Source organism: Actinomyces glycerinitolerans (genome assembly GCF_900098745.1).
Lineage (GTDB): Bacteria > Actinomycetota > Actinomycetes > Actinomycetales > Actinomycetaceae > Actinomyces > Actinomyces glycerinitolerans.
Window position 1 is genome coordinate 635,422 of the sequence record NZ_FQTT01000001.1, and the last position, 115,343, is coordinate 750,764.

Consider the following 115,343-nt stretch of genomic DNA (forward strand, 5'->3'; position numbering starts at 1 on the left):
GACGGGGTCTTATTACTGCAGGCCGACTCTCGTCTCCGCCTGGTCCGCCGCCGCATCGAGCTTCACCTCGCCGCTGCGGTCGGCGGCAGTGACCCGATAGGTGCCGCGGAAGCCGGACAGGCGCAGTTTCCCGTCGGCGTCGGTGCGCACCGTCGTAGGCGGCGTCCACCACTGGCCCTTGACCAGGTCGTGCAGGGCCGCGTAACTGGGCTTCAAGGTGCCGTCGGCGCGGGCGAAGCCGACCGGCGCACCCAGCCAGGCCCCATCGTCGGTGAAGCCCCAGTAGGTGATCGCCGCGACCGCGGGGTGGGAGGCGAGCGTGGTGTAGTGGCGACGGATCTCGTCGGCCTGACGTTCCTCCCCCTCCGGTGTGCTGGGCCAGTGCGGAATCTGGTAGTCGTTCAGGTCCACGATCTCGGGCGGCATGAGGTGGCCGGAGACCAGCGTGGTCTCGGTGAAGTGCAGCGGCAGGCCGAAGCGGCTGAAACACTCGAGCACCTCCTGGGTGCGCTCCTCGCCCCAGTACCCCTGGTGCATGTGTGACTGCAAGCCGATCGCGTCGATCCTCACCCCCGCCTCCAGGCAGTCCTCGATCAGCTGGACGTACTTCTCGCTCATATTGAAGTCGTTGAGCAGCAGGAAGGCGTCGGGGTTGGCGGCGCGGGCGGTCTCGAAGGCGAGCCGCACGATGCCCACCCGGCCGAGGCGCTGGGCGAGCGGGGTGATGGCGTTGTCCTCGGCGGTGAACTCCGGCATGATCACCACCTCGTTGATGGCGTCCCAGGTGTCCACCAGGCCGCGGAAGCCACTCGCCTCGCGGGTGATGCGAGCACGCAGGATGCGCTCGACCTCTTCCGGGTCGCGTCCCAGCAGCCACTGCGGGGCGAGCGTGTGCCAGGCCAGCGGGTGTCCCTTGACATCGGCACCGTGGGCGCGGATCCAGCGGGCCGCATTCGCCAGCCGCTCGGTGTGCGGATGCCCCTCCTCCGGCTCGAATGAGCGCCAGTAGAAGGGCAGCGTGGCGACGTTGAACAGGTCGAAGAAGCGCTCCGTCAGCGCCTGCGCCAGTTCCGGTCGGGCCCCGCCGAACAGGCTGTCCGCATTGGACTTCTCCCCGTTGGCGACGGCCACGAAGTCGAAGCCGATATTGCCGATTCCCAGTTCGTGCCGGGTCTGCTCGACGACGACGTCCGTGTCCGCCAGCGGCGCCCCGTCAGGGCCGGTGATGGTGAGGACCGTTTCAGCCAGGCGGTGGCGCAGGCCCTGTGGAACGGTAACGGTGTTGACGCATTGCATGTGGCTGGCTTCCCTCCGGAGGGCGGGTTCAGGCGGACGTCACGACTACGGGTGTGGTGAGCACGCGGCCCTCATCGACCACGCGGCGCTGCCCGGTGATTTCGACGGCGAGCGGCGCCAGCCGGTCCTCGCTGCTGGTGCCGGCGGCGAGCAGGATCTGACCGGGCTCGACAATGCGCCGGTAGTCGACGCCGGTGAAGGAGGTGCGGTCGGCGTGCACGGTGAAGGTGACCCGCTTGGACTCCCCCGCCTCCAGGTCGACCTTGGCGAAGCCGATGAGGGCCTTCAGCGGGCGCACCACCTCGGCCACCGGGTCGGACAGGTACAACTGGACGACCTCGGCGCCGGCGCGGTCGGAGGTGTTGGTGACCGTGACCGTGTAGTCGACCCGTCCATCCGCGTCCATCCGGGTGGCGGAGACGGCCGGGTCGGTGAGGGTGAAGCTCGAGTAGCTGAGCCCGTAGCCGAATGGATACAGCGGGGTGGGGTCCAGGTTGGAGATGCCGTCGGCGTGCCAGGCGAGCGGCGCCGCCAGGTAGGTGCTCGGCTGGCCGCCGCGACCATTGGGAATGGCGACGGGCAGCCGCCCGGAGGGGTTGACCGCCCCGGTGAGCACACCGGCGATGGCATCGGCGCCCTCCACGCCCGGCATGAAGGCCTGCACGATGGCGGCGCAGCGGTCGGCATACTCCCCCAGCGCGTAGGGGCGCCCGGTGACCAGCACCAGCACGGTGGGGGTGCCGGTTGCCAGCACCGCCTCCAGCAGCTCCCCCTGGCGTCCGGGCAGGCCCAGGTCGACGACGTCGCAGCCCTCCCCGGAGGTGCCCCCGCCGAAGAGCCCGGCGATGTCCCCGAGGGTCACTACGGCCACGTCGGCGGCCGCGGCGGCATCGACGGCGGTATCGAAGTCATCGGCGCGCCCGTCGATGAAGCCAACACCCCGGTGGAAGGTGGCCCCACCGGGGCGGGCGGCGCGCAGCGCCTCGGGCAGGTCGCGGATCTCCAGCCCGGTGGTGCGGCCGCCGTCGCGGCTGAGCACGTGGTTGGGGAAGGAGTAGCAGCCCAGGAAGGAGCGCACGTCCTCCCATACCGGGCCGGACACGGCCAGGCTCGCGTCGGGGGCGAGCGGCAGCACGCCGTCGTTCTTCAGCAGGATCACCGACTCCTCCGCCAGGGCGCGGGCCACCGCCCGGTTGCCGGGAGAATCGAGGTCGCGGCCCGCATCGACGCCGGCGGTCGGCTCCCAGTCGGCGTTGAGCAGGCCCAGCCGGGCCTTCTGGGTCAGGACCCGGACGACGGCGGTGTCGAGTTCGGCCTCGGTGAGCAGGCCGGCGTCCAGCGCCGCCTCGAGGTGGGAGTAGCAGGTGGTCTCCGGCAGCTCCACGTCCAGCCCGGCGCGTACCGCCAGCGCGGCGGCGTGTGCGTAGTCCCCGGCCACGTGGTGCATGGCCTGAAGAAAGCGCACCGACCAGTAGTCGGAGACCACGGTGCCGGAAAAGCCCCAGCGCTCACGCAGCACCTGCGTGAGCAGGTGGCGGGAGGCGGCCACCGGTTCGCCGTCGATGTCGGAGTAGGAGTTCATGACGGAGGCGACGTCGCCCTCACGCACCGCCATCTCGAAGGGCGGCAGCATGACGTCCTCCAGTTCGCGCTGGCCCATGGACACCGGAGCGTGATTGCGGCCGGCCTTTGATGCCGGGTATGCGACGAAGTGCTTGAGTGTGGCGTGCACTCCCTGGGCCTGCAGGCCGCGCACGTAGGCGGTGCCGAGCGTGCCCACCAGGTACGGGTCCTCCCCGCAGGTCTCCTCCACGCGCCCCCACCGGTAGTCGCGCACGACGTCGAGCAGCGGGGCCAGGCCCTGGTGCACGCCGACGGCGCGCAGGTCGGCACCGATGCGGCCGGCCATCTGTTCCACGAGTGCGGGCCGCCAGGTGGCGCCCCAGGCGATGGCGGCCGGGTATACGGTCGCCCCCAGCGCCGTGAAACCGGTCAGGCACTCCTCGTGAGCGATGGCCGGGATGCCGAAGGCGTTGCGGGAGACGATGTCGCGCTGCAGACGCGCCAGCTTGGCCGCTCCGTCGGCGACGCTGACGGGGTCCGTGCCGTAGATGCGGGTCAGGTGGCCCAATCCGCCGTCGACGCTCTCCTCCCAGCCCTGGCGTCCGACCTTGAACGCGTCCTCCATGGGGGCGACTTGGTGAGCGGCCTCGGATGCGACCACCTCGTCGTCGTGGTCACCGACGTCGACCGGCTCCGGTGCGGGCACGGCCTCTTCCTCGTCGCGCTCCCAGAAGGAGGCGAGCTGGTGGATTTTCTCCTGTCGGCTCATGACCGAAAGCAGGGCTGCGGCCCGCTGGTCGGCAGGCAGGGAGGTGTCGTTCCAGGTGTTCACGGTTGGCTCCAGGTTGCGGTGGTTGGCGGTCGGCCTTGGGTCAGCCCTTGACGGCGCCGGTCAGGCCGCCGACGATGCGCCGCTCGAACAGGCTGAAGACCACGAGGGCGGGGATCATGGACAGGGAGGTGAATGCCAGGACCTGCGCGGTGTTGACCGAGTGCTCGGAGGCGAAGGCCTGGACCCCCAGCGGGAGGGTGTACTTCGCGTGGTCGGTCAGGATGAACAGCGGCAGCATGTAGGAGTTCCAGGAGCCGACGAAGGTGAGGATGCCGGTGGTGACCACGCCGGGCGCGGACAGGGGTACGACCACCCGCCAGAAGAAGCCCATGCGCCCGCAGCCGTCCAGGGAGGCGGCCTCCTCCAGCTCCTTCGGGATGGCCCGCAGGAAGGGCACCAGAATGATGACGGTCTGCGGCAGCGCGAAGGCGATGCCGGGGATGATGATGCCGGCCAGGGAGTTCATCATGCCCAGGTTCTTGATCAGGATGTACAGGGGCGTGATGGCCACGGTCATGGGGAACATGAGCCCGGCCGCGAACAGCATGTACAGGGCGTTGCCGCCCTTGAAGGGGTAGCGCGCGATCACGAAGCTGACCATGAGCCCGAGCGTCACGGTGCCGATGGTGGCGCAGGCGGCGGTGATGGTGGAGTTGCCGACCTGCTGCCAGAATCCGGAGGAGGTCAGCACCACGCGGTAGTTGTCGACCACCCAGGGATCGGGCAGGCCGGCGGGATCGGAGGTGATCTGCGAGTTGTTGCGGAAGCCGCCGAGGATCACGTAGGCGACCGGGGCGAGCAGGGCCGCAATCACCAGCGCGGCCACCAGGTAGACCACGGGGCTGGCCCAGGCGGGCTTGGCCTTGGCGGAGCGGACGCGGCGGCGCGCACTGGCCGGCGCGGGCGCGGCGGGGTCGAGAGGCTTGATGGAGGATGCTGCGGCGGTCATCGGCTGCTCCCGGTCAGTGCGCCCTCGGTGTCACGGCGCAGGACGAATCGTTGATAGGTCAGGGCGATCACCAGGGAGATCAAGAACAGCACGACGGCGACGGCGTTCCCGTAGCCGTAGTTGCCGCTCATACGCCCGTTGACCACCATGTAGGTCGCCATCGTGGAAGTACCCGCGGTGGAGGAGATGTACTGGCCCCAGATGATGTAGACCAGGTCGAACAGCTGTAGGGAACCGATGATCGACAGGAAGCCCCACATGCGCATGGTCGGGCCCAGCAGCGGAATGGTGATCTTGCGCTGGATCTGCCAGTAGGAGGCGCCGTCGACCTTGGCGGCCTCGGTCAGTTCCTCGGGAATGCCCTGCATACCGGCCAGGAAGATGATGACGGCGAAGCCGGCGTACTTCCAGGTCAGGATGAACAGCAGGACGGTCAGGGCGGTCTTGGGGTCGGAGATCCAGTCATTGACGAGGGCGCTGAGCCCGAGCTTGCGCAGCAGTCCGTTCATGGCGCCGTCGGTCTGCAGGATCAGGCCCCAGGCGGTGCCGGCGATAACCTCGGAAATGACGTAGGGGATGAAGATCAGCACGCGGATCAGCGACTGCCCACGCATCTTCTTGTTCAGCAGCAGCGCCAGCAGCAGGGCGAAGGGCCCCTGCAGGGCGAGTGAGCCGACCACAACGATGGCGTTGTGGCGCAGCACGTTGTGGAACTCGGGGTCGGTGAGGATGGTGCGATAGTTGTCAAAGCCGACGAAGTTGGTGGGGACGCCGAAGCCCTTCCATTTGAAGAAGCCGTAGTAGGCGGCCATGATCACCGGCAGGATGACGAAGGTGATGAACAGGATGACGGCGGGGGCGGACAGGGCCGTGATCTCCATACGGTCCCGCCAGGACAGGGCGTTGGGGCTCCGCCGTTTCCGGCCCCGCTGCTTGCCCTGTTCCGCCGTACCGGCGGGCAGCGTAGCGGTTGCAGCTGTCATGTGAGGGTCTCGTTTCATGCGTTGGCCGCGGCGCACCCAGAGCACGCTTCTGGGCGCGCCGCGGCCTGGTGGTTGGAGCGGAGGGAAGAGGCTTTACTCCTTGGCGGCGGCCGCGGTCATGGCGTCGACGATGCCCTGGGGGTCGCCCTTGCCGGCGAGCATGTCGACCACGGCGACGTTGAGCGCGTTGCCGATGTTCTGTCCCAGGGAGGTGTCCAGCCACACCTGGGAGTAGGCGGCGTCGTTGTTGGCCTCCACCTGCGGCAGCAGTGCCTCGGAGGTGACGACGTCCTGCGCCTTCTCGTTGACGGGGATGGTCTCGAAGGCGTCGGCGTAGGCCTCCTGCTTCTCCTCGCTCATGAAGAAGTTGAGGAACTCGGCGCACAGCTCCGCCGGGGCGGTGGAGGAACAGGCGTAGCCGTCGACGCCGCCCATGATGGCGGTGGGGTCGCCCTCGCCACCATCAACGGCCGGGAAGGGGAACCAGCGCAGGTCGGGCAGCGGCTCCTCGTCGGGGGTCAGCGAGGCGATGACGCCGACGTTCCAGGTCCCCATGAGTTCCATGGCGGCCTGGTGGTTGGCCACCATGCCCGCGGACGAGCCGGCGCCCTGCTGGGCGGAGGTGGTCAGGAAGCCGCTGTTGAAGGGCTCGGTGCCGGCGAAGTCGGCCAGGTCCTGCCCGGCGTCGACCCAGCACTGGTCGGAGAAGTCCAGCTCGGACAGCGAGGACTCGAGTACGTCCTGGCTGCACTCGCGCAGGGCGAAGAAGTAGTACCAGTGGGCGGCCGGCCAGGCGTCCTTGGCCCCCAGGGCGATCGGGGAGGTGCCGGAGTCCTTGAGCTTGGCGACGGCGTCGGACAACTCCTCCATGGTGGTGGGCGTCTCGGTGATGCCGGCGGCGTCGAACAGGTCCTGGGAGTAGTAGATGCCGCCGGGCTGCAGCGAGGTGGGCATGGCGTAGATGCCGTCGTCCACCATGTATGCGGAGAAGGTGCCTTCGGGGACGTCCGCCGCCACGGAGTCGTCGATCTTGTCCGAAATGTCCAGCACGAGGCCGGCGTCGACCATGTCGCGCAGCTTGCCGCCACCGCGGGCGAGGAAGACATCCGGTCCCTCGCCGGCGTTCTGCGCGGTCTGGAGCTTGCCGTCCAGGTCCTCATTCTGGATGGCCTGCACCTCGACGGTTACACCCTCGTGGGAGGCCTCGAAGTCGGCTGCGACCGTCTCCCAGTACTCCGAGCCGGGGCCGGTAGTGGCGTTGTGCCACAGCGTGAGGGTGTTGTCGTCACCGCCCGCGCCGGATCCCCCGCCGCATGCGGCCAGCGCCAGCGAGGCGGTCAGCACGCCGGCCATCACTCCGGCGACGCGACGGCGGGAACGTGTGGGGTGGGGGTGGTGAGCACTGAGCTTCATCATTGAAACCTCCGGGTACGGACGCGTCCGATCAGGCTGATCGAAATATTTCGCGAATCCGTCTGACATATTTAGTATAGCTGCGCACATTATCCTGTCAACTGCGGTCGCCGCCGGCCTCCGACCGACGCGCCACCGCCAACCACACAGTCACCGCAAGGAGCCGCCATGGCCTACTTCGACCTGCCGCCGTCGGAGCTGGAGGACTACTCCCCCGAACTGCCCGAGCCGAACGACTTCGACGCCTTCTGGGCGCACACGCTCGCACAAAACCCCTTCGATCCGGCCAGCGTCAGCACCGTCCCCGTGACGACACCGCTGCGCACCCACCGGGTACAGGACGTCACCTTCGGCGGTTACGCCGGAGACCCCATCCGCGCCTGGCTGATCGCCCCGGCCGACCAGTCCGGACCGCTGCCCGCCGTCGTCGAGTTCCTCGGCATGGGCGGGGGCCGCGGCCTGCCGCAGGACAACCTGGCGTGGGCGGCCGCCGGCTACGCCCACCTGGTGATGGACACCCGCGGCCAGGGCTCGCACTGGGGCTCCGGAGGTGATACGCCGGATCCGCACGGCACGGGCCCGGCCGCGGCCGGCTTCGCCACGCACGGATTGCAGTCCCCCGAGGAGTACCTGTATCGGCGGCTGTTCGTGGACGCCCACCACGCCGTCGAAGCCGCCGCGGTCCTGCCGGAAGTGGATGCCTCCCGCATTGCCGTCACCGGCGTCTCGCAGGGCGGCGGACTCACGCTGGCCGCGGCGGGCCTGAACCACCGCGTCATTGCCGCCATGCCGGACGTGCCATTCATGTGCGCGCTCACCCGCGCGGTCGGGCTGACGGACGACCCGCCCTATGCTGATATCGCCGGCTACCTGGCCGTGCACCGCGACGAGGTGGAACAGGTGCGCCGCACACTCGCCTACTTCGACGGTGCACTGCTGGGCGCGCGGGCGACCTGCCCGGCCTTGTTCTCCACCGGGCTGATGGACACCACCTGCCCGCCGTCGACCGTCTTCGCCGCCCGCAACCGATGGGGGCAGGCGGCCGGCCCGGCACCGGCGCGCCCGGAGATCCGCGTCTACCCCTTCAACGGGCACGAGGGCGGCGAGTCGTACCAGTGGCGCGAGCAGGTGGCCTGGCTCGCCGCACTGCATCAGAACCTCGAATAGTCCTGTTAACCTCCTGGAAGCACACGGGCCCGGCGGGTCCTGAGGGGAGAAGACGTGGAATCTCGGCAGCGAGTGACCCTGGACGACGTCGCTGCGGCGGCCGGCGTTTCCAAGTCGGCCGCCTCCAAGGCGCTGAACAACCGCGCTGATGTGTCTGCGGCAACACGGGAGCGCGTCCTGGCCGCCAGCGAGGATCTGGGCTACGTGCGCCCGGAGACGACGCCGGCCCGCGCCTACCCGCCGATCGCGATCGTCTCCGACGACCTCGCCACCGCCTACACCATTGAAGTGCTCAAGGGGGCCGCGACCGCCGCACTCGACGCCGGGGTCGCCCTGCACACCACCTACACGCCCACCCCGGCCGAGCGCGCGCACCCGGTGCCCTTCGAACCGGAGTGGTTCACACTGCTGAAGGCCACCGACTACCTCGGCCTGATCGTGCTGACCTCGCCGCTCACCCGCGAGCAGCACACCAGTGCCAGGCGCATCGGCCTGCCCGTGGTGATGATCGACCCCTCCGGCGAGCAGGAGCGCGGCATAGCCTCTATCGGCGCGACCAACTGGAACGGGGGCGTGGACGCCACCGAGTACTTGATCGGGCTCGGCCACGAGCGCATTGCCCTGGTCGGCGGCCCGGACGACTCGGTGCCCGCCCGCGAACGCCACCAGGGGTACCTGTCCGCGCTGCAGATGCACTCGCTGCCCGTACACGCAAACCTGATCTCCTCCGGCCCCTTCACCTATGAGACCGGCCTGCAGCAGGGACGTCGGCTGCTGCGGCTGCCGGAGGGCGAGCGCCCGACCGCGGTCTTCGCCGCCTCGGACACCACCGCCCTGGGCATCTACGAGGCGGCCAGGGAGGCCGGGCTGCGTATCCCGGAGGACTTCAGCGTGGTCGGTTTCGACGACACGGAAATGGCCGGCTGGGCGGCGCCGCGGCTGACGACGGTGCGTCAGCCGCTGTTCCGCATGGGGCAGGAGGCGGTCCGCATGATCGTTGACAATCACCACGGCCGCCCCATGCTGACCACCACGCCCGTGCGGCTGAGCACCCGCCTGGTCATCCGCGACTCCGCGGCGCCGCCCCGGTAGCGCGGCCTGCTTACCACCGCGGGCGGTGGTGGGCCGGTGTCGCCCCACCACCGCCCGCGGTTCGAACGGATTGCTGCGCCCCTCCGCCTAGGCGGTCACGGGACGACGCTTGTTGAGCAGGTCGAAGGCGACGGCGCCGAGTACGACCAGGCCCTTGATGGCCTGCTGGTAGTCGATGCCGACCCCCAGCAGGGACATGCCGTTGTTCATCACGGCCATGACCAGGCCGCCGACGATGGCGCCGACGACGGTGCCCACACCGCCGGTGACGGCCGCACCGCCGATGAAACAGGCGGCGATGGCGTCGAGCTCGAAGCCCTGGCCGGCCTTGGGTCCGGCCATGTTGAGCCGGGAGGTGAAGATGATGCCGGCGAGGGCGCACAGCACCCCGTTGTTGACGAACACCCAGAAGCGGACCCACTGCACCTTGACGCCGGACAGGGCCGCCGCCTCCTTGTTCCCGCCGATCGCGTAGATCTGGCGACCGATGACGGTGCGCCCGGCGACGAAGGAGTAGAGCAGAATCAGTGCCGCCAGGATGATCAGCACGTATGGGGTGCCCTTGTAGGTGCCGATCTTCCAGGCGAAGGCCATGGCGATCAGGCAAACGAGCACAATGCGCGCGATCCAGGTCCCGGAGGCGGAGACGGGAACCTCATTGGCGATGGAACGTCGCCGGTTGCGCACCTCGGAGAACACATATGCGGCGAGTGCGATGGCGACAAGCAGCAGCGTGAATACGTCGTACCCGTACCCGCCGAGCAATCCATTGAGGTAGCCCGACGAGATCTCCCGGAATCCGCTCGGGAACGGGGAGATGGACAGGTTGTGCAGCACGATCATGGTCAGCCCGCGGAAGATCAGCATGCCGGCGAGGGTGACGATGAAGGCGGGGATGCCGACGAAGGCGATCCAGAACCCCTGCCACACGCCGACGAGCAGACCGGTGATCAGGGCGGCGATGACTCCGGCCCACCAGGGCATGCCATGGTTGACGGTCACCACGCCCGCGACGGCCCCGGTCAGAGCCACGACCGAGCCGACCGACAGGTCGATGTCGGCCATCAGGATGGCGAAGAGCATGCCGATCGCCAGCACCAACACATAGGCGTTCTGCACGATGATGTTGGAAACGTTCTGGGAGGAGAGGATCTGGCCATTGGTGACGATCGCGAAGAAGATCACGATGACGACGAGTGCAATCGCCAGACCCCCTTGCCGCAGGTTTGTACGCAAGGCTCCCTTGAGCGTTGAGAATGTATTGGACATTGGTCAGTCTTCCTTGATCTGAGTCATATAGCGCATGAGCGTCTCCTGGTCGGCATCGCCGCGATCCAGGTCGGCGGTGACGCGCCCAGCCGAAAGGGTGTAGATGCGATCGCAGATGCCCAGAAGTTCGGGCAGCTCCGAGGAGATGACGAGGACGGCCTTGCCCGCGTCCGCGAGCTGGTTGATGATCTGGTAGATCTCGTATTTGGCGCCGACGTCGATCCCGCGGGTGGGCTCATCGAGGATCAGCACGTCCGGCTCGGCGGCCACCCACTTGGCGAGCACGACCTTCTGCTGATTGCCTCCCGACAGTCCGCCGACGACGGATTCAATGGTGGGCGCCTTTACAGCCATCTGACCGCACAGCTCGGTGACCACGGCGCGTTCCTCATGAAGATCGAGCACGCCGCGGTGGGAGAATCTGCGCGGGGATGCCGATGAGACGTTGCGCCTGATGGACTCGATGAGGTTGAGCCCGTAGCGCTTGCGGTCCTCCGAAACGTAGGCGATGCCGTTGGCGATGGCCGAGGCCACGTCCTTGATTTGGATCTCGCGGCCGTCTTTGAAGACTCTGCCGGAAATGTCGCTACCCCAGGAGCGGCCGAACAGGCTCATGGCCAGCTCGGTGCGTCCGGCCCCCATCAGGCCGGCGAGGCCGACGATCTCACCGTGCCTGAGCACCAGGTCGGCGGCGTCGACGACGGTGCGCGACGGGTCGGCGGGATGGTGCACGGTCCAGCCCTCGAGTCGCAGCGCCTCTCCATCGACTTGGGAGACGTGATCGGGGAAGCGCTGGTCCAGCGTGCGGCCGACCATGAGGCGGATGATCTCGTCCTCCTCGACACCGCCCTTGCGATGCATGTCGAGCGTGGCGATGGTGTGCCCATCACGAATGATCGTCGTGGAATCGGCGATCTGCCTGATCTCTCCGAGTTTGTGGGAGATCATGATGCAGGTGATGCCCCGCTCCTGGAGTTGACGTATTAGGTCGAGCAGGTGGGCGGAGTCGTCGTCGTTGAGGGCGGCGGTGGGCTCGTCCAGGATGAGCAGGCGCACGTCCTTGGACAGGGCCTTGGCGATCTCCACCAGCTGCTGCTTGCCCACACCTATGTCCTGAACCCGGGTTGCCGGATTCTCCGCCAGCCCCACACGGGCCATGATCTTCTGGGCCTCGGTGTTCGTGCGGTGCCAGTCGATGACGCCGCGGGATGAGCGTTCATTCCCCAGGAAGATGTTCTCCGCGATGGACAGGAACGGACTGAGCGTGAGTTCCTGGTGGATGATGGCGATGCCCGCGCTCTCCGACGCCTTGATGTCGGAGAAACTCACCTCCTTGCCGTCGAGCAGGATCTGCCCCTCGTAGGTGCCGTGCGGGTGCACACCCGACAGCACCTTCATCAGGGTCGACTTACCGGCCCCGTTCTCGCCGCAGATGGCATGGATCTCGCCGCGCCTCACCGCGAAGTTGACGTCGTCCAACGCCACCACCCCGGGAAACCGCTTGGTGATGCCACGCATCTCAAGAATGTTGTCAGTTGCCATGTTCAGCCCCGACTCCTGTCACGGATGGGCACCGATGCACCCGGTACCACGAAGCAATTCCGGTCACTTGAGTTCGTCCTCGGTGATGTAGCCCGTGTCCACGAGGGAACTCTGTACGTTGTCCTTGGTGATGATCTCGGACTTCAGCAGGTAGGAGGGGACGACCTTCACCCCGTTGTCGTAGGTCTCGGTGTCGTTGACCTCGGGCTCCTCGCCGCTGAGCACCGCCACGGCCATCTGCACCGCGGCGTCGGCGAGCTCGCGAGTGTCCTTGAAGATGGTGGAGTACTGCTCTCCGGCCATGATCGACTTGATGCCCGCGATTTCCGCGTCCTGCCCGGTCACCGTCGGGTAGGGCTGCGCATCGGTGCCGTACCCGGCGCCCTTGAGGGCGCCGAGGATGCCGATGGACATGGAGTCGAGCGGCGATAGGACGCCGTCCACCCGGCTGCCGTCGGAGTAGGTGGAGGTGATCAGGTTGTCCATGCGGGACTGGGCGGTGGCGGCATCCCACCGCATGGTGGCCACGGTGTCGAAGTCGGTCTGACCTGATTTGACGGTGATGACGCCGCTGCCGAGGTACGGCTGGATGACGTCCATGGCGCCGTTGAAGAAGAAGGGGGCGTTGTTGTCGTCCGGAGAACCACCGAACAGCTCGATGTTGTAGGTCTCGTCCGGTGAAACACCTGCGTCCTCGCCATCGGCGTTAAGAATGCCCATGCCGATGAGCAGTGAGGTGCCCATCTGGGTGCCGACGTCGTAGTTGTCGAAGCTGGTGTAGTAGCTGACGTTCTCGTTGTCCCGGATGAGGCGGTCGTAGGAGATGACCGGAATACCGGCCTCGCCGGCGGAGTCCAGTTGACCGGACAGCGCGGTGCCGTCGATGGGCGCAATGATGAGCAGATTGACGCCCTGCGTGATCATGTTGTCGATCTGGTTGGCCTGCGTGGGGATGTCATCCTCGGCGAACTGCAGATCGACGTTGTAGCCGAGTTCTTCGAGCTGCTGCTTGATGTTGTTACCGTCTTTGATCCAGCGTTCAGATGACTTGGTCGGCATGGCCACGCCGATCTTGAGTTCCGCGGGCTCCTTGCCGGCGGTGTCGTTTCCGGCTCCGCCTGTCGCGCCGGGCCCACCGCAGGCGGCCAGCGCCGTCGCCACCGCGGCGGTGACACCACCGGCGAGAGCTAAGCGACGCGAAAGAGTCGGGACTTGGGGTCGAGACATGTTGAGCCTCCTCTTCGAGATCTTCAGGAAGCCCCGCGGACACAACGCCTCGGCACGCCGTCCGCGGGATCCAACACTAGTGTGAACGTTCACTTTCGGCGTGTCAACAATCTCCCGTAACCACCGACACACACGGACCAAGCGGCTAAATATCCGCCTTTTAGATCGGTTAACAACCCACTCATGTAGAGTGAACCTTAACATCCATGTTTTGACGAGTCTCCCTCGAGCCGGTGCAGGACCGGCCGCCAACGAGTGGCCGTCGGCCGCTCAGGCGTCAGCAGCTGGAGCGGCGCACGCGCAGGGTTGGGGAGATCGAGTGGGTGGTGCCGGCCTCGCCGTCGATCGCGCGCAGGAGCACCTCCATGCACAGCACGCCGAGCTCGTCGAAGGGCTGGCGCACCGTGGTCAGCGGCGGGGAGAAGAAGGCCGTGCCGGGAGTGTCGTCGAAGCCGACCACGGCCACCTCCTCGGGCACGCGCACCCCCTGGTCGCGCAATGCGGCCAGCACGCCGAGGGCCATCAGGTCGTTGGCGCAGAAGACGGCGTCGGGCAGGCCGCGCGCCACCATTTCGGCGCCGACCTCATAGCCGCGCTCGGCGCTCCAGTCCCCCGTCAGCATCGGCGGGATCTCGCAGCCGGCGTCCTCCAGGGCAGCGCGCCAGCCGCGAGCGCGGGCGAGGGCGTCGTACCAGTCCGCCGGTCCCGCGAGATGCGCGATGCGCTTTCGGCCTAGGCCCAGCAAGTGTCCCACCGCCATGCGTGCGCCCAGTTCCTGGTCCACCGAGACCACATGGATGCGCTCGCTCGGCGTCAGGCCGTCGGCGACGACGACGAGCGGCACCGCCCGGGCGACCCGTTCGGCAGAGGTGGCGATCCAGGTCTGTGGGGCGACCGCGATGATTCCGTCCACGCCGCGTTCGATCAGGAAGTCGAAGACGTCGCGGATCTCCTTCTCCGCGTCGTCGGCCTCGCGCTTGAGGGCGGTGACGAGGGTGGCGTAGCCGGCCTGCCGGGCGGCGACCTCGATGGCGGCGGTGGTGGATGCGGGCCCCTGGAAGTGGGATCCGGTGGTGACCACGCCGATCATGCGGGTTGAGGCGGTGACCAGGGCGCGCGCGGCCAGATTGGGCCGGTAACCGAGCTGATCGATGGCGGCCCGGACCTTCGCCAAAGTGGCGGGGCGGACGGATTCGGGGCGGTTGATGACGCGCGAGACGGTCTGGTGGGAGACGCCGGCCAGGCGGGCGACGTCCATCATTCCCGGACGGCGCCCCACGGTTCCGGGCACTGCCTGCGCAGACATGGGCGGCGTACCCGCGGCCCGGCTCAGTCCTCCTCCCAGAGCCGCCAGGTGAAGGTGTGGGACTCGCCCGCAGCCAGAGTGACCAGGTCTTGTCCGGTATTGAAGGCGTTGGGCGGGCAGGTCATGGGCTCGACGGCGACGCCCCGCCGTCCCAGGTGCTCACCGCTGTAGACCTGCACCCAGGGGGCCGCGGCGCTAATGACCACGCTGTGCTCGCCCTCGCCGCCGGTCAGCCGCACCTGCCACGCACCTGCGGGCAGCCCGGTGTAGGCGTTGTCGGTGGCGGTGCTCCCCACCAGGCGCCCGGCGCGCCAGTCCCAGTCGCTGCCGGTCACGTCCCGCTCCCCCGCCGGCGCCATGTGGGCGTCGACGTCGAGCACGCGGTCGGCGGGCACCTGCAGCACGCATTCGTCCAGCGGGACCGAGCGGGTCAGGTAGGGGTGGCAGGAGACGCCGTAAGGAGCGGGCGCGGGAATCCCGTCCTCGAGCGGGGCGCCAACGATGCCGGCGGCCGGGGAGACGGCGGCGCCGGCGTTGGTGGTTGTGGTGGTGACGGTAAGGCCCGTGCCCGCGTCCAACGCGTAGCGGACGGCGACCTCCAGCGCCCAGGGGTAGGCGTAGGAGGCGGGCAGACTGAGTACCAGGGTGACCGCCTCGGCCGCCTCCGGCGTGGCAGCGCCGGAGGCTTCGGGCCCGGCGACGGCGAAGCTCGTCCAGCCGACCAGCCCGTGCAGGGCGGCCCCGGTCTCGGGCTCATTGCAGGGCACCGGGTAATCCACGCCGCGGTAGGTGTAGTGGGAGTCGGCGATGCGGTTGGGCCAGGGGACCAGCGTCTTGCCCTGCCAGGCGCCGGGCAGGGCGGTTTCGGCATCAAAGGGGATGACCAGGTCGCGCCCCTGCCGGCGCAGGTGGACCAGAGTGGCACCTGCGGTGGCGATCCGGGCTTCGTAGTCGCCCGCGCGCAGGTCGATGAGCTCTCCATTGAGCGAAGGGTGTTGCATGGTTGCTTCCAGACTCTCGTGGGGCCGCCGCCCCGGATTGTTTTCCGGTTGAGTGCAATGCTAGTCGACGGTTCCCGTTGGGATGTAACGCGACCGCCCGCCCAGACATATACCAGTCGCCAACCCATCTCGTTCCGAATCGGAACGCCGGCGTCTGAAACATCCACCGACCCGAGGAGGCACAAATGCGCACAGCCCGCAGCGACGTCGACCCGAGGCCGGTATTCCGCGAAACTCCGCCAGAAGAGTTCACCGCACTCCCGCGGAACGTGTTTGCTGAGGCCCAGCAGGGGCCGCTGTCAAGGAGGCGACCGACATTGAGCCGGTTGAAGAAGAGCCAGATGACCAGCACCAGCCGCACTGTCGCGCGCCGCACCGCCGCCATAGGTGTCGCCCTGGCGGTGATGGCCCAGGGAGGATGCGCGGGGAACCAGGCTGACGACGTACACACCGGCCCGACGGAGCAGCCATACGTGCTCACCTATGAGGTCGCCCAAGATGAGGAGCGAATCTATCTGGATGCGCGCTGGCAAGGGCAGTTGGAAGTCGACGAGCACAGCGGTTGCATACAGGAAGTCGGCAGCGGCGCGGACCATGCCACGGAGACCGGCCCGAAGCCTGTGGGTATGGTCTTCCCCGAGGGAACCGAGGTCACGTCTGACGGGACCGAGATACGCCTGCCGAGCGGAGGCACCATCCCCATCGGCCCGGAGGTCTCGCTGAGTGGAGGCTACTTCCCGTCCGCGCCCGTGACGCCCTCCCCGAGCCCCGGATACGACGAGTACTTCATGGTCAACGATGCCCCCGAATGAGACTCATTCATCGCTGCAGGGGAGGTCCGACTCACCGACAAGTCAGGCCTCCTCCGCAGCCGCTCATTCTGATATTACCTTGACGCGGTCCGATGCCGTCGAGACATTCCAGCAGATCTACACCGATCACCAGCCCCACATGCTAGCAATCGCCAGACAGCGCCTCGGACAGCAGGCGGTGGCGGAGGACATTACCGCCGAGACCTTCCGAATAGCCTGGCAGCACCATATTTCGGGCGGAGAGGTCAGCGTTCCATGGCTTTACAAGACACTCCGCAACTTGATCGCCAACCAGTACCGCAGACACGAGCGTGACACGAAGTACTTCGACTCGATGAGCGGCACCCAAGACGCACACGAGTCGATCGAGACCGCGATTGATGACTCCATCCTGGTTCGCCAGGCCATGAGGTCACTCAGCGCCGACGACCGCGAAATACTACGAATGGCGTACTGGGAGGAGCTGACGCGATCCGAGATGGCATCCGTACTCGATATCACGACAGTCGCTGTCCGAGTGCGCCTACTACGAGCCAAGAAGCGGTTGCGCGCCGCTCTCGAGGAGCCGGAGTGACAAGTGCATACAAGAGGAGAACACCAGTCAATGAACGATCTTGAGCGCAGGATTAGGAACTCCCGCCCCCGGGGCCCCGGACGGAACTCCTCGCTCTCGCGGCGCGCACAAGCGGACTTCACCGACATAACCGGCCACGTCTACGATCCCCAGCACGGCCGTCCCGCGCAGCAATCCTCACCGCTTGAACGGGCCACCCGCTCGCCCCGGTTCTTGATCCCCGTCGCGGCTGCGGCCGCCGTGGTGCTAGCCGTAGGATCGTTTGCGGTCACTCGGCTCGACCGTCCAAGTAACCCCGACGCCGAAGCCGAGTCCATCACAGACGGCTCCTACCAACCGACCCTGCCGCAGTCCTATGAAGACGTCCAGGCACTCGCCGAGGCCTCGGACCTCGTCATCATCGGCAGCGTCGATGGCGTACCGATCGATCCGGACGGTACCGCAGTCGTTGATGCCAGCGAGGTCCTGGCGCCGACGGGCCTGGACGTGGCATCGGTGCGCATCCGGCAAGAGCCGGTGGACTCCGATGGGCAGGCGCCTCTGGCCGGAATTGGCGGCGATAAGGCGGTTCTGTTCTTGACGGCCTCCGATGAACCGGGACTGTATACGCTCACCCACCCGACCCAGGGCATTCTTGAAGTGGATGAGGACGCCGTCTATCCGCTCCTCGCCGACATCGATATGAAAGGAGCGGAGACGGTCAGTCAACTCAGGAACCTGCTTCAAGGTCAGTAAGGCCGCCACCGGCTGCGACATCGCTGCACGGTCAGACAGATCCCGTGCGCCCTCACTGGCCGCCCAGGCCGGTGGTGGCCACGGCCTTGATGATCTGGCGCTGGAAGAGCATGAACAGGATCGTGAGCGGCAGCGCGGCGATCATGGCGGAGGCCATGGTCTGGGCGTAGATGGTGCCGTAGGCGTTCTTCACCGTGGACAGACCCACCGGCAACGTCATCAGGTCGGGGTTGTTGGTGACGATGAACGGCCACATGAAGTTGTTCCAGGCACCGATGAACACGAAGATAGCCACGGCGGTGACAATCGGCCGGGACACCGGCAGGATGATGTTCCAGAACAGGCGCCAGTTCCCGGCGCCGTCCACGCGGGCGGCATCCTCCAGTTCCTGGGGAACCTGGTCGAAGTACTGCTTGAAGATGTACACCATCATCGGCGCGATGGTCTGTGGCAGGATCACACCGGCGAAGGTGTCCACCGCGTTCAGCAGCACCATCTCCTTGAACAGCGGCACGATCAGGATCTGCCCGGGAACCATGATCAGGGCGATCGTCAGCGCGAGCAGCGCCTTGCGCCCACGGAAGATGGTGCGGGAGAAGGCGTAGCCGGCCAGCGCACAGATGATGACCGTGAGGATGGTGACCGCGGTGGCGATCAGGAAGGTGTTGCCCATCCAGGTGAACACCTCGCCGCGCGCGAATACGGTGCGGTAGTTCTCCAGGGTGAAGCCGCCGTCGGGAACCCACTGCAGCGGCAGTGACTGTGCCTGTACCTCGGTCTTGAAGGAGGTGTCGATCGCCCAGGCGAGCGGCAACAGCCAGGTGAGGGCGAACAGGGCCAGGATCAGGAAGGCGACGACGCGGGCCACCTTGCTGTCTCCCAACAGCAGACCGCGGGTGCGGCGGATCTCCGCATTGCGCTCGGCCCGCTCGCGGCGGTGCCGGTCGCGCAAGGAAATCGGCGAGGCGATGGACTCAGCGCTCATTGTTGGCGTCCTTCCGAGAGCGGGTCAGGAACCGGAAGGCCACGGTGATGACAATGATGACGATGAAGAAGATGTATGACATCGCCGAGGCATAACCCATGCGGTAGTTCGTGAAACCCGTGTCGTAGATGTATTGGAGGATGGGGCGGGTGGAGCCCTCGGGGCCCGATCCGCCGGCGAAGGCGATGAACATCTGGTCGAAGATCTTCAGTGAGGCGATCACCTGCAAGGTGGCCACCAGCACGGTGGTGCCACGCAGCTGCGGCAGCGTGATGGAGAAGAGCTTGCGCCAGAAGCCGGCACCGTCGACCTCGGCGGCCTCGTACAGCAGGTCCGGGATCGCCTGGAGGCTGGACAGGTACAGCAGGAAGTTGAAGCCCACGGTCCACCAGACGGTCAGGATGACCATGGACCACATGGCCACGTTCACGTCGGTGAGCCAGCCGACCTTGTCCAGCCCGAACCTGACCAGCCAGTAGTTGATGAAGCCGACATCGGAGTTGAACAGCCAGGTCCAGATCTGCACGACGACGGCGACCGGCAGGAGATAGGGGGCGAAGAAGGACAGCCGCCAGAACCACTGGCCGGGGATGCCGATGTACACCAGTAGCGCCATGATCAGGGCGACGAGTACCAGCGGGATGGTACTCATGAGCGTGAAGGCGAGCGTGTGGCCCAGAGTGGACCACATGGTCGCGTCACCGAAGGCCTCAACATAGTTGGCCAGTCCCACCCAGCCGCCGTTGCCCATCAGGGACTGCTCCGTGAAAGACAGCCACAGCCCGTAGACGATGGGGGCGATCAGAAACAGGAAGGCGACGATGAGGAAGGGAATGACGAAGGGCATGCCGGAGCCGAGTCGCCTAACCGCGCGGGAGGAGTCCCGTGCGCTCCGGCTCGCGCCGGCCCGGCGACCGGTCCTCGTGGTGGAGGCCGCAGCCGGATCCGTACCGGCTGCCGTATTCGCTGCGGTTCTAACAGTCATAGCGGGTCTCCTTTCACTCAGGCCGGCGGGTTCTGGGCGAGCATGCGGTTAAGGCGGTCGATGAGTCCGTCCACGGCCTGCTCCGGCGTGAGGGAGCCGGACAGCCAGCAGGACTGCATGACCTCCGCCACGCGCGCCTGGAAATCGGAGCCGGATCCCGTGAACCAGGCGGCTGGTTCGAAGACGGCCTGGTCGATGGCGTCGGCATAGTGGGACTGGGGCACGAGCTCGGCGTAGGCGGAGGATGAGGTGACCTCCACGTTCGCGGGGGTGTGCCCGCCGGCCGCCCAGTCGAGGGAGTTCTTGAGCATGCCGGCCACGACCTCGTAGGCCGCATCGCGCTTGGCCTCATCCACACTCGTCTGGTGCGGGAGCACGAATACGTGGGAGTCACCGAAGGTGGCCGGGGTGCCGAAGATGTTCGGCATCGGCATGGCGTCCAGGGGCACGCCGGCGTTCAGGAAGGTCTGGTACTCCCAGTTGCCCATGAAGGTGATGCCGGTGCGGCCGGTGGAGAAGGAGGCGATGGCGCCGCCGTAGTCCATATCCGGCTCGGCGACGGTGCCGTCGAGCATGTCCTTGATCAGGGAGGTGACCTTGATGGCGGCGTCTCGGTCGATCTGCGCCTCCTGCCCCGGAGTGAGGGTGCATTCCGCACCGGTCTGGGCGTACAGGCCCCAGAACATGCGGGAGACCTGGGCGCCGTCGCCGGTGTAGCCGAAGGACATGCCCTGCCCGCCGGTTACCTCCGCCAGGCGGCGGCCGGCGTCGAGGAAGCCCTCGGGGGAGTCCAGTCCGGTCAGGGTGCCGTCCGCGGCGAGCAACCCGGCCTGGTCGCACAGCTCGGTGTTGAAGAAGAGGATGAAGGCGTGGAAGTCCAGCGGGACGGCGTACAGCCGGCCGTCCACGAAGCACTTGTCCCACAGCAGATCGGGGAACATCTCGGGGGTGATGCCGTGGTCCGCGAGCCGGTCCAGATCCCAGGTGTCGAGCAGCCCGCCGGGGGCGTAGCCGATCACTCGAGTGGCGTGCATGACGGCCAGGTCCGGGGAGCGCCCGCCGACCGAGGACATCGCTAGCTTCGTGTAGTAGGGGCCGCCCCAGGTGAGCACCACGGGGTCGATCTCAAGCTGCGGATTCTGCTGGCCGACGGTGTCCATCATGGCCTGGAAGACGCCGCCGTCACCGCCGGTGAACAGGTGCCAGAGCTGGATCTTGGTGCGGTCGGAGGCGGATGCCGAGGACGAGCAGCCGCCCAGCAGGCCGGTTCCGGCCAGTGCGGCGCCCGAAAGCATGGCCGCGGTCAGAAAGCGACGTCTGCTCGGGAGCGCGTACGGAATCGATGGTTGACTCAACGTGACCTCCTTGTCAGTCGTGAGTGAGTGGCGCCCGTGGGGGCGGCGCGTACGGGCTGTCGAGTCGTACGCGCCGCCCGGGTGGGGCGTCGACGGAGGGGCGGGCCGGCCCGCCGCCGACGCTACGGGCTCCTTTCTTTCAGGCGAGCTCGACCGCCAGCCAGGAGGCGGGCGGCAGCGTGGTGGCGAGCACGCCGTCGGCCAGCGTCACCTCGTGGGGGACGGGGTGGACGCGGTCGGGGTCGTCGGCGGTGTTGACGGCGTCGAGGTCGTCGGGCGCGATGATCTGGGCCGCCTTGACGCGGCTCACGCCCAGGGCCCCCAGCGCGGCGGTGACGTCGACCGCATCGGTCAGTGAGCGGTTCAGGGCGAGCAGCGAGCCGGTTCCCGTCTCCTCGTCCCAGGTGACCACGGCGTCGACGGCGTCAATCTCGCCGTAGCGCTCGGTGCCGGCGACCGGGCTGGCGACGACGGCGTCGTAGGCCTGGCCGCGGGCGATCCGGGAGGCGATGGCGAAGGGGTGGAAGGTGGTCTGCCGCCAGGCGCGTCCGCCCTTCTCGGTCATAATCGGGGCGATCACGTTGACCAGCTGCGCCATGGAGGCGGCCTTGACGCGGTCGGCGTGGCGCAGCAGGGAGATCAGCAGGCCGCCGACCACCAGGGCGTCGGCACCCGTGTAGACGTCCTCGATGCGGGGTGCGGCCTCCGGCCAGTCGTCGGGGGCGAAACCGTGCTCGATGGAGTTCCAGGCGCCCAGGCGCCACACGTTCCACTCGTCGACGCTGACCATGATCTTCTTGTTCGAGCGGTGCTTGGCGCCGACGGCGTCGGCGGTGGCGATCACCCCGTCGATGAAGCGGTCCAGGTCCACGCCGGCGGCGAGGAAGCTGGCCCGGTCCTGAGCGTCGGGGTCGACGTAGCGGTGAAGGCTGATGTAGTCGACCTCGTCGTAGGCCAGGTCGAGGATGGTCCGCTCCCAGTCGCCGAAGGTGGGCATCTCCCAGGCGGCCGAACCGCAGGCCACCAGTTCGAGGTCCTGGTCGACCATGTGCATGGCGCGGGCGGTCGACAGGGCCAGGTAGGCATAGTCCTCGGCGTTCTTGTGGCCGACCTGCCAGGGACCGTCCATCTCGTTGCCCAGGCACCACATGCGCACGTTGTAGGGGTCCTCGTGCCCGTTGGTGCGGCGCAGGTTGGCGTACTGCGTGTCCGCCTGGCCGTTGACGTAGTCGAGGAGGTTGACGGCGTCGGTCTCGCCGCGAGTGCCGAGGTTGATGGCCAGCATCGGCTCGATACCGGCCTGGTCGCACCAGGTCATGAACTGGTCGGTGCCGAAGGTGTTGGGCTCGGTGGTGTGCCAGGCGAGCTCGAGCCGCCGGGGCCGGTCCTGAATGGGGCCGACGCCGTCCTCCCAACGGTAGTTGGACACGAAGTTGCCGCCGGGGTAGCGCACGGTGGTGACACCGAGCTCGCGCACCAGTTCCATGACGTCCTGGCGTAGGCCGTTGGCGTCGGCGGTGGGGTGGTCGGGCTCGAAGATGCCGGTGTAGACGCAGCGCCCCATGTGCTCCACGAAGGAGCCGTACATGCGGGGCGAGATACGGCCGATGGGGCGGTCGGCGTCGACCGATATGCGTGCTGTCAAGGGATCCTCTCCTTTGAGTCGGTTGTGGGCCGTGCCTCCGGCGGGCGGTGCCGGCGCGCTGCCGTTGTCACCATGGTGACCCTCTACTTCAACGTTGTCAATCCCCACGGCGCCGTCCACGAACGAACATCAACACGACTTCTTCTGCCGTACCAGCGCACAGCTGGAGCGAACGGGGAAACAAAGGCGAATTGACAACGTTTGACATCGTTGAACGTGCGTCGCGGCACAGTCGGCGTGCGTTTCTGTATGCTGCCGCGCATGGCCGCCACGCTCCTCGACGTCGCCGCCCTCGCGGGCGTCTCGCCGAAGACCGTCTCGCGGGTGGTCAACGGCGAGCCGGGGGTCTCCCCCACTACCCGCGAGCGAGTGCTGGACGCCGTGGCGCGCGCAGGCTATGCCCCCAACACCTCCGCACGCTCGCTGCGCACCGGTCGCTCCGGAGCCATCGGGCTGGCGGTGCCGGAGTTGAATCAGCCGTTCTTCGCCGAGATCGCCGACCGCATTGCCGCCGAGGCGCACCGTCACGACCTGGCGGTGGTGCTCGGGGTGACCGGCGAGCGGGGGCAGGGCGAGGCGGAGTTCCTGGCGGAGCATCCCGACCTGGACGGCACCGTCATGTACTGGCAGGGCATGGAACCCGAGCAGATCGCCGCCGCGGCCGCACAGCGCCCGCTGGTGCTTCTCGGGGAGCGGAGACACGACGCCGTCGACCGCGTCGCCATGGACAACGAGCGCGGCATTGATCTGGTCGTTTCTCACCTGCAGGCCCTCGGACGCGGCCGCGTCGCCGCGCTGGGCGTGGCCGCACCGGGCCAGTGGACGCATGCGGCGGGCCTGACCCGCACCGAGGCGTTGCGCACAGCCATGGAGGAGCACGGACTCGACCTCGACGAGCATCGCCTGGTCGCCTCCACCGAGTGGCGTCCCGTCGACGGCGCCGCCGCCGTGCGAAAGCTGCTGGAGCGCGGCGTCGACTTCGACGCCGTGATCGGCTTCAACGATGGGCTCGCGCTCGGCGCGCTCCATGAACTGGCGGCGGCGGGGCTGCGAGTGCCGCAGGACGTGGCCGTCACCGGCATCGACAACCTTGAACTGGCGCGCTACTCCTCCCCGTCGCTGACCACCGTCTCGCCGAACCTGAGCACATATGCGGCGGACGCCGTTTCACTGCTGCGACGGCGCATAGCCGTCCCGGACACTCCCGCCCGCACCGTCATCGAGGATGTGACACTGCTGGCCCGGGACTCCACCGTCGGGGGTGAGACGCCGTGGCCGCGCGTGTGACCATGAGCGATGTCGCCCGCCGGGCGGGCGTGTCCACCAAGACCGTCTCGAACGTGCTGCGCGGCGCGCCCGGCGCCTCTACCGCTACGCGCCGGCGCGTGCTGGAAGCGGTCACGGCGCTGGACTATCGGCTCAATCCGAGCGCTTCGGCACTGCGCTCAGGCCGGCGGGGAAGCATCACCTTGGCGATCCCCACCCTGCAGCAGCCGCTGTACGCCGCACTGGCCCAGGAATTGATGCGTGCCGCCGACGACACGACCGTGATTCTGGAACTGACGAGCGGTGAGGCGGAGCACGAGCAGGAGATCCTGGCCGGCTCATGGGCGAGGCGCTCCGATGCCGCGGTGTTGGTGCCCCGGGCGCTGGATCCGGCGTCATTGCCGGCCGGTGAGGCGTCCGCATCCCCCGCACCCCTGGCGCTCATCGCCGATTCCGGCCCCGTGGGCGTGCCGCGAGTGAGCTGCCCGCTCGATGCCCAGGCGGCGCTGGTCGCCGCCCATCTGCGGTCGCTGGGACGAATCCGTCCCGCCGTCGTCGGCGTCGCCAGTGCCGCCGACCGCTGGACGCGCGCCTGCGTGCGAGGCCTACGGGAGTCGGGATTGCGCGTCGACGACGATGCCGTCCTGCGTGTCGGTTCTCCTGACGGGATGCTCGGCGGAGTCGAGGCGGTGGCACGGTTGGCATACACAGGGCTCCCCGTGGACGCGGTGGTGTGCCACAACGATGCGCTGGCCGCGGGCGCCGTAAGCGCGCTACGACGACGCGGCGTACGGGTACCTCTGGAGGTGGCCGTGATCGGCCGCGGGAACACCGACGCCGCCGCCTTCGCCACCCCAACGCTCACCAGCGTGGACCTGGATCTGCCGGCCATCGCCAGGGGGGCGTTGTCGCTGCTCAGTATCGGAGCGGACGCGACTGGCAGCGAGGGCTCACCCGCACCGGGGCCGCTGGAGCCGCGGCCAGTGGAGACCACCCCGGCGTTGTCGGTGCGTGGGTCCACGGTCGACGACGCCGGGGCGGCCCCGGGGCGGCGGGGCGAGCCCCACCGCGGACAGGTCTGATCTCAGCCCTGGGTGAGGCGGTAGTAGACCTGGTTATTCCGCAGCTCCTGCACGAAGCCGCGGGTGGTGGTGGAGGAGTCGATGACGGCCAGTTCCATCCGGGCGATCTCGGCCAGGTCCTGCCACATCTCCAGGGTGGTGGCCGTGGTCATGACCGTGTGGTGGGCGGCGCCGGCCTGCATCCAGCACTCGGTGGAGGTGTAGAAGTCGGGAGCCGGTTCCCATACGGCGCGGGCGACGGGCAGCTTGGGCAGCGGCTCGTCGGGACCGACGACCTCAACGAGGTTGGCGGTCAGGCGGAACCGCTCACGCATGTCGGACATGGCGACTACGAGTCCGGCGCCGGAGTCGGCGTCGAAGACCAGGCGCACGGGGTCCTCGCGGTTCCCGATGCCCAGCGGGTGGATCTCCAGGCGGGGCTTGGACTCGGTGAGCGAGGGGCAGACCTCCAGCATGTGGGCGCCGAGGATCTTCTCCTTGCCGGGCGTCATCTCGTAGCAGTAGTCCTCCATGAGGGAGGCGCCGCCGGGCAGGCCGTAGCCCATGACCTTGGCAGCGCGCACGAGCAGGGCGGTCTTCCAGTCGCCCTCCGCGCCGAAGCCGTAGCCGTCGGCCATGAGCCTCTGGACGGCCAGGCCCGGCAGCTGGCGCAGCCCGCCGAGGTCCTCGAAGTTGGTGGTGAAGGCGGTGGCACCGCGCTCCTGGAGGAAGCGGCGCATGCCGGCCTCGATGCGAGCACCGTAGCGCAGGGACTCGTGACGCTCGCCGCCGGGACGCAGTTCCTCGACGACGTCGTAGGCGTCCAGGTACTCCTCGATGAGGGCATCGATCTCGGCCTCGGTGACGGCGTCGACGACCTCGACCAGGTCGTTTACGCCCCAGGTGTTCACGCTGGCGCCCAGGCGCAGCTCGGCCTCGGTCTTGTCGCCCTCGGTGACGGCGACGTTGCGCATGTTGTCGCCGAAGCGGACCAGGCGCGTGGCATGCAGGGCGTCCCAGCCGGCGGCGGCGCGGGCCCAGGTGCCGATCTTGGCCTGCGTGGCCGCCTGGGTGGCGTGCCCGACGACGACCTTGCGGGGCTGGCTCAGGCGGGTCAGGATGTAGCCGAACTCGCGGTCGCCGTGGGCGGCCTGGTTGAGGTTCATGTAGTCCATGTCGATGGTGGACCACGGCAGGGACTGCGAGTACTGGGTGTGCAACTGAACCAGGGGCTTGGACAGCGCGTCGATGCCACCGATCCACATCTTGGCCGGGGAGAAGGTGTGCATCCAGGCAATCACACCGATGCAGGCGTCGTCGGCGTTGGCGGCGAGCATGGCGGTGCGGATGGCGTCGCGGTCCTTCAGGACCGGCTTCCAGACGATGCGCACCGGAATGGCATCGGCGGCGTCGAGCCAGGCGGCTACCTGTTGGGACTGGTCGGCGACCTGAGCCAGGGTCTCCTCGCCGTACAGGTCCTGGCTTCCGGTGAGGAACCAGATCTCCTTGCCGTCGAAGGGGTTGGGTAGAGCAGTCATGAGTCTTCTCCTTTGAATTGCGTTGATAGACAGTAGGTTGAAAAAGGTTCAGGGGCGGCCCGCACCGTGCCGGGCGGCGACTCCGGGCGGGGCACCGGCTCGGGGCGGACGGGTTGGTCAGTGTTGGCCGTAGACGTTCTGGTAGCGGTCGTTGAGGCGGTCGATCAGGTCCTGCTCGATCGGCACAGGGTCACCTCCCTGACGCGCGATATGCACGGTACGCGCCACCTCCTCACACATTGCCGCAGCCTTCACCGCCGCCCGCGCATCGACCCCGATCGTGAACGGGCCGTGATTCGCCATCAACACCGCCGGCGACCGCGACCCCGACAAGGTCTCCACAATCCCCCGCCCAATCGAATCATCCCCAATCAAAGCAAACGGACCCACCGGAATCTCACCCCCAAACTCATCCGCCATCATCGTCAACACACACGGCACCGGCTCCCGCCGCGCCGCCCACGCCGTCGCATACGTCGAATGCGTATGCACCACCCCACCCACCCGGTCCATATGCCGATACACATACGCATGCGCCGCCGTATCCGACGACGGCGTCAGATTCTCCGGCGTCCCATCCTCGATCTTGTCCCCGTTCAGCGTGCACACCACCATGTTGTCCGCCGTCAGCTCCTCATACGCCACCCCCGACGGCTTAATCACGAACAAGTCCGTCCGCTCCACACTCCCATCCGGACGAGACACGCTCACCCGCTCAGACACATTCCCAGCCGTCCACACCACCAAACCCCACCGAATCAACTCCCCATGCAAACGCGCCACCCGCTCACGCGCATCAGCCACCGCCCCACGCACACCATCATCCAAATCAGCCAACACAATCCGCTCGGTCATGTTCTTCTCCTAGTTATTCGTCTGGTCGGTCATGGTCTGCGGCGGCGCCGTTCGGCACCGTTGCCGCACTGGTGAGGGCTTGCTGGACATCCAACCGTCTGGGTGCCACACAGACCCGGCCGCGGCGGTCACCGCAGCTCAACACCCCAATAGTGAACGTTCACATCGGTCGTGTCAAGGCGCTTCATGTCCGCGACACACTGACTCAGACGCTCAGATGGTCGAAGTCCACATGCGCATGACGCTGGGACCGCAGTTACCGCAGGTTGAGAAGGACGCCAGGTTCACCTCAAGGCTTCGAGTGGGTGCATCCCGTTCGTCCCGGGCGGGATGGACACAGCAAGCGCTCCGCCTCCCGCACACACTTACCGACTCACACTGCCTCCGCACACAGCGTGGGGCCGGCGCGCCCCCGAGACGCGCCGGCCCCACCACACTCCGGCAGAGATCAGAAGTCATACTGTCCGATGTTATCCGCCGTGAAGATGATCGGCATATCCACATCGAGCTCACCGTCTGCGAGAATCTCGAACTCGCCCACACCTTCAACCGTGGCCTTCTCTCCCTCAGCACCTGTGATCGTGCCAGCCACGAGTTGGTGCGCCACCTCGACGGCGACTTGCCCCAACTGCGCCGGGTCCCACAGCGCGAAGGCCTTGGCCGTTCCGTCTTCGATGAACTGCGTCATCGAAGACGGCATCGAAAAGCCTGGAGCGAACACCTCACCCTGGCGGCCCGCGTTCTCGATAGCCTTCGCAGCGGCCGGCGTCGTCACAACCGAAGACGAGATGATGAACTTCAAATCCGGGTTGGCCTGCATCAAGTTACGGGCAATCTCCTCGGATTTAGTGGCGTCGTCCTCTGCATACTGAACAGTGTCAATGTAACTCAGCGAGGAATACTTCTCGTCTGAATCAATGAGTTGCTTCATCAGCTCAACATGCTTTTTATGATTTGTCGCCGTCGGAGACGCAGAAACGAATGCACACAGACCACCCTCAGGGTCATTCTGAAGGGCCGAGTCAAGCATGGAAGAAGCGGCCAACTCGTAGGAAAGCTGGTTGACGAATACGCTACGAGAGTCCACCGCAGAGTCGGCGTCATAAGTCACAACCTTGATGCCAGCTTCCATCGCACTCTTCAACGCAGGAGCCACAGCATCCTCGTCGATGGCCGAAACAACCATGGCAGACGGCTTCTGAGCGATCGCGTTCGTAATCGTCGTACTCTGGGCGGTCGCGGTAGCCTCCTGCGAGCCGATGTAGTCATACTGGACGCCAAGAGCCTCAGCCGCGGCCCTGCCGCCATCGCCAGAGACATCGAAGTACTTCAACCCGGTGTACTTCGGAATCATCAGGATCTTCTCATCACCTGACGCGCCACTAGCCGGACCGGAACCCGAATTGGGTGCCTCGGAAGAGCAAGCAGCGAGTGCTGCGGCAGTTACAACACCCACGCCTGCCAGCACAGAACGACGGGTCATCATGTTGAGATTGTTGGAACGCATGACGTCATTGTCCTTTCAAAACTTGCGTCGCGGATAAGTGAATCACGATCAATGGAAGCCTTTACAGTTTCACTGGGCGTGTTCCACACTCCTCCCTGGTGAGCGCCGATGGAGGTGATCAATCAGCTGTCCGGCGTTGGGCACAATAACCGCTATAAGCAACACCGCGCCCGAGATCAAGGTCTGGGTCGTGCCCGGAACGTTGGCCAAACTCATGGCTGTCTGGAGCACGAGTAGCAAGCAACAGGACAGCACAACACCACTCGTCTTGCCTGAACCGCCAAAGATTGACACGCCGCCGAGCACCACGCCCGTGAGCACAAGCATGATCGTGCCATCCCCGTTGTCGCCGCGGGCCGACATGTACTCTCCAACCCAGACCAACCCGGCAAGCCATGCCATGAGTGAAGCGAACACGTACGCACCAATCTTCGTCCGCGCAACCGAGATGCCGGCTGAACGAACCGCGGGCGCGCCACTGCCGATCGCATAGGCGTAGCTGCCGAAGTTCGATCGGGACATAAGAAGCCAAACCAGCACCGCCATGACGATGAAGACGACAACTGGGACCGGGAACCACCATACCCAGCCCCTGCCGAAGGCCAGGTATGACTCAGAAATCCCTGTAACACCGGCGTCACCGCCAATGAGATAGGCAATACCGCGATACACGCCCATTGCCCCCAATGTCACGGCCATCGAGGGAAGGCCAGCAACCGCGACCAGGACACCGTTAACCGCGCCAAGGAAGGTGCACAGCAGGGCAGAGGCTACGAGAGCTGCCGGCATCTCTACGCCGCCCTCGGACAACTTCGCAAATAACACCGCAGAAACGGCGAGAGTCGAAGGCAACGAGATATCGATTTCGCCCGTGACGACGACGGGGAAAAGACCGAGTGTCATCAGGGCCACCGGCACGAAGGTCATCGCAGACCGGGAAAAGTTTCCAAAGTCAAGGAAGTAGGGAGACAGCATCGACCCGATGACGACACCGAGCAGGATGAGTATCACAAGCACTGTTTCCCAACGGTAGCGGATCAAGATGGCCTTCATGCCGTAGCCTCCAGAATTGCGCGACGCTGACCAACGCGGAGAACCTTTCGCCTAACAACAGCGTCAATACCGATAGCGCCAACGATCGCGACGCCCTGAAATATGAGCCTGACGTATTCCTCAACCCCAAGAAGTACGAGGCCGTTGTCAAGACAGGCGTAGACGAGGGCACCTAGCATCGCACCGACCGCCGAGCCCGTACCACCCCACAGACTGACTCCACCGATGACTGCCGCAGCGATCACGGTCATCTCATAACCATTGCCTAGTAGGGAATTGATCGTACCGACCCTCGCCCCCATGAGCATGCCCACAAGGCCGCATATAGCACCGGACGCGACATAGGCCCCCAAGAGGATATGTCTGGAATTGAGACCGAAAGACACTGCTGCATTCTGGTTGGCGCCAAACGCATAAAGTTTGCGCCCCCAAGGCCTAGAGGACAATAGGAACGTCATTATAAGCACCATCAACAGCGTTAACCACACGTAGAACGGCACGCCAAGAAAAGACCGCGGCGCCAGCGCGTTAAGCCAGGCGGGAATTTGGTCGTTGGTTACCTCACGTGATCCGGAGTAGAGCGAGCACAGTCCCCTGTATACCGACAAGGTGCCGAGCGTAGCCACCATGGACGGAACCTTTAGATACCCCACAAGGAGCCCGTTAAGTGCGCCAAGTATCGCTCCGAAGCAGATTCCGACAAGAATAACGAGTGGTTGCGACCAGGCAGCGTGCGAGGTAACGTCGTAGCAGACGTAGGCCGTCAGGCCTATGATCGATCCGACCGACAAGTCGTAGTTCCCGGTGAAGAGCACGACCGCTTCTGCCACGGCAGCGATCGCCAGTAGCGATGCGGAGTACAGGATACTCGTCAAGTTACTCGCCGAGAGAAACCGAGGTGCCGCGAGGGAGAAGACGACGATCACGGCCAACAAGGACACAGCCGTCCCAAGGGCCTGGGGACGCACGTTGATACGTCGGGCTACTTTCATAAATGCGTTCATCGCCTTATTCCTCCTGGCCTGAAGCACTGTCGGTAGATTGGGAATGCGCGGAACGCACGGCAGCTGCCATGATCTGCTCCTGGGTGGCCGTGGAGGCATCGAGCTCAGCGGTGACGTGACCACGGCACATGACGACGATCCGGTCGCTGAGCGCAAGTAGTTCCGGCATGTCTGAGGAAATCACAATGACAGCACGCCGTTCTTTACGGGCCAGACGACGGATCATTGCGTGGACCTCGGCCTTGGTCCCGACGTCTATGCCGTGGGTGGGCTCGTCGAGAATCAACAGTCCGGGCTCGATAGAAAGCCAGCGGCCAAGTGCAACCTTCTGCTTGTTCCCGCCCGACAGAGAAGCGACGATGTCGTCTGGGCGAGCCTTGATCTCCAGTTCCTTGATCTGCTTCGCGACGAAGGACCGCTCTGCCCGCTTGTTGCGCAGACCATGAGTAGAGATCGTGCGAAGACTGGGCAGGACAAGGTTGTCGGATACCGACATGTCGGTCACGACACCCTCGTAGTCCCGGTCTTCCGGAAGATAAACCACGCCCGACCGCACCATACGTCTCGTCGAGATACGGGGCACTCTTACGCCATTTAGGAGCACTTCGCCGCGAAACCCCGGCACCAAGCCGAAAACTGCCTGCCCTACCTCGGACCGTCCAGCTCCGACTAGCCCGGCTACGCCAAGAATCTCTCCGGAATGCACCGTGAAGCCCACATCCTCGAATAGGTTCGTGGCAGATAGATTCCTTACTTCGAGCACCGGGGCGCCGAGCGTTGTCTCTTCATGGTGTGGCTCTAGGTCCAGTTCGCGGCCGACCATGAGTGCGATGATCTCGTCGGTTGTGATGTCATCAACATAGCAAGTGCGCACGTGAGATCCGTCCCTCATGATGGTGACGCGGTCAGCAAGCGTATGCACCTCCTCCAGACGGTGAGAGATCCAGACGATGGTAGTTCCCCGCGTCTCCCGAAGACGACGAACGACGCCATACAGGTCACTCGCCTCCTTCGGCGTAAGCGAGGAGGTCGGTTCATCCAGGATGAGTAATCGCAAATCTGAAGACAGTGCCCGCGCGATTTCGACGTACTCGCACTGCGCAACGGACAGATCGGAGACGACGGCGTCCGCACGTATATCAAAGCCGAGGTCATCAAGCAGTTCCTGCGCCGCTTTCTTCATCGCAGCCTTATCGACCCTGCCTGCGCGCATCGGATAGCGAGGAGCAAAGATGTTTTCGGCAACAGTCAGCGAAGGGAACAGCGCCGGATCTTGATAGACAGCAGCCACACCCGCTGCGCGTGCGTCAAGAGTCGAGGCGAAAGAGACCGGCTCACCGTCCAGGACGATCTCGCCCCTATCCTGCTTCTGGAATCCGGTGAGGATCTTGATAAGTGTGGACTTTCCAGCACCGTTCTCACCAACTAGTGCGTGGATCTCCCCCGGCAGGAGTTCGAACGAGATATCACGGAGAGCACGAGTATCTCCAAATGACTTGCGAATACCGCGTATCTTGAGCCGGGGCTCCACATCGGGCCTTTTCCCGCCTGCGCGCCTCACTGCGTCAGCCATCAGCTTCCCCCTTGGAGCCGGATCTGATGATGTCTTGAGACTACCGTTCGAGTGGAACGATGTGTCACAAATGCCCACTACCTGAGCAATTGCTCACACGCAGATTCCCGAAGATACAGGCATCGACCCAGGATTTGAGCAAATGCTCATGACGTGCGCGAATGTTTGCCGACAATGACGATCCGTCGTATGGTTCATGACGACAGGACGACGCCCTCGTTCTGGCACGTACGCAGGCGTACGGGCAGGCCACGCAACCACGTGGTCCTCGCATCGCCGTGACCACACGGACTAAGGCAGTGGCACGTTGATTACGCAAACCACGACCGCATCTCACGACACCGACGGCAACGACGAGCGTCTTGTACAGGCCGCCTGGCTCTATTACGTCGATGGGTTGACACAGGAGGAGATCGCGCACCGGCTGTTCGTTTCTCGTCCGACCGTGGGCCGCATGCTGCAACGTGCACGCTCTAACGGAATCGTGCGCATAGAAGTAGACACTACGAAGCTCGGCGACCTGCAACTGGCAAACGACCTGAAACAAGAGTATGAGCTCGACGACGTTGTAGTCATCCCGGCGGGTGCGGAGAGCCTGAGTCAGGAGGCACAGAACGATCGCGTAGCCGCAGCAGCCTCGATCTACGTCTCCCGCCACCTTCACCCCGGCAGTGTGATCGGGCTCGCATGGGGGGAGACGGTACAACAGACTCTCGCCCACCTTCCATCTCGTAGCCTCGAAGGAGTTACCTTCGCCGCGCTTGGTGGCGGTATGGACTACATCAACGCCCGTCTGTCCACATATCCCTCGGTCGCGGAGCGCCTAAGACCTATCCCCGCTCCGCTCGTCGTCTCCTCTACCCGCATTGCCCAAGCTCTGAACAGGGAGGAGTCCGTGAAAGCAACTTTGGACTTGGCGCGGACAGCAGAGATGACACTAACCAGTGTCGGCCCAGCCTCGCTCAGCTCGAACATCGCCAGAGCAGGCGTCTTCACCCCCGAGGAGATCACGCAGGTCATCTCCTCGGGCGCCGTCGGCGACATGCTCGGCCAATGGTTCAACGGCAGCGGCACCCCGATCACCTCGCAGAGAGGCCCCTGTCACGTCGGTATGTCACTTGAGGAGCTGCGCAAGCAACAGAACGTCGTCGGCCTCGTGGCCGGACGCAACAAGGCGGAGGCTGCACGGGTCGCGCTTCTTGCAGGATATTGGAATTCTCTCGTCACCGACGAGAGAGTCGCCCGCGCTCTCCTTTCCCCAGCCCTTGCTCGCACCTGAACCAGCCATTTGGCCTGTCCATGTCCCTGATCATCATCTCGAAGGAGAACACCATCATGACAACGAATTGTCTCAGAACCCGTCGCCTTTTCGACCAGAGCTCCGGCAGATCCTTTATGGTTGCGCTGGACCGAACGCTCGGCGTCGGCGTAGAGCCATTCACTGAGTCCCCTGGCACTCTCATACAATCGGTCATCGAGGGCGGAGCAGACGCAATGCTGCTGAGCCCCGGCCTCATAAAACAGTTTGGCATGCTTGCCGCCTTCCACGGAGGCCCCGTCCTAGTAGCGAGAATCGACTATCCCTTCATGTATGAGTCCACGCAAGGCAAGGGCGAGGAATTCAGACTCATTGCTTCAGTAGAAGAAGTTGTTGCACTCGGGGCTGACGCCGTTGTCATGTTCCTGACCACCCTGGTCGAGGAACGCCGCGTCTTCGCAGACAACGCAGCCGCCGTGGGACGCGTCGCGCGGGAATGTCGTCGGCTCGGTATCCCGCTGATCGTGGAGGCTGTGCCGTGGGGAAAGGCCTCCACCGACCATCACGACCCTGCCACGGTAATCCAAAGCGCTCGCATTGCCGCTGAACTCGGCGCAGACATCGTCAAAACAGAGAACCTCGACGACGCGGAGCAAATGCACAGGCTAGTCACTTCATGTCCGGTACCCGTACTCATGCTAGGAGGCCCCAGCCTCCCACTCGACCAACTATTGGAGCGCACGAGTCGCGGCCTCGCAAGCGGCGCGAAGGGCGTTGTCTTCGGGCGCAATGCCTGGCAGCGAACCGACGCAGCCGAAGCCATGAGTGCGCTCCGCGCGCTGGTCCACGAGGGGTAACCCTGATGGCGCGTTCCTCTCGCAACGTACTAATTGGCCTCGACGCAGGCGGAAGCTATGTAAAGGCGACCGCATTCGACCTGGCCAACGGCCACTCGGCGACCTTCAAGCGCTCCGTCGGCACGAGCCACCCACGACCGGGCCACAACGAGCGCGACGCTGAACTCCTGTGGATGCGAGCTGCTGAGGTGATCCGCTCCGCAGTTGAGGCTGTTCCGCATGGCCGTGACCGGGTTGCCGCGGTAGGCGTCACCGCTCACGGCAACGGCCTATACCTGGTGGATGAATACGGCGTACCTACACGGGCCTCGATCCAGGCCTCCGACACGCGTGCTGCCGACCTCGTACACCGATGGGCAGTCAACGGGGTACCTGAGCAATTGCGGGAACAGGTATGGAACGACCTGTGGCCGGGTCAGCCGGGCCCTCTGCTCGCATGGTTGGCTCGTCACGAGCCCGATACCTTACGGCGGTCAAGTGCCGCGCTCATGTGCGGCGATTACCTGCGCGCAAGGCTGACGGGCACGCTCCAAGGAGAGCTGACCACATGGAGTTGTAATGGTCTTCTGGACTCAAGCAACCTCAGTATCTCCGATGCCGCACTCTGCTCCTATGAAATCGAGGACCTTAAGCGACTGCTGCCGCCCCTTGTAACCCACGACATGCTGGTCGGGCCGATTACGTGTGAGGCCGCCAAGCTCACGGGGCTGCCTGAAGGCACCCCGGTCTCCGCGGGCGTAGTCGACAACGTAGCGCTCCAACTCGGCGCCGGCGTCACGGACGGGACTCACATCCTAGTGGGTGCAGGAACCTGGTCGATCAACCAACTTCTCGTCCCCCAGGACCAAATGACGATATCCGGGGCGCTGGGAGCAGTCTCGCCGTATGCGGCCTGCCTGGCGGTCCCGACCGGCATGGCACTGCTCATAGAAGCGTCAGCGACGTCGGCCTCAACGCTTACCTGGGCACTGGATCATGTCCAGCGCGGGCCCTCAATTGAGGCTGATCGCCTGGGGATCAATGTCTACGACCACGTCCTCGAAGCCGTGCGCGACCTGACCCCAGATCCAAACGGCCCTATGTTCATCCCATACCTGGACGGATCCAGGCAGTCCGCCGGTGCCCGAGGCGCCTGGCTCGGCTTATCGTCAAGCGATACCGACTACACCATGCTCAAGGCGGTTGTTGAGGGGATCTGCTTGGAGCACCGGCGTCACGTCGGAGCCCTTGCCGCCGCCAGTAGCCCGACAACTCCGCTGCGGCTGGCGGGCGGAGCCGCCCGGTCCCGCATCTGGTCCCAGTTATTCGCGGATGTCTCCGGACGAGTCGTCGAGGTCTCGCCCGTCGAAGAGATCGGCGCGGTGGGGGCAGCCATCATCGCCGGCGTAGCGACTGACGAGTTCGCATCACTTGACGCCGGCATTGAGCATCTCAACCCCCATCACGAGACCTTCGCCCCCGACCCGGAACGTGCCGCGTTCTACTCCAAGCGATTCGCGCGGTACTCGCGGTGGGTTAACCGCATCGAGGAGGATCCCTGGGCTGGTTGAATGTCTTTACCAACTCTTCAGGTTTGAGGGTGTGGTCGCGGGACGAGATCGTTCGGGCGGCCTGTGGCGGTCGTTCGTAGTCGGGCGCTAGAGGACGTGCCCGGGCTGAAGCGGTCATGCTCGATCGGACCCCGTTGATCGAATGCGATCTCTTCGTTCCAATCCCTCGACACCCGCGAGAGCTCGGAACACACGAGTACGTTTCCGCCACACGGGTCCGCTCTGTCGCCCGCGACACCCCACGTGTACCCGCCATCTAGCCGATGCCGTTCCAACCAGTACACGCGCAGCCCCCGAGAGCGGTCACGGCTCCGCCAGCGCCCGGATGGCCGCCTCGGCGTCGACGTCGTCGGGATCGTCATAAGGCACCGCCGACTCGGGCAGGGGGAGGACTCCGGAATGCCAGTACAACCAGGAGACGCACCAGGCGGGCAGGGCCACGCCGAAGACCGGGATCAGCCCAGGACACGCGCGCCACAACCACAGCCATCCCGCCACGACGGCCAGCACCGTCAGCGAGTGCGCCGGACGCGACAGTGCCAACACCACCACCAGCTTGGTCACCCGCGGCAGGGGCTCATCGAAGTGAACCGCCACCGGCCAAACGATGAACGTCACCGCCGCCCAGAGCACGCTGAGCACCACCACGATCCCAGAGAACCAAGGCGTGACCCCGCCGATGCCGCCCCGCAGTACCAGCCGGTCGAGACCGAACACGACCCAACCCACGAGCACCACGCCGCCGATCGCCTGCGCACGCCAGAACTCCTGACGCCACACCCGCCAGAACTCCTGCCACAGGCCGGGCCGCTCGGCGACGACCAAATTGCGCGTATCCAAGGCCTGATTGAGCAGGTCCCGTCGAATGACGGCGTTGAGAGCCATAGTCGCCGGTGCCGCACCGAGAATGACCCCGCCGGCGACCACGCCCAGCAGCCAGACCAGGTGCAGGACGAACAGGCGTCCTACTAGCTCGCCGATGCGTACGTGCCACCCCACGAGGGCGGGCATAAGGCGCCCCCGTGGGGCGGGCCGGCCACTCATCCCTTCACCGCTCCGATCAGCACACCCTTCTCGAAGTACTTCTGCAGGAAGGGATATACGACGATGACGGGCAGGGTAGACACCACGATCACCCCATACTTGATCTGGTCGGCGTATCGCTGCGCGTAAGCGCCTCCCGACCCGCCGCCACCGCCGGCCCCGCCGGAGAAGGCCTGGTTGGACAGCAGGATGTCTCGCAGGACGATCTGCAGCGGCTGCTTGGCGTAGTCACGGACGAAGATGAGCCCGGTGAAGAAGTCATTCCAGTGCTGCACCAGGTAGTACAGCCCGATCACCGAGATGATTGCCTTCGACAGCGGCAGCGCGATGGTGCCGAAGAACCTGAAGTAGTCCGCGCCGTCAAGCGTCGCCGCCTCGTAGAGCTCCTCGGGTAGGGAGTTTTCGAAGAAGGAACGGGCGATGATCAGGTTGTAGACGTTGACCGCCGAAGGCAGGATGAACACCAGCCAGTTGTCCAGCAGCCCAAGGTCCTTGTAGAGCAGATACGTTGGAATGAGCCCGCCGCTGAAGAACATGGTGAAGGCGAAGAACAGCATGAGCGGGCGCCGCGGGCGGAACTCCCTGCGCGACAGCGCGAAGGCCGCGGGCAGTGTGACCGCCAGGTTCAAGGCCGTACCCACCGCCGTGTACACGATCGTGTTACGGTACCCGGTCCAGATACGCGCGTCGCCGAGTATCTGTTCGTACCCGAACAGGCTCAGGCGTTTGGGAAGCAAGACGACTTGTCCGGCGGCCACGGCACCCGAGTCACTGATGGACGCGATCAGGACGAAGTAGATCGGATACAGGGTCGCGAACACTACAAGCGCGCATGCCAGCAGCACGCCGAGGTCGAACAGCCTCTCCCCCGACGACCAGCGCCGACGCCGAGAGTGAGGTCGCCGTGCCCTGCGGGATCGACCCGATGAGAGCGATGTGGTGGTCATGTCTCCTCCTTCGTCACCACAGGCTCGTATCCGACACCCGCTTCGCGATGCGGTTGGCAAGCACGAGGAAGGTGAAGTTGATGAGCGTGTTGAACAGGCCGATGGCAGTCGAGTAGCTGAATTGGCTGCTGAGAATGCCGATCTTGTAGGTGTAGGTCGAGATGACCTCGGAGATCGGCAGGTTCAGGGTGTTCTGCATCAGGAACACCTTTTCGAAGCCGGTGTTGAGTACGTTGCCCATGTTGAGAATGAGCAGGATGATCATCGTGGGCACGAGGGCCGGTATATCCACGTGGCGTATGAGTTGCCACCGGTTGGCGCCGTCGATTCGGGCGGCCTCGTAAAGCTGGGTGTTGACCCCCGCGAGCGCTGCCAGATAGATAATCGAGTTCCATCCGGCGTGCTGCCAGATGTCAGACAGGACATAGACCGGGACGAAGCTGCCCGTGTCTCCCAGGAAGTTGGTGCCGGAAATACCAATGGACGCCAGTAGCCGTGTAAGCAGGCCGTCGCTGGGAGACAGGAACACCTGCAGCATGCCCACGATCACCACCACGGAGATGAAGTGAGGCAGATAGGTGATGGTCTGGACCCAGCGCTTGATGCGCGAGCGCATCAACTGGTTGATTAACAGCGCGAGGATGATCGGTGCGATGAATCCCAGCACAAGCGTGGTTATCGAGATCAGCACGGTGTTGCGCATCAGGGTGGCGAACATCGGGGAATCGAAGAACTGCTGGAAATACTTCAACCCCACGAACCTGCCGCCGGTCAGGCCGGCAGTGAAGTCGAATTCCCGAAAGGCCAGCTGAATGCCGTACATGGGAACGTAGGCGAAGACCAGAACGAAGGCGGTGGCCGGCAGTACCATGGCCCACAGTTGCCAATAGCGCTTGAGGTGTCTGGCCAGGCCATGCCCGGAACGTCCCGCCGGGGCGCCGGCGCGTTTCACTACTGCGGTACTCATTGCTTCGAAGCCATGTAGTCGTCGTAGTACTGCTGCATCTTGGCGATGTTGTCCTCGATGCCCGACGCCTTGACGGTGGCGAGGTAGTCGTCCCACTGCTCCTCGACCCCGCCGTTGGTGATCCAATCGGCGAACTTGGTCTGGGTGGTGTTGAGCATGGTGGTGTTGACCAGCGCCATGGCGCTGATGTCCTCGGCGGTCATCTTGATGAACTGGGTGGGGTACACGTCCTTCTCCAGATCCATGTTGTCGATGGCGGGCTGCAGGGGGACGGTCTCGTCGATGGCCTCCTGCAGGTCCGTGGGCAGTTCCACGGTGATGTCGTCACGGATCCACATGGGACCGTTGTCCGCCAGCGTGGAGGTCCATTTCCAGGTCGAGGGGTCGGTGCCGTCCTCGGCCGGCAGGACCTTATAGGTGCTCTCATCGACTTTCTCAATGTTTGGACCAATGTCTCCGAAGAGCACTTGCAGGCTCATCTCCTGGTCGTAGAAGGCGTTGAGGACCTTCAGGGCGGCCTCCTTGTTCGGGGTGGAGGCTGAGACCACGATTTGGTTGGCGGGGAAGTTCTCACCGAATCCGTCGTAGCTCCAGGCCACGGGAGCGGTCTGTCCTGCCTTCTGTGCGAGTACGGGCATGGCCTCGTACTGCTCGTAGATCTCGGGACCGAAGCGGTCGGAGCGGGTCCAGCCCCAGGTGAACCCGACCGTGGCGACGCCGTCCCCCGGCCCGCGAGCGGCGGACTGGTAGGCCGAGTAGTCCTGGGTCAGCACCTCTTCGGAGATCAGCCCCGCCGCATAGCACTTGGACAAGAAGACCATGACGTCGCGGTAGCGCTCGTCGATGAGGAAATTGGAGACCTTGCCGTCCTGGAGGAAGTAGCCCTGGCCGCCGCCCGAGGACAGTGGCAGGCCGGTGGACCCGAGCAATAGTACGGATTGGAAGTAGCCGAAGCCCGTGGTGCCCACCGGGCTCCAGTCCATGGGGATCACCTTCGCCCCGGTCCCGGTCGGATCGCCCTCCTTGAAGGCGACAAGTACGTCGTACAGCTCGTCCCAGGTTGTGGGCATTTCCAGACCCAGCGCATCCAGCCACTGGCGGTTGATGTACTGGTGCTGAACGGTAGGCGGCCAGAAGCGCTTGTACCCGGGGACGGCGTAGATCGCACCGCTGCTCTGGGTGGCCAGGGCCGTGAGTTCCGGCTTCGCCGCCAGCATTTCCTTGACGTTGGGAATGGCGTCGAGATCGTCGGAGAGATCCTCGAAGAGCGTGCCGTAGGTGGCCAGGTCGGAGTCCGAGATGGCTCCAGTGCCTACGATCAGATCGGGCACATCGCCTGCGGCGAGCATCGTGGATTTCTTCTGATCCCAGTCGGCGGAGACCTCTTCCCAGGCGATGGGAATACCCGCGACGTCCTCGAGCTGCTTCGTCCACGCCATCTGGGCCATGGGCTTGGTGAGGGGGTGCTTAAGCACGAGGATGCGAAGCTGGTTGGAGCCACCCGATCCGGATCCGCTGCTGCAGGCGGCGAGCGTGCCGCCTGCAGCGGTGACGGCGGTGGCCGCTGCCAGGCTCCGCAGCATGGTGCGTCGGCTGAACGCGGGCACACGTGTACAGGTGTTCATGGTTCTCTCCTTTGAGTGAGGGTTGTGGGATGGACAAATGCGGAAGGGCGTGGATCTCAGCAGGGTCAGATGGTCGGAATCCATACGCGCATGGCACCGGGGCCGCGGTTGCCCCAGGTGGAGAAGGGCACAAGTTCCGCCTCCACGTTTCGTGAGGGCTCGGCCGGCTCGACCCATGAAGCCGGGCGGTAAAGCCGATCATCGGGATCACGCACCGCCAGACTCACCCGCAGTACGGGGGCCGGACCAGTCGTCGTCGGTGGTAGCTCAGCGACATCCGGCGGCCCGGGCAGGAAAACGTCATCGGCGGCGATTTCCTCCGGCAGGTCCACCTGCTCCAGGCAGTACAGGATCGGCCCCCGCTCGAGGGCGACGGCACCGCGTACGGCGTCCACACGGTGGTTGGCGGCAATCCAGCGGGGACGGAGCGGGAGCTGCAGGGTAGCGCCGTCGACGTCGTCGGCCGGGATCTGGATGTAGCCGTGGGCTTGCTCGGCCTCGGACACCGGGCGTTGTTTCCCTCCCACGCGCAGGGTGATGCCGTCCGCCCAGACCGGGATGCGTACCTGCACCGCCGTTCCAGGAGGTAGGGCGCCACCCACGACGTGCAGGGAGATCTCACCGTCGGCGGGGTAGCGAGTACGGATTACCAGCACGCCGCCGCCGAGCGATTCGGGCAGCTCGATCTCGCAGGCGAGAAGTTGGTGCAGTTCCAGCGCGGGCCCGTCCGGGGCCTGCCGGACGGTGGCCACGTACGCACCGGCCTGGGCGATGGTGCGGGCGATGTTGGGCGGGCAGCAGGCGCAGGCGTACCAGGGCTGCCGCTGCGCGGGGGCGTTCTCCTCGCTGAAGCGGTCGGGACGTCGCTGCATGGGGTTGGAGTAGAAGAAGCGGGTGCCGCTCTCATCCACCGACGCGGCCAGGGCGTTGTAGAGCTCGCGCTCCATGACATCGGCGTAGCGGCGGTCCTCGCCGGCCAGCAGCATGCGCCAGGTCCAGTGCAGGTCCGCGATGGTGGCGCAGGTCTCGGCGTAGGCCCGGTCGGCCGGCAGCTCGTAGTCGTTTCCGAAGGACTCGTCGCGGTGGCGGGAGCCGAAGGCACCGGACAGGTACATCTTGCGCTCGTGGACGCGTTCCCATTGCGCTCGCATGACGTCGTGTAGCGCCGACTCACCGGTTTCCAGGAACAGGTCGGTGACACCGGCGTTCAGATACAGCTGGCGGACCGCGTGGCCGGTGGGGTCGACGGCCTCACGCACGCGCGCGTGGTCCTGGTAGTAGCGACGTCCGAAGCCCTCATCGGGGAGGATGTCGTGGCCGCGCTGGTTGATCAGGTGCTCGGCCAGGTGCAGCCAGCGGGCCTCGCCCGTGTGGCGGTGAAGCTCGATGAGTGCGGTCTCGATCTCGGGGTGCCCCGGGATGCCGTCCTCACGGCCCGGGCCGAAGCGGCGGTCCACCAGGGCGGCAAAACGGATCGCGACCCGGAGCAGTTCGTCCCGTCCAGCCGCCCGGTCCAGGGCGACAGCCGCCTGGATCAGGTGCCCGAGCACGTACATCTCGTGGTTACGCTCCAGCTCGGCGAAGCGCTTGTCCGGGCGAACGCCCTGAATCCAGGTGTGCAGATAGCCGGTCGGCTCCTGCACGCGGGCGATCAGCGCGATGGCCTCGTCGAGCCAGGCGTCGAAGTCGTGGGTGCCGGAGCGGGCGATCTCCCAGGCGACGGCCTCGATGACCTTGTACAGGTCCGAGTCGGCGAAGACGAAGCCACGGTAGGGGGCGCCGGACTCGCCGATCACGCGCCGGAAGTTGTCCATGACGCCGGAGACCTCCAGCTGCTCGATGCAGTGGGGAATAGTGCGGGAAGCATTGCGCTCCTGCCAGCGCCCCAGAGGGCTCTCGGGGGAGATGCGGACCGCGTCGATGCCGAGCGGGGCACGGCCGACGGGGCGGGCGTGCGGGCCCGGGGCGGCCGGAGCACACAGACAGGCCGAAGAGGCGGTCTGCTGCAAATCGAGTGGCGCCATTGTCAACTCCTCATTGCTGTTGTGACATGTCCATCATGACCGCCTGATTAAACGTTGTCAACCGCGATCAAGTGATTCAGGGCACACCTTGTCGTCGATGTGGGCGTCGCACCAGGCAGAGGAGCGGCGGTGCGCAGAAGGTTCAGCGACTGGAGCCGCGCACGATCAAGGTGGTCGGCGCCTCTGCGGGCGCCCCGGGCGCCTCACCCTGTAGCTGCGCCACGAGGCACTCCACCGCGGCACGGGCCATGGTGTCGGTTCCCGGATCGACGGTGGTGAGCGACGGAACGGTGAACTCGCCCTCGACGGTGTTGTCGAAGCCGGTCACCGCGACATCCCGGGGGACCGCGACTCCGGCCGCCTGCAGAGCGCGCAGGGCACCGATGGCCACGGCATCATTGATGCACATCAGCGCGTCGAAGCGGATCCCCGAGCGCAGCAGGCCGATTGTCGACTCCAGGCCGGTGTCCCTGCGGTCCCAGTCCTCGCCCCGCACGATCAGGGCCGGATCGACATCGATACCCGCCTCCTGCAGCGCGAAGCGGTAGGCCTCCAAACGTGGCCCGCCATCGCCGTCCATCTGGGCCATGTAGGCGATGCGGCTACGGCCGACGGAGACCAGGTGTCGGGCTGCGGCGAGGGCGCCACCGAATTCGTCCATGGCGACTCCGGCAACACCCGCCGTCGGGGTCGAACCGATTTGCACCACCGGCAGGGGAGGCCGCCGACCGGCCAACAGCGCGTCATTCAAGTGGTGGGGGCATATGAGTACGCCGTCCGCGTCCCCCGTGGACACTCCCATGACGGCGTCGCGTTCGCGCGCGGGCACATCCTCGGTCAGTCGGATCGTCGAGCGCAGGCCGCGCTGGGCGAGCTCGTCGATAAGCATCTCCGCAAGACGGGAGAAGTAGGGCTGATAGAGGTTGGGAACCACGATTGCGATCCGCCCGGATACGCCGGTGACCAATCCCCGAGCGGCCTCAGAGGGCACGTACCCGAGGGTACGCGCTGCTTGCCTGACTCGCCTCCGGGTCTGCTCGGACAATCGCGTCGTCCCGCTCTTCCCGCCTCCCGATAGCGCCGTCGACGCCGTGGCCACCGACACGCCGGCCGCCTGAGCCACATCGCGGAGCCTGACCCGCCGCTGCATCAGGACCCCTCCACCCGGGGAGACGACAACGGCCCAATCGACAGCGGGGCCGCGGAGGCGAACCCCAGCGTGGATTCGCGACGTATCAGCGTGGCCCCGACCCGTGTCATCGCCCTGTTATGCGAACCCGGCTCCCACCTCCGTTGGAGATCGTCCAGCGCAATCCTCGCAATCTCTCCGGTGGGAAAGCCGAGTGTGGTCAGCGACGGCGAGGAGAATCGTCCATCCTCGAGACCGCCGCACCCACACAGCGCGATCTGGTGCGGTACCCGCACTCCTCGACTTCTGAGCCCCGCAAGCACACCCAGGGCGAGCTCGTCATCGGCACACACGACGACGTCATGGCGGTCGAGGTCCTCCACCAGTCGTGCGGCCAGCCGGAATCCCTCCGCGCGACTGGGCACGGCATCCGTCTCCAGTACCGCCGCAGTATCCAGCGCCCGCTGCAGGGCATGAGCGAAGGCACCTGGCCGGTCCAGGCGAGGGCCGACGACCACCGGAGCCGTCAGTCTCAGCGCCCGCAGATGCCGGCTGACGACGTCGGCCGCCTGATCCAAATCCAAGCCGACACCTCCGCCGGTCGTCGGAGTGCCGTTAGCCCCGAAGGCCTCGATCCGACAGACCGGCAGAGGCCCTCCCCCCGCAGAGGAAACGTCCTCGCCATGGATTCCTCCCACCACAATCGCCCCGTCGAATGACGTCGACTGCTCGGTCAGCACTTGGACGGCGCGATTGCGATCGCGACCACACGGCTCGATGGCGGTGCGGAGCCCGCGCCGGTCCGCCTCGATCACCAATGCCTGCGCCAGCGCGGCGACCCAGCCGGAACGCAAGTCGGGAACGATGACGGCCACGGTCTCGGTGCGGCCGGTACGTAGTGTTCGCGCCAGCGCGTTGGGCTGCCAACCGAGCTGGTCGATGGCCGTCGTCACCTTGTGTCTGAGCTCGTCGCTCACATTCGGCTCACCGTTGACCACCCGGGAGACGGACTTGAGCGAAACGCCCGCCAGTTCCGCTACCTGGCGCATAGTGACAGCCATCGACTCCTCCCCTCCCGTGTCTCGCTCCCGGGGCGGCTCCATCCACCGCCGATCACACGGTATCGGGGTACAGCGGTTGCGGCAGCCCAATGCCACGCATGGCGACGGTCTCCGCACCGAACCCACCGAGCACTCTTGACAACGATTCATCACTGCTTCATGATACGGACTACATTTAGCTTCTAGGAGTCAGTGATGACACCACCAGTTTCCCCACCTGCCACCTTCCCGCCGCGCGGCTGGAACTCGTGGGACTGCTTCGGCGGGTCGGTGACCGAGGCCGAGGTTCTAGACAACGCGCGTTTCATCCACGAGCACCTGCTCGCACATGGCTGGGACACCGTCGTGGTAGACATCCAGTGGTACGAGCCGGCCCCCGGCACCGCGGACTACAACGCCCACTCGGCGGCAGTCATCGACGCCTACGGGCGTCCGCTGCCCGCCGAGAACCGTTTTCCCTCGGCGGCGGGTGGAGCCGGGTTCGGACCGCTGGCGGAGGCGATCCACGCCCTGGGATTGCGCTTCGGCGTGCACCTCATGCGGGGCATCCCGCGCCGAGCCGTCGCCGCGAACACCCCGATCCTCGGCACTGCCTACACCGCCCGGGACGTTGCCACTCCCCCATCCGACCGCTGCCCCTGGAACCCGGACAACGAGGGTGTGCAGCCGGATCACCCCGGTTCCCAGGCCTGGTACGACTCGCTGCTCGCACTCCTGGCCACCTGGGGTGTGGACTTCGTCAAGGTCGACGACGTGCTCTACCCGCCCATCCGCCGCCCCGACATCGCCATGATCCACCGCGCGATCAAGCGCTCCGGCCGCGACATCACGCTCAGCCTGTCTCCGGGGCGCGAGCTGTCGCTTGAGCACGCCGACTTCCTACGCGAGCACGCCCAGATGTGGCGGGTCTCGGACGACCTGTGGGACGACTGGGAAGCAGTCGTGGAACAGTTCCAACGGGCCACACGCTGGGCCGCAGTACAGAGCGACGACGGGGTCGGGGACCTGGACATGCTGCCTCTGGGGCGAATTGGTCTACGCGCGCATGTCGGCGAACCGCGGCACTCGCGCCTGAACCTCGACGAGCAACGCACCATGCTGACGCTGTGGAGCATTGCACGCTCCCCGCTCATGATGGGCGGGCACCTGCCGGAGTCCTCGCCGGAAACCATCGCCCTGCTCGGCAACGACGTCGTGCTCGCCCTGGGTGAGCGGGGCGCCGACTGCCGTGAGATCATCCGCGACGGCGACCTCGTGGTCTGGCGCTCCACGCTGCGTCCGGCGCCCGGCCGGGGGGAAGGGGAACGGGAGGTCCGCGCCGTCTTCAACCTCGGCGATGAGCCCCGCACCCGCCGCCTGCACCTGGCCGATCTCGGGCTGCCCCAGACGACCCGCCACCTCACCGACCTGTGGACCAGCAAGCGCGCCGCCGTCGTCGACGGCTGGTGGGAGATGGACCTGCCCGCCCACGGCTGCGCCGTTGCCGCGGTTGCCTGAATCCGTCACGCTCTCCCACTACCGAGGACCGTCATGTCCCCCATACACGCCGCCACCACGCCGGTCTTCGAGATCGGGCCCGCCTCGATCACCTGGCGCGGCTCCGGCCAGACACTGCGCGTCGAGTCCTGGGGCGAGAGCGCCGTACGTGTGCGATGCGTCCCGGCCGGGGACCTCATCGATACCGACTGGGCGCTCCTGCCGGTGCCGGACGTGCCCACGACCGTTACCGTCGACGGGCCCGATGCCCGCCTGGTCAACGGCCGACTCACTGTGCTCGTGCACGCCGACAGCGCCTATGACGCCCAGGCGGGCTATCAGGTGTTTCGGGCCCGACTGGAGATCCGCGACAGCAACGGCCGTACCCTCCTGCGCGAGCTCGGCGACGGCGGGGCGCTCAAGCTCGTCGCCCGCAACTTCACGGCTTTGCCCGGAGGCTCCCACCATCTCCTCGCCGCCTTCGAGTCGCCCGTCGACGAGCACTTGTATGGCATGGGCCAGTACCAGCAGGAGATCCTCGACCTCAAGGGATCGACCTTCGAGCTCGCGCACCGCAACTCCCAGGCCAGCGTCCCCTTCGTCTTGTCGAGCGCCGGCTATGGCTTCCTATGGCACAACCCCGCCATCGGTCGTGCGACTTTCGCGCTTAACAGGACCGAGTGGGTGGCGAACGCCACCCACCAACTCGACTATTGGGTGACCGTGGGAGACAGCCCGGCGGAAATCTCCCGCGCCTACGCGGACGCCACCGGGCACGCACCGATGATGCCCGAGTTCGGGCTGGGCTACTGGCAATGCAAGCTGCGCTACTGGAACCAGAGCCAGTTGCTCGAGGTCGCTCGCGAGCACACGCGCCGAGGACTGTCGATCGACGTCATCGTCGCAGACTTCTTCCACTGGCCCGAGCTGGGCGACTACCACTTCGATGAGGAGATGTGGCCCAACCCGCGCGCCATGGTTGAGGAGCTGCGCGAGCTAGGCATCGAGCTAATGGTCTCCGTCTGGCCGCAAGTTTCCCCGCTCAGCGAGAACTACCCTCTGCTCGCCAAGGAGAACCTCCTCGTCCAGGCGGACCACGGCCTGCAGCCCCAGATGGCCTTCGGCGGCCCATCCCTGTTCCTCGACCCCACTAACCCGCGCACCCGCGACACCGTGTGGAAGATCTGTAAGCGCGGCTATCACGACCTGGGCATCAGGCTCTTCTGGCTCGACGAGGCGGAGCCCGAATACGGCACGTATGACTTCGAGGCCTACCGCTACCACGCCGGGCCGGTATCCGAGGTCGGAAACATCTACCCACAGGCGTTCTCCCGGCTCTTCTACGAGGGGCAGGTCTCGGCCGGGCAGGAGGACATCGTCAATCTCGTGCGCTGCGCGTGGGCGGGCTCCCAACGCTACGGCGCCCTCGTGTGGTCCGGGGACATCCCCTCCAACTGGACAAGCCTGCGCCGCCAGCTTATCGCGGGTCTGCACATGGGCGTCGCCGGCATCCCCTGGTTCACAACCGACATCGGCGGCTTCCACGGCGGCGATGCCCGCGACCCCGCCTTCCACGAGCTGCTCGTACGGTGGTTCCAGCTGTCCACGTTCTTCCCCGTGATGCGCATGCACGGCGACCGCCTGCCCTTCGAGAAGGTCACCGCCGCCGACGGTACGCCCCGTGAACACAGCGGCGCTGCGAACGAGCTGTGGAGCTTCGGGGAGAAGGTCGAAGAAATCCTCACTCGCTTCGTCTGGGTGCGCGAGCACCTACGGCCGTACACGCGCTCACTCATGCGCGAGGCGCATATCGGCGGCCAGCCGGTCATGCGCGGCATGTTCTACGAATTCCCCCACGATGACGCCTGCCGGGACTTGGCTGATCAGTACATGTTCGGCCCGGACGTCCTCGTGGCCCCTGTACTGACGCCCGGGGCGACGAGCCGCGAGGTCTACCTCCCAGCCGGGGCGTCGTGGACCCACGCCCACACCGGACAGATCCACGACGGCGGGCAGTGGGTCAACCTTGACGCCCCGCTCGGCTCCATCCCGGTTCTTCTGCGTGACGGCGCGCTGTCACATCTGATTGGGACCATCTGAGCGCCGTCGGATCCCGGGGCCGCAGTGCACCAGGACGACCGGTTCGCGATAAGGCTGATCATCGACGCGCTCGGGGTAGCCGAAACACTTCCATTGGGGTGAGAGACCAGCAGCACCCGGACGCTACGGGTGCCGGGTAGAGTTGGAGGAGGCCTGTGCCGGGAGACTCCGCGTCCCACATCAACAGCGTCGCGGTCTCCAGGAGGAACGCACGGGTGCGCCCCGCTGTAGCTGGGCGCACCCGTAGTCGTCGTCGGCAGCACCGACTCACTCATCCCTTGACGCTACCTGCAGCCAATCCGGAAACGATCCAGCGCTGGCAGAAGATGAAGAAGATGAACACCGGGATGAGCGCGATGACCGTCATGGTCATGAAGGACGGCCAGTCGGTGGCGAACTGCCCGACCGCGTTGTAGACCTGGAGCACTACCGTGCGCTTGGCGGTGGAAGAGATGAACACGTTCGGGGTCATGAAGTCGTTCCAGGTGCTCATGGTCTGGAAGACGATGACCGTGGCCAGGATCGGGCGGATGAGCGGCAGCACGATACGCCAGTAGATGGTGAAGGGGCCGGCGCCATCGAGTCGGGCGGCCTCGATGATCTCCCAAGGGAGTTTGCGCATGTAGCCGACAATCAGGAAGTAGCAGAAGACCGCCCCGGCCAGATACATGACCACCAGCCCGTTAAGGGTATTCACCAAACCGGCCTGGGCCTCCAGCCGGTACAGAGGAATGAGCGTGGCCTGCGCCGGGATGACGAAGGCGACCATGAGCACGAGTCCGACCACCGCAGTGAACCGACTTCTGCGCATGACAATGCCGTAGGCGGCCAGCGACCCGATGAACACCTGACCGGCAACACCCACCACCGTGACGTAAACGGTGTTGAGGAACGACCGGAGGACCGGCGTGGTCGCGAAGACCTTGGAGTAATTCTCCAGCGTGGGGGTGGAGGGCAGTCCCAGCGGCGAGACGGCCATGTCCTGGCTGGTCTTAAAGGTGTTGACCACGATGTAGTAGAGGGGGATTGCCGCGATCAGGGCCAGGAGGATCATGACGACGCTCCGAATCCAGTACCACAGGCGACGGCGAGCGGCGGGGCTCATGACAGGTTCCTCTCGATCCGGTTGGAGACCGCGAGCTGCGCCAGCACTATGAGCGCGACCGCGGCGGTGAAGATGACAGCCAGTGCGGAGCCGACGTCGGCGCGACCCTGCGCAATGCCCTGGACGATGATCGACTGGGTGAGCGTGTTGGTGGCAAACCCGGGGCCACCCTTGGTCAGGGTGAACGGCAGGTCGTAGACCTTCAACCCTCCGGACATCAGCAGGAAGGTGGAGACCACAATGCCGGGGGCCAGCTGTGGCAGCGTGATGTGGCGGAACTGCTGGAGCTGACCGGCGCCGTCGAGCTCGGCCTGCTCGTACAGGTCAGCAGGAATCGCCTGCAGGTAGGCCAGGTAGAGAGTGGCGTGCCAGCCTACCCCGGCCCAGACGGCCACCAGAATGACGCACACGCGTGCCGACGTCGACTGAGCGAGCCATGCCACCGCGTCCGCACCGAACAACGAGTGCAGGATGCTGTTGACCACGCCGGTATCCAGGGGCGAGAGGATGTACTGCCAGACCAGTCCGAGAATGGCCATGGAGGGTACGGACAGGAAGAAGAACAGGGAACGCACCAAGTTGCGCCCGAGGAAGCGCTTGTTGAGCACCACCGCCAGCGGAATCGCGAGCACGGTGATGAGCACCGTGGTGGCCAGGGCGAACATGATGGTGAACACCAGTCCCTGAAGCAGCGAGGGGTCGGAGAACACCGTCGCGTAGTTCTTCAGGCCCACGAACTCCACATCGGTGGAGTAGCCGGAGAAGTTCGTGAGGCTGAAGTAGAAGGTCTGCGCCAATGGGACGGCGAATAAAAGGACGAAGACGGCGATGACGGGCAGAAGAAATGCGGAGCTGGCCAAGCTCTCCGAGGCCTGGCGCCCACGCGGGCGTCGGGCCCTACCCCTGGAATTGACACGATCCGGACGGGACATCAGATTCTCCTAAGTGATTCTGCGAAAGCGGCTCACAAGGAGGCCAGCTTGGTGTCCATCCCGGCGGCGACTTGTTCCACGGTGATCTGCCCCTGCACCAACTGCTGGCACAGCGCGATGCCTTCGAGTTGGAGAGCGTCCGAGGCGTGGTCCCAGTAGTTCATGGGCAGGTAGATCTTCGAAGTCTTGAGGTAATCGTCGTAGAGGCCCTGATACTCCGGGGCCACCTCAACCGTGAAGTCCGAGGTGTTCACCAGGGTGCCGATGTGCTCGTTGGCGAGCCTGAGGCCTTCTTGCGACGCCAGGAAGGTGATGAACTTCTTGGCCGCTTCGAGTTCCTCCCCCTGTGCGGAGGCCGAGATCGCAAAGCCCGGATCCGGGGCACCAGTTGCAAAGGGCTCGCCGCCAGGTGCAGCCGGCATCGGCGAGATACCCCAGTTGAGGCCGGACGCGGCGATGTCCGCCAAGTCCCAGGGGCCGGTAATGAACATGGCGAGGTTGCCGGCGATGAAGTCCTCCTTGAGCTGCGTTCCGGTCAGCGAGACGGACTCAGCTCCGACGATGCCCTCGTCGTAGAGGCGATACCATTGCTTCATCGGCTCCGGCCACTCCTCGGCGAAGGTGGACTCGCCGGTGAAGATCTTCTTCTCCCCCCGCTCGTCGCCCGCGAGGTCGTAGCCGGCCCCCAGGAATGCTTGGAACATCGAGGGAATGTCCTGGACACTTTCGCGGTAGGGGGTTACGCCCGCACCCTTGAGCTGCTTGCACAGGTCAAGGAACTCATCCCAGGCCTGCGGGACGTCATCCGCGCCCGCCTGGGCCAACAGGTCCCGGTTGTAGACGACGCCGGCCGCCCATGCGCCGAACGAGGCGCCGTAGATTTTGCCGTCGTCCTCATACGCGCGCAGGTTCGCGTCCGCAATCGCACCCATGAACGGCTCGTCGGTCAGGTCCGCAACCAGGCCCTCACCGATGAGTTTCTCCTTGGTCTCCGGGTTGATGCGATGAACCGTGGGCTGCTGGTTGCCGGCGATACGGGTCTGGAGCGTCTGAAAGTAGCCGGCGGTGGGAGCGGAGTAGGAGAAGTCGATCGCGATGTCTGGGTTGGCGTCCTCAAAGGCATCGATAAGTGGCCGTGCCACCTCCTCGGTCTCCCATGACAGGTAGGTGATCGTGGTCTTGCCTGAGTTCCCGCCCCCGCCGCATGCGGCGAGGGTTGCCGCAATCGAGGCCATCCCGAGGCCGGCGAGGGCCTGACGACGAGAGACGGCGGTGCTGGCGATGTTGGAGATCATGGTCGGTGCTCCTTTGCACGTGACGAGCGGCACCCGCTCGATTTAACGTTACATCGGTACCATAGCGCAGTTTCCGCAGTTGTCAACAGAGCGACCGCCGCAACCCGGTAGGCTGCGGCACATAGCGAGGAGGAGCCAATGACAACTCTGGCGGACGTCGCCAAGGAGGCAGGTGTGTCGGTTATGAGCGCCTCCAACGTGCTGCGTGGTAAGCCCAACGTCTCCGCATCAATCCGCGAGCGTGTGCTCGCCGCCGCGACCAAGCTCGACTACCGGGCCAACATGGCCGCCAAGAGCCTGCGGTCCGGTCGCAGCGGCATCATCGCCCTCTGCGTTCCCCGCCTCGACATGCCCTTCAACGCCGCCTTTGCCGCGGCCGCCACGTCAGCGGCGGAGGAACACGGCGTCAGGGTGATGGTCCAGCAGACGCTTTCCGACCCCGAGCGGGAGCTCGAGATCCTGCGCGGAGCTACAGCCTCCCTGGTAGACGGCACAATCGTCTCCGCGGTCGGCGCAAGCGCCCGCGAAATCGAGGACGCCGCGAGCAGCCACGCCGTCGTCCTGTACGACGAGCGCATCCAGAACACTCAACTGGACCTTATTTCCAGCCCCAATCAGGCGGGCGGGATGGCCGCGGTCGAGCACCTCATCACCAAGGGCTGCCGCCGCATCGCCGTCTTGGGCACACACAGCGCCCCTCATGGCCGCGCCGGCGCCGATGGCCAGGACCTGCGCTGGGCCGGCGCCTTGAGTGCAGCCGAGGACAACCCACAGGTCGATCTGACCCCCATCCCCTGCGCATGGGACTGCGAGCCCGCGTACGCCGCCATGCTTTCCGCCTTGGCCGTGGGCACACCCGTCGACGGCATCTTCGCCATGACGGACTCCGTCGCACTGGGAGCCATACGCGCTCTGTCCGACCGAGACCTTCGCTGCCCCGAGGATGTGCGCATCATCGGCTTCGACGGCATCCGCGAGGGAGCCATATCCGTTCCCTCACTGTCAACCGTGGACATTGGGATAACCCAGCTGGCACGCACAGCGGTCGACATGCTCCTGACGCGCATTGAGGCACCCGCGTCGGAACTGCCCGGACGCCGGTTCACCCCCGCCTACACGCTCATCGAGAGGGAATCCTCGCGCTGAGCCCATCCAAGCCGCGGTTGAACGACCACACCCTGACATGTAACGTTACATCCATGGGACCGGTTTACCCGCCCCGTCACTCCTTACTCCCGCATGCTCAGACACACAGACCAAGGAAGTTCCATGATGTCCAGCTCTCCTGTCCCCCGCGCCGTCGTCGACCTCGATGTACCCGGCCCCACCATCTCCCGTCACATCTATGGGCACTTCGCGGAGCACCTGGGCCGCTGCATCTACGGCGGCTTTTACGTGGGCGAGAACTCCCCCATCCCCAACGTCCACGGTCTGCGCACCGACGTCATTGAAGCGCTGAGGGCGATCGCCATCCCCAACCTGCGCTGGCCCGGCGGCTGCTTCGCCGACGAGTACCACTGGCGCGACGGGATCGGCCCCAAGGATCAACGCCCCACCATGGTCAACACCAACTGGGGCGACGTTGTGGAGGACAACTCCTTCGGCACGCACGAGTTCATGGAACTGTGCGAGTTGCTTGGGGCCGACGCCTACATCACGGGCAACGTCGGCTCGGGCACGGTGCAGGAGATGAGCGAATGGGTCGACTACCTGACCCGCGAGGGGGACTCCCCCATGGCGCGCCTACGCCGGGCCAATGGCCGGGAGAAGCCGTGGCGGGTGCCGTTCTTCGGCATCGGCAACGAGCCCTGGGGCTGCGGCGGGAACATGAGCGCGCCGGTCTACGCCGCCCAGGCCCGCCGCTATGCCACCTTCGTGCGCAGCCACGGCGAGAACGAGATGGTGCGCATCGCCGGCGGGGCGAACGTCGACGACTACGCGTGGACCGACGCACTGATGCGCGACCTCGTCTGCGACACCTGCCCGCGCTCCGAGCCCGGCCCCTACCAGGCAATCAGCCTGCACTCCTACACCTTCCGCGACTCCTTCGAGGCCAAGGGTCAGGCCCGCGGTTTCAGCACCGAGGACTGGTACGCCACCTTCGCCAACGCCTGGTGGATGGAGGAACTGATCACCCGGCACTCCACGGTGATGGACCGCTACGACCCCCACCGCAAGGTGGGGCTCGTCGTCGACGAGTGGGGCGCCTGGTGGGATGCAAAGCCGGGCACCAACCCCCACTTCCTGCAGCAGGACAACACCCTGCGGGACGCGCTCATCGCCTCGCTGCACTTCGACATCTTCCACCGCCACACCGAGCGCGTCATCATGGCCAACCTGGCCCAGACGGTCAACGTGCTCCAGGCCCCGATCCTCACCAACCCGACCAGCGGCGCCATGGTGCTCACTCCCACCTACCACGTGCTGGCGATGAACCTGGGCCACCACGACGCCACTCGGCTCGACGTGCGTTGGGTGGATGATCTTCCCGCCCATGCCGACGACGGCGCCCGTCCCTTCCCGCTGGTCTCCGTCTCCGCCTCCCGTAAGGGCGACACGGCGCTCATCTCCGCAACCAACCTCGACCCCGCGGCGCCCCACACGATCCGTCTGGACTTGCGCGGTGCCGCGGCGGCGGTGGACGGTGCGCGCGTGCTGACCGCGGCCGCGCTCGACGCCTGCAACACGCCAGAGGCCCCCGACGCCGTATCACCGGCTGTGTTCTCGGACTGGTCGCTGGCGGACGGCGTGCTGGAACTGGTTATCCCACGTGCCGCCTACGTGACGGTGTCATTGGGACTAGAGCCGACGACGAACTGAGTGCGGAGCCGCGACGGCGCAAGACTCCCGCCACCGCTCGGCTGCGGCGACTCGGCTCCCGCGCCCACTCGGCTGCTGCGCCCACTCGGCTCCCGCGCCCACTCGCCTGCTGCGACCACTCGGCTCCCGCGACCACTCGCCTGCTGCGACCACTCGGCTCCCGCGACCACTCGGCTCCCGCGACGACTCGGCTGCTGCGACGACTCGGCTCCCGCGCCCACTCGCCTGCTGCGACCACTCGCCTGCTGCGACCACTCGGCTCCCGCGACCACTCGGCTCCCGCGACCACTCGGCTGCTGCGGCCGCTCATGGAACGCGCCGCCGCACGCGGTCTGTGCACGAGACTCGGTCGCCGGCCCGCTCCGTGCCCGCATCTAGGTCCTGTTGTGTAAGTGCTTGGGTGGCGGTGCGCGGTTGGGTGGTGGTGTGTGGCTGTTGAGCCTGTCAGTTGGACCGCTGTTCCCCCGTTGGACCGCTGTCCCCCCCGTTGGACCCCTGTTCCCCGGATGGACCCCTGTTCCCCCGTTGGACCGCCGTAGCCGCCGGTTACAGCGGTCCAACGGGGCGTGGGCGGTCCAAGGGGGCGTGGGCGGTCCAACGGGGCGTGGGAGGTCCAACCGGGGCGGCGCAAGACCCACTCGCCCCCTCGACGAGCGCACACAGCCCACTCAAGCTGGGGCCCCGTAGCCAGCAGACACGACGAACTCGCCATCCGCTACCAGACCACCACCCACATCGCCAGCACCGACCCACCAGCACAAACGACTCACACAACACGACCTAGGGCCCGCCTCTGAGCCCCGCCTCTAGGACCCGCCCTAGAAGGGCGGGATCTTGTCGAGCAAAGGGGCCAGACCCAGGTCATGCAGAGCCGCCGGGTAGGGGTGGGCTTCAAAGGCGCCGACGGGCTGGCCGGGACGGGGTCCTCGACTGGTTACCTGCGGCGGATGACCGGGCCCGCCCCGGCGGGATGCCATCTCCAAACCGCGGCGAAGCCGCTCCACGACCGCGCCGTCGACGGCCCGCGCCTCTCGCTCGGGGATGATTCGAGCAGAAACCTGGAGTTGGCGGGGGCCCACGCGACGCGGCAGGAGGGTTACGGTCCCCTCCGGGGCTCTGCGGTAGCGGGCCCCGGAGGGCGTAGTCCACAGGAGGGCGTCATCATCCTGCCGGGTGAGGGTCCATCCGGGAGTGTGCTTGAGGCGATGGTGGGCCTGACACAGGCAGGTGAGGTTGTTCAGGCTGGTGGTCCCGCCCTCCGCCCAGGAAATGACATGGTCGATGTCGCAACGCGCGGCCGGCACCGTGCACCCGGGGAAGGTGCACGCCTGATCACGGGCCTGCACCAGGTCACGCAAGGCGGCCGGAGGCCGGTAGTGCGACCGCCCCAGGTCCACTACGGCGCCTGAAAGGGGATCGGTGACCAGCCGACGCCAGACACCGCCCAGAGCCAGGGCACGCGCAGTGGCGGCGGGGATGGGCGCCCGATTGCGGCCGATTACGACCTCGGCCGTCGGTGCCGTCCCCAGCGGCAGTGCATCCCCACCGCCCGCGTACAGACCTGCGCCGTTGGTGGTGCTCTGACTCCTCCCATGGGCTGCAGGCGCACTGCTCCCGTCGACAACTACGGGCGTCTCGATCCCATCGACGGCAGCGGGCGCACTTCCCCCACTGCCGGTGGGCAGACTCATCCCACTCGCGCCGCGTGAGCCGTCTTCGCCACCCGGCGGCGCGCCGCCGGTGTGGTCGTCATCGGGTACCAGCAGGGTCAGCGGGACCGTGACATCAACATTGATTCCAATTCCGGGTGGCGGGAAGACCGGGTCGATGCCGGACGGCGTCCACCAGGGACGAGAGGGCTCCACCAAACCGCTTAGAGCGCCGAGCAGCCCCTCCAGCGGAACCCCATCCGGCAACAAGCAGCCACCGCGGCCGGCTCCGAAGGTGCCATGTGCTACGCCGGTCGCGTCGCCGGCGCTGGAGTTCTCCGCTGTGGGGATCACGGCGACGGGTATCTCGGCGGGTATCGCGGCGATGGGTATCTCGGCGGCGGCCTCTCCGACTGGACCGCCGGAACGGCAACCGGCGTCGACACAATCCGACGCATCGCTCGTGCGCGTGCTTCGGCAGGCGACGTGTTGGCTGCCTTGAAGGGTGCGCAGGGCCATACCGGTGAGGGCGTCGGCCCGCAGCTGGCCCAGGCTGCGCCCATCGCCGGCGGCGCGGGCGCTGGCGGCGATGGCGTCCAGGGTCGCGTCGACTAGGAAGGCATCCAGGCTGGGCAGCAGCAGCCGCATCTCATGGGTGCCCTCACCCGCCTGACGGGGATGGCTCACGTGACGATCGGCAACATTCCTTGTGCGGCGGCTGCTCGCTCCCTGGGGATCCAGGGCGGCCAGAGCGCGGTCGACATCCCGCCCGAGCTGCGCGGCCGTTCTACGTGGAGCGCGGGCGAGCACCCGTTCCTGGACCGCAGCGGTAGTCGCGGACCCCGTCCCCTCGAGCCGCGCAACAATCAGCGCAGTCTTGGACTGATCCACCAGGCCCGCACGGTGCAACACCTCCGTGAGCGCGAACTCGGGCTGCAACAGAGCCCGCCCGCGGTCAAGTATCCGCGAGGCGGTCGCGCGCGGCACTCCCAGGCGGCAGGCGATCTCGTTGCTGGTGGTGAACCGCGATTCCTCTTCGGTAACCAGCTGCGCGGGCTCTCCACCGGGCCCCCACGGGGCCGCCCCACGGTTCATCTCCGCGGTTCTTGCCAGGCAGGCTGCCGCGACTGCCTCCGCCCATGACACCCAAGCCTCCAGCCGATGACAAGCCGCCACCAGCTCACTGAGCACCTGCCCTCCCAGGGAGGCCAGGGCGTCGATACCGGTTCCCTCGCCCCAATCCACGCCCAGCCGCGCAGCCGTCTGCGCCAGGTCACGGTCAGCCGGACTGGTGATCGCGCCCAGCACCTCGTCCATCTCAGGAACGCCCAGGACCTCTGCAACTTCGGCGGAGTCAACAACACCGCCGGCGTCGGCAACGGTGGCGCCACAGCCGTCTGCCTCACCTTCGGAACGCGCAGGTACTAGAAGCCCGGCCAATAAGTCCTCAACCAGGCCCGCCAAGCCGGCTCCCGCCGACATCCCAGCCAGGCGATCAACCAGGGCGCCAGGATCCGGGGTGTCACCAGCCAAAGCGGCCCGCGCCGTCGTCGGCTCCGTCGCCGTCGTCGGCTCCGTCGCCGTCGTCGGCATCCCGTTCTTGGCGGCAGGAAGCGCAACTGGGCCCGCCGTACCGGTCCCGGCGGGTCCGCCCTCGCTACCCCTGCTCCCGAACATGAATACACGGTATCGCGCGGCACCGACACGAATTCCACCCCTTTAGCAGGGCTACCGCCGCGACGCGGGCGGCATACTTCACCCCAAGTGGGCTACGGCGTGTGGGCGTGTCCGCCCCGGCGGTATCGCTATATTGCGAAATGGGGGTACCCGCCAGCCGACTTAGCCCTCGGAAGGCGGGCCCCGCACGTTGCCGATTCGACCAATCCCTGGAGGTCAACATGGCACGACTCGAGGACTCCGCGGCGCCGCTCAAGGACGCCATGGGTGATGCCCTGCTCGAGCTCATGCACGAAAAGCCCCTGCGAAAGATAAGCGCCAGTGAGATCGCCTCGCGTGCCGGCCTGGGGAGAGTGACCTATTTCCGGCACTTCTCCTCCAAGGAGGAGGTGCTCGCCTATAAGTATCGAACCGCTTGGAGGGACTTCGCCGCCCGGCACTGGTACGACGAGTCCGACGACCGCGCGAATGCCATAGCCCGGTTCCACTTCTGTCTGCAGGTGCGTACGCTCAACGACGCCGTCTATGGGGCGGAGCTTGGGAGCATCCTGCTGGGAGTCATTGTGGAGTCGCTGGAGGGCCGGGCTCCGGACCCGGCGACGACCCCTGCCTCCGATGCCGGGGCCACGGACGCCAGCGATCGAGCCGGCTTCCTGCACCGCTTCAAGGCCTATGCCCTGTTCGGGCTCATTGACGCCTGGATCCGCCACGGTTACCGGCAGGCCCCGGAGGAGATGGCCGCCATTTACGTCAGCTTCCTCAGCCCCGAGGTCGAATCGCTGGGTTCGCGCGGCTCCGAGCGCCGAACCGGCGGCAGGGCGGCACGGATGCGCAGATTGCAGCGCATCCGGGAGGCGGCGGAACTGCGCAACCCGAGGCGCTACGTCGTAGACGACGACTCCTGAGACCGGACGCCTTGACAGCGCCTTGACAGAATGAATCCATTCAGCGTTAAATGAACCAACCGGTCGGAACCTCGCGGAGGATTCGCGTGCGTTCAGCGCCCGGACATCGATGCAAAGGAGCCACATGTCCAATACCGCCGATCCCCGTCTGGAGGAGCCCACCCGTCCGGGCACCTCCGCCAAGTATCTGGGCGGACGCCCGTACTACCAGTACCTGATCTCCTTCGTCATCGCGGGCGTCTTCCTGTACGCCTGCTACTCGGCGCTGGCGGCGATCCTGCTGCCCAACACCGTGCAGACGATCGAGTTCCAGCACTACTTCTCCGGCACCACCGTCACCACCCTGGACCAGCTCACCGAGCTCACCAACCTGGCCAATGACGTCAACGCCGGCACGGTCACCGCGACGTCCGAGCAGGCGCACCTGCTGGACCTGCTGAAGCAGTACGAGGCCGCTCGGGCCTCCTCGATCTCCAACATGATGATCGTCGGCTCGTTCTTCACGCTGTTCGCCCAGCCGATCGTCGGTGTCCTCTCCGACCGCTGGCGCTCCCGCTGGGGCCGGCGCGCCTTCTGGATCGTGGCCGGCGCCGTCGCCGGGGCCGCCTTCATGATCGGCCTGCGCTACTCCACCACGATTCTCATGCTCACCGTCTTCTGGACCACCGCGCAGGTCTCGCTGAACTTCATGCAGGGGCCGCTGTCGACGACGGTGGCGGACCGGGTTCCCGCCGAGAAGACCGGCACGGTCTCCGGCCTGTCCGGCATCGGGATGATGGCGGGCTTCACCGGCGGCTCCGTGGTGGCCGGCATTCTGATGAACTCCATGGGGCTGGATGCCTACTTCGTGTTCGCCATCGCCGTCGTCGTCGGCGCCCTGATCTTCGTCACCTTTGCCAAGGACCGCTCCTCCAAGGACCTGGAGCTGCGCGAATTCGACTGGATCGCCTTCTTCAAGGGCTTCTTCGTCCCACTGTTCGACCATGACTTCCGCTGGGTTTGGATCGCCCGCTTCATGATGTTCTTCGGCTACACGGCCGTCAGCAACTACAACCTGTACATCATTCAGTCCCACCTGCGGCCCGCTCACACCGCGGCCGAGGCGAACACGATCGTTGCCACCCTGTCGGCGGCGGCTCTGCCGGTGCAGCTGCTCATGCTGGCCTTCGCCGGCAAGCTCTCGGACAAGGTCAAGCGGCGCAAGCCCTTCGTCATCGGCGCCTCCTTGGTGATTGCCCTGGACATGCTGGTGCCACTGCTGGTTCCGACGCTCCCGATGTACTTCTTCTTCTACATCCTGCTGGCGGCCGCCTACGGCATGTACATGGCGGTGGACGTGGCCCTGTTCATCGACGTCCTGCCCGACCCGAACGCCGCCGGCCGTGACCTGGGCGTGGCCAACGTGGCCTCCAACATCGGCCAGATGCTGGCGCCCTTCGTCGCCGGCAAGCTGGTCGCCCACACCGGCGGCTACTCGGCGATCTTCATTACCGCTGTAATCGCCGTCGCTATTAGCGCCGCAGCCATCATCCCGGTCCGGAAGGTGAAGTAGCGTCTGAAGCACTTGGTGGCGGCATCGGTCCCAGCCGGTCCGGTGCCGCCACCATCCCAACCGGTAACTCACTGCCGCTTGACCCAGAATCGCTTGCAAAGGAGCAAGACATGAACCCCGCCCCCAAGACCTGGGCCTATGGCTCATTCCCCTGGCTTTCCGAGTCCGACCGGCTCCCCGGCGTGGCTCCCCGCACCCGCGTCATCATCGATAACGACTTCGCCGGCGATCCCGACGACCTCTTCGCGCTGGCCCACCACCTGCTGGTCGAGGGCACCGAGGTACGCGGCGTCGTCATCTCCCGACTGCGCGAGGACGACCCGTGGAATCGCACCGACTCCTCCGTGCGCGCAGGCCACGAGCGCGTCGAGACGCTGCTGGCGACCATGGGGGTGACCGGCGTCGACCTGTACGACGGCGACGACCGCGGCTTCGACGCCTACGCCGACCAGACCGCTGCCTCCCGCTTCATCATTGATGAGGCGCTGCGCGACGACGACCGCCCGCTGTTCCTCGTGGCCGGCGGCTCGCTGGGCGACGTCGCCCGGGCCTTCAAGGCGGAGCCGGCCATTGCCGAGCGCCTAACGCTCGTCTGGATCGGCGGCGGGGAACACGCCGGACTGGCGTACGTGCCCGAGGGCGGAACGGACATGGAATACAACCTGGCACTCGATCCCGCGAGCGCCCGCTACGTCTTCAATGAGACCGAGGCGCGCATCTGGCAGATTCCGCGCGACGTCTACCGCTCCGCCACCGTCTCCATGCCGACCATCCGCCGCGGCTGCGCTCGCGCGGGAACGGTTGGTGCCTACCTGCTCGGTGAGTTGAACCAGGTGCGCGAGATGGTTTCGGGCATGACGCATCCCGGCGCCACCTACGTGCTCGGAGACCAGCCGCTGGTGCTGCTGTCCTCGCTGCAGACCACCTTCGAGCCCGACGCCGCCTCCTCCTACTACGACGTCATCCCCACGCCCCGCATTGCGCAGGACGGCACCTACCGCTACCCGCAAGACGTCCGGCCGATGCGCCGCTACCAGCGCATCGACAACCGACTCCTTTTCGACGACATGTTCGACTCCCTGGCCGTCCTGGCCGAGTGGCTGGAGAGCTGAAAGGAAGAGGCAGCGTGTACAACTCCATAGTCATCTCCACCGTCCATGGTCCGGTCCGTGGACGGGTGGTGGACGGCGTCGCCGCGTTCAAGGGCATCCGCTACGGCGCCGACACCGGAACCTACCGCTTCCAACCACCCCGGCCGCCACAGCCTTGGACAGATGTTGCCAATGCCTTCGAGTTCGGTCCCACCTGCCCACAGGATCACCCGGACACCGGTGTCGATCGCGCCCTGAATCCCTTCCTGCAGAAGATCGGACTCACCGACAATCTGCCGGAGGACGAGGACTGCCTATTCCTGAACGTGTGGACACCTGCGCGCTTGTCTCAGGAAGCTTCAGTTTCTGGCGACGGAACTGACGGCGCCCGCACGGACCAACCCGACCACCCCGGCAGGCCAGTACTGGTTTGGGTACATTCGGGCGCATACTCCTCGAACTCGGGCTCCTCGCCCTCCATCGACGGCACTCATCTTGCCCGTGAGCACAACCTGGTGGTCGTCACCTTCAATCATCGACTCGGCGCGCTCGGCTACACGCAGGTAGTTGATCCAACGACGGAGTCGAACTCCCCCTATGCCGAATCCGGCAACGTCGGCATGCTCGACATTGTGGCGATGCTGGCCTGGGTACGAGACAACATCGCCGCCTTCGGCGGCGATCCCTCACGGATTACCGTGGCCGGTCAGAGCGGCGGGGCCATGAAGATCTCCATTCTTATGGCTATGCCGTCCGCGGCCGGACTGTTTCACCGCGCCGTATTGTGTTCTGGTGCCACCACGCTGGCGCGTCCGCTCGACGATGCCCTGCGGACCGGGCGCCATCTGCGTGTCTGCGCCGGACTTCCCGGGGACGCCGCTGTCACCGAGCTGGCTAAGCTCCCGATCCAAGACTTCATGCGTGCGTCGCTCGCCGCCGCGGGCACCTCCATGACCACTTTCTCCCCTGTCATCGACGGAAGCACACTGCCCTGCGCACCATTCGCGCCTAGCGCGTTGGCATTGTCCGCCCATGTGCCTGCAATCATCGGTGATCTCGACACCGAGGCAGCGTTGTTCCTCGCAGGAAGTCACGACGAGCTCGCGACCCAGGGGCTCGACGGACTGCATCGGGCATTGACAGGTGAATTGGGCACGCAGGTGGCGGACGAATTCCTTGCCGCCCTGCAAGACTCCCATCCGAGCGCGTCCCCCTACGAACTGGCGCTGAGGGCCTCCTCCGACCTGGCCTTCTGCGTCCACACGCGCACCGCGGTCCAGCGACGGGTCGCCTGGGCACAGGCACACGGCGGTGCGCCCACATGGCGCTACCGCATAACTTGGCGGACCCCGGTGGACGACGGCGTTTATATGTCTACGCACGAGCTAGACGTCGCACTCGCATTCGGCAATGTGGAGGCGGCTCGGGGCCTCAATGGTGGAGGTGACGAGGCCCGGGCTCTATCCCGCACGATCGGCTCGACCTGGGCGAACTTCGCCGCCGACGGCGAACCGTGCGGCCGCCAGGGAACCGGCTCCGTGGCCTCTTGGCCCGCTTGTGAGTCAACCGTTGCCCATACGCTTCTGCTCACGCCAACGCCCCAGTCCGCCGGGGACGTGGACGCGGCCGAGCTTGACGCAATCACGGCGACAGTGCATGGCGAGGTGAATTGGCTGGAGGCGGTGCGCGCGCGATGATCAGGCGTCATCCCACCACGCCGGTTCGGGAGTACCACGCCAACTAACGGGCTCTGCCGGCCTAGGGGTGTGGTGTCCACGGGCCGGTCGGGAGTCTGAGTCGGGTGTGCGAGTGGACTGGGGCGTTTGCTACGCCGGTTGGGCGTTAACAACGCTACTTAACGGTCTGCTGTATACCCCAGGAGCCTTCAGCAGACCGTTAACCGGCGTTGTTAACCCCGAAGTGGCGTTGCAGACGGTGAAGCGACGTAGCAGATGGCAACCGCCCCGGGCACGGCGATACCGGCAACCGCCCCGGGCACGGCGATACCGGCAGCCACGCGACTCTTCGAGCACGAAAAGCCGCGTTGTCTCTCAGCGGATATAACGCTAACACCAGCAAATTCTGACAGCCACCAGAACCGTCAGATCGAACCAATAGGCCAGCACCGAGAACCTGTATCGCCACACCAGGCTTACGACTTCCACATTCAATGTGGAAACACTCGAGCTGTTCATCTCCCGCTTGACCACGTAGCATCGACGCAACCACGGTCACCGCGAACAATTTAAGCGGCGCCCGGAGCCAGAACATCAGGCGCAGCCGAAGACCAGACAAGGAGGTTTGGTATAGTGTTCGAAAAGGAACTCATCGTCTTCAGCGACACCGAGTACGCGTCGAAAGACGCCGTCATTGAGGGGATGGCTGAGCTCGTCGCCAACAAGGTCGATAGCGTCGAGGGGTTTGCCAACGCGGTCAAGGAGCGCGAGGCGGCATTCTGCACCTACATCGACCATGGCGTAGCCATACCCCACGGCAAGACCGACATCGTAAAGAGTCCCTTCGTCATCTACCAGCGTCTCGGGAAGGGCGTCACCTGGGGCGAGGATGGCGAGGTCGCCACCCACGTCTTCATGATCGGCGTCCCGGAGGCGGCGGCGGGGAACTTGCACCTGAGGATACTTGCGGAGCTTAGCAAGGGACTCGTACGCGAAGCTTTCCGCGACAGGCTGCTCGGCACCGATTCAAAGGAAGAGGTCTTTGAGATTCTCAAGGACGTAGAGAAGGAGATCGTCAAATGAGCTTGGGACGGACCAAAAAGAAGGCAAGCCTGGGCGCTCAGCTCTTCAAATACTTCAACACGGGCATCTCGTACTTTCTACCCGTAATTATCGCGGGCGGCATGCTGTTCTCGCTAACACTCATCACCGGTCGCATCGAAGACGGCGCCATTGTCCCCTCCAACCAGTTCTGGCAAAACGTTTACGACCTGGGCCAAGCCGGCTTCTCCATGATGGTACCGGTCCTCTGCGCCTACATAGCATACGGCGTGGGCAGCAAGCCCGCACTCGCGCCCGGTTTCATCCTAGGATACGTGGCAAACAACCCCATCGGTTCCCGCCAAATTTCCACTGGCTTCCTCGGCGCCCTCATCTTAGGTTTCATGGTGGGCTACTTCGTAAAATGGACGAAGAGCTGGAAGGTACCAGATGTGCTCAAGCCCATGATGCCCACCTTCCTCGTCCCACTGGTCACGACCTTTATATGCGGCGTCGTTTACACCTACTGCCTCACCTACCCACTGAACGCATTCGTACAAGTCATCGTAGACGTCATGTACAAGCTGAACGGGGTGAGCGCTGTACCTCTGGGCATTGCCATCGGCGTGCTTGCCGCAGCAGACTTCGGCGGCCCCTGCTCCAAGGCTGCCACTGCCTTCACCATCGCTCTCATGGCCGAGGGATTCTATGGCCCCAACGGCGTCTTCCGCATGTGCTGCGCCATCCCGCCCCTAGGCATGGCACTCGCCTCGTTTATCCTTCGCGACCGCTATGACAAGGCGGATCGCAACCTGGGCATCTCCGCCCTGTTCCTTTCCTCCTCCGGTATAACCGAGGGCGCCATACCCTTTGCCGGCAAAGACTTTAAGCGCACCTGGATTGCTTGCGCGATCGGAACGGCCATCGCCGGCGGCATCGGCATGGTGCACGGCATTTCATCCGTCGTGGCCTTTGGCGGCATCGTGGCCATCCCCGGCGTTTACGAGGGACAGCTCTGGTATGTGGTCGACATGCTCATCGGTGCTCTGGCCATAGTCGGAATCCTCTTCCTCATCAAGCCCAAGCTGGACGCCGACGGGAAGTAGCGAAAGACGGGTCGAGACGTAGGCCGCCCGCATCATGGACTAGACCAATACAGGAGGTGAACTGAGCCGTGAGGCGCTATTTGGAATTACTCGGCCTCATACGTGAAGATTCGTACGTAACCACCTCGCACCTTGCCCAAGTGCTGGGCGTGAGCTCGCGAACCATCCGGTCCGACATTGCACAACTCAACGATGAGCTCCGCACATGGGGAGCGAGAGTAACCTCCACCCCGCGAAAGGGCGTGACGCTGGTCGTATGCAACAGGCAGAGGTATTCCCTCTATCATCCCGAGTACGAGCAGTCGGACCTAACCCAGGACGAACGGACTCGCCAGATAGCGGAGTACCTTCTGACCGTCGAGAAGCCGGTCTTGCTGGACGACCTTGCGGACATGCTGCATTTCAGCCGCTCCACTCTCAAGCGGGATATGCGGGAGGTACGCCAACTTCTGGGCGAATTCGATCTAACCATCGACAACCGCGCATATCACGGGATGAGAGTCCACGGCGAGGAAGTGGGCATCCGCAACTGTCTTGCCCACCTCAAGAGAGTAGTCTGCCTCAATAACGACAGCGCCGAAGGAGACGAGCTAGCAGCCCTGCGCGCGATTGTCACTAGGCAAGTGACCGACCATCATTTCCAAATCTCGGACATTGCCGTCGAGAATCTTGCCGTGCACCTGTACATCGCGATCAAACGCGTACGCATGGGCAATCGCATCGAACTGGACCCGCAGATGATCGCCGAGCTGGCACGGGAGACCAAGGGCGTCAGTATGGACGTAGCGACCGGGATATTGGAACAGGTCGAACACGCATATGACGTCAGCTTTCCCCAGGGAGAGGCGTATAACTTTCTGGCACGCCTCTCCGGCAAACAGATCGTAAGCCTCGACGACGCGACGGCGAACACGATAGTGACCGAGGAGAATACGCGCCTGGCGTTCAGCATGCTCGAGAGAGTGCGCGAGAGCTATCAAATCGACTTGCGCTACGACATTGAGTTGGTCACCACCCTCGCAATGCATCTGGCACCCCTGAGAACGCGCATGAAGTACGGACTGCCTTCCGTGAATCCGCTACTTGATGAGATCCGCCACAGTTATGTGCTGGCATTCAGCATGGCGACCGTTGCTTGCAGCGTTCTCGAGGGGGAATTGGGATACGACGTGCCCGCGGACGAGGTCGCCTATGTGGCCATGTACCTGTCGGTCGCTCTCGACCGTCATCGCGACAAAACCGATGAGAAGGACAACGTGCTGGTCGTGTGCGGGAGCGGAAGGGCATCCTCCGAGATGCTCGCGCACAGGATTCGCGATCTCTTCGGCAGATATCTCAACATCGTCGGGACGACGAGTGCACACGAACTCGGCCGGGTCGACTTCAACGATATCGACTATGCATTCAGTACCGTGACCATCGAGCATCCGATCCCGGTGCCAATCGTCGAAGTCTCCACATTTCTCGCCGATCGCGACGTCAGCAACATTACGCGCGCACTCTCCGAAGGAAGAATGAGTCGCCTCGCGACGGAACTCATTAATCCCGACCTGGTCTTCTGGGGGAGTTTTGAGAGCAAGGAAGCAGTCATCTCCTTCCTGTGTCGCAAGATGAAGGACTGTGCCGACCTGCCCGATGATTTCGAGCAGCTCGTATTGGAACGCGAGGAAGCCGGCACGACGGCCTTCGGCAACCTGGTTGCCATCGCGCACCCGATTCGGGCCGTGGGAGCCGAGGACATTCTCGCCCTGGCCGTCCTCAGACACCCGATCGACTGGGGCGGCGAAGACGCCCAGCTAGTCTTCCTTCTTTCGATAGGACAGAAGAAGTCACGAGGCTTGGCGAGTTTCTATCGCATGATGAACAGCCTCGTCGGCAGCAGGCCGTATGTCGAGCGTCTCATCGCATCTAAGAGCGTGGAGGAGGTCAGAAGGACGCTACGCCTCGTGGCAGAGGCCGGCGCCTAGGAACAGCAATAGAGTCGATGACACGTGCTCGCCATCTGGAGGGCACGCAGTGAAGAACAGTACGTAGAACTTCCAGAACAATCACGAGAACAGAAAGGAATTATGCCATGAAGATCGTCGCAGTTTGCGCTTGCACGGCCGGCATCGCCCACACCTACATGGCCCAGGAAGCCATCGAGCAGGAGTGCGCCAAGCGTGGCATCGAATGCAAGGTCGAGACCCAGGGGGGCATGGGCATTGACAATGAGATTGAACAGGACGAGGTAGACGAGGCGGATGTCGCCATCCTGGCCGTTGCCGTTGGCATCGAGATGGAGGAACGCTTTGACGAGAAGCGCGACGCGGGCAGGCTCCTCGAGGTAGACCCGAGCGTGGCCATCAAGAAGACTCCCGATCTCATCGAAGAGGCTGTCGCCCTGGCCGGGTAGGTCGAGAAGCGGCTCGTTTGTCGGGCCATGTGCGCTGTAAGCCAGCCCCTTCCTTTCCCGTGTGTGGGAAGAGTGCGATGGTGTGTTCTCGCCCCGCCGCCCGTCGTCAGTCGCGTCATTCCTCCAGCAGTGCGCGTGCCGTTGCGGCGTCGGTGATAAGCACGTTCACCCAGCCGCCGCGTAGGGCGGCGTGGATGGCGGAGTGTTTGCGCTTCCCGCCGGCCGCCGCCACCCTGCGCGGGATAGCGCGTAGCTGATCGGCGTCGGCTCCCACTAGGCGGCGGTCAAAGTCGGAGTCCACGTGGGCGCCGTCGGCGTCGAAGTAGCGCAGACACACGTCTCCAACGGCGCCTGCCGCGCGCAGTTCCTCATGGTCGGCGTCGGAGAAGATGTTGCCGGACTGGCGCAGCAGCGCGGAGGGCTCGAGGCTACCGATGCCCACCAGCGCAATGGTGACCCGCGGCAGTAGTTCGAGAATGTGAATGACGGAGGGGTCGTTGCGCAGTTCGGCGGCCGCGGCCGGCGTACCCAGCACGGCCGGCGAGGGGAAGAACTCGGGCGCGGCACCGGTGGCCCGGGCGAGCAGGTCGATCATGCGGGTGGCCTTTACCTGCACGGTGGGGTTACCGATTCCGCCGAATAGCTGTACGACGGCGGAGGCAACCTGGGTTCGGAAGGGCTGCAGCCTCTCTATCGCCGCCAGCCAGGTGGCGCTCCAGGACGACAATCCGATGACGTCGCCGCCGGTGAGCGTGGTCTCCAGGTAGGTGGCTGCGGCCGCCGCGAGCGCGTTCTCGACCGTGGTCTCGTCCTCGCCGGCGTCCACCACCACGCACTCGTCCAGCCCGTAGCGGGCCTCGATCTCCTCCTCCAAGGTGGTGAAGGTGCCGGCGGGCAAAGTGACAACGGTGCGCACAATGCCCTCGTCGGCAGCGCGTTTCAGCAGCCGGGAGACGCGCGGCTGGGAGACGTGCAGCTCGGCCGCGATTTCTGATTGCTTGATGCCGCGCTCGTGATACATGCGTGCTATGCGGGCCATCAGCCGCAGTTGGGCATCATCGTTCACCGGAGTGGTTCCTTTCCCCGCAGCAGGGCTTAGAGCCCAAACCTATCGCGATCGGGAGCATTTCGGGGAAAGGGTTGCGGCCGGGACCAGGTTTCTCGCCTGGTCCCGGCCGCGTTCAGGTCACGGCGGGTATCCGCTAGGCGAGCAACTCCTTGGCGGCGGCCGTGATGCCGTCGGCGCTGATCCCCCAGTGGTCCATGAGCCAGCCCTCCGAGCCGGTGGGCGCGAAGGTGTCTGGGATGCCGATTCGCTTCACCGGCACGGGCTGGTTGGCGGTTACCAGTTCGGCGACCGCACCCCCGAGCCCACCGGCGGTGAGTCCCTCCTCGGCGGTTATGATCCGGCCCGTCTCACGAGCGGCGGACAGCACCGCGTCCTCATCGAGCGGCTTGACGCAGGCCATGGACAGCACGCGCGCACGGATACCCTCCTGGGCAAGTGCGTCCGCAGCGGCGAGTGCCCGGTGCAGCACGGTGCCATTGGTGATGATGGTCAGGTCGTCACCATCGCGCAGCGTGGTTGCCCGTCCCGGGGTGAACACATAGTCATCGGCGTGTACGGCGGGCACCTTCATCCGTGAGATGCGGATGTAGACGGGGCCGTCGTGCTCGGTAACCGCCCAGCGGACGGCGGCGGCGGTCTCGACCGGATCGGCGGGAACGATCACCGTCATGTTGGGGATGACCCGCATCCAGGCCACGTCCTCCGCACTGTGGTGGGTGCTGCCGAGTTGTCCATAGGCCAGGCCCGGGCTCTGGGCGGTGAGCACCATGTGCCGGTATGAGTAGGCGGCGTCGATCTTGACCTGCTCCATCGCCCGGGCGGACAGGAAGGAGCCGGCGCATGAGACGATCGGTAGCCGGCCGCCGCCCTCGAGTCCCGCGGCCACGCCCACCTGGTTCTGCTCGGCGATGCCCACATTGATAATGCGCTCGGGGAAGCGTTTGGCGAACCCCCCGAGCTTGGAGGAGCCCACGGAGTCGTTGACGACGGCGACGACGCGCTCGTCCGCTTCCCCCAGTTCCGTCAGGACGTCGGCGAAGGCGTCACGGCAGTCGTACAGGGCGTTCGCTTCGGCGATGGCGGTCATGCCAGTGCCTCCAGTTCTGCTAGTGCCTGCTCCACCTCGGCGTCGGTGGGCAGCTTGTGGTGCCAGGCGACGGCGTCGGACATGAAGGAGATCGGGTGTCCCTTGTGAGAGTGGGCGATGATGAAGGTGGGTTTGCCGGAGGCGGCTGGTACGGCGGCGAAGGCATCCAGCAGGGCGCCGATGTCGTGCGCGTCAACATCCACCACCTCCATACCGAAGGCGCGGGCCTTGTCATCCAGCGGAGTCAGATCGTTGGTGTCTTCCGTGGTAGCGCCCTGCTGGAGGTGGTTGCGGTCGGCGACCACGCAGAGGTTGGCCAGGCCGCGCTGGGCGGCGAACATGAGTGCCTCCCAGTTGGAGCCCTCCTGCAGTTCGCCGTCACCGGTCAGGACGAACACACGGCGGGGAGAGCCGTCCAGCTGGGCGGCGATGGCCTGGCCGACGGCGATCGGCAGACCGTGCCCCAGCGGCCCGGTGTTGGCCTCCACGGCATCCACATACAGCCGGTTGGGGTGGCCGTTGAGTCGGGACTCGGGCTGCACGAAGGTCTCCAATTCGGCCACATCCAGCAGGCCGGCTGCGGCGAGTGTGGTGTACAGGGCGCAGGCCGCGTGCCCCTTGGAAAGGATCAGGCGGTCGCGCTCGGGGTCGTGCAGGTTCTCCGGGGTCACATTCAGGACGTGGAGGTAGAGGGTTGCCAGTACGTCGGTGATGGAGAATTCACCGCCGAGGTGGCCCATGCGAGCATTCGCCACCAGTGTGAGGTCCTTGCGGCGGATGAGGCGCGCTCCCTCCTTGATGTGCGCGATCACCTCCTCCCGGCTCATGTCGGGCGTGGTGCGCCCGACTACGGGCAGTTCAACAGAAACTGTCATGGTTCTTTACTCCTAGAGCATTGGGCGTGATGGGGCGGCCCGGAGCCTCAGGCCATGCAGGTCAACAGCGCGTCCTGCACGACCCGCTGCGCGGCAAGCGGATCCTGGCGGGCCTGGGCGTCGGCGAGGGCGGCCTCGTCGAGGTTGTCCAGGGCGCGGTGCAGGGCCTTGAGGAAGCGGATGGAGGTGCGGGCGTTGTCCACCACGTCCTCCCGGAAGGGGAACTGGTCGAGCTGCCAGACCCCCTCCCAACCGTTCTTCTTCAGCGTGTAGAAGAACTCGAAGATCTCGGTGATGTGGACGGTGCCGACGACCATGTCGTCGTCCCAGCCGCGGTAGTTGTCGTTGACATCCATGCCCCACAGCAGGCCGTGGTCGATGAGCAGCTGGGCGGCCTCGGCCGGGGCCTCACCGCCGAACAGGGCGTGTCCGAAGTCGAGGAGCACGCCGACGTTGTCCACACCCATCTGCTGGATGCCGAGCACGGTCTTGGCCGCCGAAGACCAGAACATGTGCGTGCGGGGCTCGCGGGGCTTGTACTCGATGACGAACTTCAGGTCGGGATTGGCCTTGGCCAGATCGCGCATGCCCTCCACGGCCAGCCGGTTCAGTTCCCGGTAGTCCACCTGGAAGGGGTAGTCGAAGCCGTCCTGCCCGGGCCAGATCTTGACATAGCGGGCGCCGAGTTCGCGCACGGCGTCGGCGGCGCCCTGCATGATCGCCATGGCTGAGGCCCGCTTGTCCGGGTCCGGGTTGGTGAAGGCGCCCATTTGGTGCTCACGCAGGTAGATGTCCGGGGTGACGCCGATGGCCTTCAGGCCGGTGCGCTCCAGAGCCGCCTTGACGTCGTCGAGGCTCACGCCGGCCGTGAAGGGGTAGTTCAGGTCCACGTAGCTGATGTCGCCGACCTCGGCGGCCAGTTCGATCTGCTCGATGGTGGAGCGGGGGTCGCCGTAGCCGTCGGTGGCGTAACGGTCCACGTAGGTGGCGAAGTTCCACAGGCCTGCGCCGAAAACGGGGGTGTCAGACATTGTTTGTTCAACTCCAGTCGTTGTTGTGTCGGTGTATCGGTGTTGGTGATCTTGTCGGATGGTTGGTTGATGACCGCCGGTCAGGCGGGCACGGCCCGGGAGCGAGCCAGCGCGTCGCGCCATTGTGAGCGTGCGGCCGCGCGGGCACCGTCCTCGAAGGCCGGGCGGTAGCGACTGCCCTCCTGCTGCGCGACCGCCGGCAGCTCCCAACCCAGTCGGGTGAAGCCCATGAGGGCGGCACCCAGGGCGGAAACCTCCGCGTTGGCGGCCACGACCACGTCGCGGCCGAGCAGGTCCGCCTGGCACTGCATGAGCAGGCGGGAGGCGGTGGCGCCGCCGTCGGCGTGGAGAACCTGCAGGTCGGAGGTGTCCAGGGCGTCCACGACGTCGGCGATCTGGTGGGCGACGGCCTCAAGGGCGGCGCGTGCGACGTGGCCACGGCTCGTGCCGGCGGTGAGCCCGGAGATGATGCCAACGGCCTGGCGGTCCCACCAAGGAGCCCCCAGTCCGGTAAAGGCGGGCACCAGACTGACGCCGCCGGAGTCGGGCACGGTGGCGGCCAGCTCATCCAACTCGCGGCCGGGCTTCACGCCCAGCAGGCGGGCGGTCCAGTCCATGGCGGTGCCGGAGGCGACGATGTTGCCCTCGTGCCCGTACATGGGGGCGTCGGTGAGCCAGGCCAAGGTGGTGGACACCCCGGTGCGGACGGAGCGGTCCGTGCCGGAGGGAATCATCACCGATGAGCCCGTGCCATAGGTGGCCTTGCCCTCGGCGGTGTTGCGGCAGCCGTGGCCGAAAAGGGCGGCATGGGAGTCCCCGAGCACACCCACGATCGGCACGCCGTCGGGCAGGAAGTCCAGCCCGGCGGTGACGCCGAAATCGGCGTTGGAGGCGACGACGTCGGGCAGCGCGGCACGATCGATGCCGAACAGCTCGCACATGGCGGGCGACCAGTCGAGCGCGGCGAGGTCCAACAGAAGCGTCCGGGAGGCGTTGCCGGCCTCAATGACGTAAGCGGACTGATCGGTCAGGCGGCTTACCAGCCATGCATCCACGGTGCCGATGCGCACCGGCCCCGAACCGACCTGATCAAGCAGGTAGCGCATCTTGGGCGCCGAGAACATGGGATCCAGGCTCAGGCCGGTGGTGGAGGCGACGGCGAATTCACGCTCCGGGGAACGCAACCAGTCGCAGAACTCGGCGGTGCGAGAGTCCTGCCAACCGAGCATCGGGGCCAACGCCCGGCCGGTGACGCCATCCCAGGCGACCACGGACTCACGCTGGTTGGAGATGGTGATGCCGGCCGGCGTGCCCACGACCCCGGCCAGGCACTCCCGGATGGCGGCGCACTGGGCGGCCCATACGGCGTCCGCATCCTGCTCCACCCAGCCGGGGCGTGGGTAGGAGACGGCGACCGGAGCCGAGCCGGAGGACAGGATCGCGCCGTCTGGGGCGATGGCGAAGGCCTTGGCGTTGGTAGTGCCCTCGTCGAGGGCGAGGACGTAGGGACCTGCCGTTCCCCCGGGCGCATGTCGAGCCGCATCGCTCATGCAGCGCCTCCTTTCCTGCGTGCCGAGCGCGACCAGCGCTTGGCATTTTTATTCCTCGTTGAATCTAGATGTGAGCCTAGCAGGTGCCGCCGTGGTTGGGAAGCCCCGGGCCGAGGCCGATTCGGCCCGGGACCTCCCCTGACCGCGGCGCGAGCTACCGACACTCACTCCTCTTCTAGTTCGAAGAGCGTGTAGCGATCAGCGTTCGACCCGTCGATCAGGATGCAGTCCACGAGCTGCTTCTCCTTCTTCCCGGTCTCGCCGTTCTTAATGAAAGCGTCCGCCTGCTCCACGGCCATCTCGGAGATGTGCACGGCCGGCTGCATACCGGTGGCTAGCATCGTGCCCTCCTTGATCGCCTTGACAGCATCCGGAGAGCCGTCGAAGCCGATCACCAGGATGTCGTCGGTCTTACCGGCCTGCTGCACCGCGGCGACGGCGCCCACCGCCATGGTGTCGTTGCCGCAGATGATCGCCTGGACGTCGGCGTCGCGCTGGAGCAGCGTCTCGACCTTCTGATAACCGAGCTGCTGGTCCCAGTCGGCCGTCTCGGTACCGACCAGTTCCATGTCCGGATATTGGTCGAGCACGGAATGGAAGGCCGTGGACCTGACCTGGGCGTTGGTGTCCGTCTCCCGCCCGAAGAGCTCGTAGTAGCGACCCGCCCCCTGGAGGGTGTCCGCGAGCTTTTCCGCAACGAGCGCTGCACCCTGGGAGTTGTTGGCCACGATCTGTGCGGCGGCAAGGCCGGAGGTATTGATCTCCCGGTCGATCAAGAAGACCGGGATGCCCGCCTCAACGGCCTTGCGGACCGCCCCCTCGGTGGAGTCGGCGCCCGCGTTGTCCACGATGATCGCCGCGGCATTCCGGGAGATCGCGGAGTCGAACAGCTCGGACTGCTTGTTTACGTCGTCGTCGTGGGAGAAGGCGTCGGCGGTGTAGCCGAGCTTCCGAGCGGCGGCAACGGCCGCCTCGGCCTCCGTTTTGAAGAACGGATTGTCATGCGAAGGCGTGATGACCGCGAAGTAGTTGGAGTCACCGCCCGCGGAACAGGCGGCCAGTCCGGGCAGGAGGGAGATCGTGAGCGCTCCGAATGCGCCTGCGCGCAATACGGTGCGGCGAGGGATCGGGCTCATGGACGAGCTGATGGAGGTGATGGTAGATGTCATGATGGGTTCCGCTTCTTCTCTGCTTGTTTCACAGTTCGACGGGATCAGGCGGAGGCGTCGCCGGGACTGACCTCGGCCCGCTGAATGCGGGCGGCCTCCCGTTTGACTTCTTGTGCGGCCTGGGCGGCGGCACGAGAACGCTCGAGGCGCTGCTGCCCCTGGTCGAGCATCACGGCCAGGACGATGACCAGGCCCTTGAGGAAGGTCTGCCAGAACGAGGACACGCCCACGAGGACCAGGCCGTCGTTCAGGAAGCCGATGACGAAGGCGCCGATGAGGGCGCCCTTGACGTCCCCGCGCCCGCCCGCAAGCGAAGCCCCGCCGATGACGACGGCGGCGATCGCGTTCATCTCATAGGTCTCACCGGCAGCCGGTGCGGCAGCGGTGAGTTCGGAGGCGATGATGAGTCCGGCCAGGGCGGCCATGCAGCCGGAGACCATGTACACCCGCATCTTGACCCGCTTGACGGGCACACCGGAGAGCTCGGCGGCACGCTCATTGCCGCCCACGGCGTAGAGCCAGCGGCCGAAGGGGGCGCGGGCGACCACCAGGGCGACGACGATCGCGAAGATGATCATCAGCCAGACGCTGGTGGGCAATCCGAGCGGCCGGGACACCCCCAGGAAGGAGAATCCCGTGTTGCCGAAGGCCTCCTCGCCCGCCAGGTCCGGGTAGGTGGCTCCCTTGGAGATGAGCAGCGCCGCGCCGCGCGCCATATACATGGTGCCCAGGGTGGCGATGAAGGGGGCAACGTTGAATCTGGTGATCAGCAGCCCGTTGATCGCACCGACGAAGGTGCCCACCACCAAGGCGACAATGACGACCACCAGCACCGACGGGTAGGCGTTGATGTCAAAGACCGACAGGTGCATGCCCTTGAGCATGACCCCGGCGATAACGCCGGACAGGCCGACGATCGATCCGATGGACAGGTCGATGCCGCCGGTAAGGATGACCAGCAGCATGCCCAGGCTGAGCAGCGCGTTGTAAGCCACGTGCTTGGTCATGGTCACCAGGTTGGTGGCCGTCAGGAAGGAGTTGGACAGCGAGGCGAAGATGACGATCAGCACGAGCAGGGCGATGAAGGCGCGCTGCGCCATCAGAAACTCGCCGATGCTCCGATTGCCTATGCGCAGGCCGGACTTGTGGGTGGATGCGGGTGTCATGCTTGGTCCTCGTCCTTTGTGTCACTCGTCGCGGCGTTGTCTGCGCTCGCGGTGTCGTCGTCGGTAGCTGTGATCTGTTCGCCGGTCGCGGCCATGACCTGGTCGCGGGTGGTGGTGCGCGGGTCGAAGTCGGCCACGATGCGTCCGCGGGCCATGACGATCAGGCGGGTGGAGGCGCCCAGCGCCTCGGACAGTTCGGAGGTGGCGAAGAGGACGCCGACCTTGGTTCCCGCCACCTCGGCCATGGTGGAGAAAATGTCCGACTTGGCGCCGATATCGATTCCGCGGGTGGGCTCGTCCATGAGCAGCATGCGGGGTGCAGTCATCAGCGCCTTGGCGATGACGACCTTCTGCTGGTTGCCCCCGGAAAGGGAGGTGATCCCGATGCCTGGGGACTCGGTCTTAATGCGGACGGCCTCGATGCCGTGATTGATCTCCTTGACCTCCTGCTTGCGCTTGACCTGCCCATTGCGGGTGAGGATGCGCAACGCCGCCAGGCTCATGTTGCGGCCCACGCTCATGAGTTGGACGATGCCGTCGGCCTGCCGATCCTCCGGGGACAGGACGAGTCCGGCGTCGATCCGCTCACCGATTGGAGCATTGGATATGTCCTGCCCATCGAGCAGGATCCGGCCGGATGCGGCGGTATGCCGTCCCGCGAGCGTCTCCAACAGCTCGGTGCGCCCGGCACCCATGAGCCCATAAATGGCAACGATCTCCCCCTCACGCACCGTGAGTGAGAGGTTGTCAACCGCGATGCGCGACGGGTTCGCGGGATCCGGCACCACCAGGTCCTCTATCTCCAGGATCGGCTCGCCGGGAGTAGCGGTGATCGCCGTGAACAGATCGGATTGATCCCGTCCCGCCATGGTCTTCACGATCCAGGGCAGGTCCACGTCCGCCATGGGCGCCGTGGCCACGTGCCGGCCGTCGCGCAGGATGACCGCGGTGTCCGCGATCTCGAGGCACTCGTCCATGTGGTGAGAGATGTAGACGATGGCGACGCCGTCCGCGGTCAGTTCGCGAATGATGCGGAAGAGCACCTTCACTTCCGTGGCCGAGAGCGCCGATGTGGGTTCGTCCATGATGAGCACGCGCGCCCCCTCGACGAGGGTGCGGGCGATCTCGACGAGCTGCTGCTGCCCCAGCCGCAGGTCGCCCACGAGGGCGTTGGGGTCGATCGGCTCTTCCAGGCGTGCGAGCGCCGCGGCGGCCTGCTCCCGCTGCCGGGAGCGCGAGATGCCTGTAGGTGAGGCGATCTCACGGCCGAGGAAGATGTTGTCAACCACCGAAAGATTGGGACAGAGGTTGAGTTCCTGATGGACGATGGCGACTCCGTGCGCAACGGCATCGGTGGTGTCGGTGAAGGTGATGGGCTCACCGTCGAGCTCGATCGTGCCAGAGGTCGGCGGCTGCACTCCGGAGAGGATCTTCATCAGGGTGGACTTGCCGGCGCCATTCTCTCCGATTAGGGCCACTACCTCGCCCCGGTGAATCTCGAAGTCGACGCCGCGCAAGGCGTGAGTCGCCCCGAAGGCCTTGGTGATGTCGCGGCCGGCGAGGACGACGGGGGCGTTCTCGCTTACGGTCATGACGCCACCTCAATAGAGACGGGGGTGATGACGACGTGCGCGGAATCGGAGTATGCGAAGGCGCCGACCACCGTGATCTTCTGGCCGATCATGGAGTTCAGGTCGTTCTCGGTGAGCACTCCTGCCTTAAGGGGATCGTTGAGGGAGAGTCCCACCTGGGCGTAGTCGATCTGGTTCTCAAACATGTCGAAGGTGACCTCACCGGTAACGTCTCGCAGAGCCGTGCCCATCACGGCGGGACCCGTCTGGACGGAGACGGTGACCCCCGAGGGCACGCCGTCGACCGCTAGGTTGACCTGGCCGAAGCCGCCCTCCTCCACAGTGCCGGTGGTGGTCACAGCGAAGGTGTACGCGGCCTCACCGTCCCGGTGGCCGAGCTCCTCGCTGGTGCCCTCCTCGTCCTCCTGGAGATCTTCGAGCAGCCCCGCCAGGTCGGTGGCGTTGTCATTGACGTACGCAATGGTGGAGTCGTAGTGCTCGTTGGCGTATGCGACGGGATCCGTCGATCCGGCTGTGAGCACGGCTTCCGCCTCCTCCGGGGTCATGAAGGTGGTACCGAAGAAGCAGATGGCGAGTATCACCACCGCTCCGACGACCTTGAAGATCACACCCCAGGGGCGCCCGCGTCGTGTCTTGTTAGTTCGTGCCACCGCTTGAGCCTCCTCGCTCTGTCGTGGCGGATTCGGGACGATCCGCCTGCGTTGACATATTCATTCGTCCATGAATGACAACTCTAGTGTCGCCCGCGGTCTCGTTTCTGTCAACTTCATAACGGCGGTTGACTCCTGGGAGGGACACGAGCGCAGAAACAGCTCGGGGCCAACCGACGTTCGGCGGGCCCCGAGCTTCTGTGGCGCACTCACGCCGCTGCGGTTCAGATCCCAATGGGTTCGATGGCACCGTAGGAGGCGGCCGCGCCTGCGGATAGCACCGCCGCCGAACCCGCCCGCATGGCCTCCGCCACGGCCCGTTCAAAGTCCAGCCCAAGTGTCAGAGCAGCCGCCAGCGCTCCGACGGAGGCATCCCCCGCACCGGTGGTGTCGACCACCGGACCCGCGGAGATCGCGTCAACATGTGCGCCCTGTGGACCACCGGCAACCGCGGCGTCGTACCAGACGGCGCCGGCGCCCCCGAGCGTAATCAGCACGCGACGCGGACCCCGCTCGGTCAGCTGGGCGGCGGCGTCAAGCGCCTCCGCTGCGCCGCGCGGGGCGGGACGACCGAGAACCAGACCGGCCTCGGTCTCATTGACCACGAGGATGTCCACCGCGGCGAGATCCTCCGCGGCGATGCCGTAGACCGGCGCGAGGTTGAGAATCGTCGTCGCCCCGGCCCCGCGAGCGGAGGCGATGGCGGCCGCATTGGCGGCGGCCGGAATCTCACCCTGGAGGACGACGACGTCTCCTGCTTGCAGAGCTGCGGCGTCGAGCTGCTCGGAGGTGACCCGGCCGTTTGCACCCGCGTCAATGAGAATCGTGTTCTCCCCGGTGGCGGACACGGTGATGAAGGCGGAGCCGGTGGTCCCCTCATCTACCAGCAGGCCGCTCACATCGACACCATGACCGGCAAGTTCCTCGCGCAGCGCTGGGCCGGCGGCGTCAGAGCCGACGCGTCCGACGAAGCGGACGCGGGCGCCGGCATGGGCTGCCGCGGCGGCCTGGTTGGCACCCTTGCCGCCGAGCCGATAGCTGAGCGAACGACTGTAAAGGGTCTCCCCCGGTTCGGGGAAGCGGTCAACGGTGACCGTGGCGTCCTGGTTGATGGAGCCGATTACAACTACATGCGCGGACATATGGTCCCTCCTTGTCAGTCCTGCGGCCCAAAGCTCGGCAGCACGCCCTTGGTGAGCAGGTAGCAGCCGTAAGGCCGGGTCTCCTGGGTGTGAATGACCGCGGAGGCGGAACGAGCGGCCTCGTAGAAGTCGAAGCGTTCCATGGCGGCACCGGAGATCTCGCGCCCCTCGAGTTCCGTGGCCACGGCGAGGACGTCGCGGGTCACCTCGCGCAACTCGGTATCACCCTCGCCGATCATGTAGCGCACGGGCGCCTCGACGAAGGTGTCAAGCGGCATGAGTTCGACCACCAGTCGCACGGCCTCGGGACTGTTCAGCGAGGGCATGGGGATGACTGGTCGGCCGGTGGCGTAGGCGGGGTAGTTGGAGTCGACGACGGCGATGACGTCGCCATGCCCCATACGGGCCAGCACGCCCAGCAGTTCGGGCGTCATCAGGGTATTGATTCCTTTGAGCATCATTCTCTCCTTTGAAGGTAGTGCCGACGCTGGCGGCACCTTAACGCTGCCTGGGTTCCGGGGTCCCTCGCGCGCCCCAGGGTCTCGAACGCACCTGGCGTGACGGGTCGACGTACGTTACGGTTTCGTCATTATCCCCTGTTAGTTCCTGAAAGGGCCAGTTGATGATGGATGACGGCACCCGCATTGTCACAAACGGTGACAAACGAGCCCGGGACGTCGGCCCACGACTCACGAAACGTTGGAATCATGCGGCTGCGAAAACCAATCCGGGCACCGAGTCCGACGTTTGTCACCATTTCGGACGCCGCTGGTCACCGGACGCCCCACCCCCAGCTCCCCGTCGATCGCCCGACGCCGAGCCCGTCGATGCGGCGCGCTCAGCCCTTCACCGCCCCGGAGAAGGCGCCGGAGACGAAATAGCGCTGGAAGAGCAGGTAGACGATCAGCACCGGGATCGCAGTCATAATGATGAAGGCGTTCAGCGGCCCGTAGTCGGTGCCGTGCTGGGCGGAGAAGTTCTGCACGGCCAGCGGGATAGTCGCCATCGATCCTGATTGCAGAATTGTGGAGGCCATGGCGTACTCGTTCCAGGTAGACACGAAATCCAGGACGAACAGAGCAGCCAGCGTCGGCTTGATCAACGGGCAGCAGATCTGCCAGAAGATGCGGAAGGTGGAGGCGCCGTCGAGCCGGGCGGACTCCTCGACCTCATCGGGTATGGCTCGGAAGGAGCCGTAGAGCATGAAGACCTGGTACGGCACGCCGAAGGCGAGGTACGGCAGGATCAAGCCCACGTAGGTGTCCAGCAAGTCCGCCTTCAGCAGCAGTTGGAACATGGGCCCGAGGGCAACCTGGATGGGCACCATAGAGCCGACAGCGAAGACGGCGACGACCCACTTGGCCCGCCGCATATGGATACGGGCCAATGCGTAGGCCGCGAGTGCTGCGAGCAGCAGGCCCAACGGCACTTTGATGACCGAGACCAGCAGACTGTTACTGCCACTGATCCACAAGTCACCGGTGTCGACGGCGTCGGCATAGTTGCTCCAGAGCCACTGCGAGGGCAAACCGAGCGTAGATCCGCTCGCCAGGTCCGCTCGACTCTTGAAGGAGGTGAGCAGCATGACGGCGAAGGGCACCAGCCAGAACGCAGCCGTGATGAGTAGCGCGACCCACAGGCCGATGGTGCCCCAGTCGCGCGGCGGCCGGTTCGGTGCGGCGACTGCCCCGGCATCGGAGCCGACGGCGGTGCGGGCCACAGGAATAGCAGTCATCTCAGTCCTCCCCCTTCATGGACCAGGCCAGGTAGGGAACCACCAGGCACAGCGAGAGAATCAGCAGGACGGTGGCGACGGCACCACCGGCCCCGAAGTTGTGGTTGGAAAAGGACTGCTGGTACGACCACAGGGCGAGAACCTGGCTGGACTGCGCCGGCCCTCCCCCGGTCATGCCGACCACCAGGTCGTAGACCTTCAGCGAGTTGATAATGGTCAGAATGACAACGACGACGGTCGTCGGTCGCAGCGCGGGCCAGGTCACGTTGCGGAAGACCTGCCAACGGCCCGCCCCATCAACCTTGGCCGCGTCCACGAGCTCGGCCGGCACGGATTGCAGACCGGCGAGGAAGAGCACCATGTTGAAGCCGACCCCCTGCCATACCGAGGCGACAAAGATGGAGTACAGGGCGGTGCGTGGGTCACCCAACCACTCGTGGGCCAGTCCGCCCAGACCGACCGCCTCGAGTACCTGGTTGATAACGCCCATGGTGGGGTTGTAGATCCACCGCCAGATCGCTGCCACCGTGATGGATGCGAAAACGCTCGGGATGTAGAAGATCGAGCGGAAGGCATTGCGCCCCCATATGCGCTGGTTGAGGGCTAGGGCCATGAGGAGGGACAGCACCATGGGGATGGCTACCGATAGCACCACCCAGATCATTGAGTTCTTGAGGGCAGTCCAGAACACCGTGTCCTGCGTGAGCAGGTACCGATAGTTCTTGAGCCCGACGAATTCCTGGGCGGCGGTGGCGTAGCCGGACCAGGAGAAGAAAGACAGCCGTACCGAGTCAATCATCGGATACAGCAGAAATATGCCGTACAGCAGGGCCGCCGGGGCCAGGTAGGGCAGGGAACGCAGCACGCGGTGCTGTTTGATGGCCCGTACGGGCGCTGACGCCGTTTGAGCTGTTGCCATGGGAAGTTCTTTCGCTGAGCTTGTTGCGCGGATCGGACCTGAACTGGCCTGTCCGCTCGCGCGGTACCGGCCGATCAGGAGTTGGCGTCGATGAACTTCTGCATGGCCGGGCCGGCCTCCTCCGGGGCCATATCACCGATGAGGACGGCGTTCTGGATGCGCCAGTACTCGGTCGTCTCATCCAGACTGAGGGCCTGGTCGAAGTTGTTGTACATCTCCTCCGAGGACTCCAGGATCGGGGGCCACAGTGCGTCGAGTGGGTTGGCCTCGGAGACTTCGACGTCCTTATTCACACTCACAGCCGCCCAGGCACCGCCGCTGCCGCCCATCTGTTCGGCCGAGGTGACGAAGTCGAGGAAGGACGCGGCCAGGTCAGCCTTCTCGGTGTTGGCGTTGATGTAGAAGCCCTCGCCGAATCCATACAGGCGTCCGGTTCCGGTGGGGAAGGGGAAGATGCCGACCTCTTCGGGGTCCATTCCGTTGTCCACGCACTGGGCGTCGAACCACGTGCCCTCCAGAGCCATGGCTGCCTGCCCGTTCCAGAACAGCAGGCTGGAGTCGTCATTGGAAATGGACATGTAGCCGGTGTTGAAGTAGTTATCCGCCCAGGTCTTGAGCTCGGTGAAGGCCTCGGCTACACCTGTCTCGGTGTCCCAGCCCGTCTTGTCGGTGACCAGGGTTCTGGCGACGTCGGCGCCGCATTTGGTTTCGATCAGTGAATCGAGCAGACGCATGACGTGCCAGTTGACGGTGCCGCCGAACTCGATCGGCGTGATGCCTGCGGCCTTGAGCGCGTCACAGGCGGCGATGAGCTCGTCATAGGTGGTCGGCTCGGCGGCGATGCCGGCCTGTTCGAACAAGGTCTTGTTGTAGTACAGGCCCTGTGCCTGCAAGGTCCAGGGGATGCCGTGGTAGCCGCCGTACTGGGTGATGCCCGCCAGGGATGCGGCGGTGAAGCGGTCCTCCCAGCTGTACTGCTTGTAATAGTCGGTCAGGTCCAGGCTCATACCCGCCTCGACAAGATCTCCTCCTAATCCCGGTCCCTCCCAGTACCAGTAGATGTCCGGTCCAGCGTTGGTGCCGGAGACCTGACGCATGGACTCCTTGAGTGAGTCGGTGGAGTGTGTCTCGTACTTGACGGTCACGCCGTTAGCCTCTTCGAAAGCGGCAACCAGGCGGTCGATGTCCTGCTTTTGGGAGTCCTCGAGTGCGCCGAGCCAGAGGGTAAGGGAGTCCGCGCCACCGCCCGACGCCCCTCCTCCCTGGCGTCCGCAGGCGGCGAGAGCGCCGGCAGTGAGGAGGGCGGTACCGAGCCCGATGGCGTGACGGCGAGTGAGAGTTGTTTTCATGATGTCCCCTGTGGCGTTGAAGCTGTCGTGCGGCGGCAGTGCCGGACAACGGCAGGTCTCATGTTCATTCAACATTGAATGAACACTGTTAAGCATAACAGTCTGCGCTCTGCTGTCAAGGGCTGCGGTTGCGTATTCGCACCGAGGTCGACTCAGCCCAGCGCGCCCAGGTATCCGGCCGTCGAAGCGCGCACCACCAACTCGGGCCGCGGCGCATCGTCGTCGTAACTGACGCCGGTTACATCGGCGACGGCCCGACGCAGCGCTACCTCACCAATCCGCTCGAAGTCGATACGTGCAGTTGTGAGCGGAGGATCCATGAACTGTGCGTCGGGCATGTCATCGAAGCCTGCAATCGCATAGTCGCGGGGCGCTATGAGTCCCCGCTGGCGCAGTGCACTGATGAATCCCAGAGCAATGGTGTCGCTTCCCGCGAAAACGGCGGAGAACGATCCCGCCTCCACCCGCCCAGCACATTCGGCTCCGGAGGCGGCGTTCCACTCACGACTCTCCAGCACCGGCAACCCCTCCAGGCCGGCGGCGGTCATCTCCGCCTCGTAGGCGCGCCGCCGGGCGACCGCCTGTGCCCGGTCGGATGGCCCCGATATGTGCAGGATCCGGCGGTGCCCCAGCGCGATCAGGTGCCGCATGACCGCACAGGAGGCCTCGTAGGAGTAGGGGCCAACGGCGTCTACGGCCTTGTCAGGCAACTCCGCCAGAGTTACTAGCGGGACCGCGCCATCCACGTAATCAATGATCCGCTTGATGCTGTCATACGGGGAGCCCACGATCAGGGCGTCCACGCGCATGGACAACAGCGTGTCCACCTCTGTCAGGAGTGCCGCCCAGGACTCTGCGCTTGTGGCGGGATCGCGTTCCATGTGGGAGATCATCACCGCCTGTCCGGCCTCCCGAGCCGCACGCGTCAAGCCGCCCATGATCCCGGAATTGCCGTAATTGAGCGGCCCCAGCAGCACTAGCCCGATCAGGTTCGTGTGCCGCGCCTTCATCTGCAGCGGAATGCGATTGCGCACGTACCCCAGCGCATTTACGGCGGCCTCCACGCGCGCACTGGCGTCGGCAGAGACATATCCGCCGTTGAAGTAACGCGAGACGGTCTGAGCGGACACTCCGGCGGCACGACCGACGTCGACCATGCTGGGTCGCCTGCCTTCCACGCGCGCCATGCTGCCCAAATCCTTCTCGGTTGCTCCCGGCCGCACCGAGCCTTCTCGTCGCGGCTTGCCCTATGCCGCTCAGGGTAGTCGGCCCCGAATCACTCGGCCGCGTCGCACCGTCGTACCGCGCGTCTGAGGCGCGCGACCGTGATGGGGAGGGAGTGTCCCGACAGCAGTTCCGTGCCATCGGGGAGCGTGAGCAGCCTGGTCTCCAGGCTCTCACGGAGCTTGCCCGCATCCCCCGTCGGAAAGATGGTCAGCCCGGGGCCTCCCTCGTAGACCGTGTCACCAACCACCGCGAAGCCGGCCTGTTCGCAGTAGAAGGCGCAGGAGTCATCGGTATGCCCGGGAACGTGCAGGACCTCGAGTTCGACGCTCGATCCCTCCCCCAGGGCCAGGCGGTCGCCGTGTTGGAAGTTCTCCACACCGCGGACCCGCAGGGGCGCGCCGTGGGCGGCGGACAGGTTCAGATCGGGGTCGCCCAGGTAGCGCTTGGATTCCGCATGCGCCAGCACGGGGACGCCCAGGGCGGCGCGCAGCTCATCCACGGCCCCGACATGATCGAAGTGGCCGTGCGTGAGCACGATGGCCTCCACGGTCCACTGATGCCCGCGCACGGCACGCAGAAACAGGTTCGCCTGGGCACCGGGGTCGATCAGGAACGCATGTCGCGTGACCTCGTCGACGACGAAGTAGCCGTATGTGGCAAACACGCCCCGGGCCAGAAGCGGGCGAACCTGTACCCCCATCAGATCGCGCACCCCTCCGGGCCGCAGGCGCCGCCCTCGGTCGTGTCCTCCGCGAGCGCCGCGTCGCGCGCGTTTGTGAGCACGCGGGTCATCTCCTCGATCGGCTGGGCCCCCGAAATCGTGTACTTGCCGTCCACCACGAAGAACGGTACGGCGTTCACCCCCATGGAGTGCGCCTCGCGCTCATCGGCACGCACGGCGTCGGCGTACTCGTCACTGGACAGCACGCGCTCCACGTCCGCCTCCGGCAGTCCGGCCTGCTTGGCCAGGCGCCGCAAGACGGCGTGGTCGGACATGACCTCGTTGTCCACGAAGTAGGCGTGGAAGCAGAGTTCCTCGAAGCGGGTGTTGCCCTGCTCGTGCGCGAGCTTGGTGAGCCGGTGCGCATCGAACATATTGGTGTTGCGCGTGGTGGCGTAGTTGAAGTCGATGCCTTCGGCCCGCCCCATCGCGCTGATGGAGTCGATGCGCTGGCGTGCAGCCGCCCTGGTCAGCCGGTACTTCCTGGCGAAGCGGTCAAGCGTCGTTCCCTGCACCTCGCGGGGCGCGTCCGGGTAAAGCTCGAAGGCCTTCATCTCCACCTCGACGTCGTCGGCCAGGCCGAGCGACTCGATCGCCTTGTGCAGGCGGGTCTCGCCTACGTAGCAGTACGGGCATGCGAAGTCCGACCAGTAGGTCACCTTCATGTGTTCCTCCTCGGGGTTGTGGGCGCCGGCGCGCTGCGCGCGGCCTGCGCATCTGGAGCAACTGTCACTCATGACGCTACGGTTCCGCTAGTACTATCTTTTTCTGTAGTACTAGCGGCACGAAGGAGAGGAGCGGCATGGCCGAGGCCCCCAAGATCGAGTGGTGCCCCGCGATCGCGTCCCTGCAGAAGGTCGTGGGCGGCAAGTGGAAGATCGAGATTCTCTTCTACGTCGCCCTGGCCGAGGTCAGACACTTCGGCCAGTTGAAGCGTTGCCTGCACGGCGTGTCGGACTCAACCCTGTCCAAGCAACTGCGAGAGCTGGTTGCGGACGACTTCCTGGAGCGCGTCGACTACGGCGAGGTGCCTCCCCGCGTGGAGTACCGGTTGACCCGCCGCGGGGAGAGCTTCAAGCCCCTCATCCAGGCGATGTGGGACTGGAGCGAGGCGGAGTTCGAGTTCTCGCGCGCCGAGGCCGCCCAGATGCGCGCCGCGCGCGACGAGTTGGGTATTCCCCAGGTGCGGTGAGGCGGCTCAGTTGCGCGGCACCCGTACGACGACGGCGTTGCTCACGCCGAGGGAGTCGGCGCCTCCCAGCGGTACGCCGCCCAACATCCCGGCGACGGCGGCGGCAGTCCCGAGGTCGTGGTTCCCCCGGTTGGTGAGTGTCCAGTAGTCTGCCGCCTCGCCGCGGCGGGCGGAGGCAATCACCTGCCCGCGCAACGGTTCGGGCAGGTCCGGGCCGATGCCGGCGGACGCAAGCAGTTCGGCAACCAGCTCTGCCAGGTCTTCACCCTCCAGGCGCGTGGAGACATACGTTGCCGACCCCTGTCCCACCGGGCGCCGCGTGACGGCGGGGACGCCCGCTTCAATGCCGCGAGCATGTTCGTAACGGCGCAGCACCTGGACGTCGGGAGCGGTGAGCTCCACCCGCTCGCTCCACATACGGCCGGTGCCGCCATTGGAGAGCGCTGCTGCGTCGTCGTCCAGCAGCGGGCTGAACTCCTCGACGCGGATGCCTAAAAGATCGCGCAGGGCGCCGGGGTAACCGCCGAGAATGATGTGGTCGTGCTCGTCCACGGTCCCGGAGAAGTAGGTTGTCACCAGGTGGGTGCCGCCCGCGACGGCGGCGTGCAGGCGCTCGGCCAGGTCGGCGGGCACGACGTGCAGCAGCGGGGCGACGAGCAGGTCGTACCTCTCCAGATTGTTGCGTGCAGTAACGACGTCGACTCGCATTCCCGCGGCGACCAGGGCCCGGTACCAGTCCAGGGCCTGGCCGCGATAGTCCAGGCGGGTGTGCGGCAGGAATTCCTGCGTGAGCGACCACCAGGACTCGTAGTCGAAGATGACCGCGGCGCGGGCGGGCAGTGCCGGGCTGCCGGCCACCGCGGCCAGGTCCTCCAGGCTCTTGCCCAGGGCGACGACGTCGCGGAACAGGCGCGAGTCCTCCCCGGCGTGCGGAAGCAGGGCGGCGTGGTATTTCTCGGCGCCCGCGCGCGAGGCCCGCCATTGGAAGAAGCAGATGGCGTCGGCGCCGTGGCCGAGGTGCGTCAGTGAGTCGCGCATCAATTCCCCGGGGAGCTTGGGCGGATTCACGGGCCGCCAGTTGACGGCGGAGGTGGCGTGCTCCATGAGCCACCACGGCCGACCCTTGGCAATGGCGGAGGTCAGGGAGGCGGAGAAGGCGAGCTCATCGATACCGCCGGGGCCGGGGTCCAGGTAGTGGTCGTTGGAGACGAAGTCGACGTCATCGGCCCAGCCCGGGTAGTCCATGGCGGAGGTGTCACCCATGACCATGAAGTTGGTGGTGATCGGCACGTCGGGGGTGATGGCCCGCAGCACTTCGCTCTCGGCGCGCAGGTGGTCGCGCAGGGCGTCGGAGGAGAAGCGACGGAAGTCGAGCAGCTGGCTGGGGTTGGGCTCGGAGGCGGCCAGGCGGGGTGGAAGGATCTCCTCCCACCGGTGGTAGGTCTGTGACCAGAATGCCGTCCCCCAGGCGTCGTTGAGCGTCTCCAACGTGGTGTAGCGCTCGCGCAGCCAGGCACGGAAGGCCGCGGCGGCGTCGTCGGAGTAGTCGTAGGCATTGTGGCAGCCGAGCTCGTTGTTCACATGCCAGGCGGCCAGCGCAGGGTGGCTTCCATAGCGCTCCGCCAGGCGGCGCGTCAGCTCCAGGGCGTAACGGCGGAACACGGGTGAGGTGGGACGCCACTGCTGTCGTCCCCCCGGCCACAGCGTCTCACCCGTACGGGTGACCGGCAGTACCTCGGGGTGCTTGGAGGTGAGCCAGGCGGGCGGAGACGCGGTGGAGGTGGCCATGTCGACGTCGATACCGGCCTGCGCCAGTCGGTCCATGATCCGGTCCAGCCACTCGAAGTCCCAGGTGTCCTCGTTCGGTTGTATATGCGCCCAGGAGAACACCGGCAGAGTGACGACGGTTACGCCCGCCCGCCGCATCAAAGCGATGTCCTGTTCCCAGGTGGCCTCTGGCCACTGGTCGGGGTTGTAGTCGGCACCGAAGTGGATGGCCGCGCTCTCGCGGCGCGGGCGCCGCGGGAAGCCGGGGCGGGTGGTGGCGTTGCTGTTCATTCGTGCCTTGCCTAGTCCTGAAACGACCTGAGCCGATTCTGTGGTGGTTGGCGACGACGCGCCGTGGAGTCAAAGCGTGTTTCGGCTCCACGGCGCGTCGTGCGGGCGCGGTCAGGAGACCGTGAAGCCCTGCTGATTGCCGTAGGTGATGCATGCCTGCTGCCAGGCGGACAGCCCGTCGGCAATGGAGGTGGCACCTTTGGACTCGTAGGCCTTGCCCACGGAGTCGTTGAAGATGGAGTTGGCGTAGGCCTGGAAGGGGAGGAAGGACCAGCCCTCGGTGACGGCCGCGGCACTGTCGGCAAAGACCTCGTTCGCCTTCTGGCCGCCGAAATACTCGAATTCGGTCCCCAGGAACTCCTCGCTGCTCAGGTCCGCCGTTGTGGCCGGGAAGGCCCCATTGGCGATACGGCTGGCGACGCCGTCCCCGGCGTTGGCATATTCGATGAAGTGGTACGCCAGGGCCTGCTTATCGCTGGCAGCAGTCACCGCAAGCGAGGAACCGCCCATCTCCGAGGAGGCGGTCTGCCCGGCCTCCCAGGCCGGCAGCGGCGCCACCCGCCACTTGCCCGCCCCGGCCTCAACGCCGCCTACGAAGGAGGCCGGCATCCACGCGCCCATGACGAGGGAGGCGATGGTGCCGTCTCCCAGGCCCCGATACCACTCGTCGGACCAGTCGGCGCAGGGATAGAGCAGTTCCTCCTCGATCAGCGTGGTCCACAGCTCGGCGTACTTCTGGGAGGTCTCCTCGCTGAAGTCGATGCCGACGGTGGTGCCGTCCACCGTGTAGGGACGGGAACCGGCCTGCCACAGCAGCGACAGCGTCTTGACCGCGTCCCCGATGTCGTTGGCGATGTACTGCTCCGGGTTGGCGGCGTGAATGGCGCGGGCGGCGTCGAGATACTCCTCCCAGGTGCTGGGGACCTCAACCCCCGCCGCATTGAAGACCTCCTCGTTGTAGAACAGGGCCATCGGGCCGGAGTCCATGGGCAGGCCGAAGATGCCCTCGTCCGAGGCGACCGACGCCCAGGGGCCGGCGGAGTAGGAGCCGGCCAGGTCGGCGGCGCCGAACTGGGTCAGGTCCGCGAGCGACTCGGACAGGGAGAACTGCGGCAGGGCGTAGTACTCGATCTGGGCGACGTCGGGGACGCCGGACCCTGCGGAAATGGCGTTCTGCAGCGCCGTGTACTCCTCGACGTTGGTACCGGCATTGACCAGTTCGACCTTCACGTTGGGGAAGGCGCGCTGGTACTCGGCGACGACGTCGGTGAGTGTGGGCTCCCAGGACCATACGAGCAGCTCCCCGCCGGCCGCGGCGGCGGAGGCCGCGGCCGAGGGGTCGACCTCGGCAGTGCTGCCGCCGTCGGAGTCGGAGCCGGAGCAGGCGGCCAGGGTAAGGGCGAGAGCGGAAGCGCCGAGGGCGGATAAGGCGCTGCGACGGGTCAGATCAACGGGCATGACGGAACCTTTTCTCTTGATTCGGATGGAGCGTCGGTCGTGGTGGGCGCGACGCGGTCAGGAGACCGTGAAGCCCTGCTGGTTGCCGTAGGCGATGCAGGCGTCCTGCCAGGAGGCCAGCCCCTCGGCGATGGTGGTGTCGCCGCCCGTCGTGTAGGCCTTGCCGACGTGGTCGTTGAAGATGGAGTTGGCGTAGACCTGGAAGGGCAGGTAGGTCCAGCCGGACAGCACGTCCTTGGCGGCCTGGGACAGGACCTCGTTGGCCTTCTGGCCGCCGAAGTACTCGAACTCCTTGCCCAGGAAGTCCTCGGAGTCGAGTTCCGCCGTCGTGGAGGGGAAGGCGCCGCCGTCGATGCGGATCTGGATGCCGTCCTGGGCGGAGCAGAACTCGACGAAGGAGTAGGCCAGCGCCTGCTTCTCGGAGGCGGCCATGACCGCGAGCGAGGAGCCGCCGTTCTCGGCGCAGGCGGGAGTGTCGGCATCCCAGCGCGGCTGGGGGGCCACGCGCCACTTCCCGGACGCACCCGGCACGGAGGAGGTGAAGTTGCCGGGCATCCATGCGCCCGTCACGAGTGCGGCGATAGTGCCGTCGCCCAGCCCCTGGAACCACTCGTCGGTCCATGGGGAGATCGGGGCGAGCAGCCCCTCCTTGATCAGGGTGGTCTGGAGCTCGGAGAACTTCTCGGCCTCGTCCGAGGAGAAGTCAATGGTGACGGTGGTGCCGTCCACCGTGTAGGGCTGGGCTCCCGCCTGCCACAGCCCGGACAGGGTGGCGCCCGCGTCGCCGGTGTCGCTGGCGATGTACTTGCTCGGGTCGGCGGCGTGAATCTTGCGGGCGGCATCCAGGTACTCGTCCCAGGTGGTGGGGACGTCGACGCCGAGCTCGGTGAAGACCTCCTCGTTGTAGAACATGGCCATCGGGCCAGAGTCCAGGGGCAGGCCGTATACGCCCTCACCGGTGTGCACGGAGTTCCACGGCCCTTCGGTGAACGTGCCCTCGTAGTCGGCGGCGCCGAACTGCGTCAGATCCGCCAGGGACTCGGAGATGGAGAACTGCTGCAGGGCGTAGTACTCGACCTGGGCTACGTCGGGCCCGCCCTTGCCGGCAGAAATCGCGTTCTGCAAGGACGTGTACTGGTCGGCGGAGGTGCCGACGTTGGTCACGGTGACCTTGACGTTGGGGTACTTCTTCATGAAGGCCTGCGCGCAGGGCTCAATGGTGTTGTCCCACGCCCACACGAGCAGTTCGCCGCCCGCCTCCGCGGCCGAGGCTGCGGCGGAGGGATCGACGTCGGCCGCCCCACCGGAGGACGAGGAGCCCGAGCCGCAGGCGGCCAGCAGAGCTGAGGTAGCGCCGGCCACGGCCGCGGCAGAGCCGGCGCGCAGAAACATTCGACGATCGATGGTCATGGGATTTTCCTTTCCAGTTCGCACCCTTGCGGTGCTGGTGGGAGTGTTTGGGTTGGGGGTTGATGTAGTCGAAGGACGCAGGGGCAGGCGGAAGGAGGCTTGGAGTGGCGGCATCATTCCTTGACGCCGCCGGAGGCCAGGCCGGCCTGCCAGAAGCGCTGCAAGCCGAGGAAGGCCGCGATCAGCGGAATGATGGTGAGCAGCGAGGCGGTGATGACCAGGTTGAAGATCGCCTGCCCTCCGGCCGTAGCTGCCTGCGCGTTCCAGGCGTTCAAACCGATGGTGAGCGGATACCAGCTGGCGTCCTTCAACATGATCAACGGCAGGAAGTAGTTGTTCCAGGTGGCCACGATCGCGAACAGGGCGACCGTCACGATGCCGGGGCCCAGCAGCGGCAGAGCCACCTGACGGAAGGTACGAAACTCGCTCGCGCCGTCGATCCGGGCCGCCTCGAGCAGCTCGGTGGGCACGGCGTCGCGGGTGAACTGCCACATCAGATACAGACCGAAGGGCGAGATCAGCGAGGGGATGATCACCGACCACGGAGTGTTTGTCAGCCCCAGCTTGGCGAACATGAGGAAGGTCGGGACCGCGAGCGCGGTGCCGGGGACGGCGACGGCGCCGATGACAATGGCGAAGACGGCGTTCTTACCCGGGAAGTCGAACTTGGCCAGACCATACCCGGCCAGTACCGAGAGCAGCACGGAGCCGCCGGCGCCCAGAACCACGTACATCAGCGTGTTCAGGAACCAGCGCACGAACTGGCCGTCGTTGTAGGTGAGCGTCTCGCGGATGTTGTCCCACAGGGCGAAGTCATGACCGAACCACAGCCCGAAGGTGGAGAAGAGGTCCCCCTGGGTCTTGGTCGAGGAGATGAACAGCCACAGCAGCGGCAGGTAGGTGTAGATGAGCATCAGGCCCATCACGATTGTCAGCAGCCAACTCTTGCGGGGGTTCTCGACGTTGTAACCGCGGTGGGCGACGGCGGCCTCGGTGGTCTTCTTGCTCATGGCTCAGTTCTCCCGGTTCCCGCGCAGCTGGACGAAGTAGGCCACGGCCATGGTGATCAGGCCCATGACGATGGCGACGGTGGCCGAGTAGTTGTACTGCTGGCCGGCGAAGGAGAGGTTGTAGGCGTAGTAGTTCGGCGTGTAGTAGGTGGTGATCGCGTTGGGGGCGAGGCTTTGCAGGATCGAGGGTTCGTTGAACAGCTGGAACGATCCGATGATGGAGAAGATCGTGGCGATACCCAGGGCGCCGCGCAAGGCCGGGATCTTGATGGCGGTGATGATGCGCCACTCGCTGGCGCCGTCGATCGCGGCGGCCTCGTACAGGCTGTGCGGAATCGTCTTCAGCGAGGAGTAGAAGATCAGCATGTTGTAGCCGACGAACTCCCAGGTGACGATGTTGCCGATCGACACCAGAATGACGTTCGCACCCAACGGGTCGGGGATGCTCACACCGAGGAAGTCGGACAGTGAGCCCACCAAGCCGAAGCGGTTGCCGTACATGAAGCCCCACATGAGCGCGGCGACCACGGCGGGCACCGCGTAGGGCATGAAGATGGAGATGCGGAAGAACGCCGTGCCGTGGAGCTTCAGAGAGTCGATCGCCAAGGCCGCCAGCAGCGACAGCGTCAGCATGATGGGCACCTGAACCACCAGGAACAGTGCGACGCGGCGGAATGCCTCCCAGAACTGCGGGTCGCCGAAGAGCTGGATGTAGTTGTCCAGGCCGACGAACTGGTTGCCGCCGACCATCCGGTTCTGGAACAGGCTCAGGTAGATCGAGTAGAAGATGGGTGCGAGGAAAACGAAGGCGAAGACCACCATGAAGGGGCCAACGAAGCCCCATCCGGTCCAGCGACGTTTATGGCGCCGCTCGGGCGCGGGGTTGGTTTGCGCGGCACCGGAGGTGCTCGCTGCGACGGGAATCGCCGACATCCTTGTCCTTCCGTCTCTGCACTGAGCGGAGTGGGCCGATAGAGTGGTGTTTACGCAAACAATTGCAACAGCGGGGATGGTTGCGTAAACATCGTGAACGGGTGTTACCTTGTCACATCGGTTCAGTTATGTCAACCATGACCCCAACCATCGTTGAGCTCAGGAGGTCATCATGCCCGCACGACGGCGCCGCCAGGTCTCCATGGCGGACGTGGCTCAGCTGGCCGGCGTCTCCGCACAAACCGTCTCGCGCGTGTCCAACGGATACGAAGGCGTGGTCCCCGAGACCCGCGAACGGGTGGTCGCAGCCATGCGTGAGCTCGGTTACCGCCCCAACGCGGCCGCCCGCGCCCTCAAACGCGGCAGCTTCCACAACATCGGCGTGGTCATGTTCGACCTGACCGCTACAGGCAACACCTCTACCCTCGCGGCGATCTCCGAGTCCGCTTCATCCCACGGCTACACCGTCACCCTCATGGCACCGCAGTCCCGCACCACAGCCTCCGTCTCGGGAGCCTTCGACCGCCTGAGCGAGCTGCTGGTCGACGGGATCATCCTGGTGATGGAGTCGATGCCCGACGACGCCGAGGGCGCGTCCTTCACGCTCCCCGACGTCGAGCACCTCGTCGTTGTCGATTCCGCCCTGGGCCCGGATCATGCGGTGGTCGATACCGATCAGGCCGCCGGCACTCGGTCCGCCGTCGAGCACCTACTGGCACTGGGGCACGCGACCGTCCACCACATCACCGGCCCGGCCTATTCATATTCGGCACAGCGCCGCGAGAAGGCCTGGCGTGAAGTGCTCACCGAGGCCGGACGGCGGGTGCCCGAGCCGGCACACGGCGACTGGTCGGCCGGCTCCGGCTACCAGGCAGCCCTGACTCTGCTGAAGGATCCGAGCTGCACCGCCGTCTTCTGCGCGAATGACGAGATGTCACTCGGACTGCTGCACGCCGCACAGGATCTGGGGCGGCACGTCCCGGAGGACCTGTCGGTGGTCGGCTTTGACGACATCCCCCTTGCCGCCGACTTCGCTCCCCCGCTGACGACCGTGCACCAGGACTTTGCCGGCATGGGCCGGGCCTGTATGGCCCGCCTGGTGCGCATGATGAGCACCGGGGTGGCCGAGACCGGCCAGGAGCTGGTGCCGACGTCACTGGTGGTACGCGCGTCCACGGCACCGCCACGGAAGCACTGAACAAGTTTCCTCACCCTTGACGCCGCGGTGGGGCGCGGCAATAATCGGTACAGGCAGTGATGTTTGCGCAACCATCGCTGATATTCCGCTATTTCTCAATGGGGAGAGTTCATGAGGAAGCTACGTATCCGCACCCTGGCGGCCCTCGCAGCCGCATCACTTGCGGCTGCTGGAATCGTTGGCATAGCGCCACCCAAGGCGTCAGCAGCCACCGCAGTCACCGTCACCATTAACCCGAGCTATCAATCGGACGCCTTCGAAGGCTGGGGGACTTCCCTGGTCTGGTTTGCCAACGCCACCGGGGACTACCCGCAAGAGGTCCGTGAACAGCTACGCGACGCCGTGTTCGGCGAGGAGGGGCTGAACCTCAACATTGCGCGCTACAACATCGGCGGCGGCAACGCGACGGACGTTCCCGACTACCTACGTCCAGGAGGAGCAGTCGAAGGGTGGTGGAACCCCGATCTGCACGCAACGGACGACGAGGGGAGCATCACCTCGACCTATGCCGACCGCGGCCGTTACCGCGCCGCCTGGAATGGCGACGACACGAACTCCTACAACCTGTCTGCGGATGCGACGCAACGGTGGTGGATAGACGCGATCAAGGCCGACATCACGCACTGGGAGGCCTTCTCCAATTCCCCACCGTATTTCCTCACCCAGTCGGGGTTCGTCTCCGGAGGCATCAACGACGGTTGGGCCGAGCAACTGTCCTCCGATGACATGGAGGCCTTCGCCGGCTACCTCGTCACCGTGGTCGATGAGCTGGAATCTGCCCACGGAATCAAGGTGAACACGATTGACCCCTTCAACGAGCCCAACACCAACTATTGGTCCACATCGATCCGCAGCGGCGAGCAGTGGCCCAACTCCTCCTCACGGCAAGAGGGCGCCCACATCGGTCCGCAAGAACAGAACGAGATGATCCAGGTCCTCCAGGCTCGCCTCAACGAGCCCGGGACCGGCACCGAGGCCGTCATCTCCGCTATGGATGAAACCAATCCCAGCACTTTCGTCACCGACTGGAACGCGTACTCCGCCCGGTCGCGGGCCGCGGTCGACCAGTACAACGTGCACACCTATGGTACGGGCGATCGCCAGGTCGTCCGCGACATAGCCAAGGTTGATGACACGTCACTCTGGATGAGCGAGGTGGAGGGCGACTGGAGCCCGAAGAACGGGCTGAACCTCACCGAGATGGGCAACGGTCTAGGCATGGCCCAGCACATCACCGACGACCTGCGCGAGCTCGAGCCCGATGCCTGGGTGTTCTGGCAACCCGTCGAGGATCTTTACAACATGGAGAAGGTGGAGCGGCTCAACTGGGGCTCGGTCTTCATCGACTTCGACTGCAACGACAACGGCGATTCCGAACGGCGCCTGGCCGACGGCGACGCCGATCCGAGCTGCAAAGTCCTGACGAATTCCAAGTACAACACCGTGCGCAACTACACGCACTACATCGTCCCCGGCTCCCATCTCATCCCGACGGATTCCACACAGTCGACCGCGGCTATCCGCCCCGACGGGTCCGGAGTCAACATGGTTCATATCAATGACTCCTCCGAGGAGCGCGCAGTCACCATCGACCTGTCCAAGTTCGCCTCGGTCGCCGGCGCGACCGTTACCCCAGTAACCACTACCGAGTCCCCCGAGTCCGATCCGACCGCCAACGCGCTGGTGACCGGCTCGGCCGTCAACGTCGACCCTGTCACCAAGACGGCTACACTGACCGTTCCCGCGATGTCCGTCACCACATTCCTTATCGACGGCGTCACCGGTGTCGCCGACAACGCTGCATTCCTTCAGGACGGCCACACCTACGAAGTCACCGGCGTTCAGTCCGGCCGGTCCCTGACGGCGAAGAACGGTGGCGTAGTCATCGACGACTTCACCCCCGCGGACTCCGCAAACCAGTTGTGGACCGTGCACACTCTCTCCGGCGCCGGCACCAACCAACAGCGCGTCACACTCACCAACCGTGCCGGGCAGGTGCTGGCAGATGTCGACGGTACGGCGGTTGCCGCCGCTCCCGACACCGTTTCGGAGGACTCAAGCACGTGGATCGTGACCACCACTAACGGCGAGGACTTCTCCCTGGTGTCCACCACCCGCCCCGTAGTGGTGGAGGTGAACGGCCAGGCGCAGAGCGCGGGCAGCCGCATAGGGACCTACAAGTCCAACGGCGGCGGCAACCAGCGCTGGACCGCCCGGGACATCACAATCACGGGCTTCAAACCGGTCACCGCTAACACGTCTGTAGGCGTAGTCCCGGTGCTGCCAGAGACCGTCATTCCCCTTTACGCGGACGGCCCCGGCGCCCCCGCCTCCGTGACCTGGGACGTGTCCGGGCAGGACTGGTCGACGTCGGGCACAGTCACAATCCACGGCTCCGGTACCGATGCATACGGAAACGCATTCGACGACGTCGTAGCCACGATAGAGGTGGGACCGGCAACTTCTTCCGACCCGACCAGCGTCACGGTCCGGAGTGGCGCCTCCGTCGCGGATGTGAGTGCAGAGGCACCGGAAACGGTACGCGCCCAGGCCGGAGACTCCGCTTCGCGTTTCGACGCCCCAGTAGTCTGGGACTTCTCAGACCTCACCGCCGAGCAACTCGCCACCGTGGGCGTGTACGTAGTACCGGGAACCGCATCCTCGGGCGGCGCCGAAATCCCGGCAACACTCAACGTGATCGTCGTCGGTGTCGCCCCTGCGAACATCGCCCCCGAGTCGGCCCCTACAGCCACCTTCACCGAGCCCGGCTATTCCGTCGAGGGCACGACGAACCTCGTGTTGACCGATAAGGCTTGGTCGAACTGGAAGTCCTCGGATAAGAACCTCAGCGATACTCTCACCTACACTTTCGCGGACAACGAGACGGTGACGGATGCAACTGTGTATTTCTACATGGACGGCTCCTCACACAGCTGGGCAACGCAGATTGTCCCCGAGTATCTCGATCCCGACACCGGATCCTGGATGAGCCTGCCGAGCGTGCCCGTCCCAGATCAAGCAACGGCACCAACCGTGACAGTCGATTTTGGAAACATCCAGGCCGCGGCTGTGCGCTTCGTACTCACTGCACGCGAGAACACCCACATGATCGTCTCAGAGGTGGAGATAAACGCCCTGCGCGCGGCTCCGTCCTCGGTATCGACACTCTCTCGGCTCACCGTAGGCGGTGTTGACGTGGAGGGGTTCTCCCCCGATGTCACCGAGTACGCACTCACCGTCACCGCCGATCAGCAGCCGCCCGTCTTCGCCGTACCGACCGACGTCGACGCGAGCGTTGATCAACGCTCGGATGGCCAGGGCACAACAACGATCACGGTCACCGCGCCCGACGGGACGCAGACGACCTACACCGTGCACGTGACGCTCACGCAGCCCATCGCCACACCAGAACCCACTCAGGCCGGGACTCCTAGCGCCGTGCCGCAGCCGACGGCGACCAGCAGTGCGGGTGCTCCCACCTCCGCACCGATACCCGAGGCTACGACCGCATCCAGCGCTATGCCTACGGCCATTCCCCAAAGCCCGGGCTCCACGCCCAGCCAAAGCGCCGAGGCGGCTATCACCGCCCGGGCCTCCGCCCAACCGGTGCCCGGAAAGTCCGGACACTCGCTGGCGCGAACCGGGGTCAATATCGCCAGCGCCTTCGCCGCTGCAGGACTGCTTGTGTCCGGCACCGTACTGCTCCGGCGCCGGTCGGAGAGCTGAGCCGCTTCGGCGCCGGCGGTCAGTGGATCCTGCACCGCCGCCGGCGCCGAGCCTGGCTCAGTTCCCGGCAGCTCGAGCCGCACCGCCGTAGGCGCCCAACGGTGGGAGTGCACCGCCTGCCGGGCCTCGACCACCGCGCCGCAGCCGGCCTCGCCGGGTGGGGCCGACATCGGTCGGACCCCTTACGTCTGTTTGGGCCGCCCCAGTGGCACACTACGGCGGTCCAAACATAAAGAAGCGCTCCAAACAAGGCACGCCGACTGCGAACACCCAACGACACGCCGGCCTAAAGCGGCTCTTCGTGTTTGGGGGGTGTGGCTGGTGGTGTGTTCTGGTTGGACTGAGAACGACCTTGGTTCGGCCAGAACGTCCTCTTCGGCCCGAAACCCTCCCGAATGTGGAGGGTTTCGGTACGCAACACCGCCTTGACCGTCCGCAACGCCACTCACCGGCCTGCCGCACGCCCCGGGAGACCTTCAACAGGCCACTAACTAGCGTCACAAACGACCTCCCCGACACCCCCAGGCCCACACCGCCGGACCACTCAGCCGGGCGCGGGCCCGTACCGCCGGGGGCGGGCCAGGCGGACTGCCGAGTGCAGCGGCGGAGGGTACTTCGGAGGGCTCTTACGCGCGGGCCATCATTGGTCGGCGTCAGGGGGTGGCGTCATGATGGTGGCGTCATGGGGTGGACGGTTCGTGTGTTCCGGTGACGGTTCGTCAGGTAGCACCAACGATTCGGCATGAACCACGACGGTTCGTACCCCTACCCCACGAACCGTCGCCGGATGTGCCGAACCGTCGACCCGAGCGTACGAACCGTCAGGCGAAGGCGCGAACTCTCACGCAAGCACCCGAACCGTCACGCACGATCCGCCGCTATCCGCCGTGATCCACCGAGATTCACCGAGATTCACGGTGAACTATCCCATCCCCGCTCATCGCACCCGCCGGAGCACACACACAAACCACCATCCAGACACCCCACCCACCACACCCACAAACACGAAAAGCCACAAAACCGGTGGCGGGGTGGACCGAGAAGTATCGGAACGCCCCGCCACCGGAATCCGGGTCACCTAGTTCAGTTGCCCCTACGACTCAGTGCACGCTGCAGGAGCACGAAGGCGAGCAGGAAGACACCGATGAATACCTTCGTCCACCACGAGTCGAGTCCCTCGCGGGCGATCAGAACCTGGAGTAGGCCATAGACCATAACGCCCACGACGCTACCCCAAACGTATCCGCGCCCGCCGGTCAGCAAGGTGCCGCCGATGGCCACCGGAGCGATCGCATCCAGCTCCATGCCCACACCGGTGAGGTTATAGCCCGACTTGGTGTACATGGCGAAGAGGATGCCGGCGATGCCCGCGCACGTCCCCGAAAACATGTAGAGCAGGATCTTCGTGCGGCCTACCGCGAGTCCCATGAGATTCGCCGCCGCACCATCATCGCCGGACCCGATGCCGTACACGGTACGACCAAAACGCGTGTAGTGCAGCAGATAGAAACCGATCAGCACCACCACGAATGCAATAATCATCGGAAGCGTAATCTTCCACGAATCGCGACCCTCACCGAATTTAATCGCCCAGGAGGCCAAGGCCGAGAAGCCCTCGTCATTAATGGCCAGCGACTGAGCGGACACCAGGTTGGCGACGCCACGGACGAGGAACATCACCGCTAGCGAAGCGATGAATGGTTGAAAGTCGAAGTACCTCACCAATACCCCAATCAGCAGGCCCGAGCAGGTGCCGATGAGCACCGCGGCGACCAGCACGATCGGCAGCGGCACCCCCGCCGGCAACAGCTTCGCTATCACCAGGCCTACGAGGGCCACGACCGCGCCCACAGAAAGATCGATACCACCGGTGAGGATGCAGACTGTCATGCCGACGGCCAGAACGAGAATGAAGGAGTTGTCAGCGAAGAGATTCGAGAACAGCTTCATCGAGACGAACGGACGACTACCCGAGTACCGGACCTGGCCGATCGCGAGCATGATCAGCAGCGTCAGTATTGTGGAGCCTACCGGCAAATACTTCGGATCGAATACACGAGCAAGGAGGCCATTGCGAGCGGCCTTCCCTGCGCCCCGCCCAGCGTTGTCTCGCTTCCTTTTGTTCACGGTGGACATGGCTACGTCACTCATGCCGCTACCTCCCTAACCGAGTCTTCAACGGCCCCGCCGACCCGCTTGTGGCGTTGGGCCCAGTCGCGGAACTGCGGTGCCTGCGCGACCACAACCACGATGACGACAATTGCCTTGAACAACGGAGTCGCGGTCGCAGGGATGTGAAAGATGATGACGGCGCGCTCGATAGTGGTCAGCACCAGAGCGCCGACTACCGTGCCGCCGAGATAGAACTTGCCGCCGCTCATCTTTGTGCCGCCTATGACGACGCAGAGGATCGCGTCCATCTCCTTCATGAGGCCGATATTATTAGCGTCCGCGGCCATGGTCGGGGCACCGTAGATGAGCCCCGCCAAGCCCGCCAGCAGGCCACACAGAATGTATACGAGCCACATAATCCGGCGCGATTGCACACCCGATATACGCGACGCCTCCGCGTTGATGCCGATCGACTCCACCAACATGCCCAGAGCCGTCTTGCGCACGAACAATACCAGCAGGATGAACACCAGCGCACCAATGACTACCGGGGTCGGCAGACCGAGGGTGAATCCGGAACCGATCGACTTGAACGGCGCCGAAGTCACAGTTGTGATCTGCGCCCGCGTGATAAGCATTGCTATACCCCGGCCCGCAACCATGAGGATCATCGTGGCGATGAATGGCTGTATATCCAACACGGAGACCAGGAAGCCGTTAAACACGCCTACCGCCAACCCGACCGCCAGGCCCAGCCCGATCGCAGTAACGACAGTCCCCGGCGCTGCAGCATCATTGGCGTTATCAAGGAACGTCAACGACACCGCCAGTGAAATAGCCATAACGGCACCCACTGAAAGATCGATGCCTGCAGTAGCGATGACCAGGCACATCCCCAGTCCGAGGAGCATGGGAGTGACGGCCGCGCGCAGAATATCTATTAGCTGTCCGAACAGGTGCCCATCTTGGAGGGAAATGCTCAGGAAGCCCGGGCTCATCACCTGGCACGCCGCCAGGAGAAGCAAAAGTGCGAGCACCGGCCCAAACAGGTTGTGGGAGGTGATACGCCGTAAGGCGGATGTCCGTTCGACTCGCTCGCGATCCGCGTAGTCGCCAGGCGCTCGGACCGCGGAACCTCGCTTGATATCCGCGGGCGCCCGATTATCCGTACCTTCGTTCGACCGTGCATCACTCATCGGCCTCACCCTTCTCAGCAGCAATAGTCGACATGACAGTGCCGGCCGTAACCCCCGGCCCGTTGACCATTTCGCCCACCTTACTGCGGTCTCGCATAATCATGATCCGGTGAGAGAGGCGTAAGACCTCTTCCAACTCGGAGGAGATGAAGATGACGCTCATACCCTGCCCAGCGAGCTCAGCTACGAGACGTTGAATCTCGGCCTTCGTTCCAACATCGATGCCGCGGGTCGGCTCATCAAGAATCAGCAGCGCGGGGGCGGTGGCCAGCCACCTGGCCAACAGCACCTTCTGCTGATTCCCACCAGACAGGTTCTTGATCAACATCCCGGGATTGCGGGGATGAATGTCAAGCGCCTCCATGTACTTATCGACAATCCCGTCCAGTTCCTTGCGCGGCAGAGGCCGCCATGCGCCGCGCGACGCCTGGACGGCCAACGCGATGTTCTCGCGGACGGTTAGGTCGCCGATAATGCCTTCCTTCTTTCGATCCTCGGTGGAGTATGCGACCCCCTGTTTCAACGCGGCCAGCGGGCTGGCGAGGCGTACGCTGGAGCCTTTGATCTTCAGTTCGCCGGTGTCAATCTTGTCTATCCCCGCCAGTAGGCGAGACGCCTCGGTGCGACCGGACCCCAACAAGCCCGCGATGCCGACGATTTCTCCCCGGTACACATCAAGATCGTATGCCGCGACATTCCCCTTGCTGGAGACCCCGAGCGCGCTGAGCACCGGAGCGTCCTCACGCTTGACCGCCGCCTCATGGGTTCCGCCGCCGATCGCGTCGAGTTCAGCGGCATCCTTGCCGATCATCTGGGAGATGAGTTCGGAGCGCGACAGCTCATCCGTGGGAGTCTCGCCGACCAGTTTGCCGTTGCGAAGCACTGTCATACGGTCCGATATCTCATATACCTGGTCGAGGAAATGCGAAACGAATAGGATTGCGACACCCACGTCGCGCAGTTCTCGGATGACCTCAAACAGTTCCGACACCTCATCCTCGTCAAGCGACGAGGTCGGCTCATCAAGTATAAGGACCTTGGCGTCGACGACCAGGGCCCGCGCAATGGCGCACAACTGCTGAGTAGCTATGCTGTGCTGCGACAACGTGGTGGCAGGGTCAATATCTAGGTGAAGTCGCGACAGGTGTTCCTTGGTCTGTCGGCGCATCTCCCGCCAGTTGATGAAGGGACCACGCTTGGGCTCGTGCCCCAGCATGACGTTTTCGGCTACCGATAGGTTGGGGCAGAGATTGACCTCCTGGTACACAACCGCGACACCGTTGTTCTGCGCATCAGCCGGATCGGCGAAACTCACCTCCTCACCGTCAACCTTGATCGTGCCCGCCGTCAGTCTATTGACGCCGGTCAGCGCCTTGATGAGCGTGGACTTACCTGCACCGTTCTCACCCATGAGAGCATGCACCTCGCCGGGAAAAAGACGGAAGTCGACGTCGTCGAGCGCCTTCACTCCCGGAAAGGTGACTGTGATGCCGGACATCTCCACGATCGGGGTGGGGGCCCCACGCACATCCTGCGTGCCGGTAGCCATGGTCCCTCCGTTTCGTCGAAGTGTAGTGGTAGGAATCATTTGGAGAAGAGGAGTACGGCCGTGCTTGCGGCCCACGGCCAGGCCGTGGGCCGCAAGCTGAACACCTCAGGAACGCCGATCCGAGTTAGTACGGCCGCGCGTCGACCTCCTCCTGCGTGATTGTCTGATCAAACGTCTTGTCCTCAACAACGGTGTTCTTCTCGACCTCTTCGCCGGCAACGACCTTCTTCATGAGTTCGCCGAGCTGTTCGCCGAAGATTGGGTTGCACTCAACAACGTAATTGAACTTCTTGTCGACCAGCGCCTGCAGCCCGTCCTTGACGCCGTCGACGGTGACGATGGCGATATCCGTACCCGGCTTCTTGCCGGCCGCTTCAATCGCCTCGATCGCTCCCAGGCCCATGTCGTCGTTGTGGGAGAACACGAGGTCCATGTCCGGATACGCCTGGAGTGCGGCCTCCATTGCGGTCTTGCCTTCGGCACGAGTGAAGTTCCCCGTGGCCTTGCCGATGACGTTGTCACCCATGATGGCGTCGAATGCCGCTTCCCGGTCCACCTGCGGCCCCGAACCCATCGTGCCCTGAAGCTCAAAGATCTTGGCATTCGGGAAGTTCTCCTGCACCCATTCGCCTGCCATTTTGCCCTCGGCAGCCATATCGGAGCCAATGTGCGCAACGTAGGGATCCTCGACCGTTGTGTCGACGGAACGGTCCACCAAGATCACTGGAATCTCGGCATCCTTGAGTTCCTGGAGCACGTCGTCCCAACCCGTCTCAACGACGGGAGAGAACGCGACAATGTCCACATCCTGGCTGATGAAGTCGCGCAGCGCCTTGATCTGGTTCTCCTGCTTCTGCTGGGCGTCCACGAATGTCAGATCAAACCCGTTCTCGGCGGTCAGATGCTTCTTGATGTCCTCGGTGTTGGCGGTGCGCCAACCCGACTCGGCGCCCAGCTGTGAGTACCCGACGACGATGGTGTCCCCTTCGGCGCCGGAGCCGCCCGACTTGGACGAACCACAGGCACTCAAACCCAGGACCGCCCCACCAACAGCAGACATGACAAGGAATTCGCGACGCTTCATGAGTCTCTCCCTCGAGAATCAGAACGGCCCCACCTTTAGGTAACCGCCACGTTTGCGCACGCCCGGCGTTCACCCCTAGCAGGACGAACTTCACGCGCCGGTTATGCGCTCGTACAACTAGATTGTGAACGTTCACATGCGGCCTGTCAAACCTTCGGCCGTCCCGTTATGAAGTTGTTGTTTTTGACTTCGCCGGCGGCACCCCGGCGCGCCCAGACCCGACACTTTCGTGTAGGACGACGGGGCGCGGAGGTATGGGCTACACCATCAAGAACCAGCGGACCTCGCCCAGTCCCCCGCCCCGACCCACGACACACGTCACGATGGCGTCCGCACGTCCGGCTACCGAGGATCCGGGTGTGAGTACAGCCCGCGCTTGCTGTTACGAAGTGCTACCAAGACACACCCGCCGCCCACGAACGCTACCGATATCAGCAATCCCGTCAGTCCGGTGCCGGTTTTGGGAAGACTCCCGCGCCCACCGGATCCGGCATTGTCGTCTCGCCGTATTGGAGCCGCCGTCGTGCTGTTAACAGAGGCCGGGTTCTGAGAAGGGGGCGCTGATGTTGGCACGGGGGCGGCAGCTGCAGCCGACTCCTGCGCCCGCGTCATTGGGGTTCCGGTCGCGGCCTGGGCCGGGGTCGGCGATTCACCGCTCGCCGCCCGCGTTGGTGATGGCGTAGGTACCGGTGACGGTTCTGAGTCGGGTTCATTGACGGGCAGGACGGTGACCACGGCTTCAACGGGTTCACGGGTGTCGTTAGCCGCAGTTCCCCGGACGCGTATCTGCCCGGGGATTGCCAGTGACTCGGCTGTGATCGGCGCCCAGGTCACGCCAGCCTCCTGGACGGATCCGTCGGCCATGGTCAACTCCACGGTGCTCGGCAGCGATGGTTGAATGTTCAGCGTCGTGGTAACGGACACCTGTTCGACGGCACTGACCGCGATATCGGGTTGAAGCGCCAGTAGTACTGTTTGATACTCCGCCCGGGTGACCGGAATGACCGTGCCGTGGCGTGGCCGGCCGCCGTCCGCGTTCTGCGGCAGGTTGCTGGATAGCTTCGCCGCGGCGGAGTACCAGTCGGCCGCCGAGGTGTCGGCGAGGGGCTTGTCAGTGGCGAAGGGCACGTAATGGTTTGGGCCCCCATGATAGTCGGGCTGGTCGATGAACAGGTACCAGGCGGCACCATTGATGTCGTCAGCATTCGCCTTGAAGATCGACGGCCCCTCGCCGTGGACGAAGGTGTTCGTCCCCACACCGTTGGGCAGCCCTGCCGCGATTCGTTCGGTAATGAGTGTCCACTGGTCGGGAGCCCCCTCGGCACCGGGAAGGTCCCCGGACACCGTGGATGTCAGGACCGTAGATTTTTCCTCGCGAAGAGTCATATCGCCCTCATCCTTGTAGACCCGGTAGTAGACGCCGTCCTCTTCGGCGACGGTTACGTCAATGGTGCCCAGGCCGTCCGTTCCCGACTTGCGCACCGAGTCGATCCATACACGTGGCTCAGAGAAGGTGACGAAGTCGTCCGTTGTCACATACATCATGCGGTTGTAGGTGAGGCTGGTTCGATCCGCGGAGTCGACGGTGTCATACAGATTGGAGGCCCAGTACACGACGTACTTGCCCAGTTCGGCGTCCCAGTAGGCCTCCGGCGCCCAGGTGTTGCCGGCGTAGTCGCTGGAGACCTTGACGTGCCGCTGCTCGGACCAGCTGACGAGGTCGGTTGACTCCCAGATCTCGAGGTACTTCGAGCCGGTGCGCTGGGCGGTGGTGAATCCGCCGGGCAGGCCCGCAACTTTAAGATCGGTGGCAAGCATGTAGAAGCGATCGCCGTCGTGGGAGCGGATGATGAACGGGTCGCGCAGGCCTCCGGTGCCCTCGGTGGACTCGATGAGCGGATTACCGTCGTTGAGGGTGTTCCAGGCGAGCGCGTCGTTGCCCTTGGAGGCGGCAATGGAGATCTTCTCCGCGCCCTGTCCCTCACCTGTGAAGAAGGCCCACACGTATGCCTCCTCGGCCTGCACGGACGGCATCGGTTGGACGGTGACAGCAATGTCCTTCGTCTGGGCGACGTCGCCGCTGGTCACCGTGGCGCTCAGAACCACGATGGTCGGATCGGAGCCGGCGGACGGGCGCTTGATCACGTAGGTGGCCGACCCGTCGCGGACACCGGCGATCAGTCGCGGATCGGCGGCGCCGGGCTCAATCACCTCCCAGGCGATCGCCGAGCCTGCGGCGCCGACGGTGGGAACTGAGAAGTTCGAGCGCATGTCGTCGGCGTTGTGGATCACCAGTGCGTCGGCGTCTGCCGACACCTTGGCAGTATCAGTCTGGTCGGCCGATACCTTGACGGTATAGGTGCGCACCGCTGGATCCGCGCCGGGGAACGAGTAGGTGGCGGTCAGAGTCACCGCCGCATCACCCTCCTCGGCGCGCGGCCGAGAGACGGAGGCTACACCATCGCCGTCCACATTGATCACCCCGGGCTCCGAGGATGACCAGGAGATCCCGACCGGCCCAGAGGTGACCGGGACAGTGAAGGTCTCCACTGCCTCAGCGGGGACCTTGGCAGCAACGACGGCCAATGCGGACTCGATCGCGGCAGGGGCGAGGACCTCTGCGCGCTCAGCCGCTTGGTCGGCATAAAGCTCGGACACCTGCTGGTCGGTGAGCGCCTCGTGGTAGACCGCATAGTCGTCAACCGTCCCCTTGAAGAACCGATCAGGATAGGGCGACTTACCAATGAATGCGACGAGATCGCCGAAGTCGGTCAGGTCGGTGGCGATCGCGTGCGAGGAGATTTTGACGCCATCTAGGTAGAAGCTCATCGTGCCGGTGGCGCCGCTGATGACGGTCGTGTACAGCGACAGGGATGAGCGGGCCGGGGCCTGCGTCGAGCCGATCTCGGTGTTCCAGGTCTCCGCGGCCGGGTTTGCGGCCGTGGCAGAAGTGATGACGGACTTGACGGCGCCCGAGGGGTTGGCAGGATTGAGCAGCCAATAGCCCTTGGTGCGGTCGGCGTTGCCCACGTAGGCGCCGGCATAGTTGTCGCTGCCGGTGGCGTTGGTCATCCAGATGGAGATGGTGACGGCTTCCTGTCCTGCATATGCGGCGCCCGGGATACTCACGAAGGCGGCGCCCGAGCCGTTCGCGCCTCCGGGCAGTGAGATCGAGCCTTCGGCGAAGGCGGCGCCCTTACCGGAGACCGTGGCCGCCAGACCGCTGCCCGCCGCGTCGGCGACCGTACCGTCAGCGGCGGCAGAGTCGAAGGTGTAATGAACGTAGGGGTCTGGCAGCTCGGCGGCGAAAGCCACTGCGGGGGCCAGGGGCGCGGCAAGCAACGCGGCCGCTGCGGCACGGCCGAGTCCGGCGCGTATGCGCCGCGCCCGTCTGCGGTCCGGGATCGTTAGGGGCATTTGAGGTTCCTTCTACTGCGGGGGCGGTCTCGCCCACGTGGTCGCATCGGTTGACGGGGCTGGGGTGAGGGGGGCGAGGCACGGCTGCGCCCCGCCCCCGGTGGGCTCAGGCGCGACGACGGCGCACGCTCACTGCGCCCGCACCGATGAGCACCAGGCCGCCACTGAGCAAGGCGAGGTCCGTGTTTGCGCCCGTACGAGCTAGGGAAGCGCCGGGCCGGCCCGGTTCCGCCTTCCCACTGCGCGACACCCTCTCGGCGACAGCGACCTCGGCCGGGGCGTTTGTGGAGGCGCTCGTGACGGGACCGTCACCCGGTTGGCCGCTACCACTTGCAGGAGCAGGGGATGGAGTGGCGGTCGGAGTCGTCGGCTCCACCGCGGTGGGCTCCGCCGTCGGCTCAGCGGTCGGTTCGGCTGTGGGTTCGTCGGCGGGAACGGCGACAGCGCCCTGTGAAGCGTTGACCAGGTTGTCGCGATAGCCGTCGTAGTGAGCGATGAGCGTGCCCGCAAGTCCCCCGGGCAGGGCGACGTCGGCCCGCCCATCGGTCAGAGCGACGGCCTGGCTCCAGTCGCCCAGCGTGAAGGTGACCGTACCGACGACGTCGCCGGAGTCGGCGGCGGTCACGGTAGCGGTGGCTCGTCGCCCGTCCAGAACGACTTCCGTGACGGAGTCGACGGCGTGTATTCCGCTCCAGGATTCCATTGCGTCCAGGATCGTCTGGGGAACGTTGACGAATGCGCCGTGACGCGGGCTGGAAGGCAAGCCCGTCTGTGCGTGGGGTGTCCAGCCGACCGTCTTGGACAGCCGGGAATCCATCGTCGAGGCGGCAATGGCGGTACCGGTTGTCACGAAGGGGACGTAACCGCCGTTGCCGTAGTTGTCGACGAGGAAGACGTAGCCGTCGCCCGTGTTGTTCGGGTCACCCTCGTTGAGCTTGACGATCTCCGGGCCCTCGCCCGCCTGACCGGTGAGCGGCGTGGTCATTGCGGTATCGACCAGCTGCCAACCGGTGGCCGGATCCGTGCCTGCAGAGGACTGGGTGGTGACCGAGGTCAGGACCCGGGACCGTTCCAAGAAGATGTCCTTGCCACGCTCCAGCCCATCGGCAGAACCGCCGTCCTCGTTCTTGGTGAAGCGGTAGTAGTAATCACCGATCTTCGTAACGGTTGAGTCGATACGGGCGTAACCCGTGTCCTGCCACACCTGCGGAGGGTAGGTGAAGGTATCGAAGTCGCGGGTCAGTACGTAGAACATGCGGGCGTGAGCGCCGGTAGAGGTGGTCATGTGGTCAACGTCGTCGTACAGGCGTGAGGCGAAGAAGACCACGTAGGACTGCAACGCATCGTCCCAGTAGACCTCAGGAGCCCAGGTCATGCCGGCCTCGGGCTGGTTGACCACAATGCCGGTATCGCCGTCATCCGCGTTGGTGCGCGTCCAGTTGACCAGGTCGGCGGACTCCCAGGCCTCAATCTTCAGCGAGCCCTTGGATTGGGCATCACCCCAGGAGGTGCCGCAGCCGATGCACAGATCGGTGGCGAGCATGTAGTACTTGTCGCCGTTTACCGAGCGCAGGATGTATGGATCTCGCAGGCCTTGCGTGTCGGTCTGCGACGCGACCGTCGGCTGGCCGCCGTTCGCCGGCGTGAAGGTGAAGAAGTCGTTTGTCGTCGTGTAGTCCTGGTATATCCGCTCGTTGCTGTCCGACTTGAAGTAGGCGGCTGCGTAGCCGACGTCGGGCGCACTGCGGCCCAGCTCAGCGACGGTCACGTCAAAGGTGCGCGTGGCGCTCTGCCCGCCCAGCGTGGCGGTGGCGGTCAGGACGACCTGTTTGTCCCCGGAGCCGTAGGCGGGCCGACTGACGATGCCGGCGCCTTCGAAGGGATCGGCAGAGCCGACGTCAGGAGCGGCATAGGCCGAGTCGGTCTCACTGATCACGGAGGGGTCGGAGGAGGTCCACGTGATCTGCGAGCCGTATCGGGCGCCTTCAGCAACCAGAGGCAGATTCTCGTAGGTGACCGACTCCAGCTTGATTGCTTCCAGTTCTGCGGCAAGGTGTGAGGCAACCTCGTCATCGGATATGGCCTTGACGGTGACTTCGAAGACGTAGGTCCGCCCCGCGGGGTCCGTTGCGGTCAGGGTGGACTGGCGATCCTGCGCGCCACGGGCGATCGTGCCATCCGCCGCGACGACGGCGGGATCAGACGAGGCCCAGGTCAGTACTGTGCCGCTGACAGCGGTGGGTGGAGTCAGGTTTTCCCTCACGTCTTCAAGGGAGGTGTTGGCGGCGAGGAGACGGAGCTCGATCTGCTCGGCAACGATGGCTTGGAAGACAGCCGCTCGCTCTGCGGCGGTCGGGACTGAAGCGGCAACCTCGGTGGGGGTGAGGGCATCGTCCCACAGCTTCATGTCCGTAACCGTTGCCTTAAGCAGGGCATCCGGCTCGTAGAGCGAGCGGCCGATGTAGCCCAGGACGTCGCCCTTGACGATGTCGCTCATTGATTTGCCGTGCTGGAGCTGGGATTCCTGGACGCCGTCGACATACAGGGTGATGGTGTCGCCCGAGGAAACCAGCGTGATCGTGGAAACGGCATCGGAGGCGAGACGTCCACCGGCGGGCACACGCTCCTCGCCATTGCCGCCGTCAGTCTTGACACGGATGCCGGATAGGATCCCGCCCTCACGCTCGCCGGAGGCGGGGTTGACAAAGACATGGTTCCCCAGTTGATTCGTGTTCCACGAGCCGATGCCGTCGCCGATGACCCAGCCGAACTGGTTGGCGACGGCTGCATTCGTCAAAGACATCTCTACGGTGAATTCGTTGTCGGTACCGGTTACAGCTCCTGCCGGCATGGTCGCATAGCCATTGCCATCGAAGACGAGGGACTCGTCGGCCGCATACACCTTGAAGTCCGAATCGTCTAGGCCCGTGAGCCGGGCGTCGCGACCATTGCCGGAGACGTCGATTAGTACGGAACCCGAGTGCGACATATCGTAGTGAGCCGTCGGGGCGGGAACCCCGTTGGCGGCCACTGCGGCAGGAACCGGGAGTGCCATACCGGCGGTCAGTAGAGCGGCACTCAGAACTCCAACCGCTGTGGTTGCGTGCTTAGCTTTCACGGACACGTTCCTCCCTTGGAAGGTGCACCAGCCGGGCGCCGTCGGCGCGAGAGCGGATGGACGGCGTCAAGCAGACTGTGATTGTCGCGGCCCAGGCCCACGCCAATGTGAACGTTCACGAACCGCACGTGCAGCATAGGCGATGTTTGCGCTAACAGCAAGGCTTCATACGGGCTCTTCACACGTCCGCTGCGACCCCGTCTCCTTCCGCTCGCCTCTCGACACACAGAACCACCGTCGCACATGCTCGGGAAGTTGGAAGGGCTCGTAGCCCCCATCCGGTCCACACTCCACGCAACTCCACGCGGCCGCGCGCATACACGAGGAGTGGCCGACAGCCGCTCCGGCTGCCGGCCACTCCTGTCGTCTCGACGGCGAGTGCGGAACCGCGTCACACGGCGCTGCGGCGTTTGCCGGCGATGTCCACGGCTACGGCAAGCACCAGCACCAGACCCTTGATGGCCTGCTGCCAGGCGGAGTCCACGGCCATGATTGACAGCCCCATGTTGAGCACACCCATGATCAGTGCACCGATGATGGCGCCGGACACCCGACCCACGCCGCCGGAGACGGCGGCGCCGCCGATGTAGGCCGCCGCGATGGCGTCCATCTCGTACAGGTTGCCGGCGGTAGAAACCGCGGCCCCGGCGCGCGAGGTGGTCACGATTGCCGCCAACGAGGCCAGGAAGCCCATGTTGACGAACACCATGAAGTCCACCCGCTTGACGTTAACGCCGGACAGGCGGGCGGCCTTGAGGTTGCCGCCGACCGCGTAGATGTGTCGCCCGAACACGGTCTTGTTCATGACGAAGGAGTAGATGAGGATCACCGCGCCGACGATCACCAGCACGATCGGCGTGCCGCCTGCCGAGTAGGCGAGCAACATTGTGAAGAAGCCGATGGCGGCGGCGAAGACCACCAGTCGCAGGGCGACTACACCAACGGAGTCCACCGCCCGGCCCGCGGCACGGTTGCGGCGGCGGGCACGTAGCTGCGTGAACACCAGCCCGGCAATGGCGACCGCGCCGATCAGGATGGTGACGCCGTCGTAGTTCTTGAAGTACCCCAGCCAGGCCGGCAGCGAGCCGTTGGCGATGGACACGAAGCTGGGCGGCAGTCCGGAGACGGTGCGCTGGACCAGCACCACCGTCAGCCCACGGAAGATGAGCATGCTGCCGAGGGTCACGATGAAGGCGGGGATCTCCATGACCGCCACCCAGAAGCCCTGCCAGCAGCCAATGAGCAGACCGATCACGATCGCCACCAGCACGGCCACCGGCCACGGCACCCCGGAGTTGACCACCAGCAGGCCGATGACACCGCCCACGAATCCGACAATCGAGCCGACCGACAGGTCGATGTGCCGGGCGATGATGATCATGACCATGCCGACCGCCAGGATCATCACGTAGGCGTTCTGCTGGATGAGGCTGGCGACATTGTTGGGCGCCAGCAGCAGCCCACCGGTGAGGATCTGGAAGAAGATGATGATCGCCACCAGCGCGGCCAGGATTCCGTACTGGCGGAGATTGCGGCCGAGGGACTCGCGCAGCTTGGCCCCGGCACCGGGGACATTCTCGCCACGCCCCGAGGCGCGCTCGACCTTGCTTTCCGACGTCGTGATGTCGGCTGAATTCGGCTGGCTCACTGCTCCGCTCCTTCCTGTTCCATGCGCGGCGCGGCCCCCCGGCCGGCGGCGTCCTTCTCGACGGTCATGAGCTTCATTAGGTTCTCCTGGGTGGCCTCGGCCCGGGGCAGTTGCCCCGTGATCCGGCCTTGGCTCATGGTGTAGATGCGGTCGCATATCCCCAGCAGCTCGGGAAGCTCGGAGGAGATGACGAGGATGGCCTTTCCTGCATCGGCCAGTTGGTTGATGATCTGGTAGATCTCATATTTGGCGCCGACGTCGATGCCACGGGTCGGCTCGTCGAGGATGAGGACATCGGGGTCGGAGAACATCCACTTGGCCAGGACGACCTTCTGTTGGTTGCCCCCGGACAGGGAGCCGACCGGCGTGGCGAGCGACTCCGTTTTGGTGCGCAGCTCGCGCCGGTAGCGTTCGGCCACCTCCTCCTCCGCGGCGTCGTCGACGATGCCGCGGGAGGAGACCTTGTTCAGGGCGGCAGCCGTGGTGTTGGTCTTGACGTCCTGGATGAGGTTCAGTCCGAGCACCTTGCGGTCCTCGGTGACGTAGGCCAGACCGTTGTCGATGGCCTGCCGCACGGTGGCGGTGGAGATCTCCTTGCCGTCCTTATAGACGTGTCCGGAGATGTTGGTGCCCCAGGAGCGCCCGAACAGGCTCATGGCCAGTTCCGTGCGTCCGGCTCCCATGAGGCCGGCGAGCCCGACGATCTCTCCGCGCCGCAACGTCAGGGCGGCGTCGTCGACGACGGCCCGGGCGGTGTCGATGGGGTGGTGAGCGGTCCAGTGTTCGATCCGGAGCACTTCCTCCTCTACATGCGGAGTGTGTTCGGGGAACCGGCTGGACAACTCGCGCCCCACCATGAGACGGATGATCTCGTCCTCGTCGATGGCGCCTTCTCCGTGCAGCGGGGCGGTGCCGACGGTGCGGCCGTCCCGGATGATAGTGGTGCGGTCGGCGACACCGGCCACCTCCGCCAGCTTGTGGGAGATCATCACCATGGTGATGCCGCGTTCGCGCAGCCCCCACATGAGGTCGAGCAGGTGGGCGGAGTCGTCGTCGTTGAGGGCGGCGGTGGGCTCATCGAGAATGAGCAGGCGCACGTCTTTGGACAGGGCCTTGGCGATCTCCACCAGCTGCTGCTGGCCGACGCCGAGGTCCGCCACACGGGTCTGCGGACGGATGTTCAGGCCGACCTCCTGAAGCAGTTTGGCGGCCGCCTCATTGGTGGCATCCCAGTCGATTACACCGCGGGTAGCCTTCTCGTTGCCCATGAAGATGTTCTCGGCCACCGACAGGTACGGGCTGAGTGCCAGTTCCTGGTGGATGATGACGATGCCGACGGCCTCGGAGTCGCGGATAGAGCGGAATTCACGGACCTGGCCGTCGTAGACGATGTCGCCGTCATAGGTACCGCGGGGCCAGACCCCGGACAGCACGTTCATCAGGGTGGATTTGCCGGCGCCGTTCTCGCCGCAGATGGCCAGGATCTCGCCGCGACGGACCTCCAGGTTGACGTCATCCAGGGCCTTGAAGGAGCCGAAGGCCTTGGTTATGTGCCGCATTTCCAGAATCGTGTCCGCGGACGACGACGCTTCCTGCGCGGGTGCGGAGGCACGCGGGGTCTTGGGGTCGGCGGTCATTACAGCCCCACCTCGGCGGCGGTGTAGTAGCCGGAGTCGACCAGGACCTCTTGGACGTTGTCGGCATCGACGGTCACCGGGTCGAGCAGGTAGGAGGGCACCACCAGTTGCCCGTTGTCGTAGGACTCGGTGTCGTTGACCTCGACCTCCTGCCCCCGGGCGATCTGGTCGACCATGGTGGCGCAACGCTCCCCGAGCAGGCGGGTGTCCTTGAAGACCGTCATCGACTGGCGGCCCTTCACTATGTTTGCGACGTTGGCCTGGTCGGCGTCCTGACCGGTGAGGACCGGCCAGTTGTCATCGTTGTAGCCGGCGGATGCCAGGGCCTGGCCCACGCCCAGGGCGATGGCGTCGTTCGGGGACAGTACGACGTCGACGCGTGTGGTGCTGGAGTAGAAGGAGTTGAGCCGGTTCTCCATCTCCGACTGAGCGGTGGTGTTGGACCACGCCTGGATTCCGATCGACTGCCAGTCGTCCACGCTGGAGGGCATCTTTCCCGACGGGCAGACCAGCTTGCCCGACTCGATGTAGGGGCTCAGCACGTCCCAGGCGCCTTCGAAGAAGAAGCGGGCGTTGTTGTCATCGGGGGAACCGGCGAAGGGCTCGAAGTTGAAGGGGCCGGAGGCGTTCTCCAGATCGAGGGCGTCGACGATGTACTGCCCCTGCATGGCGCCGACGTTGTAGTTGTCGAAGGTGACGTAGTAGTCCACCGCCTCGGTGTCCCGGATCAGGCGGTCGTAGGCAATGATCTTGATGCCCAGCCCGGCGGCGCTCTGCAGCACCGGCCCGAGCGCGGAGCCGTCGATGGAGCCGACGACGATCACGGCCGGGGACTTGTTGATCATCGTCTGGATCTGGGAGTTCTGCTGCTCGACCTTGTTGTCGGCGAACTGGAGCTCGACGGTGTAGCCGAGATCCTCGAGCAGCCGCTTGAGATTCTCGCCGTCGCGGCTCCAACGCTCCAGGTTCTTGGTCGGCATGGAGACGCCGATCAGCGCTCCTTCGCCGCCGCTGACGTCGCCGTAGTAGTCGGCCGTTCGCTCCGCGGTGCACGCTGCCAGCAGCGCCGCCGCTGCGAAGGACCCGCCCGCAATAAACGACCTGCGCGACAAATTCTGCATTGAGGCCTCCTCGCCTCGGGTGATGGGTCACGGATCCTGCGATCCATTTAGTTGCACGCTAGCACTTATATGGAGTCGTGACAACCCGCCAAGCGGGACCGGCGTTGCTCGCGCCCCAGGAGCAGCCGAGCCCCTGAGCCGGACCGCCACCATACCCGGAGCACTTGCGCGTGGCCTGCGGGAGTGTGAGACTTTGTAACGTCCTGATGACGAGCCCTTGCCCCTTAGGAGTCGCTCATGCGTCGTTTCCATACTGGTTCGCTCGGACTGCGTAGTGCTGCCGCAGGCGCGGCGGCGCTGCTTCTGGCTTGTGCGCCTCTGGCG

88 protein-coding genes and 2 pseudogenes (1 of these 90 running past the window's edge) are annotated in these 115,343 nt (G+C 65.4%); 27 read left to right on the forward strand and 63 right to left on the reverse strand.

Annotated elements, in window-relative coordinates; translation table 11 throughout:
• Nucleotides 1-12: 12 nt before the first annotated feature.
• From ACGLYG10_RS02725 to ACGLYG10_RS02745, 5 genes are all read right to left on the reverse strand, one after another.
• Nucleotides 13-1,296: an endo-1,4-beta-xylanase gene (locus ACGLYG10_RS02725; RefSeq protein ID WP_073327615.1), complete on the reverse strand. Its 1,284-nt coding sequence runs from the start codon at nt 1,294-1,296 to the stop codon at nt 13-15.
• 28 nt (nt 1,297-1,324) lie between these two features.
• Nucleotides 1,325-3,691 carry a glycoside hydrolase family 3 N-terminal domain-containing protein gene (locus tag ACGLYG10_RS02730; RefSeq protein WP_211482956.1) on the reverse strand — a complete coding sequence of 789 codons (2,367 nt, stop codon included), beginning with the start codon at nt 3,689-3,691 and terminating at the stop codon, nt 1,325-1,327.
• Between the two features lie 40 nt (nt 3,692-3,731).
• On the reverse strand, nt 3,732-4,640 hold the full coding sequence (locus ACGLYG10_RS02735) for a carbohydrate ABC transporter permease (protein ID WP_073327618.1): 909 nt from the start codon (nt 4,638-4,640) through the stop codon (nt 3,732-3,734).
• On the reverse strand, nt 4,637-5,623 hold the full coding sequence (locus ACGLYG10_RS02740; RefSeq protein ID WP_073327619.1) for a carbohydrate ABC transporter permease: 987 nt from the start codon (nt 5,621-5,623) through the stop codon (nt 4,637-4,639). The genes ACGLYG10_RS02735 and ACGLYG10_RS02740 overlap by 4 nt, the downstream gene beginning before the upstream one ends.
• 93 nt (nt 5,624-5,716) lie before the next feature.
• The gene (locus ACGLYG10_RS02745; protein WP_211482957.1) at nt 5,717-7,039 is read right to left on the reverse strand and encodes an ABC transporter substrate-binding protein; all 1,323 of its coding nucleotides are present in this window, start codon (nt 7,037-7,039) and stop codon (nt 5,717-5,719) included.
• Nucleotides 7,040-7,204: 165 nt separating this feature from the next.
• Here ACGLYG10_RS02745 and ACGLYG10_RS02750 point away from each other — a divergent pair, with 165 nt between their 5' ends.
• Nucleotides 7,205-8,203: an acetylxylan esterase gene (locus ACGLYG10_RS02750; protein WP_073327621.1), complete on the forward strand. Its 999-nt coding sequence runs from the start codon at nt 7,205-7,207 to the stop codon at nt 8,201-8,203.
• A 54-nt stretch (nt 8,204-8,257) separates the two neighbouring features.
• Nucleotides 8,258-9,295: a LacI family DNA-binding transcriptional regulator gene (locus ACGLYG10_RS02755; RefSeq protein ID WP_073327622.1), complete on the forward strand. Its 1,038-nt coding sequence runs from the start codon at nt 8,258-8,260 to the stop codon at nt 9,293-9,295.
• A gap of 87 nt (nt 9,296-9,382) precedes the next feature.
• Here ACGLYG10_RS02755 and mmsB (ACGLYG10_RS02760) read toward each other — a convergent pair whose 3' ends face one another.
• The 5 genes from mmsB (ACGLYG10_RS02760) to ACGLYG10_RS02780 all read right to left on the reverse strand — a co-directional run bounded on the left by mmsB (ACGLYG10_RS02760) (nt 9,383) and on the right by ACGLYG10_RS02780 (nt 15,640).
• Nucleotides 9,383-10,564 carry a multiple monosaccharide ABC transporter permease gene (gene mmsB / locus ACGLYG10_RS02760; RefSeq protein ID WP_073327624.1) on the reverse strand — a complete coding sequence of 394 codons (1,182 nt, stop codon included), beginning with the start codon at nt 10,562-10,564 and terminating at the stop codon, nt 9,383-9,385.
• A gap of 3 nt (nt 10,565-10,567) precedes the next feature.
• Nucleotides 10,568-12,106: a multiple monosaccharide ABC transporter ATP-binding protein gene (gene mmsA / locus ACGLYG10_RS02765; protein ID WP_073327625.1), complete on the reverse strand. Its 1,539-nt coding sequence runs from the start codon at nt 12,104-12,106 to the stop codon at nt 10,568-10,570.
• 63 nt (nt 12,107-12,169) lie between these two features.
• Nucleotides 12,170-13,333: a multiple monosaccharide ABC transporter substrate-binding protein gene (gene chvE / locus ACGLYG10_RS02770; RefSeq protein WP_073327627.1), complete on the reverse strand. Its 1,164-nt coding sequence runs from the start codon at nt 13,331-13,333 to the stop codon at nt 12,170-12,172.
• A 277-nt stretch (nt 13,334-13,610) separates the two neighbouring features.
• Nucleotides 13,611-14,639 (reverse strand): LacI family DNA-binding transcriptional regulator, encoded by a 1,029-nt coding sequence (locus tag ACGLYG10_RS02775; protein WP_073327628.1) that lies wholly within the window; start codon nt 14,637-14,639, stop codon nt 13,611-13,613.
• A gap of 23 nt (nt 14,640-14,662) precedes the next feature.
• Nucleotides 14,663-15,640 (reverse strand): aldose epimerase family protein, encoded by a 978-nt coding sequence (locus tag ACGLYG10_RS02780; RefSeq protein ID WP_073327630.1) that lies wholly within the window; start codon nt 15,638-15,640, stop codon nt 14,663-14,665.
• Nucleotides 15,641-15,981: 341 nt separating this feature from the next.
• On the opposite strand from ACGLYG10_RS02780, the gene ACGLYG10_RS02785 reads away from it, so the two are divergent.
• The 3 genes from ACGLYG10_RS02785 to ACGLYG10_RS02795 all read left to right on the forward strand — a co-directional run bounded on the left by ACGLYG10_RS02785 (nt 15,982) and on the right by ACGLYG10_RS02795 (nt 17,761).
• Entirely contained in the window at nt 15,982-16,452 is a 471-nt protein-coding gene (locus ACGLYG10_RS02785) for a hypothetical protein (protein WP_139240725.1), read from the forward strand.
• A 79-nt stretch (nt 16,453-16,531) separates the two neighbouring features.
• A complete protein-coding gene (locus ACGLYG10_RS02790; RefSeq protein ID WP_159097635.1) occupies nt 16,532-17,026 on the forward strand; it encodes an RNA polymerase sigma factor in 495 nt (164 codons plus the stop codon).
• 30 nt (nt 17,027-17,056) lie between these two features.
• Nucleotides 17,057-17,761 (forward strand): hypothetical protein, encoded by a 705-nt coding sequence (locus ACGLYG10_RS02795; protein WP_073327633.1) that lies wholly within the window; start codon nt 17,057-17,059, stop codon nt 17,759-17,761.
• A 52-nt stretch (nt 17,762-17,813) separates the two neighbouring features.
• Here the strand turns inward: ACGLYG10_RS02795 and ACGLYG10_RS02800 are convergent, their stop codons facing one another.
• The 4 genes from ACGLYG10_RS02800 to ACGLYG10_RS02815 form a co-directional block, all read right to left on the reverse strand.
• Nucleotides 17,814-18,746, reverse strand: a complete 933-nt coding sequence (locus tag ACGLYG10_RS02800) for a carbohydrate ABC transporter permease (RefSeq protein ID WP_073327635.1) — start codon at nt 18,744-18,746, stop codon at nt 17,814-17,816.
• Entirely contained in the window at nt 18,736-19,731 is a 996-nt protein-coding gene (locus tag ACGLYG10_RS02805; RefSeq protein ID WP_073327636.1) for a carbohydrate ABC transporter permease, read from the reverse strand. Before ACGLYG10_RS02805 ends, ACGLYG10_RS02800 begins: the two co-directional genes overlap by 11 nt.
• A 17-nt stretch (nt 19,732-19,748) precedes the next feature.
• Complete coding sequence (locus ACGLYG10_RS02810; protein WP_073327638.1) at nt 19,749-21,086, reverse strand: extracellular solute-binding protein; 1,338 nt, start codon at nt 21,084-21,086, stop codon at nt 19,749-19,751.
• A 139-nt stretch (nt 21,087-21,225) separates the two neighbouring features.
• A complete protein-coding gene (locus tag ACGLYG10_RS02815; protein ID WP_244542537.1) occupies nt 21,226-22,731 on the reverse strand; it encodes an arabinosylfuranosidase ArfA in 1,506 nt (501 codons plus the stop codon).
• Between the two features lie 261 nt (nt 22,732-22,992).
• On the opposite strand from ACGLYG10_RS02815, the gene ACGLYG10_RS02820 reads away from it, so the two are divergent.
• Both ACGLYG10_RS02820 and ACGLYG10_RS02825 read left to right on the forward strand, forming a co-directional pair.
• Nucleotides 22,993-24,018 carry a LacI family DNA-binding transcriptional regulator gene (locus tag ACGLYG10_RS02820; protein WP_073327856.1) on the forward strand — a complete coding sequence of 342 codons (1,026 nt, stop codon included), beginning with the start codon at nt 22,993-22,995 and terminating at the stop codon, nt 24,016-24,018.
• A gap of 2 nt (nt 24,019-24,020) precedes the next feature.
• Entirely contained in the window at nt 24,021-25,079 is a 1,059-nt protein-coding gene (locus ACGLYG10_RS02825) for a LacI family DNA-binding transcriptional regulator (RefSeq protein WP_139240729.1), read from the forward strand.
• A 2-nt stretch (nt 25,080-25,081) separates the two neighbouring features.
• On the opposite strand, the gene araA is transcribed toward ACGLYG10_RS02825, so the two are convergent.
• The 6 genes from araA to ACGLYG10_RS02855 all read right to left on the reverse strand — a co-directional run bounded on the left by araA (nt 25,082) and on the right by ACGLYG10_RS02855 (nt 32,588).
• Nucleotides 25,082-26,596, reverse strand: coding sequence for an L-arabinose isomerase (araA, locus tag ACGLYG10_RS02830; protein ID WP_073327641.1), 1,515 nt, complete (start codon nt 26,594-26,596; stop codon nt 25,082-25,084).
• A gap of 117 nt (nt 26,597-26,713) precedes the next feature.
• Nucleotides 26,714-27,451, reverse strand: a complete 738-nt coding sequence (locus tag ACGLYG10_RS02835) for an L-ribulose-5-phosphate 4-epimerase (protein ID WP_073327642.1) — start codon at nt 27,449-27,451, stop codon at nt 26,714-26,716.
• Between the two features lie 448 nt (nt 27,452-27,899).
• Nucleotides 27,900-28,958, reverse strand: a complete 1,059-nt coding sequence (locus ACGLYG10_RS02840) for an autoinducer 2 ABC transporter substrate-binding protein (RefSeq protein ID WP_073327644.1) — start codon at nt 28,956-28,958, stop codon at nt 27,900-27,902.
• A 69-nt stretch (nt 28,959-29,027) separates the two neighbouring features.
• Complete coding sequence (locus tag ACGLYG10_RS02845) at nt 29,028-30,011, reverse strand: ABC transporter permease (RefSeq protein ID WP_073327645.1); 984 nt, start codon at nt 30,009-30,011, stop codon at nt 29,028-29,030.
• Entirely contained in the window at nt 30,008-31,015 is a 1,008-nt protein-coding gene (locus tag ACGLYG10_RS02850) for an ABC transporter permease (RefSeq protein ID WP_073327647.1), read from the reverse strand. Before ACGLYG10_RS02850 ends, ACGLYG10_RS02845 begins: the two co-directional genes overlap by 4 nt.
• 4 nt (nt 31,016-31,019) lie before the next feature.
• Nucleotides 31,020-32,588: a sugar ABC transporter ATP-binding protein gene (locus tag ACGLYG10_RS02855; protein ID WP_073327648.1), complete on the reverse strand. Its 1,569-nt coding sequence runs from the start codon at nt 32,586-32,588 to the stop codon at nt 31,020-31,022.
• Nucleotides 32,589-32,895: 307 nt separating this feature from the next.
• Here ACGLYG10_RS02855 and ACGLYG10_RS02860 point away from each other — a divergent pair, with 307 nt between their 5' ends.
• The 3 genes from ACGLYG10_RS02860 to ACGLYG10_RS02870 are packed head-to-tail and all read left to right on the forward strand — an operon-like array spanning nt 32,896 to nt 36,253.
• Nucleotides 32,896-33,867: a sugar-binding transcriptional regulator gene (locus ACGLYG10_RS02860; RefSeq protein WP_073327650.1), complete on the forward strand. Its 972-nt coding sequence runs from the start codon at nt 32,896-32,898 to the stop codon at nt 33,865-33,867.
• Nucleotides 33,868-33,887: 20 nt separating this feature from the next.
• On the forward strand, nt 33,888-34,703 hold the full coding sequence (locus tag ACGLYG10_RS02865; RefSeq protein ID WP_073327652.1) for a class I fructose-bisphosphate aldolase: 816 nt from the start codon (nt 33,888-33,890) through the stop codon (nt 34,701-34,703).
• A 5-nt stretch (nt 34,704-34,708) separates the two neighbouring features.
• Nucleotides 34,709-36,253: an FGGY-family carbohydrate kinase gene (locus ACGLYG10_RS02870; RefSeq protein ID WP_073327653.1), complete on the forward strand. Its 1,545-nt coding sequence runs from the start codon at nt 34,709-34,711 to the stop codon at nt 36,251-36,253.
• A 303-nt stretch (nt 36,254-36,556) separates the two neighbouring features.
• On the opposite strand, the gene ACGLYG10_RS02875 is transcribed toward ACGLYG10_RS02870, so the two are convergent.
• The 8 genes and pseudogenes from ACGLYG10_RS02875 to ACGLYG10_RS02905 form a co-directional block, all read right to left on the reverse strand.
• On the reverse strand, nt 36,557-37,264 hold the full coding sequence (locus tag ACGLYG10_RS02875; RefSeq protein ID WP_073327655.1) for a YesL family protein: 708 nt from the start codon (nt 37,262-37,264) through the stop codon (nt 36,557-36,559).
• A 29-nt stretch (nt 37,265-37,293) separates the two neighbouring features.
• Entirely contained in the window at nt 37,294-38,244 is a 951-nt protein-coding gene (locus tag ACGLYG10_RS02880) for a carbohydrate ABC transporter permease (protein WP_073327657.1), read from the reverse strand.
• Between the two features lie 13 nt (nt 38,245-38,257).
• Nucleotides 38,258-39,211, reverse strand: a complete 954-nt coding sequence (locus ACGLYG10_RS02885; RefSeq protein ID WP_073327658.1) for an ABC transporter permease — start codon at nt 39,209-39,211, stop codon at nt 38,258-38,260.
• Complete coding sequence (locus ACGLYG10_RS02890) at nt 39,208-40,836, reverse strand: type 2 periplasmic-binding domain-containing protein (RefSeq protein ID WP_211482958.1); 1,629 nt, start codon at nt 40,834-40,836, stop codon at nt 39,208-39,210. Before ACGLYG10_RS02890 ends, ACGLYG10_RS02885 begins: the two co-directional genes overlap by 4 nt.
• A gap of 65 nt (nt 40,837-40,901) precedes the next feature.
• Nucleotides 40,902-42,860 carry a glycoside hydrolase family 127 protein gene (locus ACGLYG10_RS02895; protein WP_083565341.1) on the reverse strand — a complete coding sequence of 653 codons (1,959 nt, stop codon included), beginning with the start codon at nt 42,858-42,860 and terminating at the stop codon, nt 40,902-40,904.
• 142 nt (nt 42,861-43,002) lie between these two features.
• Nucleotides 43,003-43,851 carry a LacI family DNA-binding transcriptional regulator gene (locus ACGLYG10_RS02900; RefSeq protein ID WP_240038133.1) on the reverse strand — a complete coding sequence of 283 codons (849 nt, stop codon included), beginning with the start codon at nt 43,849-43,851 and terminating at the stop codon, nt 43,003-43,005.
• Nucleotides 43,852-43,854: 3 nt separating this feature from the next.
• A pseudogene (locus tag ACGLYG10_RS16935) lies at nt 43,855-44,010 on the reverse strand (LacI family DNA-binding transcriptional regulator); the annotation flags it as partial.
• Nucleotides 44,010-45,050 (reverse strand): LacI family DNA-binding transcriptional regulator, encoded by a 1,041-nt coding sequence (locus ACGLYG10_RS02905; RefSeq protein WP_073327662.1) that lies wholly within the window; start codon nt 45,048-45,050, stop codon nt 44,010-44,012. The gene ACGLYG10_RS02905 and the pseudogene ACGLYG10_RS16935, both read right to left, overlap by 1 nt.
• Before the next feature lie 195 nt (nt 45,051-45,245).
• Here ACGLYG10_RS02905 and ACGLYG10_RS02910 point away from each other — a divergent pair, with 195 nt between their 5' ends.
• Entirely contained in the window at nt 45,246-46,547 is a 1,302-nt protein-coding gene (locus ACGLYG10_RS02910) for a glycoside hydrolase family 27 protein (RefSeq protein WP_073327664.1), read from the forward strand.
• 33 nt (nt 46,548-46,580) lie between these two features.
• Entirely contained in the window at nt 46,581-48,626 is a 2,046-nt protein-coding gene (locus ACGLYG10_RS02915; protein ID WP_073327665.1) for a glycoside hydrolase family 31 protein, read from the forward strand.
• 271 nt (nt 48,627-48,897) lie between these two features.
• Here the strand turns inward: ACGLYG10_RS02915 and ACGLYG10_RS02920 are convergent, their stop codons facing one another.
• The 3 genes from ACGLYG10_RS02920 to ACGLYG10_RS02930 all read right to left on the reverse strand — a co-directional run bounded on the left by ACGLYG10_RS02920 (nt 48,898) and on the right by ACGLYG10_RS02930 (nt 51,958).
• Entirely contained in the window at nt 48,898-49,731 is an 834-nt protein-coding gene (locus ACGLYG10_RS02920; RefSeq protein ID WP_073327667.1) for a carbohydrate ABC transporter permease, read from the reverse strand.
• Entirely contained in the window at nt 49,728-50,591 is an 864-nt protein-coding gene (locus ACGLYG10_RS02925) for a carbohydrate ABC transporter permease (RefSeq protein WP_073327668.1), read from the reverse strand. The genes ACGLYG10_RS02920 and ACGLYG10_RS02925 overlap by 4 nt, the downstream gene beginning before the upstream one ends.
• Nucleotides 50,592-50,695: 104 nt before the next feature.
• Nucleotides 50,696-51,958: an ABC transporter substrate-binding protein gene (locus ACGLYG10_RS02930; RefSeq protein ID WP_073327670.1), complete on the reverse strand. Its 1,263-nt coding sequence runs from the start codon at nt 51,956-51,958 to the stop codon at nt 50,696-50,698.
• A 138-nt stretch (nt 51,959-52,096) separates the two neighbouring features.
• Here ACGLYG10_RS02930 and ACGLYG10_RS02935 point away from each other — a divergent pair, with 138 nt between their 5' ends.
• Nucleotides 52,097-53,104 (forward strand): LacI family DNA-binding transcriptional regulator, encoded by a 1,008-nt coding sequence (locus ACGLYG10_RS02935; RefSeq protein WP_073327671.1) that lies wholly within the window; start codon nt 52,097-52,099, stop codon nt 53,102-53,104.
• Nucleotides 53,105-53,227: 123 nt separating this feature from the next.
• Nucleotides 53,228-54,778, forward strand: coding sequence for an alpha-N-arabinofuranosidase (locus ACGLYG10_RS02940; protein WP_244542538.1), 1,551 nt, complete (start codon nt 53,228-53,230; stop codon nt 54,776-54,778).
• A gap of 818 nt (nt 54,779-55,596) precedes the next feature.
• On the opposite strand, the gene ACGLYG10_RS02945 is transcribed toward ACGLYG10_RS02940, so the two are convergent.
• Nucleotides 55,597-58,104 carry an HNH endonuclease signature motif containing protein gene (locus tag ACGLYG10_RS02945; protein WP_244542539.1) on the reverse strand — a complete coding sequence of 836 codons (2,508 nt, stop codon included), beginning with the start codon at nt 58,102-58,104 and terminating at the stop codon, nt 55,597-55,599.
• Between the two features lie 221 nt (nt 58,105-58,325).
• Here ACGLYG10_RS02945 and ACGLYG10_RS02950 point away from each other — a divergent pair, with 221 nt between their 5' ends.
• The 9 genes and pseudogenes from ACGLYG10_RS02950 to ACGLYG10_RS02985 all read left to right on the forward strand — a co-directional run bounded on the left by ACGLYG10_RS02950 (nt 58,326) and on the right by ACGLYG10_RS02985 (nt 67,870).
• Entirely contained in the window at nt 58,326-59,009 is a 684-nt protein-coding gene (locus ACGLYG10_RS02950; RefSeq protein ID WP_073327674.1) for a TetR/AcrR family transcriptional regulator, read from the forward strand.
• A gap of 124 nt (nt 59,010-59,133) precedes the next feature.
• Nucleotides 59,134-60,561: an MFS transporter gene (locus ACGLYG10_RS02955; RefSeq protein WP_073327676.1), complete on the forward strand. Its 1,428-nt coding sequence runs from the start codon at nt 59,134-59,136 to the stop codon at nt 60,559-60,561.
• A 110-nt stretch (nt 60,562-60,671) separates the two neighbouring features.
• On the forward strand, nt 60,672-61,673 hold the full coding sequence (locus tag ACGLYG10_RS02960) for a nucleoside hydrolase (protein ID WP_073327677.1): 1,002 nt from the start codon (nt 60,672-60,674) through the stop codon (nt 61,671-61,673).
• 14 nt (nt 61,674-61,687) lie between these two features.
• Nucleotides 61,688-63,349, forward strand: a complete 1,662-nt coding sequence (locus ACGLYG10_RS02965) for a carboxylesterase/lipase family protein (RefSeq protein WP_073327679.1) — start codon at nt 61,688-61,690, stop codon at nt 63,347-63,349.
• 612 nt (nt 63,350-63,961) lie between these two features.
• Nucleotides 63,962-64,411 carry a PTS sugar transporter subunit IIA gene (locus tag ACGLYG10_RS02970; RefSeq protein WP_073327680.1) on the forward strand — a complete coding sequence of 150 codons (450 nt, stop codon included), beginning with the start codon at nt 63,962-63,964 and terminating at the stop codon, nt 64,409-64,411.
• Entirely contained in the window at nt 64,408-65,475 is a 1,068-nt protein-coding gene (locus ACGLYG10_RS02975; RefSeq protein ID WP_073327682.1) for a PTS fructose transporter subunit IIC, read from the forward strand. Before ACGLYG10_RS02970 ends, ACGLYG10_RS02975 begins: the two co-directional genes overlap by 4 nt.
• Before the next feature lie 68 nt (nt 65,476-65,543).
• A pseudogene (locus ACGLYG10_RS16940) lies at nt 65,544-65,708 on the forward strand (HTH domain-containing protein); the annotation flags it as partial.
• 9 nt (nt 65,709-65,717) lie between these two features.
• Nucleotides 65,718-67,442: a BglG family transcription antiterminator gene (locus ACGLYG10_RS02980; protein ID WP_244542540.1), complete on the forward strand. Its 1,725-nt coding sequence runs from the start codon at nt 65,718-65,720 to the stop codon at nt 67,440-67,442.
• 107 nt (nt 67,443-67,549) lie between these two features.
• Entirely contained in the window at nt 67,550-67,870 is a 321-nt protein-coding gene (locus ACGLYG10_RS02985) for a PTS fructose transporter subunit IIB (protein WP_073327685.1), read from the forward strand.
• Between the two features lie 115 nt (nt 67,871-67,985).
• Here the strand turns inward: ACGLYG10_RS02985 and ACGLYG10_RS02990 are convergent, their stop codons facing one another.
• The 17 genes from ACGLYG10_RS02990 to ACGLYG10_RS03070 form a co-directional block, all read right to left on the reverse strand.
• Nucleotides 67,986-68,936, reverse strand: a complete 951-nt coding sequence (locus tag ACGLYG10_RS02990; RefSeq protein WP_244542541.1) for a sugar-binding transcriptional regulator — start codon at nt 68,934-68,936, stop codon at nt 67,986-67,988.
• A 136-nt stretch (nt 68,937-69,072) separates the two neighbouring features.
• Nucleotides 69,073-70,026 carry a transketolase family protein gene (locus ACGLYG10_RS02995; protein ID WP_073327686.1) on the reverse strand — a complete coding sequence of 318 codons (954 nt, stop codon included), beginning with the start codon at nt 70,024-70,026 and terminating at the stop codon, nt 69,073-69,075.
• Complete coding sequence (locus ACGLYG10_RS03000) at nt 70,023-70,901, reverse strand: transketolase (RefSeq protein WP_111819229.1); 879 nt, start codon at nt 70,899-70,901, stop codon at nt 70,023-70,025. The genes ACGLYG10_RS02995 and ACGLYG10_RS03000 overlap by 4 nt, the downstream gene beginning before the upstream one ends.
• A gap of 47 nt (nt 70,902-70,948) precedes the next feature.
• Nucleotides 70,949-71,932: a sugar phosphate isomerase/epimerase family protein gene (locus ACGLYG10_RS03005; RefSeq protein ID WP_073327688.1), complete on the reverse strand. Its 984-nt coding sequence runs from the start codon at nt 71,930-71,932 to the stop codon at nt 70,949-70,951.
• Between the two features lie 80 nt (nt 71,933-72,012).
• Nucleotides 72,013-73,482: an FGGY-family carbohydrate kinase gene (locus ACGLYG10_RS03010; protein ID WP_073327689.1), complete on the reverse strand. Its 1,470-nt coding sequence runs from the start codon at nt 73,480-73,482 to the stop codon at nt 72,013-72,015.
• Between the two features lie 164 nt (nt 73,483-73,646).
• Entirely contained in the window at nt 73,647-74,651 is a 1,005-nt protein-coding gene (locus tag ACGLYG10_RS03015; protein ID WP_211482959.1) for a D-ribose ABC transporter substrate-binding protein, read from the reverse strand.
• 44 nt (nt 74,652-74,695) lie between these two features.
• Entirely contained in the window at nt 74,696-75,817 is a 1,122-nt protein-coding gene (locus ACGLYG10_RS03020; protein ID WP_073327691.1) for an ABC transporter permease, read from the reverse strand.
• Nucleotides 75,814-77,409 (reverse strand): sugar ABC transporter ATP-binding protein, encoded by a 1,596-nt coding sequence (locus ACGLYG10_RS03025; protein ID WP_139240735.1) that lies wholly within the window; start codon nt 77,407-77,409, stop codon nt 75,814-75,816. Before ACGLYG10_RS03025 ends, ACGLYG10_RS03020 begins: the two co-directional genes overlap by 4 nt.
• Nucleotides 77,406-78,059, reverse strand: coding sequence for a DUF2291 family protein (locus ACGLYG10_RS03030; RefSeq protein WP_108966056.1), 654 nt, complete (start codon nt 78,057-78,059; stop codon nt 77,406-77,408). Before ACGLYG10_RS03030 ends, ACGLYG10_RS03025 begins: the two co-directional genes overlap by 4 nt.
• 224 nt (nt 78,060-78,283) lie before the next feature.
• Complete coding sequence (locus ACGLYG10_RS03035) at nt 78,284-79,201, reverse strand: PfkB family carbohydrate kinase (protein WP_073327694.1); 918 nt, start codon at nt 79,199-79,201, stop codon at nt 78,284-78,286.
• Between the two features lie 14 nt (nt 79,202-79,215).
• Entirely contained in the window at nt 79,216-79,662 is a 447-nt protein-coding gene (locus ACGLYG10_RS03040; RefSeq protein WP_204519832.1) for an RbsD/FucU family protein, read from the reverse strand.
• 377 nt (nt 79,663-80,039) lie between these two features.
• On the reverse strand, nt 80,040-80,936 hold the full coding sequence (locus tag ACGLYG10_RS03045; protein ID WP_073327697.1) for a carbohydrate ABC transporter permease: 897 nt from the start codon (nt 80,934-80,936) through the stop codon (nt 80,040-80,042).
• A gap of 1 nt (nt 80,937) precedes the next feature.
• On the reverse strand, nt 80,938-81,855 hold the full coding sequence (locus ACGLYG10_RS03050) for a carbohydrate ABC transporter permease (protein WP_073327698.1): 918 nt from the start codon (nt 81,853-81,855) through the stop codon (nt 80,938-80,940).
• 74 nt (nt 81,856-81,929) lie between these two features.
• Nucleotides 81,930-83,204, reverse strand: a complete 1,275-nt coding sequence (locus ACGLYG10_RS03055) for an ABC transporter substrate-binding protein (RefSeq protein WP_073327865.1) — start codon at nt 83,202-83,204, stop codon at nt 81,930-81,932.
• A gap of 152 nt (nt 83,205-83,356) precedes the next feature.
• The gene (locus ACGLYG10_RS03060; protein ID WP_083565354.1) at nt 83,357-84,391 is read right to left on the reverse strand and encodes a LacI family DNA-binding transcriptional regulator; all 1,035 of its coding nucleotides are present in this window, start codon (nt 84,389-84,391) and stop codon (nt 83,357-83,359) included.
• Nucleotides 84,392-84,480: 89 nt separating this feature from the next.
• Nucleotides 84,481-85,095: an MBL fold metallo-hydrolase gene (locus ACGLYG10_RS03065; protein ID WP_170866433.1), complete on the reverse strand. Its 615-nt coding sequence runs from the start codon at nt 85,093-85,095 to the stop codon at nt 84,481-84,483.
• A gap of 35 nt (nt 85,096-85,130) precedes the next feature.
• Complete coding sequence (locus ACGLYG10_RS03070) at nt 85,131-85,889, reverse strand: DsbA family oxidoreductase (protein ID WP_211482960.1); 759 nt, start codon at nt 85,887-85,889, stop codon at nt 85,131-85,133.
• 65 nt (nt 85,890-85,954) lie between these two features.
• Here ACGLYG10_RS03070 and ACGLYG10_RS03075 point away from each other — a divergent pair, with 65 nt between their 5' ends.
• Nucleotides 85,955-86,344: a winged helix-turn-helix transcriptional regulator gene (locus ACGLYG10_RS03075; RefSeq protein WP_073327704.1), complete on the forward strand. Its 390-nt coding sequence runs from the start codon at nt 85,955-85,957 to the stop codon at nt 86,342-86,344.
• Nucleotides 86,345-86,350: 6 nt separating this feature from the next.
• Here ACGLYG10_RS03075 and ACGLYG10_RS03080 read toward each other — a convergent pair whose 3' ends face one another.
• The 5 genes from ACGLYG10_RS03080 to ACGLYG10_RS03100 form a co-directional block, all read right to left on the reverse strand.
• A complete protein-coding gene (locus ACGLYG10_RS03080; RefSeq protein ID WP_083565356.1) occupies nt 86,351-88,402 on the reverse strand; it encodes a beta-galactosidase in 2,052 nt (683 codons plus the stop codon).
• A 111-nt stretch (nt 88,403-88,513) separates the two neighbouring features.
• On the reverse strand, nt 88,514-89,860 hold the full coding sequence (locus tag ACGLYG10_RS03085; protein WP_073327706.1) for an extracellular solute-binding protein: 1,347 nt from the start codon (nt 89,858-89,860) through the stop codon (nt 88,514-88,516).
• 57 nt (nt 89,861-89,917) lie between these two features.
• The gene (locus ACGLYG10_RS03090) at nt 89,918-91,270 is read right to left on the reverse strand and encodes an ABC transporter substrate-binding protein (RefSeq protein ID WP_073327707.1); all 1,353 of its coding nucleotides are present in this window, start codon (nt 91,268-91,270) and stop codon (nt 89,918-89,920) included.
• Nucleotides 91,271-91,383: 113 nt separating this feature from the next.
• On the reverse strand, nt 91,384-92,280 hold the full coding sequence (locus ACGLYG10_RS03095) for a carbohydrate ABC transporter permease (RefSeq protein ID WP_073327709.1): 897 nt from the start codon (nt 92,278-92,280) through the stop codon (nt 91,384-91,386).
• Nucleotides 92,281-92,283: 3 nt separating this feature from the next.
• Nucleotides 92,284-93,213 (reverse strand): carbohydrate ABC transporter permease, encoded by a 930-nt coding sequence (locus tag ACGLYG10_RS03100; RefSeq protein WP_073327710.1) that lies wholly within the window; start codon nt 93,211-93,213, stop codon nt 92,284-92,286.
• Nucleotides 93,214-93,385: 172 nt separating this feature from the next.
• Between ACGLYG10_RS03100 and ACGLYG10_RS03105 the strand changes: the two genes are divergently transcribed.
• Together ACGLYG10_RS03105 and ACGLYG10_RS15740 are read left to right on the forward strand one after the other, a co-directional pair.
• Nucleotides 93,386-94,411 carry a LacI family DNA-binding transcriptional regulator gene (locus ACGLYG10_RS03105; protein WP_073327712.1) on the forward strand — a complete coding sequence of 342 codons (1,026 nt, stop codon included), beginning with the start codon at nt 93,386-93,388 and terminating at the stop codon, nt 94,409-94,411.
• Nucleotides 94,412-94,522: 111 nt separating this feature from the next.
• The gene (locus ACGLYG10_RS15740; protein ID WP_073327713.1) at nt 94,523-98,137 is read left to right on the forward strand and encodes a glycoside hydrolase; all 3,615 of its coding nucleotides are present in this window, start codon (nt 94,523-94,525) and stop codon (nt 98,135-98,137) included.
• Nucleotides 98,138-99,220: 1,083 nt separating this feature from the next.
• Here the strand turns inward: ACGLYG10_RS15740 and ACGLYG10_RS03115 are convergent.
• From ACGLYG10_RS03115 to chvE (ACGLYG10_RS03155), 9 genes are all read right to left on the reverse strand, one after another.
• Nucleotides 99,221-100,288 carry an ABC transporter permease subunit gene (locus tag ACGLYG10_RS03115; RefSeq protein ID WP_199912557.1) on the reverse strand — a complete coding sequence of 356 codons (1,068 nt, stop codon included), beginning with the start codon at nt 100,286-100,288 and terminating at the stop codon, nt 99,221-99,223.
• Nucleotides 100,285-101,445 (reverse strand): ABC transporter permease, encoded by a 1,161-nt coding sequence (locus ACGLYG10_RS03120; RefSeq protein WP_083565358.1) that lies wholly within the window; start codon nt 101,443-101,445, stop codon nt 100,285-100,287. The genes ACGLYG10_RS03115 and ACGLYG10_RS03120 overlap by 4 nt, the downstream gene beginning before the upstream one ends.
• On the reverse strand, nt 101,438-102,994 hold the full coding sequence (locus ACGLYG10_RS03125) for a sugar ABC transporter ATP-binding protein (protein WP_073327716.1): 1,557 nt from the start codon (nt 102,992-102,994) through the stop codon (nt 101,438-101,440). The genes ACGLYG10_RS03120 and ACGLYG10_RS03125 overlap by 8 nt, the downstream gene beginning before the upstream one ends.
• 124 nt (nt 102,995-103,118) lie before the next feature.
• Nucleotides 103,119-104,078, reverse strand: coding sequence for an ABC transporter substrate-binding protein (locus ACGLYG10_RS03130; RefSeq protein WP_073327718.1), 960 nt, complete (start codon nt 104,076-104,078; stop codon nt 103,119-103,121).
• A 342-nt stretch (nt 104,079-104,420) separates the two neighbouring features.
• Nucleotides 104,421-107,495 carry an immunoglobulin-like domain-containing protein gene (locus ACGLYG10_RS16150; protein ID WP_073327719.1) on the reverse strand — a complete coding sequence of 1,025 codons (3,075 nt, stop codon included), beginning with the start codon at nt 107,493-107,495 and terminating at the stop codon, nt 104,421-104,423.
• 106 nt (nt 107,496-107,601) lie between these two features.
• Nucleotides 107,602-110,613: an immunoglobulin-like domain-containing protein gene (locus ACGLYG10_RS03140; RefSeq protein WP_139240737.1), complete on the reverse strand. Its 3,012-nt coding sequence runs from the start codon at nt 110,611-110,613 to the stop codon at nt 107,602-107,604.
• 391 nt (nt 110,614-111,004) lie between these two features.
• A complete protein-coding gene (gene mmsB / locus ACGLYG10_RS03145) occupies nt 111,005-112,261 on the reverse strand; it encodes a multiple monosaccharide ABC transporter permease (RefSeq protein WP_083565361.1) in 1,257 nt (418 codons plus the stop codon).
• Complete coding sequence (mmsA, locus tag ACGLYG10_RS03150) at nt 112,258-113,820, reverse strand: multiple monosaccharide ABC transporter ATP-binding protein (protein ID WP_073327871.1); 1,563 nt, start codon at nt 113,818-113,820, stop codon at nt 112,258-112,260. The genes mmsB (ACGLYG10_RS03145) and mmsA (ACGLYG10_RS03150) overlap by 4 nt, the downstream gene beginning before the upstream one ends.
• A gap of 77 nt (nt 113,821-113,897) precedes the next feature.
• On the reverse strand, nt 113,898-115,019 hold the full coding sequence (gene chvE / locus ACGLYG10_RS03155; protein ID WP_073327722.1) for a multiple monosaccharide ABC transporter substrate-binding protein: 1,122 nt from the start codon (nt 115,017-115,019) through the stop codon (nt 113,898-113,900).
• A gap of 237 nt (nt 115,020-115,256) precedes the next feature.
• Here chvE (ACGLYG10_RS03155) and ACGLYG10_RS03160 point away from each other — a divergent pair, with 237 nt between their 5' ends.
• Nucleotides 115,257-115,343, forward strand: partial view of a hypothetical protein gene (locus ACGLYG10_RS03160; RefSeq protein ID WP_139240739.1) — the beginning only. The gene runs 618 nt beyond the window's last position; only the first 87 of its 705 coding nucleotides appear in the window; it begins with the start codon at nt 115,257-115,259; the stop codon falls past the right edge of the window.

Coding starts and splice junctions, on each gene's coding strand:
- ACGLYG10_RS02725 (WP_073327615.1), bottom strand. CDS start 1,296: ATGCAATGCGTCAACACCGTTACCGTTCCACAGGGCCTGCGCCACCGC.
- ACGLYG10_RS02735 (WP_073327618.1), bottom strand. CDS start 4,640: ATGACCGCCGCAGCATCCTCCATCAAGCCTCTCGACCCCGCCGCGCCC.
- ACGLYG10_RS02740 (WP_073327619.1), bottom strand. CDS start 5,623: ATGACAGCTGCAACCGCTACGCTGCCCGCCGGTACGGCGGAACAGGGC.
- ACGLYG10_RS02745 (WP_211482957.1), bottom strand. CDS start 7,039: ATGATGAAGCTCAGTGCTCACCACCCCCACCCCACACGTTCCCGCCGT.
- ACGLYG10_RS02750 (WP_073327621.1), top strand. CDS start 7,205: ATGGCCTACTTCGACCTGCCGCCGTCGGAGCTGGAGGACTACTCCCCC.
- mmsB (WP_073327624.1), bottom strand. CDS start 10,564: ATGTCCAATACATTCTCAACGCTCAAGGGAGCCTTGCGTACAAACCTG.
- mmsA (WP_073327625.1), bottom strand. CDS start 12,106: ATGGCAACTGACAACATTCTTGAGATGCGTGGCATCACCAAGCGGTTT.
- chvE (WP_073327627.1), bottom strand. CDS start 13,333: ATGTCTCGACCCCAAGTCCCGACTCTTTCGCGTCGCTTAGCTCTCGCC.
- ACGLYG10_RS02775 (WP_073327628.1), bottom strand. CDS start 14,639: ATGTCTGCGCAGGCAGTGCCCGGAACCGTGGGGCGCCGTCCGGGAATG.
- ACGLYG10_RS02780 (WP_073327630.1), bottom strand. CDS start 15,640: ATGCAACACCCTTCGCTCAATGGAGAGCTCATCGACCTGCGCGCGGGC.
- ACGLYG10_RS02785 (WP_139240725.1), top strand. CDS start 15,982: ATGACCAGCACCAGCCGCACTGTCGCGCGCCGCACCGCCGCCATAGGT.
- ACGLYG10_RS02795 (WP_073327633.1), top strand. CDS start 17,057: ATGAACGATCTTGAGCGCAGGATTAGGAACTCCCGCCCCCGGGGCCCC.
- ACGLYG10_RS02800 (WP_073327635.1), bottom strand. CDS start 18,746: ATGAGCGCTGAGTCCATCGCCTCGCCGATTTCCTTGCGCGACCGGCAC.
- ACGLYG10_RS02805 (WP_073327636.1), bottom strand. CDS start 19,731: ATGACTGTTAGAACCGCAGCGAATACGGCAGCCGGTACGGATCCGGCT.
- ACGLYG10_RS02820 (WP_073327856.1), top strand. CDS start 22,993: ATGGCCGCCACGCTCCTCGACGTCGCCGCCCTCGCGGGCGTCTCGCCG.
- ACGLYG10_RS02825 (WP_139240729.1), top strand. CDS start 24,021: ATGAGCGATGTCGCCCGCCGGGCGGGCGTGTCCACCAAGACCGTCTCG.
- araA (WP_073327641.1), bottom strand. CDS start 26,596: ATGACTGCTCTACCCAACCCCTTCGACGGCAAGGAGATCTGGTTCCTC.
- ACGLYG10_RS02835 (WP_073327642.1), bottom strand. CDS start 27,451: ATGACCGAGCGGATTGTGTTGGCTGATTTGGATGATGGTGTGCGTGGG.
- ACGLYG10_RS02840 (WP_073327644.1), bottom strand. CDS start 28,958: ATGCGTTCCAACAATCTCAACATGATGACCCGTCGTTCTGTGCTGGCA.
- ACGLYG10_RS02845 (WP_073327645.1), bottom strand. CDS start 30,011: ATGAAGGCCATCTTGATCCGCTACCGTTGGGAAACAGTGCTTGTGATA.
- ACGLYG10_RS02850 (WP_073327647.1), bottom strand. CDS start 31,015: ATGAACGCATTTATGAAAGTAGCCCGACGTATCAACGTGCGTCCCCAG.
- ACGLYG10_RS02855 (WP_073327648.1), bottom strand. CDS start 32,588: ATGGCTGACGCAGTGAGGCGCGCAGGCGGGAAAAGGCCCGATGTGGAG.
- ACGLYG10_RS02865 (WP_073327652.1), top strand. CDS start 33,888: ATGTCCCTGATCATCATCTCGAAGGAGAACACCATCATGACAACGAAT.
- ACGLYG10_RS02870 (WP_073327653.1), top strand. CDS start 34,709: ATGGCGCGTTCCTCTCGCAACGTACTAATTGGCCTCGACGCAGGCGGA.
- ACGLYG10_RS02875 (WP_073327655.1), bottom strand. CDS start 37,264: ATGCCCGCCCTCGTGGGGTGGCACGTACGCATCGGCGAGCTAGTAGGA.
- ACGLYG10_RS02880 (WP_073327657.1), bottom strand. CDS start 38,244: ATGACCACCACATCGCTCTCATCGGGTCGATCCCGCAGGGCACGGCGA.
- ACGLYG10_RS02885 (WP_073327658.1), bottom strand. CDS start 39,211: ATGAGTACCGCAGTAGTGAAACGCGCCGGCGCCCCGGCGGGACGTTCC.
- ACGLYG10_RS02890 (WP_211482958.1), bottom strand. CDS start 40,836: ATGAACACCTGTACACGTGTGCCCGCGTTCAGCCGACGCACCATGCTG.
- ACGLYG10_RS02895 (WP_083565341.1), bottom strand. CDS start 42,860: ATGGCGCCACTCGATTTGCAGCAGACCGCCTCTTCGGCCTGTCTGTGT.
- ACGLYG10_RS02905 (WP_073327662.1), bottom strand. CDS start 45,050: ATGGCTGTCACTATGCGCCAGGTAGCGGAACTGGCGGGCGTTTCGCTC.
- ACGLYG10_RS02910 (WP_073327664.1), top strand. CDS start 45,246: ATGACACCACCAGTTTCCCCACCTGCCACCTTCCCGCCGCGCGGCTGG.
- ACGLYG10_RS02915 (WP_073327665.1), top strand. CDS start 46,581: ATGTCCCCCATACACGCCGCCACCACGCCGGTCTTCGAGATCGGGCCC.
- ACGLYG10_RS02920 (WP_073327667.1), bottom strand. CDS start 49,731: ATGAGCCCCGCCGCTCGCCGTCGCCTGTGGTACTGGATTCGGAGCGTC.
- ACGLYG10_RS02930 (WP_073327670.1), bottom strand. CDS start 51,958: ATGATCTCCAACATCGCCAGCACCGCCGTCTCTCGTCGTCAGGCCCTC.
- ACGLYG10_RS02935 (WP_073327671.1), top strand. CDS start 52,097: ATGACAACTCTGGCGGACGTCGCCAAGGAGGCAGGTGTGTCGGTTATG.
- ACGLYG10_RS02940 (WP_244542538.1), top strand. CDS start 53,228: ATGATGTCCAGCTCTCCTGTCCCCCGCGCCGTCGTCGACCTCGATGTA.
- ACGLYG10_RS02945 (WP_244542539.1), bottom strand. CDS start 58,104: ATGTTCGGGAGCAGGGGTAGCGAGGGCGGACCCGCCGGGACCGGTACG.
- ACGLYG10_RS02950 (WP_073327674.1), top strand. CDS start 58,326: ATGGCACGACTCGAGGACTCCGCGGCGCCGCTCAAGGACGCCATGGGT.
- ACGLYG10_RS02955 (WP_073327676.1), top strand. CDS start 59,134: ATGTCCAATACCGCCGATCCCCGTCTGGAGGAGCCCACCCGTCCGGGC.
- ACGLYG10_RS02960 (WP_073327677.1), top strand. CDS start 60,672: ATGAACCCCGCCCCCAAGACCTGGGCCTATGGCTCATTCCCCTGGCTT.
- ACGLYG10_RS02975 (WP_073327682.1), top strand. CDS start 64,408: ATGAGCTTGGGACGGACCAAAAAGAAGGCAAGCCTGGGCGCTCAGCTC.
- ACGLYG10_RS02985 (WP_073327685.1), top strand. CDS start 67,550: ATGAAGATCGTCGCAGTTTGCGCTTGCACGGCCGGCATCGCCCACACC.
- ACGLYG10_RS02995 (WP_073327686.1), bottom strand. CDS start 70,026: ATGACCGCCATCGCCGAAGCGAACGCCCTGTACGACTGCCGTGACGCC.
- ACGLYG10_RS03000 (WP_111819229.1), bottom strand. CDS start 70,901: ATGACAGTTTCTGTTGAACTGCCCGTAGTCGGGCGCACCACGCCCGAC.
- ACGLYG10_RS03005 (WP_073327688.1), bottom strand. CDS start 71,932: ATGTCTGACACCCCCGTTTTCGGCGCAGGCCTGTGGAACTTCGCCACC.
- ACGLYG10_RS03010 (WP_073327689.1), bottom strand. CDS start 73,482: ATGAGCGATGCGGCTCGACATGCGCCCGGGGGAACGGCAGGTCCCTAC.
- ACGLYG10_RS03015 (WP_211482959.1), bottom strand. CDS start 74,651: ATGACATCTACCATCACCTCCATCAGCTCGTCCATGAGCCCGATCCCT.
- ACGLYG10_RS03020 (WP_073327691.1), bottom strand. CDS start 75,817: ATGACACCCGCATCCACCCACAAGTCCGGCCTGCGCATAGGCAATCGG.
- ACGLYG10_RS03025 (WP_139240735.1), bottom strand. CDS start 77,409: ATGACCGTAAGCGAGAACGCCCCCGTCGTCCTCGCCGGCCGCGACATC.
- ACGLYG10_RS03035 (WP_073327694.1), bottom strand. CDS start 79,201: ATGTCCGCGCATGTAGTTGTAATCGGCTCCATCAACCAGGACGCCACG.
- ACGLYG10_RS03040 (WP_204519832.1), bottom strand. CDS start 79,662: ATGATGCTCAAAGGAATCAATACCCTGATGACGCCCGAACTGCTGGGC.
- ACGLYG10_RS03045 (WP_073327697.1), bottom strand. CDS start 80,936: ATGACTGCTATTCCTGTGGCCCGCACCGCCGTCGGCTCCGATGCCGGG.
- ACGLYG10_RS03050 (WP_073327698.1), bottom strand. CDS start 81,855: ATGGCAACAGCTCAAACGGCGTCAGCGCCCGTACGGGCCATCAAACAG.
- ACGLYG10_RS03055 (WP_073327865.1), bottom strand. CDS start 83,204: ATGAAAACAACTCTCACTCGCCGTCACGCCATCGGGCTCGGTACCGCC.
- ACGLYG10_RS03060 (WP_083565354.1), bottom strand. CDS start 84,391: ATGGCGCGCGTGGAAGGCAGGCGACCCAGCATGGTCGACGTCGGTCGT.
- ACGLYG10_RS03070 (WP_211482960.1), bottom strand. CDS start 85,889: ATGAGTGACAGTTGCTCCAGATGCGCAGGCCGCGCGCAGCGCGCCGGC.
- ACGLYG10_RS03075 (WP_073327704.1), top strand. CDS start 85,955: ATGGCCGAGGCCCCCAAGATCGAGTGGTGCCCCGCGATCGCGTCCCTG.
- ACGLYG10_RS03080 (WP_083565356.1), bottom strand. CDS start 88,402: ATGAACAGCAACGCCACCACCCGCCCCGGCTTCCCGCGGCGCCCGCGC.
- ACGLYG10_RS03085 (WP_073327706.1), bottom strand. CDS start 89,860: ATGCCCGTTGATCTGACCCGTCGCAGCGCCTTATCCGCCCTCGGCGCT.
- ACGLYG10_RS03090 (WP_073327707.1), bottom strand. CDS start 91,270: ATGACCATCGATCGTCGAATGTTTCTGCGCGCCGGCTCTGCCGCGGCC.
- ACGLYG10_RS03095 (WP_073327709.1), bottom strand. CDS start 92,280: ATGAGCAAGAAGACCACCGAGGCCGCCGTCGCCCACCGCGGTTACAAC.
- ACGLYG10_RS03100 (WP_073327710.1), bottom strand. CDS start 93,213: ATGTCGGCGATTCCCGTCGCAGCGAGCACCTCCGGTGCCGCGCAAACC.
- ACGLYG10_RS03105 (WP_073327712.1), top strand. CDS start 93,386: ATGCCCGCACGACGGCGCCGCCAGGTCTCCATGGCGGACGTGGCTCAG.
- ACGLYG10_RS15740 (WP_073327713.1), top strand. CDS start 94,523: ATGAGGAAGCTACGTATCCGCACCCTGGCGGCCCTCGCAGCCGCATCA.
- ACGLYG10_RS03115 (WP_199912557.1), bottom strand. CDS start 100,288: ATGAGTGACGTAGCCATGTCCACCGTGAACAAAAGGAAGCGAGACAAC.
- ACGLYG10_RS03120 (WP_083565358.1), bottom strand. CDS start 101,445: ATGAGTGATGCACGGTCGAACGAAGGTACGGATAATCGGGCGCCCGCG.
- ACGLYG10_RS03125 (WP_073327716.1), bottom strand. CDS start 102,994: ATGGCTACCGGCACGCAGGATGTGCGTGGGGCCCCCACCCCGATCGTG.
- ACGLYG10_RS03130 (WP_073327718.1), bottom strand. CDS start 104,078: ATGAAGCGTCGCGAATTCCTTGTCATGTCTGCTGTTGGTGGGGCGGTC.
- ACGLYG10_RS16150 (WP_073327719.1), bottom strand. CDS start 107,495: ATGCCCCTAACGATCCCGGACCGCAGACGGGCGCGGCGCATACGCGCC.
- mmsA (WP_073327871.1), bottom strand. CDS start 113,820: ATGCGGCACATAACCAAGGCCTTCGGCTCCTTCAAGGCCCTGGATGAC.
- chvE (WP_073327722.1), bottom strand. CDS start 115,019: ATGCAGAATTTGTCGCGCAGGTCGTTTATTGCGGGCGGGTCCTTCGCA.